At 74.3% G+C, this 111146-nt stretch carries 105 protein-coding genes (1 of these 105 running past the window's edge); 60 read left to right on the plus strand and 45 right to left on the minus strand.

Features of this window, described 5'->3' with window-relative positions; genetic code table 11:
* Positions 1–98 precede the first annotated feature (98 nt).
* Positions 99–938 (minus strand): DUF1206 domain-containing protein, encoded by an 840-nt coding sequence (locus tag ACWEJ6_RS29280; protein WP_364337656.1) that lies wholly within the window; start codon positions 936–938, stop codon positions 99–101.
* A gap of 67 nt (positions 939–1005) precedes the next feature.
* The gene (locus ACWEJ6_RS29285) at positions 1006–1794 is read right to left on the minus strand and encodes an SDR family NAD(P)-dependent oxidoreductase (RefSeq protein ID WP_397156209.1); all 789 of its coding nucleotides are present in this window, start codon (positions 1792–1794) and stop codon (positions 1006–1008) included.
* A gap of 66 nt (positions 1795–1860) precedes the next feature.
* On the opposite strand from ACWEJ6_RS29285, the gene ACWEJ6_RS29290 reads away from it, so the two are divergent.
* Together ACWEJ6_RS29290 and ACWEJ6_RS29295 are read left to right on the plus strand one after the other, a co-directional pair.
* Complete coding sequence (locus tag ACWEJ6_RS29290) at positions 1861–2631, plus strand: MoaF C-terminal domain-containing protein (protein WP_387669562.1); 771 nt, start codon at positions 1861–1863, stop codon at positions 2629–2631.
* Positions 2632–2643: 12 nt separating this feature from the next.
* Complete coding sequence (locus tag ACWEJ6_RS29295; RefSeq protein ID WP_352330080.1) at positions 2644–3036, plus strand: nuclear transport factor 2 family protein; 393 nt, start codon at positions 2644–2646, stop codon at positions 3034–3036.
* Positions 3037–3077: 41 nt separating this feature from the next.
* Here ACWEJ6_RS29295 and ACWEJ6_RS29300 read toward each other — a convergent pair whose 3' ends face one another.
* Entirely contained in the window at positions 3078–4013 is a 936-nt protein-coding gene (locus ACWEJ6_RS29300; RefSeq protein ID WP_452427856.1) for a TIGR03619 family F420-dependent LLM class oxidoreductase, read from the minus strand.
* A 96-nt stretch (positions 4014–4109) separates the two neighbouring features.
* On the opposite strand from ACWEJ6_RS29300, the gene ACWEJ6_RS29305 reads away from it, so the two are divergent.
* From ACWEJ6_RS29305 to ACWEJ6_RS29330, 6 genes are read left to right on the plus strand one after another with little or no spacing between them, the layout of a single operon-like run.
* On the plus strand, positions 4110–5303 hold the full coding sequence (locus ACWEJ6_RS29305; protein WP_452427858.1) for an ABC transporter substrate-binding protein: 1194 nt from the start codon (positions 4110–4112) through the stop codon (positions 5301–5303).
* Complete coding sequence (locus tag ACWEJ6_RS29310) at positions 5303–6160, plus strand: ABC transporter permease subunit (protein ID WP_358286106.1); 858 nt, start codon at positions 5303–5305, stop codon at positions 6158–6160. Before ACWEJ6_RS29305 ends, ACWEJ6_RS29310 begins: the two co-directional genes overlap by 1 nt.
* Entirely contained in the window at positions 6147–7913 is a 1767-nt protein-coding gene (locus tag ACWEJ6_RS29315) for a branched-chain amino acid ABC transporter ATP-binding protein/permease (RefSeq protein WP_452427860.1), read from the plus strand. The genes ACWEJ6_RS29310 and ACWEJ6_RS29315 overlap by 14 nt, the downstream gene beginning before the upstream one ends.
* Positions 7910–8620 carry an ABC transporter ATP-binding protein gene (locus tag ACWEJ6_RS29320; RefSeq protein ID WP_452427862.1) on the plus strand — a complete coding sequence of 237 codons (711 nt, stop codon included), beginning with the start codon at positions 7910–7912 and terminating at the stop codon, positions 8618–8620. The genes ACWEJ6_RS29315 and ACWEJ6_RS29320 overlap by 4 nt, the downstream gene beginning before the upstream one ends.
* The gene (locus tag ACWEJ6_RS29325) at positions 8617–10185 is read left to right on the plus strand and encodes an amidohydrolase (RefSeq protein WP_452427864.1); all 1569 of its coding nucleotides are present in this window, start codon (positions 8617–8619) and stop codon (positions 10183–10185) included. Before ACWEJ6_RS29320 ends, ACWEJ6_RS29325 begins: the two co-directional genes overlap by 4 nt.
* A gap of 45 nt (positions 10186–10230) precedes the next feature.
* Positions 10231–10728 (plus strand): MarR family winged helix-turn-helix transcriptional regulator, encoded by a 498-nt coding sequence (locus ACWEJ6_RS29330; protein ID WP_352327198.1) that lies wholly within the window; start codon positions 10231–10233, stop codon positions 10726–10728.
* Here the strand turns inward: ACWEJ6_RS29330 and ACWEJ6_RS29335 are convergent.
* Positions 10703–11932, minus strand: a complete 1230-nt coding sequence (locus ACWEJ6_RS29335; protein ID WP_452427866.1) for a cytochrome P450 — start codon at positions 11930–11932, stop codon at positions 10703–10705. The genes ACWEJ6_RS29330 and ACWEJ6_RS29335 overlap by 26 nt on opposite strands.
* 149 nt (positions 11933–12081) lie before the next feature.
* Here ACWEJ6_RS29335 and ACWEJ6_RS29340 point away from each other — a divergent pair, with 149 nt between their 5' ends.
* Both ACWEJ6_RS29340 and ACWEJ6_RS29345 read left to right on the plus strand, forming a co-directional pair.
* Positions 12082–13473, plus strand: a complete 1392-nt coding sequence (locus ACWEJ6_RS29340; RefSeq protein WP_452427868.1) for a tetratricopeptide repeat protein — start codon at positions 12082–12084, stop codon at positions 13471–13473.
* Between the two features lie 72 nt (positions 13474–13545).
* Entirely contained in the window at positions 13546–14370 is an 825-nt protein-coding gene (locus ACWEJ6_RS29345; RefSeq protein WP_387669574.1) for a PIG-L family deacetylase, read from the plus strand.
* A 267-nt stretch (positions 14371–14637) separates the two neighbouring features.
* Here the strand turns inward: ACWEJ6_RS29345 and ACWEJ6_RS29350 are convergent, their stop codons facing one another.
* The 3 genes from ACWEJ6_RS29350 to ACWEJ6_RS29360 form a co-directional block, all read right to left on the minus strand.
* Complete coding sequence (locus ACWEJ6_RS29350; RefSeq protein WP_452427870.1) at positions 14638–14835, minus strand: hypothetical protein; 198 nt, start codon at positions 14833–14835, stop codon at positions 14638–14640.
* Positions 14836–14938: 103 nt separating this feature from the next.
* Entirely contained in the window at positions 14939–16135 is a 1197-nt protein-coding gene (locus ACWEJ6_RS29355; protein WP_452427872.1) for an MFS transporter, read from the minus strand.
* Between the two features lie 87 nt (positions 16136–16222).
* A complete protein-coding gene (locus ACWEJ6_RS29360) occupies positions 16223–16675 on the minus strand; it encodes a carboxymuconolactone decarboxylase family protein (RefSeq protein ID WP_358286094.1) in 453 nt (150 codons plus the stop codon).
* Positions 16676–16744: 69 nt separating this feature from the next.
* On the opposite strand from ACWEJ6_RS29360, the gene pdxR reads away from it, so the two are divergent.
* Entirely contained in the window at positions 16745–18124 is a 1380-nt protein-coding gene (gene pdxR, locus ACWEJ6_RS29365; protein ID WP_452427874.1) for a MocR-like pyridoxine biosynthesis transcription factor PdxR, read from the plus strand.
* A 135-nt stretch (positions 18125–18259) separates the two neighbouring features.
* Here pdxR and ACWEJ6_RS29370 read toward each other — a convergent pair whose 3' ends face one another.
* Both ACWEJ6_RS29370 and ACWEJ6_RS29375 read right to left on the minus strand, forming a co-directional pair.
* Positions 18260–19066, minus strand: a complete 807-nt coding sequence (locus tag ACWEJ6_RS29370; protein WP_452427876.1) for a GNAT family N-acetyltransferase — start codon at positions 19064–19066, stop codon at positions 18260–18262.
* A gap of 29 nt (positions 19067–19095) precedes the next feature.
* Positions 19096–19575 carry a winged helix-turn-helix transcriptional regulator gene (locus tag ACWEJ6_RS29375; RefSeq protein ID WP_452427878.1) on the minus strand — a complete coding sequence of 160 codons (480 nt, stop codon included), beginning with the start codon at positions 19573–19575 and terminating at the stop codon, positions 19096–19098.
* A 170-nt stretch (positions 19576–19745) separates the two neighbouring features.
* On the opposite strand from ACWEJ6_RS29375, the gene ACWEJ6_RS29380 reads away from it, so the two are divergent.
* On the plus strand, positions 19746–20558 hold the full coding sequence (locus ACWEJ6_RS29380; RefSeq protein WP_452427880.1) for an SDR family NAD(P)-dependent oxidoreductase: 813 nt from the start codon (positions 19746–19748) through the stop codon (positions 20556–20558).
* A gap of 112 nt (positions 20559–20670) precedes the next feature.
* Here the strand turns inward: ACWEJ6_RS29380 and ACWEJ6_RS29385 are convergent, their stop codons facing one another.
* Positions 20671–21261, minus strand: a complete 591-nt coding sequence (locus tag ACWEJ6_RS29385; protein WP_387669586.1) for a hypothetical protein — start codon at positions 21259–21261, stop codon at positions 20671–20673.
* A gap of 504 nt (positions 21262–21765) precedes the next feature.
* On the opposite strand from ACWEJ6_RS29385, the gene ACWEJ6_RS29390 reads away from it, so the two are divergent.
* From ACWEJ6_RS29390 to ACWEJ6_RS29400, 3 genes are all read left to right on the plus strand, one after another.
* A complete protein-coding gene (locus ACWEJ6_RS29390) occupies positions 21766–22080 on the plus strand; it encodes an ArsR/SmtB family transcription factor (RefSeq protein ID WP_358286085.1) in 315 nt (104 codons plus the stop codon).
* Positions 22077–22652, plus strand: coding sequence for an SRPBCC family protein (locus tag ACWEJ6_RS29395; RefSeq protein ID WP_452427883.1), 576 nt, complete (start codon positions 22077–22079; stop codon positions 22650–22652). Before ACWEJ6_RS29390 ends, ACWEJ6_RS29395 begins: the two co-directional genes overlap by 4 nt.
* A 146-nt stretch (positions 22653–22798) precedes the next feature.
* Positions 22799–23758: a carbohydrate kinase family protein gene (locus ACWEJ6_RS29400; protein WP_452427885.1), complete on the plus strand. Its 960-nt coding sequence runs from the start codon at positions 22799–22801 to the stop codon at positions 23756–23758.
* A 115-nt stretch (positions 23759–23873) separates the two neighbouring features.
* Here the strand turns inward: ACWEJ6_RS29400 and ACWEJ6_RS29405 are convergent, their stop codons facing one another.
* From ACWEJ6_RS29405 to ACWEJ6_RS29425, 5 genes are all read right to left on the minus strand, one after another.
* A complete protein-coding gene (locus ACWEJ6_RS29405) occupies positions 23874–26456 on the minus strand; it encodes a glycosyl hydrolase 2 galactose-binding domain-containing protein (RefSeq protein ID WP_452427887.1) in 2583 nt (860 codons plus the stop codon).
* Positions 26457–26477: 21 nt separating this feature from the next.
* Positions 26478–28034, minus strand: a complete 1557-nt coding sequence (locus ACWEJ6_RS29410; RefSeq protein WP_452427889.1) for a beta-N-acetylhexosaminidase — start codon at positions 28032–28034, stop codon at positions 26478–26480.
* 61 nt (positions 28035–28095) lie between these two features.
* A complete protein-coding gene (locus ACWEJ6_RS29415; protein WP_452427891.1) occupies positions 28096–32166 on the minus strand; it encodes a TIGR02680 family protein in 4071 nt (1356 codons plus the stop codon).
* Positions 32163–33389 (minus strand): TIGR02678 family protein, encoded by a 1227-nt coding sequence (locus tag ACWEJ6_RS29420; protein WP_452427893.1) that lies wholly within the window; start codon positions 33387–33389, stop codon positions 32163–32165. Before ACWEJ6_RS29420 ends, ACWEJ6_RS29415 begins: the two co-directional genes overlap by 4 nt.
* Positions 33386–35083: a TIGR02677 family protein gene (locus ACWEJ6_RS29425; protein WP_452427895.1), complete on the minus strand. Its 1698-nt coding sequence runs from the start codon at positions 35081–35083 to the stop codon at positions 33386–33388. The genes ACWEJ6_RS29420 and ACWEJ6_RS29425 overlap by 4 nt, the downstream gene beginning before the upstream one ends.
* A 179-nt stretch (positions 35084–35262) precedes the next feature.
* On the opposite strand from ACWEJ6_RS29425, the gene ACWEJ6_RS29430 reads away from it, so the two are divergent.
* Positions 35263–35682: an SRPBCC family protein gene (locus tag ACWEJ6_RS29430; protein ID WP_352330618.1), complete on the plus strand. Its 420-nt coding sequence runs from the start codon at positions 35263–35265 to the stop codon at positions 35680–35682.
* A 94-nt stretch (positions 35683–35776) separates the two neighbouring features.
* Here the strand turns inward: ACWEJ6_RS29430 and ACWEJ6_RS29435 are convergent, their stop codons facing one another.
* The gene (locus ACWEJ6_RS29435) at positions 35777–36145 is read right to left on the minus strand and encodes a hypothetical protein (RefSeq protein ID WP_387669601.1); all 369 of its coding nucleotides are present in this window, start codon (positions 36143–36145) and stop codon (positions 35777–35779) included.
* 127 nt (positions 36146–36272) lie between these two features.
* On the opposite strand from ACWEJ6_RS29435, the gene ACWEJ6_RS29440 reads away from it, so the two are divergent.
* The 7 genes from ACWEJ6_RS29440 (at position 36273) to ACWEJ6_RS29470 (ending at position 44151) form a co-directional block, all read left to right on the plus strand.
* The gene (locus ACWEJ6_RS29440) at positions 36273–37676 is read left to right on the plus strand and encodes an alpha/beta hydrolase (RefSeq protein ID WP_452427897.1); all 1404 of its coding nucleotides are present in this window, start codon (positions 36273–36275) and stop codon (positions 37674–37676) included.
* Between the two features lie 146 nt (positions 37677–37822).
* Positions 37823–40594, plus strand: a complete 2772-nt coding sequence (locus ACWEJ6_RS29445) for a Na+/H+ antiporter subunit A (protein ID WP_452427899.1) — start codon at positions 37823–37825, stop codon at positions 40592–40594.
* Positions 40591–41421, plus strand: coding sequence for a Na(+)/H(+) antiporter subunit C (locus ACWEJ6_RS29450; RefSeq protein ID WP_452427901.1), 831 nt, complete (start codon positions 40591–40593; stop codon positions 41419–41421). The genes ACWEJ6_RS29445 and ACWEJ6_RS29450 overlap by 4 nt, the downstream gene beginning before the upstream one ends.
* Positions 41422–41442: 21 nt before the next feature.
* A complete protein-coding gene (locus ACWEJ6_RS29455) occupies positions 41443–43011 on the plus strand; it encodes a Na+/H+ antiporter subunit D (RefSeq protein ID WP_397219523.1) in 1569 nt (522 codons plus the stop codon).
* Positions 43008–43550: a Na+/H+ antiporter subunit E gene (locus ACWEJ6_RS29460; RefSeq protein WP_387669608.1), complete on the plus strand. Its 543-nt coding sequence runs from the start codon at positions 43008–43010 to the stop codon at positions 43548–43550. The genes ACWEJ6_RS29455 and ACWEJ6_RS29460 overlap by 4 nt, the downstream gene beginning before the upstream one ends.
* Complete coding sequence (locus ACWEJ6_RS29465; RefSeq protein WP_352351365.1) at positions 43547–43807, plus strand: monovalent cation/H+ antiporter complex subunit F; 261 nt, start codon at positions 43547–43549, stop codon at positions 43805–43807. The genes ACWEJ6_RS29460 and ACWEJ6_RS29465 overlap by 4 nt, the downstream gene beginning before the upstream one ends.
* Positions 43808–43809: 2 nt before the next feature.
* Complete coding sequence (locus ACWEJ6_RS29470) at positions 43810–44151, plus strand: cation:proton antiporter (protein WP_452427904.1); 342 nt, start codon at positions 43810–43812, stop codon at positions 44149–44151.
* Here ACWEJ6_RS29470 and ACWEJ6_RS29475 read toward each other — a convergent pair.
* From ACWEJ6_RS29475 to ACWEJ6_RS29490, 4 genes are all read right to left on the minus strand, one after another.
* Positions 44103–44600, minus strand: a complete 498-nt coding sequence (locus ACWEJ6_RS29475) for a DUF6328 family protein (RefSeq protein ID WP_352327547.1) — start codon at positions 44598–44600, stop codon at positions 44103–44105. The two genes, ACWEJ6_RS29470 and ACWEJ6_RS29475, sit on opposite strands and share 49 nt — an antisense overlap.
* Before the next feature lie 65 nt (positions 44601–44665).
* Positions 44666–46687 carry a xanthine dehydrogenase family protein molybdopterin-binding subunit gene (locus ACWEJ6_RS29480; protein ID WP_452427906.1) on the minus strand — a complete coding sequence of 674 codons (2022 nt, stop codon included), beginning with the start codon at positions 46685–46687 and terminating at the stop codon, positions 44666–44668.
* Positions 46684–47655, minus strand: a complete 972-nt coding sequence (locus tag ACWEJ6_RS29485; RefSeq protein WP_352351372.1) for an FAD binding domain-containing protein — start codon at positions 47653–47655, stop codon at positions 46684–46686. Before ACWEJ6_RS29485 ends, ACWEJ6_RS29480 begins: the two co-directional genes overlap by 4 nt.
* Entirely contained in the window at positions 47652–48140 is a 489-nt protein-coding gene (locus ACWEJ6_RS29490) for a (2Fe-2S)-binding protein (RefSeq protein WP_357977060.1), read from the minus strand. The genes ACWEJ6_RS29485 and ACWEJ6_RS29490 overlap by 4 nt, the downstream gene beginning before the upstream one ends.
* Before the next feature lie 132 nt (positions 48141–48272).
* Here ACWEJ6_RS29490 and ACWEJ6_RS29495 point away from each other — a divergent pair, with 132 nt between their 5' ends.
* The 3 genes from ACWEJ6_RS29495 to recD2 are packed head-to-tail and all read left to right on the plus strand — an operon-like array spanning position 48273 to position 52846.
* A complete protein-coding gene (locus ACWEJ6_RS29495) occupies positions 48273–49430 on the plus strand; it encodes an acetate/propionate family kinase (RefSeq protein ID WP_452427909.1) in 1158 nt (385 codons plus the stop codon).
* Positions 49423–50679: an erythromycin esterase family protein gene (locus tag ACWEJ6_RS29500; RefSeq protein ID WP_452427911.1), complete on the plus strand. Its 1257-nt coding sequence runs from the start codon at positions 49423–49425 to the stop codon at positions 50677–50679. Before ACWEJ6_RS29495 ends, ACWEJ6_RS29500 begins: the two co-directional genes overlap by 8 nt.
* Before the next feature lie 34 nt (positions 50680–50713).
* On the plus strand, positions 50714–52846 hold the full coding sequence (gene recD2, locus ACWEJ6_RS29505) for an SF1B family DNA helicase RecD2 (protein WP_452427913.1): 2133 nt from the start codon (positions 50714–50716) through the stop codon (positions 52844–52846).
* Between the two features lie 103 nt (positions 52847–52949).
* On the opposite strand, the gene ACWEJ6_RS29510 is transcribed toward recD2, so the two are convergent.
* From ACWEJ6_RS29510 to ACWEJ6_RS29520, 3 genes are read right to left on the minus strand one after another with little or no spacing between them, the layout of a single operon-like run.
* Positions 52950–55886: an FAD-binding and (Fe-S)-binding domain-containing protein gene (locus ACWEJ6_RS29510; RefSeq protein WP_452427915.1), complete on the minus strand. Its 2937-nt coding sequence runs from the start codon at positions 55884–55886 to the stop codon at positions 52950–52952.
* Positions 55887–55943: 57 nt separating this feature from the next.
* Positions 55944–56483 (minus strand): DUF892 family protein, encoded by a 540-nt coding sequence (locus ACWEJ6_RS29515; RefSeq protein WP_352351383.1) that lies wholly within the window; start codon positions 56481–56483, stop codon positions 55944–55946.
* Positions 56480–57697, minus strand: a complete 1218-nt coding sequence (locus tag ACWEJ6_RS29520) for an MFS transporter (RefSeq protein ID WP_452427917.1) — start codon at positions 57695–57697, stop codon at positions 56480–56482. Before ACWEJ6_RS29520 ends, ACWEJ6_RS29515 begins: the two co-directional genes overlap by 4 nt.
* Positions 57698–57780: 83 nt before the next feature.
* Between ACWEJ6_RS29520 and ACWEJ6_RS29525 the strand changes: the two genes are divergently transcribed.
* The 7 genes from ACWEJ6_RS29525 to ACWEJ6_RS29555 all read left to right on the plus strand — a co-directional run bounded on the left by ACWEJ6_RS29525 (position 57781) and on the right by ACWEJ6_RS29555 (position 64953).
* On the plus strand, positions 57781–58749 hold the full coding sequence (locus ACWEJ6_RS29525; protein ID WP_452427919.1) for an ArsR/SmtB family transcription factor: 969 nt from the start codon (positions 57781–57783) through the stop codon (positions 58747–58749).
* Positions 58750–58784: 35 nt separating this feature from the next.
* Positions 58785–59327 carry an RNA 2'-phosphotransferase gene (locus ACWEJ6_RS29530; protein WP_452427921.1) on the plus strand — a complete coding sequence of 181 codons (543 nt, stop codon included), beginning with the start codon at positions 58785–58787 and terminating at the stop codon, positions 59325–59327.
* A 78-nt stretch (positions 59328–59405) separates the two neighbouring features.
* Positions 59406–59849, plus strand: coding sequence for a CBS domain-containing protein (locus ACWEJ6_RS29535; protein ID WP_358286027.1), 444 nt, complete (start codon positions 59406–59408; stop codon positions 59847–59849).
* A gap of 74 nt (positions 59850–59923) precedes the next feature.
* Positions 59924–60523 (plus strand): TetR/AcrR family transcriptional regulator, encoded by a 600-nt coding sequence (locus ACWEJ6_RS29540; protein ID WP_452427923.1) that lies wholly within the window; start codon positions 59924–59926, stop codon positions 60521–60523.
* 112 nt (positions 60524–60635) lie between these two features.
* Entirely contained in the window at positions 60636–62072 is a 1437-nt protein-coding gene (locus tag ACWEJ6_RS29545) for an MFS transporter (protein ID WP_452427925.1), read from the plus strand.
* Between the two features lie 174 nt (positions 62073–62246).
* Complete coding sequence (locus ACWEJ6_RS29550; protein ID WP_358286019.1) at positions 62247–62609, plus strand: STAS domain-containing protein; 363 nt, start codon at positions 62247–62249, stop codon at positions 62607–62609.
* A gap of 82 nt (positions 62610–62691) precedes the next feature.
* Complete coding sequence (locus ACWEJ6_RS29555) at positions 62692–64953, plus strand: SpoIIE family protein phosphatase (protein WP_452427927.1); 2262 nt, start codon at positions 62692–62694, stop codon at positions 64951–64953.
* 68 nt (positions 64954–65021) lie between these two features.
* Here ACWEJ6_RS29555 and ACWEJ6_RS29560 read toward each other — a convergent pair whose 3' ends face one another.
* A complete protein-coding gene (locus tag ACWEJ6_RS29560; RefSeq protein ID WP_452427929.1) occupies positions 65022–65615 on the minus strand; it encodes a TetR/AcrR family transcriptional regulator in 594 nt (197 codons plus the stop codon).
* A gap of 78 nt (positions 65616–65693) precedes the next feature.
* On the opposite strand from ACWEJ6_RS29560, the gene ACWEJ6_RS29565 reads away from it, so the two are divergent.
* Entirely contained in the window at positions 65694–66647 is a 954-nt protein-coding gene (locus ACWEJ6_RS29565; RefSeq protein ID WP_452427931.1) for a quinone oxidoreductase family protein, read from the plus strand.
* A 6-nt stretch (positions 66648–66653) separates the two neighbouring features.
* Here ACWEJ6_RS29565 and ACWEJ6_RS29570 read toward each other — a convergent pair whose 3' ends face one another.
* Entirely contained in the window at positions 66654–67829 is a 1176-nt protein-coding gene (locus tag ACWEJ6_RS29570) for an acyltransferase family protein (protein ID WP_452427933.1), read from the minus strand.
* 47 nt (positions 67830–67876) lie between these two features.
* Positions 67877–68698 carry a class I SAM-dependent methyltransferase gene (locus tag ACWEJ6_RS29575; RefSeq protein ID WP_452427935.1) on the minus strand — a complete coding sequence of 274 codons (822 nt, stop codon included), beginning with the start codon at positions 68696–68698 and terminating at the stop codon, positions 67877–67879.
* A 47-nt stretch (positions 68699–68745) separates the two neighbouring features.
* Here ACWEJ6_RS29575 and ACWEJ6_RS29580 point away from each other — a divergent pair, with 47 nt between their 5' ends.
* The gene (locus ACWEJ6_RS29580; protein WP_387669628.1) at positions 68746–69315 is read left to right on the plus strand and encodes a cupin domain-containing protein; all 570 of its coding nucleotides are present in this window, start codon (positions 68746–68748) and stop codon (positions 69313–69315) included.
* A gap of 12 nt (positions 69316–69327) precedes the next feature.
* On the opposite strand, the gene ACWEJ6_RS29585 is transcribed toward ACWEJ6_RS29580, so the two are convergent.
* Positions 69328–69453 (minus strand): hypothetical protein, encoded by a 126-nt coding sequence (locus ACWEJ6_RS29585; RefSeq protein ID WP_452427937.1) that lies wholly within the window; start codon positions 69451–69453, stop codon positions 69328–69330.
* Positions 69454–69562: 109 nt separating this feature from the next.
* On the opposite strand from ACWEJ6_RS29585, the gene ACWEJ6_RS29590 reads away from it, so the two are divergent.
* Positions 69563–69994, plus strand: coding sequence for a hypothetical protein (locus tag ACWEJ6_RS29590; protein ID WP_452427939.1), 432 nt, complete (start codon positions 69563–69565; stop codon positions 69992–69994).
* Positions 69984–70301, plus strand: a complete 318-nt coding sequence (locus ACWEJ6_RS29595; RefSeq protein ID WP_452427941.1) for a winged helix-turn-helix domain-containing protein — start codon at positions 69984–69986, stop codon at positions 70299–70301. Before ACWEJ6_RS29590 ends, ACWEJ6_RS29595 begins: the two co-directional genes overlap by 11 nt.
* Before the next feature lie 134 nt (positions 70302–70435).
* On the opposite strand, the gene ACWEJ6_RS29600 is transcribed toward ACWEJ6_RS29595, so the two are convergent.
* Complete coding sequence (locus ACWEJ6_RS29600; protein WP_452427943.1) at positions 70436–70777, minus strand: hypothetical protein; 342 nt, start codon at positions 70775–70777, stop codon at positions 70436–70438.
* Positions 70778–70965: 188 nt separating this feature from the next.
* Between ACWEJ6_RS29600 and ACWEJ6_RS29605 the strand changes: the two genes are divergently transcribed.
* From ACWEJ6_RS29605 to ACWEJ6_RS29615, 3 genes are all read left to right on the plus strand, one after another.
* The gene (locus tag ACWEJ6_RS29605) at positions 70966–71394 is read left to right on the plus strand and encodes an ATP-binding protein (protein ID WP_387669633.1); all 429 of its coding nucleotides are present in this window, start codon (positions 70966–70968) and stop codon (positions 71392–71394) included.
* Between the two features lie 99 nt (positions 71395–71493).
* Entirely contained in the window at positions 71494–71829 is a 336-nt protein-coding gene (locus ACWEJ6_RS29610; protein ID WP_452427946.1) for a YciI family protein, read from the plus strand.
* Positions 71826–73040 carry an RNA polymerase sigma factor gene (locus ACWEJ6_RS29615; RefSeq protein WP_452427948.1) on the plus strand — a complete coding sequence of 405 codons (1215 nt, stop codon included), beginning with the start codon at positions 71826–71828 and terminating at the stop codon, positions 73038–73040. Before ACWEJ6_RS29610 ends, ACWEJ6_RS29615 begins: the two co-directional genes overlap by 4 nt.
* 7 nt (positions 73041–73047) lie before the next feature.
* Here the strand turns inward: ACWEJ6_RS29615 and ACWEJ6_RS29620 are convergent, their stop codons facing one another.
* Positions 73048–73779 carry an ankyrin repeat domain-containing protein gene (locus ACWEJ6_RS29620; RefSeq protein ID WP_452427949.1) on the minus strand — a complete coding sequence of 244 codons (732 nt, stop codon included), beginning with the start codon at positions 73777–73779 and terminating at the stop codon, positions 73048–73050.
* A gap of 84 nt (positions 73780–73863) precedes the next feature.
* On the opposite strand from ACWEJ6_RS29620, the gene ACWEJ6_RS29625 reads away from it, so the two are divergent.
* Positions 73864–74724 (plus strand): hypothetical protein, encoded by an 861-nt coding sequence (locus ACWEJ6_RS29625; protein ID WP_452427951.1) that lies wholly within the window; start codon positions 73864–73866, stop codon positions 74722–74724.
* A gap of 531 nt (positions 74725–75255) precedes the next feature.
* Positions 75256–75597: a histone-like nucleoid-structuring protein Lsr2 gene (locus tag ACWEJ6_RS29630; protein WP_352330153.1), complete on the plus strand. Its 342-nt coding sequence runs from the start codon at positions 75256–75258 to the stop codon at positions 75595–75597.
* A gap of 129 nt (positions 75598–75726) precedes the next feature.
* On the opposite strand, the gene ACWEJ6_RS29635 is transcribed toward ACWEJ6_RS29630, so the two are convergent.
* A complete protein-coding gene (locus ACWEJ6_RS29635) occupies positions 75727–75900 on the minus strand; it encodes a hypothetical protein (protein ID WP_452427953.1) in 174 nt (57 codons plus the stop codon).
* A gap of 170 nt (positions 75901–76070) precedes the next feature.
* The gene (locus ACWEJ6_RS29640) at positions 76071–79325 is read right to left on the minus strand and encodes a S8 family serine peptidase (protein WP_452427955.1); all 3255 of its coding nucleotides are present in this window, start codon (positions 79323–79325) and stop codon (positions 76071–76073) included.
* Positions 79326–79787: 462 nt separating this feature from the next.
* Between ACWEJ6_RS29640 and ACWEJ6_RS29645 the strand changes: the two genes are divergently transcribed.
* A complete protein-coding gene (locus ACWEJ6_RS29645) occupies positions 79788–81911 on the plus strand; it encodes a SpoIIE family protein phosphatase (RefSeq protein WP_452427957.1) in 2124 nt (707 codons plus the stop codon).
* 28 nt (positions 81912–81939) lie between these two features.
* Here the strand turns inward: ACWEJ6_RS29645 and ACWEJ6_RS29650 are convergent, their stop codons facing one another.
* Positions 81940–82089, minus strand: a complete 150-nt coding sequence (locus tag ACWEJ6_RS29650; RefSeq protein ID WP_452427959.1) for a hypothetical protein — start codon at positions 82087–82089, stop codon at positions 81940–81942.
* 76 nt (positions 82090–82165) lie between these two features.
* On the opposite strand from ACWEJ6_RS29650, the gene ACWEJ6_RS29655 reads away from it, so the two are divergent.
* The 3 genes from ACWEJ6_RS29655 to ACWEJ6_RS29665 all read left to right on the plus strand — a co-directional run bounded on the left by ACWEJ6_RS29655 (position 82166) and on the right by ACWEJ6_RS29665 (position 84467).
* Positions 82166–83035, plus strand: a complete 870-nt coding sequence (locus tag ACWEJ6_RS29655; protein WP_397156096.1) for a LysR family transcriptional regulator — start codon at positions 82166–82168, stop codon at positions 83033–83035.
* A 50-nt stretch (positions 83036–83085) separates the two neighbouring features.
* The gene (locus ACWEJ6_RS29660; RefSeq protein WP_364342633.1) at positions 83086–83835 is read left to right on the plus strand and encodes an SAM-dependent methyltransferase; all 750 of its coding nucleotides are present in this window, start codon (positions 83086–83088) and stop codon (positions 83833–83835) included.
* Between the two features lie 131 nt (positions 83836–83966).
* Positions 83967–84467: an anthrone oxygenase family protein gene (locus tag ACWEJ6_RS29665; protein ID WP_452427962.1), complete on the plus strand. Its 501-nt coding sequence runs from the start codon at positions 83967–83969 to the stop codon at positions 84465–84467.
* On the opposite strand, the gene ACWEJ6_RS29670 is transcribed toward ACWEJ6_RS29665, so the two are convergent.
* Positions 84445–84996 (minus strand): AAA family ATPase, encoded by a 552-nt coding sequence (locus tag ACWEJ6_RS29670; RefSeq protein WP_452427964.1) that lies wholly within the window; start codon positions 84994–84996, stop codon positions 84445–84447. The genes ACWEJ6_RS29665 and ACWEJ6_RS29670 overlap by 23 nt on opposite strands.
* Before the next feature lie 172 nt (positions 84997–85168).
* Here ACWEJ6_RS29670 and ACWEJ6_RS29675 point away from each other — a divergent pair, with 172 nt between their 5' ends.
* From ACWEJ6_RS29675 to ACWEJ6_RS29705, 7 genes are all read left to right on the plus strand, one after another.
* Positions 85169–85966, plus strand: coding sequence for a hypothetical protein (locus tag ACWEJ6_RS29675; protein ID WP_452427966.1), 798 nt, complete (start codon positions 85169–85171; stop codon positions 85964–85966).
* Positions 85966–87741: a peptidoglycan-binding protein gene (locus ACWEJ6_RS29680; RefSeq protein WP_452427968.1), complete on the plus strand. Its 1776-nt coding sequence runs from the start codon at positions 85966–85968 to the stop codon at positions 87739–87741. Before ACWEJ6_RS29675 ends, ACWEJ6_RS29680 begins: the two co-directional genes overlap by 1 nt.
* Positions 87734–88408, plus strand: a complete 675-nt coding sequence (locus tag ACWEJ6_RS29685) for an ABC transporter ATP-binding protein (RefSeq protein WP_452427970.1) — start codon at positions 87734–87736, stop codon at positions 88406–88408. The genes ACWEJ6_RS29680 and ACWEJ6_RS29685 overlap by 8 nt, the downstream gene beginning before the upstream one ends.
* A gap of 2 nt (positions 88409–88410) precedes the next feature.
* Positions 88411–89586: an ABC transporter permease gene (locus tag ACWEJ6_RS29690; RefSeq protein WP_452427972.1), complete on the plus strand. Its 1176-nt coding sequence runs from the start codon at positions 88411–88413 to the stop codon at positions 89584–89586.
* A gap of 15 nt (positions 89587–89601) precedes the next feature.
* The gene (gene cseB / locus ACWEJ6_RS29695; protein ID WP_452427974.1) at positions 89602–90288 is read left to right on the plus strand and encodes a two-component system response regulator CseB; all 687 of its coding nucleotides are present in this window, start codon (positions 89602–89604) and stop codon (positions 90286–90288) included.
* The gene (locus ACWEJ6_RS29700; RefSeq protein ID WP_452427976.1) at positions 90285–91493 is read left to right on the plus strand and encodes a sensor histidine kinase; all 1209 of its coding nucleotides are present in this window, start codon (positions 90285–90287) and stop codon (positions 91491–91493) included. The genes cseB and ACWEJ6_RS29700 overlap by 4 nt, the downstream gene beginning before the upstream one ends.
* Positions 91494–91603: 110 nt before the next feature.
* Entirely contained in the window at positions 91604–92467 is an 864-nt protein-coding gene (locus ACWEJ6_RS29705) for a D-alanyl-D-alanine carboxypeptidase family protein (RefSeq protein ID WP_452427978.1), read from the plus strand.
* Between the two features lie 16 nt (positions 92468–92483).
* Here ACWEJ6_RS29705 and ACWEJ6_RS29710 read toward each other — a convergent pair whose 3' ends face one another.
* From ACWEJ6_RS29710 to ACWEJ6_RS29720, 3 genes are all read right to left on the minus strand, one after another.
* Positions 92484–92759: a hypothetical protein gene (locus ACWEJ6_RS29710; RefSeq protein WP_387669654.1), complete on the minus strand. Its 276-nt coding sequence runs from the start codon at positions 92757–92759 to the stop codon at positions 92484–92486.
* 102 nt (positions 92760–92861) lie between these two features.
* Complete coding sequence (locus ACWEJ6_RS29715; RefSeq protein ID WP_452427980.1) at positions 92862–94274, minus strand: MFS transporter; 1413 nt, start codon at positions 94272–94274, stop codon at positions 92862–92864.
* 32 nt (positions 94275–94306) lie between these two features.
* Positions 94307–94696, minus strand: a complete 390-nt coding sequence (locus ACWEJ6_RS29720) for a RidA family protein (RefSeq protein WP_452427982.1) — start codon at positions 94694–94696, stop codon at positions 94307–94309.
* Between the two features lie 67 nt (positions 94697–94763).
* Between ACWEJ6_RS29720 and ACWEJ6_RS29725 the strand changes: the two genes are divergently transcribed.
* Entirely contained in the window at positions 94764–95366 is a 603-nt protein-coding gene (locus ACWEJ6_RS29725; RefSeq protein ID WP_452427984.1) for a CGNR zinc finger domain-containing protein, read from the plus strand.
* An 80-nt stretch (positions 95367–95446) separates the two neighbouring features.
* Here the strand turns inward: ACWEJ6_RS29725 and ACWEJ6_RS29730 are convergent, their stop codons facing one another.
* Positions 95447–96055, minus strand: a complete 609-nt coding sequence (locus tag ACWEJ6_RS29730) for a TetR/AcrR family transcriptional regulator (RefSeq protein ID WP_387669660.1) — start codon at positions 96053–96055, stop codon at positions 95447–95449.
* A gap of 73 nt (positions 96056–96128) precedes the next feature.
* Here ACWEJ6_RS29730 and ACWEJ6_RS29735 point away from each other — a divergent pair, with 73 nt between their 5' ends.
* Entirely contained in the window at positions 96129–97316 is a 1188-nt protein-coding gene (locus ACWEJ6_RS29735; protein ID WP_452427986.1) for a cytochrome P450, read from the plus strand.
* Between the two features lie 73 nt (positions 97317–97389).
* Positions 97390–97827 (plus strand): VOC family protein, encoded by a 438-nt coding sequence (locus tag ACWEJ6_RS29740; protein ID WP_358301434.1) that lies wholly within the window; start codon positions 97390–97392, stop codon positions 97825–97827.
* A 17-nt stretch (positions 97828–97844) separates the two neighbouring features.
* On the opposite strand, the gene ACWEJ6_RS29745 is transcribed toward ACWEJ6_RS29740, so the two are convergent.
* From ACWEJ6_RS29745 to ACWEJ6_RS29765, 5 genes are all read right to left on the minus strand, one after another.
* Entirely contained in the window at positions 97845–99068 is a 1224-nt protein-coding gene (locus tag ACWEJ6_RS29745; RefSeq protein ID WP_364393882.1) for a beta-ketoacyl-[acyl-carrier-protein] synthase family protein, read from the minus strand.
* Positions 99068–99319 carry an acyl carrier protein gene (locus ACWEJ6_RS29750; RefSeq protein ID WP_452427989.1) on the minus strand — a complete coding sequence of 84 codons (252 nt, stop codon included), beginning with the start codon at positions 99317–99319 and terminating at the stop codon, positions 99068–99070. The genes ACWEJ6_RS29745 and ACWEJ6_RS29750 overlap by 1 nt, the downstream gene beginning before the upstream one ends.
* A 90-nt stretch (positions 99320–99409) precedes the next feature.
* Positions 99410–100267 (minus strand): lysophospholipid acyltransferase family protein, encoded by an 858-nt coding sequence (locus ACWEJ6_RS29755; protein WP_452427991.1) that lies wholly within the window; start codon positions 100265–100267, stop codon positions 99410–99412.
* Positions 100264–102507: an MMPL family transporter gene (locus ACWEJ6_RS29760; protein ID WP_452427993.1), complete on the minus strand. Its 2244-nt coding sequence runs from the start codon at positions 102505–102507 to the stop codon at positions 100264–100266. The genes ACWEJ6_RS29755 and ACWEJ6_RS29760 overlap by 4 nt, the downstream gene beginning before the upstream one ends.
* 157 nt (positions 102508–102664) lie before the next feature.
* On the minus strand, positions 102665–103576 hold the full coding sequence (locus ACWEJ6_RS29765) for a lysophospholipid acyltransferase family protein (protein WP_452427995.1): 912 nt from the start codon (positions 103574–103576) through the stop codon (positions 102665–102667).
* A gap of 510 nt (positions 103577–104086) precedes the next feature.
* Here ACWEJ6_RS29765 and ACWEJ6_RS29770 point away from each other — a divergent pair.
* Complete coding sequence (locus tag ACWEJ6_RS29770; protein WP_452427997.1) at positions 104087–104971, plus strand: phosphotransferase enzyme family protein; 885 nt, start codon at positions 104087–104089, stop codon at positions 104969–104971.
* Between the two features lie 15 nt (positions 104972–104986).
* Here the strand turns inward: ACWEJ6_RS29770 and ACWEJ6_RS29775 are convergent, their stop codons facing one another.
* Together ACWEJ6_RS29775 and ACWEJ6_RS29780 are read right to left on the minus strand one after the other, a co-directional pair.
* A complete protein-coding gene (locus ACWEJ6_RS29775) occupies positions 104987–106270 on the minus strand; it encodes an ArsB/NhaD family transporter (protein WP_387669671.1) in 1284 nt (427 codons plus the stop codon).
* 5 nt (positions 106271–106275) lie between these two features.
* Entirely contained in the window at positions 106276–106734 is a 459-nt protein-coding gene (locus ACWEJ6_RS29780) for a CBS domain-containing protein (protein WP_358301452.1), read from the minus strand.
* 446 nt (positions 106735–107180) lie between these two features.
* On the opposite strand from ACWEJ6_RS29780, the gene ACWEJ6_RS29785 reads away from it, so the two are divergent.
* The 3 genes from ACWEJ6_RS29785 (at position 107181) to ACWEJ6_RS29795 (ending at position 109955) form a co-directional block, all read left to right on the plus strand.
* Positions 107181–108185 (plus strand): HAMP domain-containing sensor histidine kinase, encoded by a 1005-nt coding sequence (locus ACWEJ6_RS29785; protein WP_452428000.1) that lies wholly within the window; start codon positions 107181–107183, stop codon positions 108183–108185.
* On the plus strand, positions 108182–108826 hold the full coding sequence (locus ACWEJ6_RS29790) for a response regulator transcription factor (protein WP_352351471.1): 645 nt from the start codon (positions 108182–108184) through the stop codon (positions 108824–108826). Before ACWEJ6_RS29785 ends, ACWEJ6_RS29790 begins: the two co-directional genes overlap by 4 nt.
* A gap of 217 nt (positions 108827–109043) precedes the next feature.
* A complete protein-coding gene (locus ACWEJ6_RS29795; RefSeq protein WP_387669675.1) occupies positions 109044–109955 on the plus strand; it encodes a hypothetical protein in 912 nt (303 codons plus the stop codon).
* Between the two features lie 64 nt (positions 109956–110019).
* Here ACWEJ6_RS29795 and ACWEJ6_RS29800 read toward each other — a convergent pair whose 3' ends face one another.
* Positions 110020–111146, minus strand: the 3' portion of a protein-coding gene (locus tag ACWEJ6_RS29800) for a family 20 glycosylhydrolase (protein ID WP_452428003.1). The gene runs 409 nt beyond the window's last position; the window shows 1127 of its 1536 coding nt (coding positions 410–1536); its start codon lies beyond the right edge, outside the window; the stop codon is at positions 110020–110022.

A 111146-nucleotide genomic window follows, 5' to 3' on the forward strand; every position in this document is an offset into this window, starting at 1 on the left:
GGCGTCCGGCTGGCCTGGGTGCCGCGCAGGGCCGGTGAGCGCGGCGCGCTCGAACCCCCGTGCCGGGGGCCCGCCGCCGGTTCGCCGCTGGGACGGCCTCAGGTGCGGCGCCAGCGGGACTCGCCGAAGCAGTAGCCCGCGAACAGCAGCAGCCCGAGGGCCACCACCGCGAGCAGCCACGGCCCCACCGGCGTGTCGGCGAAGCGCCGCAGGGTGGCGTCGATGCCGCCCGCCTTGTCGGGGTCGAAGGTGACCGCCGCGTAGCCGACGAAGACGCCGGCGCCGCCGGTGATCACGCCGCGCGCGATGTAGCCGGCCTGGCCCAGCCGTTCCATCACCTTGCGGGCCTTGGGCGACATGCGGCCGAGGTCGAGCTCGCGCTCGAACTTCTTGGTGACGCCCTCGTGGATCCAGTAGATGCCGAGGGCGACGATGCCGAGCCCGATCAGGCCGACGATGATCTGGCCGCCGGGCAGGTCGAGCAGCTTGCTCGTCAGGTTCTGCGACTGCTTGTCGTCGGACTTGGCCTGACCGGCCAGCAGCACGCTCAGCAGAGTCACGCAGATCAGGACGTACACGCCGGTGCGGAAGGCCGACTGCGCGCGGTCACTCGCCTTGCGGTGACTGAACAGCGCCTCCGACGCCTGCCACAACGCCAGCCCGGCGAAGCCGACCGTCATGATCCACAGCAGCACCTGGCCGAAGGGCAGTCCGGCGATGGTGGTGATGGCTCCCGACTTGTCGGCCTGGCGCGAGCCGTCGCCGAAGGCGATCTGCAACGCCAGCACTCCGATCAGCGCGTACAGCACGCCGCGGCAGGCCAGCCCGATGCGGGCCAGCGTGGTCATCGCCGGGCTGTCCGCTGCTCTGCGGGCCGCGTTCTTGGCCTCGCGGCCCGCGTCCATGGCTTCGCGGCCCGCGCTCTGTGCGGTGCTCACCGTTCCTCCTGGGGGTTTGCGGAAGAACTCCCCTTTGCCCGGAAAACGGCGTTCTAGGCGTCGCCGATCAGTCGAACGCGAGGGTGGGCAGGTCGACGGCGGTGGCGCCGCCGTCGGCCACGACCACGCTGCCGGTCATGACGGCGCTGTCCGGCGAGGCGAGGAACAGGCAGATCGCGGCGATCTCGTCGGCGGTGGCCGGGCGGCGCAGCGGCACGTCCTTGGTGACCAGCTCGTACGCCGCGTCGCGGGTGATGCCGTCCCGGCCGACCAGCACGTCCATCTCCTCGTCGGCCATCGGCGTGCGCACCCAGCCGGGGCACAGGCAGTTGGCCCGGACGCCCTGGGGGCCGTAGTCGCGGGCGATCGAGCGGGTCAGGCCGATGAGCGCGTGTTTCGTCGTGACATATCCCGATACGGCAGGGCCGGCGGCCAGGCCCGCGATCGACGACACGACCACGATCGCCCCCTTCGCCCGCACCAGCGCCGGCAGCGCCTCCCGGCAGGTCACGAAGCAGGTGTTGAGGTTGGCGTCGAGGCTGAGCCGCCAGGACGCGTCGTCGGTCTCGCCGACCGGCCCGCCCCCGTGGCCGCCCGCGTTGGCCACCACCACGTCGAGCCCGCCGAAGCGGCCCAGACACGCCTCGACCGCCGCCCGCGCCTGGCCGGTGTCGGACATGTCCGCGCAGGCCACGGCCGCCGCGTCGCCGAGGTCCGCGGCCACCTCGGCCAGCGGCCCGGGACGGCGGCCGGTCAGCATGACCGAGGCGCCCTCGGCGGCGAACCTGCGGGCGGTCGCCGCGCCGATGCCGGTGCCCGCCCCGGTGATCAGCGCGACCTTTCCCTTGAGCCTCATCGCCTACTCCTTTACAACGGGAAGCTATATGATTTCATAGACGAATTCGTGGAGGAAGGAGCGGCCATGACCGATCGCCCTGCCGGTTGGAAGAACATGGACGATTTCGCGCCCGGGATCGCCACGAACCGCCTTCCGGCCACGTACGCGCTCGCGGGCACCGAGGTGGACCTCACCTTCGACGACGGCAGCAAGACGTCCCTGGCCTTCGCCGGTCGTTACAAGCTGCACGCCGACGGCGGCCCCGCCGAGCCGTACGAGGCCGTGGCCATGCGCGAGGACCTGTTCTACGTCGGCCGCGCGCACGCCGAGCGGCCCCGCGAGTACACGGTCACCGTCCTGCACACCAGCACGGGCCGGGCGCTGCGCGTGGTCTCGGTCATCGCGCCCGAGCCGGTCCCGGGGCAGCCGCGGGTGTCGCAGACGTTCACGCCCGGCGTGATCGAGGGCCGGGAGGTCACCGGCGAGCCGCCCGCGCCGACCCGCGAGCTGATCGGCCGCCGGGCCCTGTACCGCTACAGCCCCGAGCACCTCTACGAGCACGTCTACCTCAGCTCCGAGCGCTACGCCTGGCAGTGCCTGGCCGGCGCGCAGCGCGGCCACGGCGACGTCGATCTCGCCGCCGCCTGGAAGATCGCCGACGGCCTGTACGTGTTCACCTTCCGCGAGTTCCGCATCCCGGTCGCGGCCACCTGGCTCTACGACTGGACGGCCCTGCGCACGGTCGGCACCTTCTTCGGCCTGTCGGGCGAGGGCGAGATCCACCACTCCCCCGGCGGCGCGCACATCGAGCCGCTGGGTCAGGTCACCTATCCGGCCGGTGAGGAACCGGTCTGAGGAGAAACACAGATGAGCGACAATCTCGACGCCGTACGCGCCTCGTACGCGGCCTCGGCGGCCGGCGACGTGAACGGCATCGTGTCCCTGCTGGGCCCGCAGGCCCGGTGGACGGAGATGGCCGGCTTCCCGTACGCGGGCACGTACGTGGGGCCGCAGCAGGTGCTGTCGGAGGTGTTCGCCAAGCTGGGCAGCGAGTGGGACGGCTACCAGGCCGAGCCGGAGGAGTTCGTGGACGGCGGCGACGTGGTCGTCGTGATCGGCCACTACAGCGGCACCTACCGCGCCACCGGCAAGTCGATGAGGGTGCGCTTCACCCACGTCTGGCACCTTGAGGACGGCGTGGCCACCCGGTTCGAGCAGTTCACCGACACGGCCCTGGTCCGGGAGGCGCTCGTCCCATGATCCCGTCGCGCGGCCGGATGAGGGCCGGCCGCGCGACGTCCTCAGCCGGTCAGCTCGCCCACGCGGCGCATGACCTCGCGGCAGAACGCGCCCACGCCGTCCGGGTCGTCGATGAACTGCGACGGCTTGATGCAGAACGTGGTGTACCCCTCGGCCATCCGGGCCGGGATGTGCTCCAGGGCGGGGCCGAGCGGCGCGCAGGAGACGGCGTCGGGGAAGACGGCCCGCGTGCCGCCGGCCAGCTCCAGCTCGCCGATGTCCCGACCGGCCGCCTTCATGCCGTCGGCCAGCGCCTTCATGTCCTCGGCGGGCGGGTAGCCGAGCGGGTTGAACCCGCTGCCCCAGCGGGTCATCCGGCGCAGCAGCCGGCCGCTCATCCGCGCGCCGCCGAACCACAGCGCGGGCCCGCTCTCCCGGTACGCCTTCGGCTCGAAGTACACCTCGTCGAACCGGTAGTGCCGGCCGTGGTAGGTGACCGGCGAGTCCCGCCAGAGCAGCTCCCAGATCTCCAGGTGCTCGTCGAGGAGCTCGCCGCGCCGCTCGAAGGGCACGCCGAGCGCGGCGTACTCGTCGCGGCTCCAGCTCACGGTGGGCAGCACGACGAGCCGCCCCTGCGACAGCAGGTCGAGCGTGCCGAGCTCGCGGGCCAGCGCCAGCGGGTGGCGCAGCGGGGCGAGCACCGCGGCGGCGGCCAGGCGCAGCCGGGTGGTGACCGAGGCGACGGCCGCCAGCAGGCCCAGCGAGTACGGCCACGGCGTGAACGGGTCCTGGTTGCCGGGCAGCGCGTACTCGCGGGGGTTGGCCATGCGGCCCCGGGCACCGGCGTCGGGGCCGAGCACGAGGTGTTCGCTGATCATGACCGAGTCGAACCCGGCGTCCTCGGCCTCACGCGCCCACCGGACCAGCACCGGCAGGTCGCGGGCCGAGGTCATCGTCCAGTTCTCGGACAGCACGAGTTGCATGCGCGGTTGATTCATCTTGCATTCATACCCGAACGATCTTCAGCAAGCTAGCTCTTGAACCCAATCGTTTGGCACCTTACGATCCCTCCAAAATCCGCAGAGAGGTCGCCCATGATCCCCATGAGGGCACTCGCCGTCCCGCTCGCCGCCCTGCTGCTGGCCGCCGGGTGCGGCCTGTCCGACGACCCGCCGGCCGCCTCGTCCGGGGCCGCCGGCGACGTCATCAAGGTGGGCGGCGTCAGCTCGCTGAGCGGCGCGGTCACCTTCCCCGACTCCTCGGCCGCCGCCAAGGCCGTCTTCGACCGGGTCAACGAGCAGGGCGGCGTCAACGGCCACAAGATCGAGTACGTCAGCGCCGACGACAAGGGCGACCCGGCCGCCGCCGCCCAGGCCGCCCGGGACGTCGTCACCAACCAGGGCGTGGTGGCGCTCGTCGGCTCGGCCAGCCTGCTCGACTGCGCCGTGAACGCCCCCTTCTACCAGCAGTCGCGGATCGTCTCCGTGCAGGGCACCGGCGTCGACCCGACCTGCTTCGAGTCCCCGGCGATCTCCCCGGTGAACACCGGCCCGTACCTCAACATGGCGATCAACCTCTACTACGCCTCCGAGGTGCTCAAACGGGACAAGGTCTGCATGTTCCTGGCCATCCTCGGCAACACCAACGACGCCTACGGCGGGGCCGTGAAGAGCTGGACCGCGCTCACCGGCAAGAAGCTCACCCTGGACGACCGCACGGTCAAGCCGGACTCCGACCCGACGCCGTTCGTGCTGCGGGCCCGGCGGGAGGGCTGCCAGGCGGTCCTGTACAACGGCACCGAGCCGATGGCGATCTCCTGGATGAAGGTCGTCAAGCAGCAGCGCCTCAGCGGGATCGACTGGCTGATGACCACCGCGCCCTACACCGAGGCCGTCGCCAAGGCCCTGGGCGCCGACGGGGACGGCATGTACGCCAACGCCGAGTTCGAGCCGTTCACCGAGGCCGACTCGCCCGCGCTGAAGGACTGGCGCACGCTCATGACCTCCAAGAACGTGCCGCTGACCTCCTTCGGCCAGGGCGGCTACCTGGCGGCCACGTACTTCGTGGACACGCTGAGGACGATCAAGGGGCCGATCACCCGGGAGTCGGTGACGGCGGCGTTCCAGGCGCTCAAGCCGGTCCAGACCCCGATGACCGGCACCCCGTACGAGTTTGGGCAGGCTCCCAGGCACTTCTCCAACCGGGCCGGCAAGATCGTCCAGCTCAGGGGCGGCTCGTGGCACGTGGTCACCCGCGAGTGGGTGCGCTACCCGGGGACGCTCGGCTGATGCTCCAGGGTCTGGTCTCGGGGCTGGCCGCGGGCGGCACGTTCGCCGCCCTCGGCCTCCTGCTCACCGCCATGTACCGGCTGACCGCGACGGTGAACCTGGCCGTCGCGGCGACCGGCGTGGCCGGGGTGTACGTGATGGCCGCGCTCGCCGGGACGGGGTGGCCGTACTGGGCGGCGGCCCTGGCCGGGGTGGCGGCGGGGGCGCTGGTGTCGGCAGGGTGCGGGTTCGTGATGACGCGGTGGTTCGCCGAGAGCGGGCCGCAGACCCGTACCGCGGTGTCGATCGCGCAGCTCATCGGGATCATCGCGCTGGCCTACATCGCCTTCGGCGACGAGCCGCGGGTGCTGCCGAACCCGGCCGCGGGCCGCGTCGCCACGCTGGCCGGGGTGGTGGTGACGCAGGGCGCGGTCGTGCTGCTCGCCCTGGCCGTGGTGATCGGCGCGGGCACCTGGCTGCTGCTCACGCGGACGCCGCTGGGCCTGCGCCTGCGCGCCATGGCCGAGCGGCCGGTGACCACGGAGCTGCTGGGCATCGGCACCCGGGCGCTCACCGTGACCGTGTGGGCCCTGGCCGGCGCGCTGTCGTCGCTGGTGCTGCTGGTGGTGGCGCCCGTGCGGTCGAGCGACATCCTGTCGCTGAGCATGCTCATCGTGCCCGCCTGCGCGGCGGCGCTGCTCGGCGGGCTGCGGCGGCTGGCCGGGGCGCTGGCCGGCGGTCTGGCGCTCGGGCTGCTGGAAGGGGTGCTCGCGGGGTCGGCGGTGGTGCAGCAGTACCGGGACGTGGTGCCGTTCGCGGCCATCCTGCTGATCCTGGTGTGGAGCCGGCGGCGGGAGGTGTGGGATGCGTCCCGCTGACGGGCCGGTGGCGCGGTGGGCGGCCGCGGGCGTCCTGATGGCGGCGGCGGCCTACGGGCTGGCCGCCGGGCTGCCGGCGTACTGGGTGTTCCTGGCGATGTCGGCGGTCATCTCCGGGGTGCTGCTGCAGAGCCTCGGCGTGGTGGCCGGGCAGGCCGGGATGGTGTCGCTGTGCCAGATGGCCTTCGCCGCCATCGGCGCCTGGACCACCGCCCAGCTCAACGTCTGGGGCGTCCCCGGCGGCCTGTACGTCTGGCTGCCCCTCGCGGGCCTGGCCGCCGTGCCGTTCGGGCTGCTCATCGGCCTGCCGGCGCTGCGGCTGCGCGGCGTGCACCTGGCGATCGTCACGCTGGGCTTCGCCGCGACCGTGGACGTCGTGATGGCCGCCAACTCCTTCCCCGGCGTCAGCCAGGGCGTGGTGGTGGGCCGTCCGGCGGGGCTGACCTCCGACCGCCAGTTCTTCCTGTTCTGCTGCGGCGTCTTCGCGCTGGTGGCGGTGGCGCTGGCGGTGGTGCGGCGGACCCGGCTCGGGGCGTCGTGGCGGGCGCTCAAGGAGTCCGAACGGGCTACGGCGGCGGCCGGGACCAGCGTGCCGGGGGCCAAGCTGAGCGCCTTCGCGGTGAGCGCCTTCATCGCGGGCGTGTCGGGGGCGCTGCTGGCCGGGCAGCTCGCCATGGTGGTCTCGCGCAACTTCGACCCGGGGCAGTCGCTGGTCGCCTACGCGGTGGCCGTGATGGCGGGCGCCCACCACGCGGAGGGCGCGCTCGTCGGCGGGGCGCTGGGCGTGCTGGTGAGCGAGCTGCTGCGGCGGTTCGGCGTGCCGCAGCAGTGGGCGAACGTCGTGTTCGCGGTGGGCGCGGTGCAGGCGATGACGCAGGGCTCGGGCATGAGCGACGGCCTGCGCGCCGCCCTGCGCTCCCGCCGTGCCCGCCGTGCCCGCCGTGCCCGCCGCTCGCGCGGGTCCGGTGCCGGGCCGGACGTGCCCACCGCGGCGGCGGCGCCCGAGCTCCCCGCGCCCGGCCCGGACGGACGGCCGCCGGCGTTGCGGATCGAGGGCGTCAGCGTGCGGTACGGCCAGGTCGTGGCCGTGGACGGCGTCGGCCTCACCGTGCTCGCCGGCGAGGTGCACGGGCTGGTCGGCCCGAACGGCGCGGGCAAGTCGTCCCTGGTCGACGCGATCAGCGGGTTCGTGCCCGCCGGGGGCGGCCTGGTCGAGGTCGGCGGCGTGGCCGTCGCCGGGGCCCGGGGCGGCACGGCGGTCCACCGGCGTGCCAGGGCCGGGTTGCGCCGCACGTTCCAGCAGGACCGGGTGCCGGTGGGCCTGTCGGTGCGCGAGTACCTGCGCTTCGCCGCGCGCCGCGCCCTCAGCGACGCCGAGCTGGCGGAGGGCCTGGCCGGGCTGGTGGCGGCGGCGCCCGGCGACCCGATCGCCGCGCTCGACGTGGGCAGCAGGCGGCTGCTGGAGGTGGCCGGGACGCTGCTGGCCCGTCCCGCGGTCGCGGTGCTGGACGAGCCCGCCGCCGGCCTCGGGCACGCCGAGAGCGAACGGCTGGGCGCCTGGCTGCGCCGGGTCCCCGCCCGGTACGGCGCCGCCGTCCTGCTCATCGAGCACGACCTGGACCTGGTCAGGGCGGCGTGCACGGGCGTGACCGTGCTGGACTTCGGCCGCGTCATCGCCCAGGGCCCGCCCGCCGAGGTGTTCGCCGAGCCCGGCGTCCTGCGGGCCTACCTGGGTCAGGAGCCCGCCGCGTGAGCGGGCGGACGGGAGGCGACCCCATGGACCTGGTGCTGCGGGACGTGACCGTGGCCAGGGGCGGCCAGCCGGTGGTCAGGGGCGTGACGCTGACCGCCGCGCGCGGGCAGGTCACCGTCCTGCTCGGCCCGAACGGCGCGGGCAAGACCACGCTGCTCGAAGCGGTCTCGGGCGTGCTGCCCGCCGCCGGGGGCGAGATCGTCCTCGGCGGGACCACGCTGACCGGCCGGCCGCGCACCCACCGGGCCCGGCACGGCCTGGCGCACGTGGAGCAGGGCCGGGCCGTGTTCGCCACGCTCACCACGCGCGAGAACCTGGCCCTGGCCGGCGACCCCCGGCGCGCGCTGGAGCTGTTCCCCGAGCTGGAGCGGCGGCTCGACGTGCGGGCCGGGCTGCTGTCCGGCGGCGAGCAGCAGATGCTGGTGCTGGCCAGGGCCATCGGGACCGGTCCCGCGGCGCTGCTGCTCGACGAGATGTCGCTCGGCCTGGCCCCGGGCGTCGTACGCCGGCTGCTGCCGGTGATCCGGCGGCTGGCCGACGAGGGCTGCGCGGTGCTGCTGGTCGAGCAGTTCGCGCACGCGGCCCTGGCCCTGGCCGACAGCGCGTACGTGCTGGCCCACGGCGCGATCACCTACGGCGGCAACCCGGCGCCGCTGCGCGAGTCGGATGCCGCGCTCAGGCGCGCCTATTTGGGAGATGATTCATGACGAACGCGGATCTTTTGCTGGTCAACGGGCGGGTGCTCACCATGGACCCGGCGCGGCCGTACGCGACCGGCGTGGCGGTGCGCGACGGCGTGATCGCGCACGTCGGCGACGCCGCCGGCTGGAGCGCGGCCGAGGTGGTGGACCTGCGGGGCCGCGTCCTGCTGCCCGGGATCAACGACTCCCATCTGCACGCCTGCGGCTACGGCCTGACCCGCCCGCCGTTCTGCGTGGACGTCGCGGTGGGGTCGATCGCCGAGGTGCGGGAGCGGGTCGCCGCCGCGGTACGCGCGGCCGGGCCCGGCGAGTGGGTGCGCGGGATCGGCTGGAACCCCGGCCGGCTGGCCGAGGGCCGGTCGCCGTCGAGGACGGACCTGGACGACGTCGCCCCCCACCATCCCGTCCTCCTCCAGGACTTCTCCGGCCACACGACGTGGGCGAACTCCGCCGCGCTCCGGCTGGCCGGGTTGCCCGACGACGGCGACGGCCTGCTGCACCACGGGGACCAGGGCCTCGTCCAGCGCCTGGTGCCGCCGCCGCCCGGCGGGCTGAGGCGGGTGCTGCGCGAGGTGGTGGCCGAGCTGAACCGGGCCGGGATCACCAGCTTCACCGAGCCGGGCCTCGGGCCGGGCGGCGGGGAGGCGTTCGCGGGCGGCATGGGGCCGGGGGTGCTGGGCGCGTACGCGGAGCTGGCCCGGGCCGGCGAGCTGACCGCGCGGGTGAGCGTGCTGGGCCTGCCGAGCCCGATGTCGGGCGCCTCGGTCGCCGACACCGCCGCCTACCTCGACCGCCTGCCGGACGACCTGGACGGCGTGGACGAGCGGCTGGTCCGGCTGCTGGGCGTGAAGGTGTTCGCCGACGGTATCCCGCCGTCGGAGACGGCCTGGATGCGGGAGGCGTACCCGTCGGGCGGGCACGGCTCGCTGTGCACGCACGGCGGCACGGACGCCGAGCGGGTCGCCGAGCTGGACGAGATCCTGCGCCTGGTGCACGTGGCCGGCCTGCAGGCGGGCGTGCACGTGGTGGGCAGCCGGGGCGTGGACGCCGTCGTGGACGCGCTGGCCGCGATCTCCCGCGAGCACCCGAGGGCCGACCCCCGCCACTACGTGATCCACGGCCAGTTCGCCTCGAAGCAGGCGCTGGCCACGCTCGGCGAGCTGGGCTACGGGATCAACCTCCAGCCGGTGCTGCAGCGCGTGGAGTCGGGCACCACGCGCGAGCTGTTCGGCGCGCGGGCGGCCGAGCAGGAGTGGCCGGCCCGCTCGGCGATCGACGCGGGCGTGCTGACCGCGTGCAGCTCCGACGCGCCGGTGACCGCGCCGGACTGGCGGGCGGGCGTGGCGGCGCTGGTCGCCCGCGACGGCGAGGGGATCTCGCTCGCCGAGGCCCTGGCCACCTATACGATCGCCGGAGCGCGGCAGGACTTCGCCGAGGGCTGGAAGGGCACGCTCACCCCTGGCAAGGTCGCCGACCTGTGCGTCAGCGCGGCGACGGCGGACCACGACGTCGTGGCCGCGCCGGTGGACCTGACGGTGTTCGGCGGCCGGGTCGTTTGGTCCCGTTCGTGAGCGGCGAACGCGAAGATTGTTAGGTACCGAATATACTTTCGTGCCATGACGGGACACCACACGTTGCGCCAGACCGAGGAGGCCATCGGCCAGCGGCTGGGCGACCTCAACATCGACTTCGAGGCCATGTGGGCGGTGTCGAACGTCTACCGGGCCTCCTCGGCCATCCGCAACCACCTGGAGCAGACGGTCCTGCGCGACACCGGCCTGACCTGGACGGGGTTCGTGGTGATGTGGGTGGTGTGGATCTGGGGCGAGAGCGAGACCCGCCACGTCGCCGCCGAGGCGGGCATCTCCAAGGGCACGCTCACGGGCGTGGTCAAGACCCTGGAGTCCTACCGTCACCTGCGCCGCTTCCCGCATCCCACGGACGGCCGCCGGGTCATGCTGGCGCTCACCGCGACCGGCGAGCGGCTGATGCGCGAGCTGTTCCCGGAGTTCAACCGGCAGGAGGCGTTCGTGGTCAAGGAGCTCGACAGCGATCAGCGGCGCGAGCTGGCCGGCTCGCTCCGGCGCGTCATGGAGCACCTGGAGAGCATCTGACCGGCAGCTCCTTGATGCCGTTGACGAAGTTCGAGCGGATCCTGCGCACCTCGCCGGCGAGCTCGATCGACGACAGGCGCGGCAGCAGCTCCTCGAACAGCACCCGGATCTCCAGCCTGGCCAGCGCGCCGCCGAGGCAGTAGTGCGGGCCGCCCCTGCCGAACGTCAGGTGCTCGTCGGCGTCCCTGGCGACGTCGAACCGGTACGGGGCGGGGAAGACGCGTTCGTCCCTGTTGCCCGAGGCGTACCACATGACGACCTTGTCGCCGGCGGCGACGCGGCGGCCGTGCAGGGTGACGTCGCGGGTGGCGGTGCGGCGGAAGTGGTAGACGGGCGAGGCCCAGCGCAGGAACTCGTCCACGGCCCGGGGCATCAGCGCCGGGTCGGCGCGCAGCCGGTCGAGCTGGGCGGGGTGCTCCATGAGGGCGAGCATGGCGTGCGAGATCGCGTGCCTGGTGGTCTCGTTCCCGGCCACGACCAGCAGCAGGAAGTAGTTGTCGAAGTCGCGCTCCGACAGCGGCAGGCCGTCCACGGGCTCCTGGTTGACCAGCCTGCTGACCAGGTCCGTGCCGTGGCCGCCGCGGCGGCGGGCGGCCAGCTCGCGGCCGTACTCGAAGACCTCCAGGGAGGCCGGGCTGCGGAAGGGCAGGTCCTTGAACTCCTCGCTCTCGCGCAGCCGCTCCGGGTCGGTGTTCTCGATGATCTGGTTGCCCCAGTCGATGAGCCGCTGGGTGTCGGGCACGTCGAGCATGCGGGCCAGCACGTTGATCGGGAAGTCGGCGGCGACCTCCTTGACGAAGTCGAACTCGCCCTTGGGCAGGGCGGCGTCCAGGGTCGTGGCGGTCAGGCCGCGCAGGAACACCTCGTAGCCGGCCACCGCCCTGGCCGAGAAGTCGCGCAGCAGCAGCCGCCGCAGCGCGTGGTGGCGGGGGCCGTCGGTCTCCAGCAGGGAACGCCGGATCGCGGCCTGCCGCTCGTCCACCTCCTCCAGGTTGGTGAAGCCCTCGGAGGTGAACGTCTCCGGGTCGCGGCCGACGGCCACGATGTCGGCGTGCCTGGTGACCGCCCAGAAGCCGCTGCCGTGGCCGTGCTCGTCCTGCCAGTGGACGGGCGACTGCGCGCGCAGCACGTCGAACATGCGCCAGGGGGTCACTCCGTCGGTGAACCGGCCGGGGTCGGCGAGGTCGACGTCTTCCAGGCGCATGGCTCTCCTTCACCTTGTTCGGTCACAAACATTACGTCTGGCGACTTTTCCGGACAAGGGTTCTTGTGAGTCGTACGGGTACGAATGAGCTCTGAGGCCGGCGTGCCGTCGCCCTGAGCCGCCGACGGTCGCGCGGTTACAGTGGCGGGGTGACCACCGACCAGCACGGCCTGGCCATGTCCGGCGCGAGCGCCGCCGCCGCGCGCCACTACGACCGGGCGATCGACGAGCTGCTGCACTTCCGGGCCGAGGTCGGCGCCGAGGCGGCCGCCGCGCTGGCCGACTCCCCCGGCTTCCCGATGGGCAACGTGCTGGCCGCCTACCTCGACCTGCTGACCACCGAGGCGGCCGGCGCCCGTGCCGCGCGCGCCCGGTTCGCGTCCTTCCGCCGCCGGGCCGACGAGTCGTCGCTGCTGCCGCGCGAGCGCGCGCACGTGGCGGCCGTCCAGGCGCTGCTCGACGGCGACCTGACCACCTGCGGCGCGCTGCTCGCCGAGATCGCCGTCGCCCACCCGCGCGACGCGCTGGCCCTGGCCGCCGGGCACCAGCTCGACTTCTTCACCGGCGACGCCCGCTCGCTGCGCGACCGGATCGGCGGCGCGCTCACCGCCTGGCACGAGGACGACCGGCACTTCGGCCACCTGCTCGGCATGTACGCCTTCGGCCTGGAGGAGGCCGGCCACTACGACCGCTCGGAGCAGGTCGGCCTGCGCGCCGTCGAGCTCAACCCGCGCGACGTGTGGGGCATCCACGCGGTCGTGCACACCTACGAGATGCAGGGCCGCTTCGGCGAGGGCGTGCGCTACCTCGACGCCCGCCTGGACGACTGGTCCACCGGCACGTTCTTCAACGTCCACACCTGGTGGCACTACGCCCTCTACGCCCTGGAGAGCGGCGACACGCGGCGGGCGCTGGAGGTGCACGACGCGGCGCTGGCCGGCGGGCGCACGTCCATGGAGCTGCTGGACGCCGCCGCGCTGCTCTGGCGGCTCCTGCTGGAGGGCTCCGACCAGCACGAACGCTGGCAGGCCCTGGCCGAGGCGTGGCCGCCGCTGGTGGCCGAGCCGTTCTACGCCTTCAACGACGTGCACGCGGTCATGTCGTACGTCGGGGCCGGGCGGATCGGGGAGGCGGAGAAGCTGATCGCCTCGCGGGAGGCGTACACGCTGGAGTGCCGTCCGGGGGTGACCAACGTCGCGATGACGCTGCGGGTGGGGTTGCCGGTGTGCCGGGCCCTGGTGGCGTACGGGCGGGGCGACTTCGCGGCGGTGGTCGACCTGCTGCACCCGATCCGGCACCGGGTCGGCGAGTTCGGCGGCAGCCACGCCCAGCGGGACGCCGTGCAGAAGACGCTGCTGGAGGCGGCGCTGCGGGGCGGGCGGCACGAGCTGGCGCGGGCGCTGGTGAGCGAGCGGATCGGCGTGCGGCCGGGCAGCCCGTTCAACTGGCTCAAGCATGCGGCGGTGGCCGACGGGCTGGGCGACCGCGCGGCCGCCGCCGTCGCCCGCCGGAAGGCCGCGACGCTGATCGCCGACGCCTGACCCGCCCCTCCTTGTCCGTCGCCGCGGGACGCGCGGCCGGAAGTGTCGCACGCGCCGAGTAGGGTTCCCTTCATGGATCGGGAACTCACCTTGATGGTCGTCCACGCCCACCCCGACGACGAGTGCCTGAGCACCGGCGGCGTCCTCGCCCGCTACACCGACGAGGGCATCCGCACCGTGCTGGTCACCTGCACCAACGGCGAGCAGGGTGACGACACGGGCGGCGTCAAACCAGGCGAGGAGGGGCACGACGCCACCAGGGTGGCCGAGCGGCGGCTGGCCGAGCTGCGCGAGTCCGTCGCGCACCTGGGCATCGACCACCTGGAGCTGCTCGGCTACCGCGACTCCGGCATGGACGGCTGGGACACCAACCACCACCCGGACGCGTTCGCCAACGTGCCGGTCGAGGTGGCCGCCGCCAGGCTGGGCGAGCTGATGGAGCGCTACCGCCCGCAGGTGGTCGTCACCTACGACGAGACCGGCGGCGGCGGTTACGGCCACCCCGACCACGTGCAGGCCCACCGCATCACGGTGGCCGCCGTCGAGGCGACCGGCATCCCCGACAAGTTCTACTACACGGCGATCCCCCGGGCGGCGATCAAGCGCATGTTCGAGCTGATGCGCGACAGCGGCGTCGACCTGGGCGGTTTCGAGCCGTCCGACGACTTCGGCACCCCCGACGAGCGGGTCAACGCCGTCGTCGACGTCACCCCGTACGTCGAGCGCAAGCTCAAAGCCCTCAAGGCCCACGAGAGCCAGGGCGAGAACATCTTCCTCCTCCGCATGCCCGACGAGGCCCAGCACCAGGCGTTCTCCCACGAGGCCTTCGAACGGAAGCTGAACAAGGTCAACGCCCCCGACCACGAGGAAGACCTCTTCACCGGCCTCCGCCCCTGACCCTCCCTCCCGCCGGACTGTCCGGCGGTGACGGATCTTCGTCGAGTCGCGGTCCCGGTCCGACGCCGGCAAGCGTGAGTGCGGCACGGCCGGACATCCCGACGACCGTTCCCGGTGCCGCACCCGGTTCGAGTCGAGCGACCGGATCCGGGCCGACGACGCCGGGGGGCCGGCTCGCCGAGCACCGCGAAAACCATCATGCGATCTGACGGCCTCCGTGCGCCTCTCATGCTGGAGCTCGTTGCAGCTCTCGTGCTGCCCGTGGATTCAGCCGGCCTTCGGGGGCCTGCCCCCTTCGCGGGCGCGGCGCTCCGACAGCTCCCTCTCGGCGGCGTCGAGTTCGGCGACCTCCTCGGGGGTGCCGTGCTGTCGGAGGTCGGCGCGGATGTGGTCGAGCAGACGTGCTGAGCGGTTGGTGCCGAGCCGCCTGATGACACACCTCAACACCACTCGCGCGGCGAGCATCACAGAATCGGGTGCCTACTCGTTTGCACTCACCCGTGAAACGGTGTCCGCCCTCGACGTAGAGCGAACCAAGGGTGATGCCTTGAGGCGGTGCGGGCCGTCGTCATGTCCGGCGGCCCGCGACGGTGACGAGCGGCGGCACCAGAACGGCCAGGGCGCCGCCGATCCACAGCACACTCACCGGGCCGGCGGCATCGACCGCCAGTCCGCCGGCGAAGGCGCCGAGGGCGATGGACAGGTTGAACGTCGAGACGTACAGGGAGGACGCGGCCTCGGTGGCGGTAGGGGCGGCGTTGAGCATCCAGGTCTGGAAGGTGACCGGGACGGCGCCGTACGCCAGTCCCCAGACGACCAGGACCGCAGCCGCGGACCGGACGTCGTGGCTGCCGATCGCCACGGCGGCCATGGCGGCGGTGAGCAGCAGGCCGATGCCGCACACGGTCTGCCGCAGGCGCGTGGTGACCAGGGCGCCGGCGAGGAAGTTGCCGCAGATGCCGGCGACGCCGAAGACGAGCAGCAGCACGCTGATCATGCCGTCGGCGACGCCGTCGTCGTGGAGGATGGGCCGCAGGAAGGTGTAGGCGGTGAAGTGCCCGGTGATGGCCAGGAAGGTCATGGCGAGACCGGTGCGGACGGCGCGGTGGGTGCGCAGCACGCGCGGCAGGTCCGCGAACGTGAGGGTGCGCTGCGGCGCCACCTTCGGCATCACGATGACCATGCAGGCCAGCGAGATCAGGCCGAGCACGCCGACGGCGGCGAACGCGGTGCGCCACCCGGCGAGGTCACCGGTCAGGGTGCCGGCGGGCACGCCGAGCACGGAGGCGGTTTCGACGCCACCGAAGACGACCGCGGTGGCGCGGGCCACGTGGCGTTCGGGCACCAGGCGCAGGGCGATGCCGCCGGCCAGGGACCAGAAGCCGCCGACACTGATGCCGATCAGGAAGCGGGCCAGCAGGACGACGGCGAAGCTGGTGGCGAAGGCGGAAGCGAGGTTGGCCGCGCCCACGATGCCGATCAGCACGACCAGCACCAGGCGGCGGTCGATCCGGGCGGTGGCCACAGTGACCAGCGGCGCCGCGACGGCGGCGACCAGCCCGGGCACGGTGACCATGAGCGCGGTGGTGCCCTCGGACAGGTCGAGGGCGGCGCCGATGGGGGTGAGCAGTCCGACGGGCAGCAGTTCGGACGTCATCAGGGCGAAGATGCCCAGCGTGACGGCGAGGATCGCGGACCAGCCCCGGACCGGTGAGGGGCCGGGGCCCTGGGCCGCGGCCGGCGAGCTTGCCTCGATGGTGGTCATGGGGTGGGGGCCTCTCCGGGTGCGGTCAAGGCGCGGGCGGTGGCCGCGACGGGGCGGCCACCGCCCGGGAACAGGGACACGGGGCGCTTACTCGGTGCCGGGGGTCTTGCGCGTGGTCACGTTCATGCGGTTCCAGGCGTTGACCGTGAAGATCAGCGCGATGAGCTGGGCCAGTTCCTTGTCGTCGAAGTGCCGCGCGGCCTCGTCGTACACCTCGTCCTCGACTCCTCGCGGCAGCAGGGTCACCGCCTCCGTGAGCGCCAGAGCGGCGCGCTCCTTCGCGGTGTAGAGGCCGGCCTCCTGCCAGGCGCTGAGCTGGTAGATCCGCGCCTCGCTCTCCCCCGCCCGGCGGGCGTCGCCGGTGTGGTAGTCGATGCAGTACGCGCACCGGTTGATCTGCGAGGCGCGGATCTGCACCAGCTCGATCAGCACGGGGTCCAGCCCTTCGCGAGCCACGGCGTCCAGGGCCAGCACGGCCTTGAAGACCTTGGGGGCGACACGCGAGAGGTTCATCCGTTCGGCAATGGCAACGTTCGTCATGCCACCACGCTAGGAGCGTGATCGGCCCACGATATGGTGCATTCTCATGTCTCTTTCCTGGGCCAATTCGTGAGCGGCAGCGACCTGCATCTGGAGCTCACCGGCAGCGGCGGCGCCCGCGTACGGCTGATGCGCGCCCTGCGCGAGGCCATCCGGTCCGGACGGCTGGCGCCCGGCGTCCGGCTGCCGCCCTACCGCGCCCTCGCCGTGGACCTGGGCATCGCCCGCAACACGGTGGCCGCCGCCTACGCCGAGCTCGTCGAGGAGGGCTGGCTCACCGCACGTCAGGGCTCGGGCACCGAGGTCGCGCACCGCGCCGCGCCGGTGGAGCCGGACCTGCGGCGAGCTCCCGCGCGTCCGTCCCGCCCGCGGATCGTCCACGATCTGACGCCCAGTTCCCCGGACGCCGCCGCCTTCCCCCGCTCGGCCTGGGCCACGTCGGCCCGGCGGGCGCTGACCGCCGCGCCCAGCGACGCCTTCGGCGTCGGCGACCCCCGCGGCCGGCCCGAGGTGCGTCAGGCGCTGGTGGACTACCTGGCGCGCACCAGAGGCGTACGCACCACGGCGGAGCACATCGTGATCTGCTCGGGGTACGCGCACGGGTTGCGGTTGCTGTGCCAGGTACTGCGCGGCCCGGTCGCCGTCGAGGCCTACGGGCTCGCCTTCCACCGCTCTCTGCTGACCGAGGCCGGGCTGAGGACCGTCCCGCTCACCGTGGACGCCCACGGCGCCCGGATCGAGGACCTTCCCGCCACAGACGTGCGAGCGGTCCTGCTGACGCCGGCGCACCAGTACCCCACCGGAGGCGCCCTGCACCCCCGGCGGCGGGCCGCGGCCATCGACTGGGCCCGCGCCACGGGCGGCCTGGTGCTGGAGGACGACTACGACGGCGAGCTCCGTTACGACCGCGAACCGGTCGGCGCCGTGCAGGGCCTCGACCCCGACCGCGTCGTCTACTTCGGCTCGACCAGCAAGAGCCTGTCCCCATCGCTGCGGCTCGGCTGGATGGCGCTGCCCACCCGGCTGGTGGACGACGTGCTCGCCGCCAAAGGTGCGCGCGAGTTCTGGTCGAGCGTCACCGACCAGCTCGCCCTGGCCGACTTCATCGCCTGCGGCGCCTACGACCGCCAGCTGCGCCGGATGCGCGCGATCTACCGGCGCCGCCGGAGCCTGCTCACGGCCACGCTCGCCGAGCGCGCCCCGCACATCACCGTCAGCGGCATCGCCGCAGGCCTGCACGCCGTGCTCGACCTTCCCCCCGGCACGGAGGAGGCCACCCTGCGCGCCGCCCGCCGCCTCGGCCTCGCCCTCGACGGCCTGGGTCCCTACCGGCATCCGGACAGCGCCATGCCGGCACGCGACGGCCTGGTCGTCGGGTACGGCACACCAGCCGAGCACGCGTTCGCCGCCGCGCTGGACGCCCTGTGCCTGGCCCTGCCGGCCCGGTGACACCGGGGTCGATGAGGCCCGCCCCAGCTGACGCCCCGGCCGTGGCGCGGCCTTCCCAGGCCATGTCGCCCGGTCGCGCTCAGGGACTCCGCGGGCCCGGCCCTTGACAAGAGGCTGTGAACCAGCGCCCGGGGTTCAGGGGTTGACGGGGTGTTCGGTGAAGTGGCCGCAGGGGCGGAAGCCCAGGCGGCGGTAGACGGGCTCACCGTCGGCCGACGCCTGCAGGACCGCGATGCGGTGATCTCGGTCGCGGGCCGTACGCAGTGCCGCGAGCGTGATGGCGCCGCCGTAGCCCCGTCGGCGGTGGGCGGCCAGGGTGGAGATGTTGTAGATGCCGGCGACCCCCGCGTGCTGGAACACTTCGGCGGAACAGACCGGACGGCTGTCCACGTAGCCGACCAGATACCGGGCCGGGCAGTGCGCGGCCAGCGCCTGCGGGGCGGCCCGGGCGAAGAAGCGGCGGACGGTGCCGGCGGGCGGATCCCAGTTCGCGGCGAGAACCGTGGCGTAGTCGGCGAGCTGTCCGGGCGTGGCGACCCGCTGGATGTCCAGCCCCCGGACGGCGGGCGGCGGCAGGGCGTCGTCCAGCTCGGCCCACATCGCCGTCTCGCGTTCGGACGCCGGCAGACCGGCCGCCGTCAGTCGGGCACCGAGGTCCGGCGGTGTCGAGGCGGGCCCCACCCACCAGGAGAAACGGCGGCCGGTGCGAGTCAACGTCCGAGCGGTCTCGCTGATGCGGGCCGTGGCGTCGGCGACGGTGAAGCGGGCCGCGGCGACGATGTTGAAGGTGTCGTCGTCCAGGCCGCTGTCGGCGACCAGGAGGTCATCGGTCTCCGTGACGGTCGCGCCGGGCATGCTCCGGTGCAGGTGGCAGGCGTGTTCCGCCAGGTTCCGCTCCATCCTGTCCAGCAGGTCGGCTTCGACGAGTGAGTGATCATGCATGCTGAGCCCTCATCTCCCGGGGCGGAGTGTCACCGCGGGGTCCGGGAGGCCATGAGGGCCTCGGGGAAGCCGGGACCGTGGACGACGTGGATCTGTCCGAGGTCGGTGACCTCGCCGCAGGTGCCGCAGGTGGTCTGCTCGGTGATGGCCCCGCCGCAACCGGTGTGCCGATACAGGATGGGCGGACCGTCGGGTGCCGCCCATCGATCACCCCACTGCGTCAGCGCGATGATCACGGGTGCCAGGTCGAGCCCCTTCGCGGTCGCGGCATAGCGGCCCCGGTCGGGCTGCTCCTTGCTCGATCGCCGTTCGAGTACGCCCGCGTCGACCAGGCTGTCCAGGCGTTTGGCCAGGATGTTGGTCGCGATGCCCAGGCGCTGGAAGTCGGCGAACCGGGTCGCTCCGGCGAACAGCACGTCACGCACGATCAGCAGGCTCCATCGCTCGCCGACGACCTCCAGCGCCCTGGCGGCCGAGCACACCTGCGTGTCGTAGGTCTTGCCGAGCATGGCGACCCCACCTCCCAGAGGAGCACTTGCGTGATGCAAGACTACCCCTCTAATGTCGCTTGCATCACGCAAGTGCGCTCTCGAATGGCGCACGGCTCCATGGCCACGACCACGGCGTGACCAGCGAGCCCGCCCGCCCGTCCGGAACAACGATCATGTGGAGGTCACCGATGAGTGGATTGCTGCTCAAGGACAAGAACGCCGTGCTCTACGGAGGCGGCGGCGCGATCGGCGGCGCCATCGCACGGGTCTTCGCCAGGGAAGGCGCGCGGGTGTTCATCGCCGGGCGGACGCAGGCGAAGCTCGACGCCGTGGCGCGTGACATCGCCGCCGCGGGCGGAAAGGTCGAGACGGCGCGGGTCGACGTGCTCGACCAGGAGGCGGTCGACAAGCACGCCGCCGCGGTCGCGGCGACGGCCGGCGGCATCGACATCGCCGTGAACGCCGTGAGCGTCCAGCACGACCAGGGAACCTCGCTGGCGGATCTGTCGCTGGAGGAGTTCATGCGGCCGATCGACGGCTTCTTGCGGACGCTGTTCATCACCAGCAAGGCCGTGGCCCGGCACATGGGGGGCGAGCGTCCCGGTGTGATCCTGACGCTGTCGGAGCCGGGCGCCAAGCTGGCCGTTGGCGGCATCTTGGGACACGCCGTGAGCGCGGCCGGCAAGGAGGCGTTCTCCCGGGTTCTGGCCGCGGAGCTGGCACCGAGCAATGTCCGGGTGATCGGCATCCGTCCCCACGCTGTCGTCGACGCGCCGGCCGCCGGTTCCTACACCAAGGAGCTCTTCGAGCAGGCGGCGGCAGCGGCCGGACAGTCGGTCGAGGAGATGCTCGACGGCGGGGCGATGGCGCAGGGGACGCTGCTCAAGAGGCTGCCGACGCTCTCCGAGATCGCGGAGACGGCCGCGTTCCTGGCGTCGGATCGAGCGGGGGCCATGACCGGGACGATCGCCAACCTGACCAGCGGCGCGATCGTCGACTGAGTTCGGATTCGCCAGGACGTTCGCCGGGCTGCGGGGACAGCGAGGGCGCGGATGAACTCGATCATGGCGCGGTGGGTGCGGTCGTGCCGCCGCTAGCTGCGGTCCGGGATTGTCAGAGGCCCGCGATGTCGATCGCCTGGTCGAGGTACGCCTCGGTGCTTCCGGGCCAGAAGCGCTCGTAGAGGAGATATTCCAGCGGGTCCCGCCGTTCGTCCGTCAGGAATTCGCGGGCGGCCCGGGGGTGGTTGGACAGGGCGGCCATGACGGCCGCCATGGGGTCCCGTTCGTCCAGGGGAATGGCGCACATCGGCCGCGAGTCCGGACAGAGGTTCCGCCAGTACGGGGACGCGGGAGGCTGGCTGCGTTCGTAGTCGTAGACCTTGAAGGCGAGGTCGCGCAGGAACACGTCGGCGAAACAGCCGTATCGCAACAATTGCCCGAGCGCGAACCCGGTTTCCGGGTCATCGAGGTTTTCGAGCAGACGGTGGACGTAAGGGGTCGAGATCCTGGCCGCGCCAGGTGCGCGCGAAGCGGTGCCGAGAAGCGTGCTCAGCGCCCTGGCCAGCCTGTCAAGGCTGGTGGACTGGATGGCATGCGCGCGGCGCAGACCGGCCAGAAGGCTCTTGAGCTGGCGCGGCGGCATCACGGCGGCGAACGCCACGGCGAAGTCGGGGTCGTTTCGGCGCTTTTCGAGTTCGGCCAAATCGTGGGAATCGATGGCGCCCTTCTTCCCCTCCGCTCCGCAGAACGACTGGACGAAGGAATCGTAACCACAAGAATGATCGGGCAGCGCTGTCCCACTTTTCCGCATAAAAACGAAAAGTCGGGCAACTAATCTCCTCTAGAGACACCCTCTCGGGACAAATCGTCCGCCAGCGCCGCACATCACGAAGAGGTAACATTAGCGAGCCCTCGGACGGACACGAAAAAACCACATGCCCGACCGGAATCCCGGCCCCCGCAGCCATCAGGGCAGGACCCCGGACGACCCCCCTCATCGAAACGGACGCCGGCGAACGACCCGTTCTCGGGCCAGAAATCCGGCGAGGCGACACAGCCGAGGAGACCTCCCGACCCAAAGGGACCTCGCGAGCCGAGGGGACCTCGCGAGCCGCGACGAGTTCCGCGGCTCGCCGAAGGGCCCGCCGACAGGGATGCGCGACATGTATTCCTTGACAGGCATATACCCGAAAGGGAATATGAAGGCATGTCCGTCGACGCGTTCTCCGTGCTCTCCGAGCCGACCCGGCGTCGGATCCTCGATCGGCTCCGGATGGCCGAGAGCAGTGTGAACGAGCTGGTCGAGGCGCTCGATGTCAGCCAGCCCACGGTGTCCAAGCAGCTGAAGGTGCTCAGGGAGGCCGGGTTCGTCACCTGCCGCACCGAGGCGCAGCGGCGCATCTACCGCCTGCACGCCGGCCCCTTCCAGGCGCTGGACGACTGGCTACAGCCGTACCGGGCCCTGTGGGACACGCATCTCGACGCCCTTGAGCGCCATCTCGACAACCTGGAGCAGCCATGACCCCAGACGCGTACCGCCCGAGCCCGCCGGCCCAGGTCGGCAGCGAGGTGACGGAAGGTCGCTGGACCCTCGTCTTCGTCCGCGACCTGCGGCATCCGCCGGAGAAGGTGTGGCGGGCGCTGACCGAGCCCGGACAGCTCGCGGCGTGGGCGCCGTACACCGCCGACCGTGATCTTTCCGTGGCCGGTGGCGCGACCCTCACGATGATCGACGACGAGAAGCCTCAGGACCTGGTGGCCGAGGTCGTCCGCGTCCAGCCGCAGACGCTGCTGGAGTACACGTTCGGCACCGACCTGCTGCGGTGGGAGCTGGCGGCGACCGGCGGCGGCACGCGTCTGACGCTGCGGCACACCGTCCTGGACCGCGACCTGCTGCCGAAGGTGGCGGCCGGATGGCACCTCTGCCTCGACGTGGCCGACAGGCTGCTCGAAGGGCGGCCGATCCCGCCGATCCGGGGTGCGGCGGCGGTCGGCTTCGGCTGGCCGGAGCTGAACGACCGGTACGCCCGGCAGCTCGACGTCCCGAACACCGGCCTGCCCGGCCACCTGAAGGACGGCGACCAGCGCACCTGACGGGCCCGCACCACGCCGGACGCGGCCCCGGAGCCGACAGGGGCGGGGAAGGCGGCCGGGCTGCGATGATGAGCTCCCATCCGGAGACGTCGATGCCGCCCGGGGCGTACGGTGCATCGGCGGCGCGCGCCAGGAAGGCAGGCTCGATGATCGCTGTTCTGGGCGAGTGCGTCGCCGACGGCTTCACCACCGCGACAGGCAGCGCGGCAGGTGGCGTGGCAGGTGGCGCAGGGCAGGGCGGCGAGCTCGGGTTGCGGGTGCTGCCGGGCGGCGGCCCGGCCAACACGGCGGTGGCGCTGGCCAGGCTCGGCACGCCGGCCCGCTTCCTCGGACGCATCTCCGGCGACGTGTTCGGCGCGCTGTTCCGTGAACGGCTGGCGTCCTCGGGCGTGGACCTGTCGGCGGCCGTCGAGGCCGCGGAGCCGAGCACGCTCTCGGTCGCCGCGCTCGACGACGGCGGCCAGGCCGCCTACACCTTCTACGCGGGCGGCACCGCCGACTGGCAGTGGAGCCGGGACGAGCTGACCCCGGCCCGGCTCGGCCCGGCCGCCTGCCTGCACACCGGGTCGCTGGCGCTGGTGAGGGAGCCGGGCCGGGCGGCGGTCGAGGAGTTCGCGCGCGCGGCCGCCGCGCGGGCCACCGTCTCGGTGGATCCCAACGTGCGGCCCACTCTCGCCGCCCGCGAGGACTACCGGGTCGAGCGCTGGTGCCGGTGGGCCGACCTGCTCAAGCTCAGCGAGGACGACCTGCGCTTCCTGATGCCCGGCGTGCCGGTGGAACGCGCCTGCGACACCTGGCACGCCGCCGGGGCCCGGCTCGTCGTGGTGACCCGCGGGGCGGCGGGCGCGCTGGTGTCCCTCGACGGCGAACGGGCGGAGGTGCGGGCGCCGGAGGTCGTCGTCGTGGACACGGTCGGCGCCGGCGACTCCTTCACCGCCGGGCTCCTGCACGACCTGGGCGCGCGCGGCCTGCTCGGCGGCCGGCTCGACGGCCTCGACCTGGACACCGCCGTGGCCGCCGCGTCCTTCGCGGCCCGGGTGTCGGCGCTGACGTGCTCGGTGGCGGGCGCGAACCCGCCCTGGGCCGACGCGCTGGCAACCCCCTGACCGCCGCCCGCGCGGGACCCCGGCAAGCGACCGGGATCCCGCCCGGGGCGGCGGGCCTGGTGGACGAGAAGGCGAGATGGACGGAGAAGGCGGGCCTCGGGGTCGGGGAGGCGGGTCAGGTGAGGGGGACGGTCGTGGTGGGGACGTTGTAGCCGCGCACGCGGAGCGCCGGCTGCCGGCCGCCGAGGTCGCTCGTGCGGTACGTGGCCGTGATGGTCGTGGTCTCCCCCGGCCACAGCGTGACGTAGTTGTCGGTGTAGGTCACCGGGACGACCTCGCGCCCGTCCGCGACCACCTCCGGGCGCACGAGGAAGGCCAGGCCGGACGGGTTGCGCAGGGTGATCGTGACGGTCTCGGTCCCGGCGGAGACGGCGCGGACGCCGGTGGCGGCGACGTCGGCGGCGGGCAGGGCGTTCAGGCCGGTGAGGTCGGCGTAGGTCTTCGGCGTGGTGCGGTACCAGTTGCTCTTGTTGCCGAGCGTGTCGGGCGCGGTGGAGTACCAGTAGACGTTGTCGCTGACCTTCGCGCCGGCGGCGTCCTTGAGCTGGAGCCTGATCAGGTACGTCCGCGACAGCCCGGTCAGCGCCGGGATCGTCAGCACCTGGACGCCCGCGTTGGCCGTGGCGGTGACGGGGGCCGAGGCGGTGTACTGCTGGGCCAGGTCCGGCAGGTTGTGCACGGACACCGTGGCGGTCAGCCCGGAGCGCGTGGTGAGGGTCGAGTTGACCACGTGGACGGCCCGGGTCAGGTAGTCGTAGGCGATGTGCACGGGTTCGGTGGCCTTCTTGGTGCCGAAGTAGCCGCCGCCGGGCTTGAGGTAGTAGTCGTAGAGGTTCCAGTGGACCGACGGCCAGGCGTTGTTCAGCATCCAGAAGATCGAGCCGAACGAGCGCACGTGCTGCCTGGCGCTCCACGCCTCGAAGAAGGCGCGGGCGTTCTCGTAGTTCTGCGCCTCGGACTTGCGGGACTGGTCGGCGGCGGAGGCGGGCGTTCCGTAGCGCTTGGCCAGGCCGGTGCTGTAGGGGGCGATGGTGTCGAACACGCTGCCCGGCTTGCCGGCGTGGTAGTTGTACGCCGTCCCGATGGGCCAGACGTCGGCGGGCGCGAGGAAGCGCTGCAGCGTCTCCAGGGGCGGTGGCGACTCGGTGCCCTCCTCCCCCGTGCTGCCGTACGCGCCGCCGCTGCGGCTCTCGTCCCACCACAGCACCGGCGGCTCCCACACGTACGGGCCGTCCATCTTCATGCCGGCGTCGGCGTTGGACCAGGTGGCGACGTTGTCCAGGGTGGGGTTCTGCCAGTGCAGGGCCGTGGCCACGCTCTTGTACGCGGCCAGGTGCGCGGCCGTCGGCGGCTGGTCGCTGCCGTAGGTCCACAGGAACACCGAGGCGTGGTGGCGCAGCGAGCGGAGCTGGCTGTCCAGCGAGGCGCGGGCGACCTGTTCCTGTTCGGCGGTCCAGGCGCTGTCGTCCTCCCAGGCGCTGCAGCAGACGAAGCCCGGCATGACCAGGATGCCCGCCTTGTCGGCCATGTCGTACAGTTCCTCGTTGCCGAGGGTGCCCTCCAGCCTGATGGTGTTCAGGCCCATGTCCTTGACGTAGGCGATGTGGGCGGCGTTCGTCCTGGTGTCCCAGCGTTGCATCAGGTCCCACACGTACCCGCCGCCGCGCAGCAGGATCGGCCGGCCGTTGATCTTGTATCCGGCGAACGAGGTGCCGTTGACGGTGGTGCGGTAGTCGGTGACCTGGCGGATGCCGAAGTCGATGGTCTTGCTGTCGGAGGCGCCCGCGCTGACCGTCAGGCGGTACAGCTCGGGGCTGCCGAACTGGTACGGCCACCACAGCACCGGATCGCTCACGTGCAGGGGCGCGAAGGCGACCTCCTTGCGCTCGCGGGCGGCCAGCGTGACGGCCTGGGAGAAGGTGAGGTCGGGCCGGCCCGCCTTGGTGATCGTGCCGCTGACCGTGGTGGTGACGGGGGCGTTCGTCGCGTTGACGGCGTCCACGTAGACGGATAGGTCGGCGGCGGCGCCGGACAGGGTGGTCCGCACGTACGGGTCGCGCAGGGCCACCGGGCCCGTGGTGTCCAGCAGGGTCGTGTTCCAGATGCCCGCGTTCATGTCGGGGGCCTCGGGGTTCCAGTCGACCGTGCAGGTGGACAGGTCCTTGCAGTCGTGGCGCGGCGGGGTGACCTTGACGGCCAGCGCGTTGACCGCGCCGGGCCGGATCGCGGCGGTGGCGTCGTACTCGTGGCCGACGAACGTGCCCACGGCCGCGGCGTCCAACTGCACGCCGTTCAGCCAGATCTGGGCGCGGTAGCTGAGGCCCTTGAAACGCAGCCAGTACACCTGGCCGGGGGCCGTGGCCGGGGCGGTGAACTCGCCGCGGAACCACCAGTCCTGGGTGGTCAGGTCGGGCACGTTCTTGAGGTTCTGGCCGAAGTAGACGTCCTGGTAGACGCCGTTCGCGACCAGCCCGGCCAGGACGGTCGAGGGCAGGGTGACCGGGTGCCAGCCGGTGGTGGCGTACCCGGGCGTGGAGATCGCCGCGCCGGTGTCGGCGAGGCCGGTGGCCGGGCGCAGCGCCCAGCCCGAGGCCAGCTCGGTCGAACCGGCCGCCGCGACGGCGCTGCCGGCGCTCACCACCCCCGAGGCGAGCAGCAGGACGAGCACGGCCAGGACGCATCTGATCGATCGTGACATGCGCAGCTCCTGAGGGGGCTCCTACGAACCGGAGGGCCAGGCGATCTGGGTGGAGCGGTAGTAGGCGATCCCCATGACGCGCCAGCGCGGGCCCTGCGCGCCCAGCCGCTGCCGGAACGCGGTCCAGTCGCGCGTGGCGGAAGGGGACCAGCCCAGTTCGGCGAGCGCGGGCAGGCGGGGGAAGGCCATGTATTCGAGGTCGGCCGACGTCCTGAGCGTCTCGGTCCACAGCGGCGCCTCGACGCCGAGCACCTGCTCGGGCGGGAGCCTTCTGAGGTAGGCGCCGGGATCCCAGCCGTAGGCGTCCTTGACCTCGATCGTGCCCGCCCAGGTCTGGCCGAGCGGGGTGCGCCGGTTGTACTTCATGTCCAGGTAAGCGCGGCTCGCCGGGGACATGACGACCTTCCGGCCCGCCGTCGAGACCGCCGTCTCGGTGGGGTCGCTGCCCCAGTACTGGACGACCGTGGAGGGCAGCGGGGTGGCGTTGACGACGTCGTGCCAGCCGATCACGGTCTTGCCGTGGGCGGCCACGATGCCCTGCGCCCGGTCGACGAACGCCCGGTAGTCGGCCGGCGTCGTGGAGGACGCCTCGTCCCCGCCGATGTGCAGGTACGGGCCCGGGGTGAGCGCGGCCAGCTCGCCGATCACCTGGTCCACGAAGGTGTAGGTGAGCTCCTTGGACGTGCACAGCGAGCTGAACCCGACGTCCGTGCCGGTGTAGCGCGGCGGGGCGACGCCGTCGCAGGTGAGCTCGCCGTAGGAGGCGAGGGCGGCGTTGGTGTGCCCCGGCATGTCGATCTCCGGGATCACGGTGATGTTCCGCGCGGCGGCGTAGGCGACGATCTCCTGGTACTGGGCCTTGGTGTAGAAGCCGCCGGGATCGCCGCCGACCGCCGTGCCGCCGCCGTAGGAGGCCAGCCGGGGCCAGGAGTCGATCGCGATGCGCCAGCCCTGGTCGTCGGACAGGTGCAGGTGCAGGCGGTTGATCTTGTAGAGCGCGATCTGGTCGAGGTACCGCTCGACCGCGTCCACCGGGAAGAAGTGCCTGGCCACGTCGAGCATCGCGCCCCGCCAGGGGTAGCGCGGCCGGTCCACGACCCGCCCGCCGGGCACCGGCCAGGGGCCCGGCTGCACCGTGCCGGCCTCGGCGGCGTACGGGAGCAGTTGCCGCAGCGTCTGCACGCCGTTGAACAGCCCGGCGGGCGCGTTGGCCAGCACGACGATCCCGGTGGCGGTCACGTCGAGCTGGTACGCCTCCTCACCGCCGGCCACCGTGCCCAGCCGCAGCGCGATCCCGTCCGCCGGCGGGGCGGTCACGATCGGGACCGGATAGCCGGTGGAGCGGCGCAACCGCGCGGCGAGCTGCTCGCCCACCTCGGGCGCGTCGGAGTAAAGGGCGGTCGCGGCGGTGATCAGGTACGTCACCCCCGCCGCCGGGACCGCGCTCACCGGAGCGGGCACGATCGCGCCGAAGGCGACGGCGGCCGCCGCCGTGGCACTGGGCGAGACGGTCACCGAGGCAGGGACCGACAGGGCGAGCAGGGTCGTCAGCACGACCGCAGCGGTGCGGATCTTCATGACCGCCTCCCGAGGGTTGCCCCCACCATACGGACGCGATCGCTGGTGGTAAAGAACCTTTCTAATCAAGGGTCTCGGTGGCGACGGTCCGGTAGCCGTTCCACACGAAGCGGGCCGTGGTCACCGCGTCGTCGCCGTCGCCGGTGATGAGCTGGTGGATGGCGATGCCGTCCAGCTCGCGGTATTCGCACCACTCGTGGTCGGAGGTGAGCACGAGGTCGAGCCCGAGGTTCACCAGCAGGTCGAAGACCTGGCCGCGGTTGGCCCGGTCGACGCCCACGAACACCTCGTCCAGCAGGATGAACCGGGGGCAGCCGGGGTCGGTGCGGTAGTGGGCGGCCACGGCGGCGAACAGCGGCAGGTGCAGGGCGATGGCCTTCTCGCCGCCGGACAGGGCGCCGTGCAGCTTCCTGGTCAGGTCCTGCCAGCCCTGGCCGTCGCCGCGGTCGAGGCGGACCACGAACCGGTGCCAGGACGTGTAGTCGAGCACCTTCATGAGCTGGTCCTCCCAGCCGGCCGAGGAGTTGTCGGCGCGCGCCTCCTCGACGCGGTCACGGAAGAAGGCGTACAGGGCCTCGCGGTCGGCCTCGCTCAGCCCGGCCGGGTCGCGCAGCAGCAGCTCGCGGGCCGCCCGGGTGGCCGGCGACTGGGTGGGATCGACCTGCCACACCAGCCGCACCGCGACCCCCGAGGCCGTCCGGACGCGTTCGAGCCGCTGGTTCATGCCCTCGACCAGCGCGGCGGCCTGGCGGATGCGGTCGGCCAGGTGCCGCCGCGTGTCACCGGCGAGCGTGCGGTCGAACAGGTCGCGCTCGGCCTCGGTGATGTCGCCGCGCCGCTCGTCGCGCTCGCCGCGCAGCGCCCTGCCCAGCGCCGCCGCGCCCGCCCGCACGCCGCCGGCGGTGGCGGTCAGCACCTGGACATCCTCGTCGGGGGCCAGCTCCAGCTCGGCGCGGCCGGCCAGGACCTCCCTGGCGTGGTGGAAGGCGTCCCGCAGGCGGGCCTCGGCCTCCCTGACGGTCCGCTGCTCGTGGGGCACCGCGGCGAGCCGCCCGGCCACGTCCCCGGCCGCCTCCAGCACCGCCCGCACCCCGGCGTCGGGGGCGGGCCCGGCCGGCAGGCCGGCGTCGGCGGCCAGGTGGCCGGCCAGCAGGCGGCGCAGGCGTTCGCAGACCGCCTCGCGGACGCGCCCGGCCTCGGCGTGCTTCTCCTCGGCCTGACCCAGCTCGCCCCTGAGCCGTCCGAGGCGGGCGTTGAGCCGGGCCGTGTCGTCGTGGATCGTCCGGATCCGGCGGCGGCAGCCCTGGTGGGCGGTCTGGGCGTCCTGGAGCCGGCCGAGCAGGTCAAGGTCCTCGCCGCCGGCCGCAGGCTCGACGGCGGCCAGCTTCTCGGCCAGCACGACGGCCGCGTCGGCCGCCTCCTCGGCCCGTTCCATCGCCCGTACGGCCAGGTCCTGGTACTCGCGGGCGGTCTCGGCCGCCTGGCCGGCGCGTTCCCTGGCCGCGCGGGCGTCGCCGCGCCGGTCGTGCCAGACGGCGCCGGTGGTCTCGGCGGCGCGCAGGGCGGCCTCCAGGCGGTCGAGCGCGGGCCGGGCGGCGGGCAGGGCGTGCCGGGCGGCCAGCTCGGTGAGCCGGCGCAGCGACCTGCCCACCTCCTTCTCGCGCTCGTGCAGGCGCTGCTCGTGCGCGCGGAGCTGGTCCTCCAGCAGGGCCACCTTGGCCACGGCCGCGTCCAGCGCCCGCGCGGCCCCGTCGTACGGCCTGCGGTCGGGCCGCCGCCGCAGCTCGGCCGCGAGCGTGTCGCGGTCGCCGGCCAGCACCCTGAACAGGTGGTCGCACTCGGCGATCGTGCCGGCCAGGTCGGAGAGCCGGTCGTCCAGCTCGGCGACGCGGCGGCGCAGGGCGCGCTCGCGGGCGGCGTCGCCGATGTAGGCGGGCTCCGGCTTGACCCAGCGCCCGGCGGCCGGGCCGAGCCGCCAGGTGCCGTCGGCGCCGACGGCCGCCGGGTGGTCGAGGCCGAGCGCCGTAGGGGCGAAGGCGACGCCCGCGAGCACCCGCTCGGCCGAGACGGGCGCGCCCGGCTGGGCGGACAGCACGGCGGCCAGGCTGTGGCCGGGCGCGGGCCGGGCCAGGGCGGAGGCGGCGAAGGCGTCGTGCTCGCCGGGGTCCATGCCGCCGTCGGGCAGCAGCCACAGGTCGAGCAGGCCCGAGGCTTCGAGCGCCGCCTCGACGCCCGCCTGGGTGACCGGGTCGACGCCCGAGCGGAAGGCGAGCGCCCGCCACAGCGGCATGCCGGGCCGTCCGGAGCGGGAGGCGGGGCGGACGGGCGAGGGGGGCGGCTCCAGGGCGGTCCGGTCGGCCAGGCGTTCGCGTTCGCGGGCCAGTTCGGCGCGTTCGGCGTGCAGCCGGTCGCGCAGACCGGTCAGGTGGTGCTCGCGGGCGGCCAGCCGGACCGCGGCCGCCGTGCGCGCCGCGCCGACCAGCTCGTCGGCCTGGTCGGACCGGTCGGCGAGGCCGGCCAGCTCCTCGGGGTCGAGCCGGAGGTGGGCGCAGCCGCGGGCCCACTCCTCCAAGGCGGCGGCCAGGTCGCGGGCGCGCTCGTCGCGGGTCGCGCCGGCCTGGTCGTGGGCGGCGGTCGCGGCCGCCAGGTCGTCGCGGACGCGGTCGCGGTCGTGCTCGGCGGTGGTGCGGCGGCCGATCGCCTCCTCGTGCTCGACGGCCGCCGCCGCGACCTCGCGGATCTGCCCGGCGCGGCTGGTGACGGCGGCGCGCAGCAGCTCGCGGGCACGGCGCACGGACTCCTCGCCGTCGTCGCCCCGCTCCCCCTCGCCGCCCGGCTGAGCGCCCGAATGATCCGGAACCGGGCGTTCGCACTCCAGGTGGACCGAGAGCAGCCCGGCGCGCTCGGCGGCCCGGCGGGCCTCGGCGCGGGCGCGGTCGGCCAGGCCGGTGGCGGCACGGGCGACGGCCGCCGCGCGCAACGACAGCTCCTGCCTGGCCGACGCGCCGCGGGCCGCCGCCCCGGCCTGGTCGCGCAGCCGGGCCGCCGACTCGTGCACCTCGCGCGCCTGCGTGCGCAGCCGGTGCAGGTCGCGCCCGGACCGGTACGCCTCACTCTCCTTCAGCCCGTCGATCTGCGCGGCCAGGGCCAGCTCCTGCGCCTCCTCCTCCGACAGCCGGACGGCCGCGGCGGCCAGCTCGTCGCCGGCCTGCTTGAGCGCCTCCCGTCCGGCCTTGACCTCGGCGGCGAGGGCGTCGACGGCCCGCCCGGCGTCCAGGGCCGCGGCGGCGGCCGCGCGCAGCACCTTCTGGGCGTAGCCGCGCTGGACGTCGGCCAGCCGGTCGGCCTCCTGCACGTCGCGGTCGAGCAGGCGCAGCTCCTCGCGCTGCCGGTCGAGCCGCTCGAACCCGTCGGCGATCTCGTGGATCTCGCCCTCGCCGAGCGGCGGCAGGGCGCTGGACAGCAGGTCGGACAGCAGGCCGGGGTCGAGGCGTTCGGACAGTTTGGGGGTGCGCAGCTGGCGCAGCGCGGTGAGCAGGCAGTCGTAGCGCTGCTCGTTGAGCCCGGTGTAGAGGGTGCGGCGCACGAGGGCGCGGTAGGCGTCGGCGGACTCGTGGACCGTTCCGGCCTCGCCCAGTTCGTCGGCGAGCTGGGCCCTGGTCAGCGGCTGGCCGCCGTCGCCGGTGAGCCGGACGCCGCCGGGCAGTCCGACGCGGGAGCCGGTGGTGAAGTAGGCGGCGGTGACGTTCTTGGTGTGGGCGGTGGCCTGGAGGCGGGCGCCGCAGGTGAACCAGCGGCCGTCGGCGTGCTGGAACTCCAGCCAGACGTAGCCGACGCGGGTGACGCCGCTCGCGCCCTCGCCCATGAGGTTCCAGTGCATGGTCCGCTCGGTGCCGCCGAACGTGGACAGCCTGCTGGGTTTGAGGCTGGCGTCCAGCACGTACGGCAGCAGCAGTTCCAGCACCTTGGACTTGCCGCTGCCGTTGGGCCCGCGCAGCAGCAGCCTGCCCCGGTGGAACTCGAACACCTCGTCGTGGTAGCGCCACACGTTGAGGATCCCGGCGCGTACGGGCATCCAGCGCCGGTCCATGCCCGGGGCGGTGCGGGCGGGCGTGAGCTCGGTGACGGTCATGCGTCCTCCGTGTCGGCCGGGCCGCGATCGACCCGGTAGCGGGCTCCGGCGGGCAGGGCGGCCACCCGGTCGCCGGTGCGGCGGGCCAGCCCGAACATGGCGAGCGCCTCCAGCGCGTCGGCCGCGAGGCGGGGCGCGCCGCCGTCCGACTGGTAGGCCCTGGCCCACTGGGGGAAGCGCCGCAGCAGCTCGGCGGCCTCCTCGTCGAGGCGTCCGGCGGGCAGCGGACCGGCGGTGACCAGCAGGTCGAGCAGCAGCAGGGCGGCGACCTTTGCGGGGCCGCCGTCGTCGGGGAACCTCGTGTCGGTGGCGACGGCTTCGGTGTCGACGAGCAGCAGCCCCTCGGCGCGTTCCTCCAGCACGAACCCGGCCTCCTCGGCGGCCCTGCGGATCATCCGGCGGCCGGTGAGCGAGGCGGCGTAGGCGGCCTGGGCGTGGGTCAGCTCGTCGCGGTAGACGACGGGCTCGTCGAGCAGGCGGCGGATGACGGAGTGGCGGGCCCACAGGGCGCGCTGGGTCTCCGTGGGCTCGTCGCCGCCGTAACGGGCCTCGACGGTGAGCGCCGCGGTGGGAGCCACGGTGGGAGCCACGGTGGGAGCCGCCGGGTCGCCGGCCGCGCCGGGCAGGCGGGAGGGCGGGACGGGCGCGGCCAGCAGCCTGATCACGCGGGTGGTGTCCACGCGGTAGAGCACCTTGGCCTCCTCGTCGCCGAGGTAGGCGTCGGTCGTGCCGTCGGTGGGGGTGAGCGCGCCGTGCCGTTCGAGCAGTTCGAGCGCGTCGACGAAGGCGGCCCGCTCGTCGGCGCTGACCGGGTCGAACGGCGGCACGCCGGGCTCGACCGCCGCCGCCCGCGCCACCCGTCCGGCCAGCATGCCGATCGTGGTGACCGGCGCGGCGAGCAGTTCGGCCGCGCACAGGCACAGCAGTGTGTAGCGGCGGCGGTCGAACGGCGGGCCGCCGGCGCGGCGGCGGGCCGGGCGGGTGGCCGTCGGCCGCGACCCGACCTTGACCAGGCGGGCGTAGCCCTCGCGGGGCTCCACGACCAGCCGCCAGCCGCAGAAGTAGTCGAACCACCGGGTCAGCGGCTCCCGCCGTTTCCTGATCACCGCGAAGGCGGCGGGCTCGTCGTCCGCCGTCAGGAAGGGCCGGGCGAGGAGGGTCCTGATCGCGCGGGCGATCTCCTCCTTCTCGGCCCTGACGAGCTGGTTGGCCAGGCTGCTCATGCCCCTTCGGCCCTCCCGTGGTCGCGGGCGCCCGGGGAGCGCACGTCGAGCAGGTAGTCGGGGCCGCGGAACCAGCCCTCGGAGGTGCGCAGCACCGCGACCGCGCCGTCGCCGGGGGCCCGCAGGACGACCTCGACCCGGCCGTCGGAGGTGACGGCCCGGCGCAGGCCGGTGGCGTCGGGACGGGCGGCCAGGGCCCGGCCCAGCAGGTCGAGCAGCCGGCCGAGGGTGTCGTGGTCGAGCGTGCCGAGCTGGGACAGCCGGACCGAGCCGGTGGTGGCCAGCGCCCGCCAGGCGGCCTCCAGCCCGGCGTGCTCCTTCTCGGCGCGGGCGCGGCGCTCGGCGCGCAGGGCGGCCACGTCGCGCACCCGCCCGGTACGGCCCATGCGCTCGGTCCTGCCCCGCGAGCGCAGCAGCGCCGAGACCGCCACCGGCCCGGCCTCCGCCCAGCTCGTCCCGGCCGGGACGAGCTCGGCGTCGGCGTGCCCGAGGTGGGCGTGCCGGGCGGGGCCGAGGCCGAAGGCGGCGTCCCAGAGGCGGTGGGCGTCGTCCTCGGCCGGCGCGGTGGCGAACCAGCGGGCCAGCGCGCGGAAGTCGGCGGCGGCGCCGGAGGCGGGGCGGCGGGCGGCGGTGACGCGGTCGAGCAGCCCGAGCAGGGTGACGATGGCCTCGCCCGCGACCTCCTGCAGCCGCCGCAACCGGGGCCCGCCCCCGCTCCCGGTCCCCCCGCTCCCGGTCCCGCCACTCCCGGTGCCGCCGCTCCCGGTGCCGCCACTCCCGGTGCCGCCGCTCCCGGTCCCCCCGCTCCCGGTGCCGCCGCTTCTGGTGCCGCCGCTCTCGGGGGCCGGGACGAGGGCCGGGTCGAACCACTGGCGCAGTTCGGCCCAGGCGGCGGCGCGGGCGGCCAGCCACGGCGTGGCCGGGTCGGTTCCGGGGATCCGGGGCAGGTCGGCGCCGGCCAGGGCCCGGGTGTGCAGGACGCCGACGCCCCGGGCGGCCACGCCGCGCAGCGCCCGCGCCACCGTCTCGCCGCGCTGCTCCAGCCCGGTCAGGAACTCCTGAAGGTAGGCCACCGTGGCCGCCTCGGCCTCGTGGAACGTGCCAACGCCGGCGCCGTCGGCGCGCAGCAGCCGCCGCAGCTCGCCGTTGAGCCGCACGGTGTCGCGGCGCAGCCCGTCGAGGTCGCACTCCAGCTCCCGCAGGCAGGTGAACACCCGTCGGTCGCGGCCGGGGTCGGGGTCGGCCAGCAGCGCCTCCAGCTCCTCCAGCCGGTCGGCGACGGCGTCGAGCACGGCGGTGTGGAGCGCGCCCCCCGAGGAAAGTGTCGCGGTGGCCAGCGTCGCCGACGCCTGCCGCAGCCCGGCGTGGGCGGCCTCGCCCTGGGCGGTCAGGGCGTAGCGCAGGTTCCCGCGTTCGTACTCCTCGGCGGTGGCGAAGCCGGCGGCGTGGTCGAAGACGACCTCGACCAGCCGCCAGCCGGCGAGCTGCCGCAGCGCGCCGGTGAGGTCGTGGTCGCCGACGGGGGCGTACCAGCCGCGGTCGCGCAGCCGGTCGCGGACCTCGCCGGCGGTCAGCGCGGGCTCCAGGCGCTCGGCGGCGGCGCCGAGGACGCCGAGGAGGGCCGTGTGCAGATCCGCCCGCTCAGTGGTGGCGAACCGGAACATCTCCGGCGGCACTCGTGGCAGCTCCGCCATCGCGCCGTTCTCCCCTCTCGCCGCGGTTTCACCGGAGCCACCGTAGTGGCAGAGACGGGCACCGCGGGGGCCGGTTTGCGAGCAGATGCCACGGGTATGGTCGCCGCGTTCGGCTGCCGGTGGCAGGCGGCGCGGTCCGCGCCCGGTACGGCGGCATACGGGGAGGACGGGGGCCTGTGATGGCGGAGATCGAGGCGACGCGCGGGATGCCGGCCGACAGCATGATCGTGTTCGGGGTGGCGTCCGACGTCGAGCTGATGGACCGGTGGCTGCCGCAGGGGTTGTGGGTCGGCGACGGCGGGGCGGGCACCGTCGAGGCGGGCGGCGAGCTGGTGCCCGGCAGCGGGCGGCACGAGGGGCTGTTCCGCGCCCAGGAGGACCAGCTCCGGGTGGAGTGGGGCGGCCGCGACCACCCCGACTACGCGGGCTGGCTGCAGGTGTCCGACTCGGCGGCCGGCACGAGCGAGGTGACCGTGCACCTGTCGCTGCTCGACGAGCCCGCCTCCAGCGCCAGGGTCGGCGAGGTGCGCGAGCTGCTCGACCGCTCCCTCGACCGGCTGGCCGACGAGGTCACCCGCCGGGTCTCCGAAGGCGGCTGAACGACGGCCCTTCCTGAGCGCGGCCGGACGGCGGGCTTCTCCAGGAGCGGCTGAGTCCGGCGGGCGGGCGGGGGCGGGCCCGCCCCTCCGGGGTTCAGGCGTCCTCGCGGTCCGGGTTCTCCAGCCGGAAGAAGTTGCTCTGCTTGCCGTCCTTCTTGTGCTCCTGGTAGATGAAGTTCAGCTTCCGCTGGTCGAAGGTCTCGAACCACTCCTCCCAGGTGATCTCCGCCAGGTCGTCCCCGCCGTAGCCGGGGAAGTCGAAGCGGAGCACGCCCGCCCTGCCCTGGTGCTCGGTGCCGGGCACGGTCGCGGGCTTGGCGCCGCGTTCCTGCGCCCATTCCTGGATCACGTCGTGGTCGGTGGTGACGAGGCTGCGGCCGGGCCGCTCCTCGTGCTCGTCGGTCGAGGTGACGTGCTGCTCGTATTTGTGCTCGCCCTCGACGGGACGGTTCTGCTTCGACATGGCGGCCTGTTCCCCCTGGTAGTCGTGCGGATGACCTGCTCGATACCCAGCCCGGCGCGCTTCTTGCAAATGATCTGTGCCACCACGCTTAAAGGGGCTCGCAAGGTATTCCCGTCAACTTTTGATTATGCGACGTTTAATCACGATTCTTTCCCCCGTACTCGCAGGTCTGATCGCCGCGGCCGGCCTCTCCGGAGCCGCGGCCGCGGCCGCGAACGGCGGGCTCAACGCCTATTACGGTCAACGCCTGGCCTGGTCGGGGTGCGGCAGCGGGTTCCAGTGCGCGAAATTGACGGTGCCCCTCGACTACGCGAAGCCCGGCGGCCGGCGGATCGGGATCGCCATGGTCCGGCTGCCCGCGACCGGCCGGCGGATCGGCTCGATCGTGCTGAACTTCGGCGGCCCCGGCGGCGCCGGCACGACCATCTTGAAGGCCGACAAGACCGTCATGTCGGCCGCCGTCCGGCAGCACTTCGACGTGGTCAGCTTCGACCCGCGCGGCGTGGGCGCCTCCGCCCCCGTGCGCTGCCTGTCCCCCCTCGGCCTGGACGCCTACTTCGCCGCCGACCCCACCCCCGACAACGCGGCCGAGGTCAAGCGGGCCAAGGCGTGGATGAAGATCTTCGCCCAGGGCTGCGCCACCAACTCCGGCAAGCAGCTGCTCGCGCACGTCGGCACCGGCGAGGTGGCCCGCGACCTGGACGTGATGCGGGCCGCCCTGCGCGAGGCCCGCCTGACCTACTTCGGCTTCTCCTACGGCACCTACCTGGGCGCCCGCTACGCCGACCTGTTCCCCACCCGGATCCGCGCCATGGTGCTCGACGGCGCCGAGGACCCCGGCCAGACGCTGGCCGAGTTCGGCGCGGCGCAGGAGCGGGGGTTCCGGCTGGCCCGCGAGTCGTTCCTGCGCGACTGCTTCAGGGCCAGGGACTGCCCGTTCCCCCGGCACACCGTCGCCGCCGCGACCAGGCGGCTGGAGGCGCTCTACAAGCGGGCCGACCGGGCGCCGCTGCGCAACGACGGCGACAGCAGGCAGGTCAACGAGGCCATCCTGCGCGCGGGCGTCAACCAGGCCATGTACGCCAGGGACAGCTGGCCCTACCTGCGCCAGGCGCTCACCCTCGCCTTCAAGGGCGACGGCACGGCCATGCTCGCCCTGGCCGACGTCAACCACGGACGCCGTCCCGACGGCAGCTACGACAACAGCACCGAGGCGCTGACGGCCGTCAACTGCCTGGACCATCCCGAGCAGCGCTGCGCGTACTGGCCGGTCAAGGGCAAGGGGTTCACCAGGAAGGTGCGCGCCCACGGGTCGCCGCCGATCGTGGTGGTGGGCACGACGCGTGACCCGGCCACGCCGTACGAGCTGGCCAGGCGGCTGGCCGGGCAGCTGGAGCACGGCGTGCTGCTGACCCACGACGGCGACGGGCACACGGCGTACAAGGGAAGCTCGTCCTGCCTGGACCGGCAGATCGACCGGTACGTGATCACGGCTCGCGCGCCGCGCCCGGGAGCCTGCGCGAGGGTCTGAGGGCGTGGGCCCCGCTCCCTCACCCGCTCATGGGCGGGTGAGGGACTGGTGACGTTCGGGTCAACCCTGGCCGCGCCTGCGCGGCGGGCACGACCGGGCGGGAGAGATTGGGCGGACGTAGCCGGAAATTCCCGCCCGAGGAGCCCATGGAGTCGCTGCTGGTCCTGCACGCGCTCGCGGCGGTCTGCGCTCCCTGGCTGGCCCGGCGCATGGGACGGGCCTCCTTCCTGCTGCTGGCCGTGGCGCCCGGCGCCGGTTTCGCGTACACGGTGTGGCTGGGGGTGCGGGGGCTGCCGGCGCGGGAGGACACCCGCTGGGCGCCCGCGCTCGGGCTGGAGCTGTCCTTCCGGGCCGACTCGCTGACCCTGCTGATGATGGCGCTGGTCACCGGTGTGGGCGTGCTGGTCCTGGTCTACAGCGTGCGCTACTTCCCGGCCGGCGACGACGGGCTGGGCCGCTACGGCGGCGCGATGGCCGCCTTCGCCGGGTCGATGCTGGGGCTGGTCACGGCCGACAACCTGCTCCTGCTGTACGTCTTCTGGGAGCTGACCACCGTCTTCTCCTACCTGCTGATCGGCTACGACCCGGAGAGCCGGGCGGGCCGGCGGGCCGCGATGAAGGCGCTGACGGTGACCACGCTGGGCGGGCTGGCGATGCTGGCCGGGTTCGTGGTGGTCGGGCAGGCGGCGGGCACGTACGCGCTGTCGGGGGTCGTCGCCCGGCCGCCGCAGGCGGGCCCGCTGGCCGCCGGGCTGGTGCTGGTGCTGGCCGGGGCGCTGTCGAAGTCGGCGATCTTCCCGTTCAGCACGTGGCTGCCGGCCGCGATGGCGGCGCCGACGCCGGTGTCGGCGTACCTGCACGCGGCGGCCATGGTCAAGGCCGGGGTGTACCTGGTGGCCAGGCTCGGGCCGGCGTTCGGGGACGTGCCGCTGTGGCGGGCGGTCGCGGTGCCGCTCGGCGTGCTGACGATGCTGCTGGGCGGCTGGCGGGCGCTGCGCGAGACGGACCTGAAACGGCTGCTGGCCTACGGCACGGTCAGCCAGCTCGGTTTCCTGATCACGCTGTTCGGCGTGGGCACCCGGGGCGCGGCGCTGGCCGGGGTGGGCATGCTGGCCGCGCACGCGCTGTTCAAGGCCGCGCTGTTCCTGGTCGTGGGCGTCGTCGACCATGCGACCGGCACCCGTGAGCTGCGCGAGCTGAGCGGGGTCGGCCGGTCGATGCCGTGGGTGTGCGCGGCCGCGGTGCTGGCGGGGGCGTCGATGGCGGGGCTGCCGCCGTTCGCGGGGTTCGCCGGCAAGGAGGCGGCGCTGGAGTCGCTGCTGGACCGGCCGCTCGTGCTGGCGGGGGTGGTGGCGGGGTCGGCGCTGACGGCGGCGTACACGCTGCGGTTCCTGTGGGGGGCCTTCGCCGCCAAGCCCGGCGTGCCGGCCACGCCGGCGCACCGGACGGCGGCGGCCATGTTCGCGCCCGCCGCGCTGCTGGCGGTGCTCGGCCTGGCGCTGGCGCCCTTCGCCTCCTGGTACGGCGGCGCGATGTCGGGCTACACCGGCACCTTCCGCGACCCCGGCCACGCCACGCACCTGGCGATCTGGGCCGGCCTGTCCCCCGCGCTGCTGCTGTCGGCGGTGGCGCTGGCGGCCGGGGTGCTGCTGTTCCTGGCCAGGGAACCGGTGGCCAGGGCGGGCGCGGCGCTGCACGTGCTGGACTCGACGCAGCTCTTCTGGTCGCTCGTCCGCCGGCTGGACCGGTTCGCCGTCCAGGCCACGGGCTTCGTCCAGCGCGGTTCGCTGCCCGACTACCTGCTGCTCACGCTGGCCGCCACCACCGGCGTCGGCGTGTTCGCCGTCGCCTACGGCGGCGTGCCGCACCTGGACGTGCCGGTCGTCGCCTGGGAGCGCGTGGAGCAGCCGGTGCTGGCGGTCCTGATCACCGCGTCGGCGGCGCTGGCGCTGTTCGCCCGCGCCTACATCCTGCTGGCCGTGGTCGTCGGCGTCATCGGGTACGGCACCGCGCTGCTGTTCCTCGCGCACGGCTCGCCCGACCTGGCGCTGACCCAGTTCCTGGCCGAGACGCTGGCCCTGGTGGTGTTCGCCCTGGTGCTGCGGCGGCTGCCGGTGACCCCGGTCAGGGCGCGGCTGCCGCGGCTGTTCCGGTTCGGGCTCGGGCTGGCCGTGGGGGTGGTGGTGACCGGGGCGGGCATGCTGGCCACCAGCGCGCGGAGCACCTGGGCCGTCGGGTCGCTGATGCCCGCCGCGGCGCGCGAGGCGGGGGCGCGCAACATCGTCAGCGCGATCATCCTGGACATCCGGGCCTGGGACACGATGGGCGAGAGCACGGTGCTGGTCGTGCTGACGCTGGGCGTGACGAGCCTGGTGTTCCTGCGGCGCCGGACGTACGAGATCGAGCGGGACGACCGCGGCCGGGTGCCCGCCGAGCGCACGCACTGGTTGTCCTCGACGCTGCCGCGCGGCCAGCGGGCCGTGGCCTTCGAGGTGGCGGCCCGGCTGACCTTCCACACGGTGCTGGTGCTCTCGGTGTTCCTGCTGTTCGTCGGGCACAGCGGGGTCGGCGGCGGGTTCGCCGGCGGCATCGTGGCCGGGCTGGCGATCACCGTGCGCTACCTGGCCGGCGGCCGGTACGAGCTGGCCGCGGCGGTCCCGGTGCACGCGGGCGTGCTGATGGGCGCCGGGCTGACCCTGTCGACCGGCACGGCGCTGGCCGGGCTGCTGTTCGGGCGGGCGGCGCTGGACATGCTGGCGGCCGACGTGCACCTGCCGCTGGTCGGCAGCCTGCACGTGTCCACGGGCCTGCTGTTCGACCTCGGCGTGTACGTCTCGGTCACCGGCATGGTCCAGGACGTGCTGCGCGGCCTCGGCGCCGAGCTGGACCGGCAGATCGAGGCGGAGGAGAGCGCGTGACGATCTCCCTGGCGCCGTTCCTGTGCTGCTGCGTGATGATCACGACCGGTGTGACGCTGCTGCTGGAGCGGAGCCTGGTGCGGGTGCTGGCCGGGGTGGTCGTGCTGGGCAACGGCGTGAACCTGCTGATCGTCACCGCGGGCGGGAACGCCGGCGGGCCGCCCATCCTGGGCAGCACGCCGGTGGCGGACATGGCCGATCCGCTGCCGCAGGCGATGGTGCTCACCGCCATCGTCATCACCCTGGGCGTGACGGCGTTCGTGCTGGCCATGGTGCACCGGTCGTGGCAGCTCACCGGCAGCGACGAGGTCCAGGACGACACCGAGGACCGGCGCGTGCGGCTGCGGGCCAGGCGCGGCGAGCTGAGCCACGCCCTGCGCACCCGCCAGGACGCCTACCGGCGGCTGGTCGTGGAGCAGCGGGCGGAGCTGGCCCGGCTGGAGGCCGAGCAGGCCGAGCGGGAGCGGCTGCAGGAGGCCGACCTGGAACGGCGGATCGCCCGCGTGCACACCGAGCTGGAGGAGTGGATGCGCACCCGGATGGCCGAAGGGCTGTCGGAGGAGGAGCTGCAACGCGGCTTCGAGGAGGCCGGGCAGCGGGACGCGCCGGACGAGGAGGCCACGGCCGGCGACAACGCCGAGCGCATCGACGAGCTGCGCCGCGAGCACACCCGGCGGCGGGCCGAGCAGGCGGCCGGCGAGAGGGAGCTGCGCCAGCGGATCAAGGCCAGGCAGCGCGACGCCCGCAGGCAGATGCGCGCGGCCATCCGCGAGGAGCGGGCCCGCCAGGCGCTCGCCAACGACCCCGAACTGGAGGGCGACGACTAGTGGCAGGCAAGGGCGGGGCCCGTGGGTGACCTGGTCGAGCTGCGCGGGCTGGTGTGCGTGCCGGTGCTGCTGCCGCTGCTGGCGGCCGGGATCAAGCTGGCGATCGGCGGCCGGCTGCGGCACCTGCAGTCGGCCATCAGCCTCACCACGCTGGGCATCTCGCTGGCGGTGTCGGTGCTGCTGCTCGCGCACGCCGACACGCACGGCCCGCTGGTGACCGAGCTGGGCGGCTGGGCCTCGCCGGTCGGGATCTGCCTGGTGGCCGACCGGCTCTCGACGCTGGTGCTGGTGGTGTCGTCGGCGGTGACGCTCTGCGTGATGGTGTACTCGATCGCCAACGCCTACGACGAGGCCGAGCACGACGCGCCGATGGCGATCTTCCATCCGGCGTTCCTGGTCATGGTGGCGGGCGTGGCGGACGCGTTCCTGTCCGGTGACCTGTTCAACCTGTTCGTCGCTTTCGAGATGCTGCTGAGCGGCTCGTACGTGCTGCTGACCTTCGGCGGGACCGAGTCCAGGATGCGGGCGGGGGCCACGTACACGCTGATGGCGCTGGCGTCGTCGATGTTGTTCCTGATCGCGCTGGCGGTGACCTACGGCGCGACGGGCACGTTGTCGATGGCGCAGCTCGCCGAGCGCTTCGGCACGCTGCCCGAGCAGGTCAAGCTGCTGGTCGAGCTGACGCTGCTGCTGGCGTTCGCGATCAAGGCGGCGATCTTCCCGGTGTCGGCGTGGCTGCCGGACTCCTACCCGACCGCGCCCGCGCCGGCCACGGCCGTGTTCGCCGGGCTGCTCACGAAGGTCGGCGTGTACGCGATCATCCGGCTGGAGGCGCTGCTGTTCCCCGGCGGGCCGGTCTCCACGCTGCTGATGGCGGTGGCGCTGGCCACGATGCTGGCCGGCGTCCTGGGCGCGGTGGCGCAGACCGACATCAAGCGCATGTTGTCCTTCACGCTGGTCAGCCACATCGGCTACATGGTGTTCGGGGTGGCGCTGTCGACGGTGGCGGGACTGGCGGGCGCGGTGTTCTACATCGTCCACCACATCACCGTGCAGACGAGCCTGTTCCTGGTGACGGGGCTGATCGAGCGGCGCACCGGCACCACGTCGGTCAACCGGCTGGGCGGGCTGATGAGGACCGCGCCGGTGCTGGGCGTGCTGTTCTTCGTGCCCGCGATGAACCTGTCGGGCATCCCGCCGATGTCGGGGTTCCTGGGCAAGCTGCTGCTGGTGCAGGCGGGCCTGGACAAGGGCGGCCCGGCGGCGCTCGTGCTGGTGGCGGGCGGGCTGCTGACGAGCCTGCTGACGCTGTACGCGATCGCCAAGACGTGGGGCAAGGCGTTCTGGCGCGCGCCGCGCGAGGAGCGGCTGGGCCAGGTGATGGAGAGCGAGGAGGCGACGGGTGAGGAGCCGGTGGTGACGACGACGGCGCTGCCGCCCGTGCTGCTGGGCGCGACGGCGGCGCTGGTGGCGCTGGGGCTGTCGTTCACGGTGCTGGCCGGGCCGCTGGCGGCGCTGACGCAGCGGGTGGCCACGGAGCTGAGCGAGCGGCAGACGTACATCACCGCCGTGCTGGGGACGCGGCGGTGAGCGGCGGCGTGCTCGCGCCGCGGCTGTTCGGCCGGCGGGTGCCGCTGCCGCTGGTGGCGTGGCTGACGCTGGTGTGGGTGACGCTGTGGGGCGAGCTGTCGGCGGGGAACGTGCTGGGCGGCCTGGCGACCGCGCTGGTGGTGACGTGGCTGCTGCCGCTGCCCGTCCTGGACCCGGGGATCAGGGTGCGGCCGCTGCCGCTGGCGCGGTTCCTGCTGTGGTTCGGGTGGGACATGCTGCTCTCGACCGTGCGGGTGGTGGCGTGGGTGGTGCGGCCCGGCGATCCGCCCACGCAGCTGGTCCTGGTGCGGCTGCGCACGTCGTCGGAGTCGATGACCGTGATGATCATGGTGGCGTTGTCCACGATGCCGGGGAGCCTGGTGGTGGAGGCGTACATGGACAGGAGAGAGCTGATGCTGCACGTGCTGGGGCTGGCCGGAGAGGGCGTCCCGGACGCGGTTCGCAGGGACCTGGCCGCGCTGGAGTCGCGCATCGTGGCCGCGTTCGGCACCCGCGCGGACCGGGAGGAGCTGCGGTGAGCGCGGTGTACCTGGTGACGATCGCGCTGCTGGGCGGCGGGGCGGCGGCGGCGTTGTGGCGGGTGGGGCGCGGGCCGTCGATGCTGGACCGCGCGGTCGCCCTCGACGTGCTGACGTCGCTGGCGATGTGCGCGGTCGGGCTGTTCGCGGTGGTCAGGGACGACTACTCCGACCTGCCGGTGCTCCAGGTGCTGTCGTTGCTGGGGTTCGTGGGCTCGGTGTCGCTGGCCCGGTTCTTCCCGGGGCGGTCGGGGTGAGCGTGACGGACAGCGTGATGGGCAGCGTGATGGAGATCGCGGCGGCGGTCTGCCTGGTGCTCGGGGCCGTGCTGGCGTTGTCGGCGGGCGCCGGGCTGGTGCGCTTCCGCACGACGCTCGACCGGATGCACGCCGGCACCAAGCCGCAGGTGCTCGGCGTGCTGCTGGTGCTGGCCGCGATGTGGCTGCACCGGCCCACCTGGTGGAACGCCGGGCCGCTGCTGATCGTGGGGGCCTCGCAGGTGATCACGGTGTCGGTGGCGGCGTACATGGTGGGGCGGGCGGCCTACTCGCGTCAGTCGTCGCGGGACGAGACCGAGATGCCGCCCTCGGAGGAGGACTGATCGCCCCTGCGGTCGAGGGCGGGCTGGCCGAACCAGGTCCAGGCGGCCAGCCCGGCCAGGATGCCGGCGGTGACCCAGGCGAGGGTGGAGTGGAACAGGTAGTCGATCACCAGCATGGTGGCCGTGGTCATCGACACCACCAGGGCGAGCGCTCCTAACAGGCCGTAGGTGTTGGACCGGCGTACCAGCCTCTCCTTGTGGCCCTGCCGGAACAGCACGCGGTGCTGGGCGGTCGGCGCGATGTAGCAGATCGACGCGACGGCGGCGCTGACCAGCGCGGCGAAGTAGAGCCAGCGGTCGGTCTGGTCCAGCTTGACGAAGCCGGGCGAGAAGGGGACGGTCAGCAGGAACGCGAACAGCACCTGCACGCCGGTCACCGCGACGCGGGCGCCCTGCAGCAGTTCGACGAAGTTGCGGTCGGCGCGTTCCTCGTGCGACTCGTTCTTCACTCGGCCTCCTTGTTGGATGTTCCCCTCTTCCTTGGCGGAGGCCGGTCGAAACATGGATGGCGGGGTCAGCTGAGGATCTTGGCGGGGGTGATGGGCAGGTCGCGCACCCGCCGGCCGGTGGCGTGGTGAACGGCGTTGCCGATCGCGGCGGCGGTGCCCACGATGCCGATCTCGCCGATGCCCTTGGAGCCCATCGGGTTGAGCAGGCCGTCCTGCTCGTCGATCCAGACGGCCTCGATCGCCGGCACGTCGGCGCAGGCCGGCACATGGTACTGGGCCAGGTCGCGGTGCAGGAAGCCGCCGAACTCGTCGTCGGTCAGCGTCTCCTCCATCAGCGCCATCCCCATGCCCATGGTCATGCCGCCGACGAACTGCGACCTGGCCAGCCTGGCGTCCAGGATGCGGCCGGCGGCGAACACGCCGAGCAGGCGCGACAGGCGGATCTCGCCCGTCACGGAGCTGACCCTGACCTCGGCGAACTGGGCGCCGAAGGCGTGCCTGGCCAGCTCCTCGTCCGCCTTGACCTCCTCGGTGGTGTCGGCGGTCCCCTCGCCGCCGTCGGCCCGCAGCGCCTCGCAGGCCCGTACGACGGCCGAGCCCCACGACGCCGTGCCCATCGAGCCGCCCGCGACGGGGGCCTTCGGCAGGTCGCTGTCGCCGAGCTCGACGTGCACCCGGTCGGGGGCGACGCCGAGGCAGTCGGCCGCGATCCTGGTGAGCACGGTCCGGGCGCCGGTGCCGATGTCGGCGGCGGCCACCCGGATGACGAAGTCGCCGTCGCGCACGGTCGCGGTGGCCTGCGAAGGGCCGCGTCTGGCCGGGTAGGTGGAGGCGGCCACGCCGGTGCCGACCAGCCACTCCCCCTCGCGCCGGACGCCGGGCGCCGGGTCGCGGCGGTCCCAGCCGAAGCGGCGGGCGCCCTCGCGCAGGCAGGTCACCAGGCTGCGGGAGCTGAACGGCAGCCCGCCGTCCGGCTCGGTCGTGGGCTCGTTGCGGATGCGCAGCTCGACGGGGTCGATCCCGGCCGCCTCGGCCAGCTCGTCCATCGCCGACTCCAGGGCGTACATGCCGGGGCACTCGCCGGGGGCGCGCATCCAGGACGGGGTGGCGACGTCGAGGCGGACGAGCCGGTGCGCGGTGCGCAGCGCGGGCGTGGCGTACATGACGCGGCCCGGGGTGGCGGCCTGCTCGGCGAACTCGACGATCCTGCTGGTCTGCACGTACGCCGTGTGCTCGACCGCGGTGAGCCGGCCGTCGGCGTCCGCGCCGAGCCGCAGCCGCTGGACGGTGGGCGTGCGGTAGCCGGTGAGGTCGAACATCTGCTGCCGGGTGAAGACGACCTTGACCGGGCGGCCGGCGGCCCGGGCGGCCAGGGCGGCGAGCACGGCGTTCGGCCTGGTGGTGCCCTTGGAGCCGAAGCCGCCGCCGACGTGCCTGGACACCACCCGCACCCGCTCGGCGGGCAGGCCGAGGGTCTTGGCGATGCTGTCCCGGTCGCCGCTGGTGCCCTGGGTCGAGTCGTAGACCAGCAGCCGGCCGTCGTCGGCCCACACGGCCACCGCGGCGTGCGGCTCCATCGCGTTGTTGTGCAGGGGCGGCGTCGTGTACGTCACGTCCACGGCGGACGCGGCGGCGGCCAGCCCGGCCTCCACGTCGCCCTTGCCGGTGTCGGGCGGCAGGTTCGGGTTGACCTTCTCGGGCCGGTAGAGGTCCGGGTGGTCGGCGCGCAGGCGCACGTCGTGGGCCTGCGGTTCGTAGGCGACGCGGACGGCGTCGGCGGCGGCGCGGGCCTGGTCGTAGGTGCCGGCGACGACGGCGGCCACGAGCTGGCCCCGGTAGACGACGTCCCGGGAGCGGAACAGCGCCAGCTCGGGGTCCGCGTCCTCGGCCAGGTCGGGCGGGTCCTCGACGGACAGCACGGCGAGCACGCCCGGCATGGCCAGCGCCGGCCCGGCGTCCACCCCGGTCACCCGGCCCCTGGCGACCGTGGACTGCACCGGGTAGCAGTAGGCGACGCCCTCGACCGGGTACTCGGCGGCGTACGTGGCCAGCCCCGTGACCTTGACGCGCCCCTCGATGCGGTTCACGGCGTCAGCTCCTCCAGCGTGCGGACGATCAGGTTGCGCGCCAGCGGCAGCTTGTACGCGTTGCGCGGCAGCGGGCGGGCCTGGTCGAGCTCGGCCTCGGCGGCCCGCAGGTAAGCCTCCCCCGTGGCGGGGCCGCCGATGATCTCCCGTTCGGCGCGTTCGGCCCGCCAGGGCGCGTGGGCCACGCCGCCGAGCGCGATGCGGCAGCCGGTGACCACGCCGTCCCAGCGCACGTCGAGCACGGCGGCGATGGACACCAGCGCGAACGCGAACGAGGCCCGCTCGCGCACCTTGCGGTAGAGGGAGGCGCCCGGCGGCGGCGCGGGCAGCTCGACGGCGGTGATCAGCATGCCGGGTTCGAGCACGGTGTCGCGCTCCGGCGCGTCGCCGGGCAGGCGGTGCAGGCCGGGCATGGGGATGATCCGGTCGCCGGCCGGGCCGGTGACGTGCACCTCGGCGTCGAGCGCGGCCAGCGCCACGGCCATGTCCGAGGGGTGGGTGGCCACGCAGGCGTCCGAGGCGCCGAGCACGGCCAAATTGCTGTGGTCACCCTCGATCGCGGGGCAGCCGGTGCCGGGCTCGCGCTTGTTGCACGGCCTGGTGACGTCCTGGAAGTAGGGGCAGCGGGTGCGTTGCAGCAGGTTGCCGGCCACCGTGGCCATGTTCCTGACCTGGCCGGAGGCGCCGGTCAGCACGGCCCTGGCGAGCATCGGGTAGCGGGCGCGGACGAGCGGGTCGGCCGCCAGGTCGCTGTTGCGCACGGCCGCGCCGATCCGCAGCCGGTCGCGTACGGGCTCGACGGCGTCCAGCGGCAGGCGGCTGACGTCCACGAGGTGGTCGGGGGCGGCCACGCCGAGGCGCATGAGGTCGACCAGGTTGGTGCCGCCGCCCAGGTACATCGTGCCGGGGCCGTACCGGCCGACCGCGTCGGACGGGCTCTGGGCGCGGACGTAGTCGAACGGCTTCACCGGGCCACCTCGCCGATCGCGGCCACGATGCCGGGATAGGCGCCGCACCGGCACAGGTTGCCGCTCATGCGTTCCCTGATCTCCTCGGGCGTCAGGGCCGGGTCGAGGAGGAGGTCGGCGGTGACGGCGCTCGGACCCGGCTCGCCCAGCATGCCGACCGCCGAGCAGAGCTGGCCGGGTGTGCAGTAGCCGCACTGGAAGGCGTCGTGCTCGATGAACGCGGCCTGCAGCGGATGCAGCTGCTCGCCCGAGGCCAGCCCCTCCACGGTGACGATCTCGCTGCCGTCCACCGCCACGGCCAGCGCCAGGCAGGAGTTGGCCCGGCGGCCGTCGATGAGCACCGTGCACGCGCCGCACTGGCCGTGGTCGCAGCCCTTCTTGGAGCCGGTCAGGCCGAGCCGTTCGCGCAGCAGGTCGAGCAAGGAGATCCTGGGGTCGACGGCCACGGTGTGCGGCACGCCGTTCACCTGCAGGGTGATGTCCATAGGCGCTCGCCTACCCGGCCACCGCCGGAGGCAACCACGGGCTCGGACATCTCGGGGTAAAGGTGACGGGGTCCAGGTGTCGGGGCGCGGGCGGCGGGTAGCCGGGGAGAGGATCGGGCCGCGGAGGGGTGCATGGGGCGAGCGTTCGACGAGCAGGTGGCGGAGTCCGAGGCGGTGCTCACCGTCAACGCGGGCTCGTCGAGCCTGCGTCTCGACCTCGTGCAGGGCGGCTGCGTGCTGGACAGCGCGCACGCCGAGCGGGCCGCGGACCCGGGCTCGGCGCGCGAGGAGCTGGCGGCGTTCCTCGGCGGCCACTTCGACCGCGACATCCGCGCGGTGGCGCACCGGCTGGTGCACGGCGGCGACGTCGTCCGCGCGCCCACGGTCGCCGACGACGAGACCGTCGAGGCGCTGCGCGGCGTCGTGAGCCTGGCGCCGCTGCACCTGCCGCCCGCGCTGGCGCTGCTGGAGGCGGCCCGCGAGCAGCTTCCCGCCGTGCCGCACGTGCTCTGCCCCGACACGGCCTTCCACGCCGGCCTGCCCGACGCCGCCGCGGTCTACGCCCTGCCACGCGAGTGGCGCGACCGGTACGGACTGCGCCGCTACGGCTTCCACGGCCTGTCCTACGCCTGGACCGCCGACCGGGTGGCCGAGCTGCTCGGCCGGCCGCTGGCCGACCTGGAGCTGGTGCTGACCCACCTGGGCGGCGGCTCGTCGGTGTGCGCGGTGTCGGGCGGGCGCAGCCTGGACACCTCGATGGGGTTCACCCCGCTGGACGGCGTCCCGATGAGCAAGCGCTCGGGCAGCGTCGATCCCGGGATGCTGATGTGGCTGCTGTCGCAGGGCCACCTGTCGGCCGACGAGCTGGGCGAGGGCCTGCAACGCCGGTCCGGGCTGCTCGGGCTGTCCGGCGGCCGCTCGGGCGACACCCGCGAGCTGGTCGAGGCCGAACGCGCCGGCGACGCCGAGGCCGCCCTGGCCCTGGAGGTGTTCTGCCACCGGGTGAGCCGGGAGATCGCCGCCGCCGCCACGTCGCTGTCCAGGATCGACGCCCTGGTGTTCACCGGCGAGATCGGCTGGGACCAGCCGGAGGTGCGCGAGGCGGTCTGCCGCCGTCTCGGGCTGCTCGGCGTCGAGCCGCCCGAGTCCGGCAACCGGCACGACGACGGCCTGGTCAGCGGGCCGGGCGTCGCCGTGCCCGTCCTGGTCGTCCAGGTGCGCGAGGAGCTCCAGCTCGCCCGCGAATGCCTGGGCGTCTTCCGGCCGGCAGAGGAGGACGGCTATGGATGACGTCACCCGCTCGGCGCTGCGGCTGTCGGGCGAGCAGGATCTCGACCCGCTGCTCGACCGCGTCGGCGAGGCCGGTCTCGTGCTGATCGGCGAGGCCAGTCACGGCACCCACGACTTCTACACCTGGCGGGCCGCGCTCACCCGCCGCCTGATCGCCGAGAAGGGCTTCGGGTTCGTCGCCGTCGAGGGCGACTGGCCCGACTGCGAGCGCGTCCACCGCGCGGTCACCCGCGACGGCGAGGACCCCTTCGACGCCCTGTACGCCTACCAGCGCTGGCCCGCGTTCATGTGGGCCAACGAGGAGGTCGCCGAGTTCTGCCGCTGGCTGCGCCGCTGGAACGCGGCCCTGCCGCCGGGCGAGCGCGTCGGCTTCCACGGCCTCGACGTCTACAGCCTCTGGGAGTCCCTGCGCGCCGTGCGCCGCTACGCCGCCGACCACCTGCCCGACCAGCTCGGCACGGTGATGGAGGCCCTGTACTGCTTCGAGTCCTACGGCCACGACCCGCAGCGGTACGGCCTGGAGACCCGCCTGGTCCCCGACTCCTGCGAGACCGAGGTCGTAGAGCTGCTCAGGGCGGTCGCGGCGGCCGCGCCCGCCGACGAGGACGGCTTCGAGGCCCGGCAGAACGCCGAGGTCGTGGCCGGGGCCGAGAACTACTACCGGACCATGGTCGGCGGCGGCCCCGACTCGTGGAACGTCAGGGACGTGCACATGGCCGACACCCTGGACCGGCTGACCGCCTTCTACGGGGCCAAGGGCGTGGTGTGGGCGCACAACACGCACGTCGGCGACGCCCGCGCCACCGACATGGCCGCCGCCGGCATGACCAACCTCGGCCAGCTGGCCCGCGAGCGGCACGGCGAGGACGTCGTCCTGGTCGGCTTCGGCGGCTACCGGGGGACGGTCGTGGCCGGGGCGAGCTGGGGTACGCGGGCGCACGTCATGCCCGTCCCGCCGGCCCGGCCCGGATCGCTGGAGGCGCTGCTGCACGACGCGCTCGGCGGCGAGCGCGCCCTGTTCGTGACGCCCCGGCGGCCCCGTCCGCGCTGGTTCGACCAGCCGCTGGACCACCGCGCGATCGGCGTCGTCTACCGGCCGGAGCGCGAGAAGTGGGGCAACTACGTGCCCACCGCGCTCGGCGACCGCTACGACGCCTTCATCTGGCTGGACGTCACCGAGGCCCTGCACCCGCTGCACGCCGAGCCGTGGGACGACGTCGAGCCGGAGACCTATCCCAGCGCCATGTGACGGACTGTCGGTGGCAGATGGTTTGATCGCTGCTGTGGAGGCCTCGGTCGAGCAGCTCGTCTACGTCAGGGACGACGAATACACCGTCGCGCGCATGAGCGCCGAGGGCGTGCCCGACTTCGTGGCCACCGGCCGGGCGCTGTCGGGCGCGCAGCCCGGCGAGACGCTCCGGCTGACCGGCGACTGGAGCCACCACGCGCGCCACGGCAGGCGGTTCGCGGTGGCCGGGTGCGAGCGGGTAGTGCCCGCCACGGTCCGGGCGATCCGCGTCTATTTGGGGTCGGGGCTGATCCGCGGCATCGGGCCGCGGCTGGCGTACGCGATCGTCGACCACTTCGGCGAGGAGACGCTCAAGGTCATCGACGCCGAGCCGGGGCGGCTGACCGAGGTCGTCAACATCGGGCCGCTGCGGCAGGCGCAGATCGTCCAGGCGTGGCAGGAGCAGAAGGCCATCGCCGCGCTGATGGTGACGTTGCAGGGGCTGGGCGTCAGCCCGCTGCTCGCGGCCAAGATCCACCAGGTGTTCGGCGGCGAGGCCGAGGAGGTCCTGGCCACCGACCCCTACCGGCTGATCGGCCGGGTCAGGGGCATCGCCTTCCGCGTCGCCGACCGCATCGCGCTGCAGCGGGGGGTGCCCGAGCGCAGCCCGCAGCGGATCAAGGCGGCGCTGCTCGACCGGCTGGAGTCGGCGGCGGTGCGCGACGGCCACTGCTTCGTGCCGGTGCCCCATTTGGTGGCGCGGGCGGCCGAGCTGATCGAGCTCGACCCCGAGGCGGTCGGGCCGATGATCGACGCGCTGGTGGCCGAGCGGCGGGTGGTGGTCGAGGCCGACGACGAGCAGCCGGGGCGGGCGGTGGCCTACGCCAAACACGTGCACGCCCGCGAGCGGCAGCTCACCGAGCAGCTCACCCGGCTCCTGCGGGCCCGCTCCACGCTGCCGCTGCGCTCCTTCCGCGAGGACGAGACCCTCCACGACGACCAGCGCGCGGCCGTCAACATGGCGCTGACCTGCACCGTCTCGATCATCACCGGCGGGCCCGGCTGCGGCAAGAGCCACACGGTCAGGGCCGTGGCCGCCACGGTCAGGGCGTCGGGCGGCTCGGTCACGCTCACGGCCCCCACCGGCAAGGCGGCCAAACGCCTGTCGGAGCTGACCGGCATGCCCGCCATGACCATCCACCGCATGCTCGCCCACCAGCCCGACCCCGACCCGTCCACGCTGTTCGAGGAGGCGCCCGCGCAGGCCGACCTGATCGTGGTCGACGAGGCGTCGATGCTCGACCTCCACCTCGCCACCCGGCTCACGGCGGCCGTCCAGCCGGGCAGCCATCTGCTGCTCATCGGCGACAGCGACCAGCTTCCCAGCATCGGCGCCGGCGACGTGCTGGCCGACCTGCTGCGCGTGGAGGCGATCCCGCGGGTGCGGCTCACCCACGTCTTCCGCCAGGCGAGCGGCAGCGGCATCGTCGAGGCCGCCCACCTCATCCGGGCCGGCCGCATGCCGGCGACGCCGGGGCGCGGCGGGTTCTGGTTCGAGGAGCTCGACGATCCGGCGCGGGTGGCCGAGCGGGTGGCCCATCTGGCCATGGAGGCGATCCCCCGCAAGCAGGGCGTGCCGCCCGAGCAGGTGCAGGTGCTGTGCCCGATGCGCAAGGGCGAGACGGGCGCGGTCACGCTGGGCCGGCTTCTCCAGGACCGCCTCAACCCGGCGGCCGACGACAAGCCCGAGCACTGGTCGGGCTCGTCGGTGTTCCGGGTGGGCGACCGGGTCATGCCCATCCGCAACAACTACGACAAGGGGGTCTTCAACGGGGAGACCGCCACGGTCACCGCCGTGCTGCCGCAGGACCGCGTGGTCGAGGTCCGCACCGACGACGGCGAGACCGTCCAGTACGGGTTCGGCGAGCTCGACGACCTCACCCACGCCTACGCGATCAGCGTGCACCGCTCGCAGGGCAGCGAGTACCCGTTCGTGGTGGCGCCGATCGTGGCCGAGGCGGGCGGGATCATGTTGCGGCGCAAGCTGCTGTACACGCTGGTGACCCGGGCCAAGGCGTGGGTCGTGCTGGTGGGGCAGCGCGAGGCGCTGGAGCTGGCCGTCCACCGGGTGGGCCGCCCCCGCAACACCGGCCTGCCCCGCCGCCTGTCCCAAAGCCTCTCGGCCTGACCCCGGCCCCGACCGGGGCGGTGATCGGGCCGCGCCCGGCCGGGGCCGTGATGGGGACGGGCCCGGCCGGGGCCGTGAGGGGCCGTGATGGGCACGGGCCCGGTCAGTCCTGGCGGACGAGGGTCGTGGCGAGGAGTTCGGCCAGGTGGCGGCCCTGGCGTCCGGTGCCGGCGGCGGCGATCTGGGTACGGCACGAGAAGCCGTCGGCGAGCAGCTCCTCCCCCGGCCCCGCCGACCGTACGGCCGGCCAGAGCCCCTGCTCGGCGCACGCCTGCGACACCTCGTGGTGCCCCCGCTCGAACCCGAAGTTGCCGGCCTGCCCGCAGCAGCCGGAGTCGAGCACGCTGGTCCGGATGCCGAAGCGGTCGAGCACGGCCCGGTCGGCGTCGTAGCCCATGATCGCGCTCTGGTGGCAGTGCACCTGCGCGATCGCCTGCCCGCCGGTCGTGGCCGGCCGCCAGTCGGCGGCGCGCGTCTCCAGCAGCTCGGCCAGCGTCAGGAACCGCTCCGCCAGCAGCCGCGTCTCGGCCGTGTTGAGCAGTTCGGGCCCGTCGGAGCGGAACACGGCGGCGCAGCTCGGCTCCAGGCCGACCACCGGCACCCCGGCCTCGGCCCAGGGGGCGAGCGCCCCGACCGTCCGCGCCAGCACCCGCCGGGCCACCCCGAGCTGCCCGGTGCTGATCCAGGTCAGCCCGCAGCACAGCGTCACCGGCGGCACCACCACCTCGAACCCGGCCGCCTCCAGCACGTCCACGGCGGCCCGCCCGATGTGCGGGTCGAAGTGGTCGGTGAACGTGTCGGCCCACAACACCACCCGTCCCCGCGTGCCGGGCCCGCTCCGGGGACGCCGCCTGAACCAGTCGGTGAACCGCTGCCGGGCGAACCTCGGCAGCTCGCGCTCCGGCGTGATCCCCGCGACGGCCTTGACCAGCCGCGACAGTCCGGGCGCCGAGTTGACCGCGTTGACCAGGCCGGGCGCGGCCGAGGCGAGCGCGGCCCACACCGGCAGCCAGCCCATCGAGTAGTGGGCCCGGGGCCGGACGCGGCGCCGGTAGTGGTGGGCGAGGAACTCGGCCTTGTAGGTGGCCATGTCCACGTTCACCGGGCATTCGGAGCGGCAGCCCTTGCACGACAGGCACAGGTCGAGCGCGTCGCGCACGGCGGCCGACCGCCAGCCGTCGGTGATGACGTCGCCGCGCACCATCTCCTCCAGCAGGCGGGCCCGTCCGCGCGTGGAGTGCTCCTCCTCGCGGGTCACCCGGTAGCTGGGGCACATGACGCCGCCCTCGAAGGTGTGCTTGCGGCAGGTCCCGGTGCCGACGCAGCGGGTGGCGGCGTGCCCGAAACGTCCGTGGTCGTTGGGGTACTGGAAGAACGTCTGGCGCGGCTCGTGCGGGTAGAAGCGGTGCTGGGCCAGGTTCTGGTCGAGGTGGCGGGGATGGACGACCTTGCCCGGGTTCATCCGGTCGCGCGGGTCGAAGATGGCCTTGAAGCGGCCGAACACCTCCACCATCTCCTGGCCGAACATGACCGGCAGCAGCTCGGCCAGCGCCTGGCCGTCGCCGTGCTCGCCGGACAGCGAGCCGCCGTAGGAGGCGACCAGCTCGGCGGCCTCCCTGGCGAAGGCGCGGTAGCGGGCGACGCCGTCGTCGGTGTGCAGGTCGAGCGGCAGCCGGCCGTGCACGCAGCCCTGGCCGAAGTGGCCGTACAGGGCGGAGTCCTGGTAGTCGTGCGCGCGCAGCAGCCGCTCGTAGTCGCGCAGGTAGGCGCCCAGCCGCTCGGGCGGCACGGCCGCGTCCGACCAGCCCTCGTACGTCTGGCGGCCGGTCGGCGGGTAGGCCTCCACGCCGAGCCCCGACTCCCGCCACCGCCACAGCCGGTCCTCCCTGGCCGGGTCGCCGAGGAAGGCGTGCGTGGGCGTGGGCGCCTCGGCCCGCTCCCCCACGTCGCGCATCATCGTCTCGGCCCGCTCGCGCGCCTGCTCGGGCGTGTCCCCGCCGAACTGCACCAGCAGCCAGCCGCCGCCCTCGGGCAGGTCCTGGAGCGCCGGGTCGCCGGGGTGCTCGCGCTTGGCCAGCCGGTACATGGTCTCGTCCATGGCCTCCAGCGCGATCGGCGCGTGCCGGGCCACGGCCGGGACGGCGTCGGCGGCGGTGAAGACGTCCTCGAAGCCGAGCACGGCCAGCGCCCTGGCCGGCGGGGACGGCACGACGCGCAGCTCGGCGCGGAGCACGGTCACCAGCGTTCCCTCGCTGCCCGTCAGGGCGCGGGCCAGGTCGAAGCCGTTCTCGGGCAGGAGCTGGTCGAGGTTGTAGCCGGAGATGCGGCGTTCCAGCCTGGGGTAGCGGGTGCGGACCAGTTCCATGGTCTCGTCGCGCAGGTCGCGCACCTGGCGGTAGATCTCGGCCAGCCGGCCGCCCTGGGCCTGGATGCGGTCGTACTCGGCGTCGCTGGTCGGCCCCACCCAGGCGCGCACGCCGTCGTAGGTGAGGATCTCCAGCCGGAGCACCGACTGCGACATCTTCCCGTACGCCTGCGCCGAGGCCCCGCACGAGTTGTTGCCGATCATGCCGCCGATCGTGCAGGCCCGATGGCTGGACGGCCGTGGCCCGACCATCAGCCCGTACGGCGCCAGCTCGTGGTCCACCTGGTCGAGCACGGCCCCCGCCTGGACGACGACCCGGCGGCCCGCCGCGTCCACGGACTCCACCGCGCCGCAGTGCTTGGACCAGTCGATCACCACCGCCGCGTTGCAGCACTGCCCGGCCAGGCTGGTGCCGCCGCCGCGGGAGAGCACGGGCACGTCCCTGGCCCGGCACACGGCCACCGCCGCCACCCCGGCGTCCAGGTCGCGCGGCACGACGACGCCGATCGGGACCTGCCGGTAGTTGGAGGCGTCACGCGCGTAGGCGGCGCGGCTGCCCAGGTCGAAGCGCACCTCGCCGTCCACGGCCGCGGCGAGGCGGCGGCTCAGCGTCTCGACGTCGATCTCGCGGGACGGCGGCGTGTGCGTGACGGGCGTGTTGACCAGGCTCTTCATGCCGGGCACTTACCCGGGCCCGCTCACGGGCCGCCCAACGGCGGGCCAAGCCCGGTTCTAGACCCCGAGCAGGTCGGTGAGGTCGTCGGCGTGCTCCTCCTCCTCTTCCAGGATCGACTCCATGAGCCGGCGGGTGGTCGGGTCGCCCTCGCCGAGCCAGCGGATGATCTCCTGGTAGGTGGAGATGACGATGCGCTCGGCCCACAGGTTGGCCTCCAGCAGCGCCTTCAGGTCGGTGTCGGCGGGCACCTGGTAGTCGGTGTGCGAGCGCTGGACGAGCTTGGCCGGGTCGAAGTCCGGCTCGCCGCCGAGCTGGCTGACGCGTTCGGCGGCGCGCAGCGCGTGGTCCAGCTCCTCCTTGGCGTGCTCGGTGAACTCCGCCGCCACCTGCGCGCGGTCGATGCCCTTGGCCGAGATGGCGTGCCTGGTGTACCTGAGCCAGCACACCACCTCGGTGGCGATCACGTCGTTGAGGATCTCGATGACCTTCTCCGGGTCACGGCCGAAGGTCTGCGTGATCGGGCCCTCGTCCATCTTCTGCCGCACCTGCTCGCGGATCCTGGTGACGTCGAGCACGAAGTCGTCCGTCTGCGTCATGATGTGTCCTTCCCCCGGCGATTTCCCCTGGTCAACGGTAACTTCGCCGGAGCCTGCGCCGGGGTTGCGACACGGGCGGACCGCAGGCGCGGGGCCAGCGCGAGCGTGACCGCCGCCGACGCCGCGGCCAGCACGGCCATGGCCGCGCCGGGCGAGGTGTGCTCGGCCAGGGCGCCGGCGAGCGCGGCGGCCAGCCCCTGCATGGCGACCATGCCGGAGGAGTGCAGCCCGAGCGCGTGCCCGCTCAGCTCGGGGGGCGTCAGCGCCATGAGCCGCTCCTGGAGCAGCAGGGTGGCGGCGAACCCGGCCGAGGCGAGCGCGACCAGCACCGGCGACGGGTGGGCCACGAACACCAGGTACGGCAGCGCGAGCAGCAGGTACAGCGGCGTGACCAGCCGCGCCCGCCGGTGCGGCGGCACGTACCGGCCGACCAGCACGTCACCGGCGAGCATCCCGGCGGCGGCGCAGGCGAACAGCAGCCCGGCCCGGTCCGGCGCGAGCGGCACGAACAACGACTCGCAGCCGACGATCAGGCCGTTGGGCAGCCAGAGGGCGAGGTAGACGTGCCGGCGCGGCCGATCGGACCACAGGCGGGCGTTGTCGCGCCAGGTCTCGGCGGGTGAGGGCCGTCCGGACGCGCGCGGCCGCCGCCGTCCGAGCCCCAGCCCGGCCAGGGCGGCGGCCAGGTGGAGGGCCGCCGCGACGAGCAGCGTCCCGCGTGGCGACAGGACGGTCACCAGCACGCCGCCCGCGCCGAACCCGGCGATCTGCACGATCCCGGAGGACATGTTGAGCACCGACCGGCCGAGCAGGTATCCGTCCCGGTCGAGCAGCTCGTTCAGCAGCCCGTACCGGACGCCGCCGCCGAGTGCGGACAGCGCGCCGAAGGCCAGCACGACGGCGAGCATGCCCCACACGGGCAGGCCGGGCACGGCCAGGAAGGCGGCGCCGAGCGCGGCCGCCAGCGCCAGCCCGGACAGGGCGGCCCGCGGCGGCAGCCGGTCGGCCGCCGACAGCAGCGTGGCCGCGCCCACCACCTGGGCGAGCGCCGGGCCGAACATGGCCAGCCCGGACAGCAGCGGCGATCCGGTGTCGGCGTAGACGAGGGTGCCGAGGGCGAGCCCGCTCACCGTCTGCCCGGCCACCTGCCCGGACGAGACCAGGAAGAGCGGGGTGAATCCGGACCTGCCGAACAGGTCCCGGTACGTGCGCATGGGACGGCAGTCTTCGCGACCGGCGGCGGGAGGCGTTACTGTTTCGCCCACCCGCGAAACAACGCCGGGACGAGGAGGACGTGGTGGGCTTCTGGCAGGTCGACGCGGACACGCTCGCGGACGGCCGGTTCGTCCTGTCGCCGCTGGCCGAGACGATCGCCGCGCTGAAGACGCTGGACCGCGCCGTCGCCGCGCATCCCGGCGAGGACGCCTGGCTGGCCGCCCACCTGCCCGCCTACCGTGCCGGGCAGGCCGCCGACCCGGTCACGGCGCTGCTCGTCCGCGCCGCGCTGGGCCGCACGTGGAACGCGACCTTCCTCACGCCCACGCCCGAGGGAGAGGGCGAGGCGGCCTTCGAGGAAGAGGTGGCGAGCGTCCGCGACACCCCGCCCGAGCAGGCGCGCGCGGACCTGGTCGAGTCGCTGGGCGGCCCGGTGCACAGCGTGCTGCGCCGCGACGACCTGCCCGCACGCATGGCCGCCCGGCTGGAGTGGGTGTGGCACGAGACCGTGCTGCCGGCCTGGCCGCGGCGCCGCCGGATCATCGAGGCCGACGTCACCGCCCGCGCCGCGCGGCTGGGCCGGGGCGGCTGGGCGGCGGCTCTCGACGGCATGCGTCCCGGCCTGCGCTGGCTGGGCGACGGACGGCTGCAGATCAACGCCTACGACCATCCGCCGCGGGACCTGGCGGGCGCCCGGCTGATGTTCGTGCCGGTCACGCCGCGCCAGGGCTGGGTGAGCTGGCACGGCTCCCGCCGCTGCGCGATCGTCTACCCGTGCTCGGGGCCGCTGGCCGACGTCGGCCCGCCGCCCGCGCCGCAGGCGCTCGGCCGGCTGCTGGGCGGGGCGCGGGCGGGCGTGCTGGTGCTGCTGGACACCCCGAAGAGCACCACGCAGCTCGTCGCGCTCACCGGCCAGGGCCTGGGCTCGGTGGGCCGCCATCTCAAGGTGCTGCTCGACGCGGGGCTGGTCGGCCGCGTGCGGGCGGGCCGTTCGGTCCTCTACGGCCGTACGCCCGTCGGCGAAGACCTCGTACGGGCACAAACCAGCTGACCGCGCCCGCCCGTCGCTGCCACCATGGGAACCCCATGGACGAACGACGCGTGATCCGCATCTCCAAGTACCTGGCCCGGCACCTGCGCCACGACCCGCAGCGCATCGGGCTCGCCCTCGACACGGCCGGCTGGGTCGCCGTCGACGACCTGCTCGCCGCCGCCGCGGCGCACGGCTTCCCGATCACCCCCGACGAGCTGCGCCAGGTCGTGGAGACCAATGACAAGCGGCGCTACGCGATCGAGGACGGCAGGATCCGCGCCAGCCAGGGCCACTCGGTGCCGGTGGAGCTCGGCCTGCCCGCCGTGGAGCCGCCCGCGTACCTCTACCACGGGACGGTGGCCCGCAACCTGGACGCCATCCGCCGGGAGGGCCTGCGGCCGATGAGCCGCCACCACGTGCACCTGTCCCCCGACCGGGAGACCGCCGTCCGGGTGGGCGCGCGCAGGGGCAGGCCGGTGGTGCTGGCGGTCGCCGCCGGGGACATGCACGCCGGCGGCCATGTCTTCCTGCGCAGCGACAACGGCGTCTGGCTCACCGCCCACGTCCCACCTGGCCACCTGCGTTTCCCCTCCTGACCCCACCGCCGGGGAGCCTGGGGCCTTCGCCGGGCGGGAGGGGGGTTGGCTAGGCTGTGGGCCGGAGGATGATCACTCATGCGCGCACGCGATCTCGTCACGGAGTTCCCGGCGGTCACGCTCGACATGTCGGCGCTCGACGCCGCCCGGCTGCTGGCCGAGCGCGACCTGCCCGGCCTCATCGTGATCGGCGACGACGGCCGCCCCCACAGCATCCTCCCCGGCACGCAGGTGCTCCGGCTGGCCGTGCCGCGCTACTGCCAGGACGACCCGGCCCTGGCCCGGGTGGTGGACGAGGCCCACGCCGACCTGTTCCTGCGCCGGCTCGGCACGCGTACCGTCCGCGAGTGCCTGCCCGAGCAGCCGCGCGAGCTGCCGGTGGCGGACATGAAGGCCACGGTGCTCGAACTGGCGGCGCTCATGGCCCGCACGCGCAGCCCGCTGGTGGCGATCGTGGAGGACGGGCGGGTCGCCGGAGCCGTCACCCTCCAGTCCCTGCTGGATCACGCGCTCGCCCTCTGACCGCCTCCCCCGGGCCCGGTGACGCGCCGAGGGCAGCGGCGATCTCCGGCCGGGGGCGTCGTAGGCTGGGGCCCATGGGGAAGACCGCCGCCGCCCGACAGCCCGTCCCCGCCCGGCGGGCCGACGCCGAACGCAACATCGCCGCCATCCTGGAAGCCGGGACGCGGCTGCTCAGCGACGACCCGGGCGCGAGCGTGGCGGAGATCGCCAAGGCCGCGGGCGTCGGCCGGGTCACCCTGTACGGGCACTTCCCCTCCCGCGAGGCCCTGGTGGACGCCGTCCTCGACCACACCGTCGGGCTGGCCGACGCCGTCCTGGAGGACGAGGCCCTCGACACGGCTCCCGCGCCTGAGGCGATGGCCGGGCTGCTGCATTCGTCGTGGGAGATCCTCGACCGCCACCGGCGGCTCTTCGTGGCCGCCGACCGGGTGCTGCCCACCGAGCGCATCCGCGAGCACCACGACCGCCCGCTGCGCCGGGTGGAGCGCCTGATCGCCCGCGGCCAGGACGACGGCGACTTCCGCACCGACCTGCCGCTGGAGTGGCTGGTGACGACGTTCTTCGCGCTCATCCACAGCGCGGCCCAGGAACGGGAGGCCGGCCGTCTGGCCGCGGAGGAGGTCGAGCCGGTCCTGACCCGCACCATGCTCTCCCTCCTCACCTCCCCCGCCTGACACTTCCTCTTCAGGGCTCCTCCCAGTCGGCCGGTTCGCCGCGACACCCTACCGGCGTACCGTTTTGCTGTGCTTAACTTGAACACCAGTGTACAAGTTAAGGAGACCTGGGATGAGTCATCACGTCGGGACGCGGGCTGCCGCGCCCGCACAGAGCAAGGGCTGGGCGGTGCTGGCGTTGTTGTGCCTGGCGCAGTTCATGCTGATCATCGACATCACCGTCGTCCAGGTGGCCCTGCCCACCATCGGCGCCGACCTCGCGCTCGGCCGGGAGGCGCTGACCTGGGTGGTGACCACGTACACGCTGTGCTTCGGCGGCCTGATGGTCCTCGGCGGGCGGCTCGCCGACGCGCTCGGCCCCCGCCGCACGCTGCTGGCCGGGCTGGCGCTGTTCACCGCGGCCTCGCTTGTGTGCGGCCTGGCCGGCGACGGCGGCACGCTCATCGCCGGGCGGGCCGTCCAGGGGGTCGGCGCGGCGCTGCTGTCCCCCGCGGCCCTGGCCGTCGTCACCACCGTCTTCCAGGGCGAGCGCCGGGCCCGCGCGCTCGCCGTGTGGGCGGCCATCGGCGGCTCGGGCGCGGCGATCGGCGTGCTGCTCGGCGGCGTCCTGACCGACGGCCCCGGCTGGATGTGGGTGTTCTACGTGAACGTCCCCGTCGGTCTGCTGGTGCTGGCCGCCGTCCCCCGCGTCGTCCCCGTCCGCGTCAGGGACGACGCCCCGCGCGGCGGCCGGGTCGACGTCGGGGGCGCGCTGCTCGTCACGCTGGCGACCGCGCTGCTGATCTACGGGCTGGTCTCCGCCGGCGACGGCGGCTGGGGCGCCGCGGGAACCGTGCTGCCGCTGGCCGGGGCCGCCCTGTCCTATGTCGCGTTCGTGCTGGTCGAGCGGTCGGTACGGGCGCCGCTCATGCGGGTCGAGACCCTGGCCAGGCGGCCCGTCGTCTCGGGCGCGTTCGTCATGCTGGTCGCCACCGGACTGATGCTGGGCCTGTTCTTCCTCAGCTCCCTCTACCTGCAGCACGTCCTGGGCTACAGCCCCCTGCGGACCGGGCTCACGTTCCTGCCCGTCGCCGTCGCCATCACGCTCGGCGCGCACCTCGGCGGCCGTCTCATCGGCAAGGTCGGGGGCCGGCCGGTGGCCGTGGCGTCGTTCCTGCTGACCGCCGCGGGAGCGGCGCTGATGACGCGGGTCTCCCCCGAGGCGGGCGCGTTCACCACCTTGGTGCCGGGCTTCGTGCTGGCCGCCGTGGGGATCGGGCCGGCGTTCGTGACCGCCACCACCACGACGATGGCCAACGTCCCGCCCGGCGAGAACGGCGTCGCCTCCGGGGTGATCAACACCTTCCACGAGCTGGGCGGCTCGATCGGGGTGGCCGTGGTGTCCACGGTCGCCGCGTCCAGCCTGGTGCCGGGCGCGGGGGCCGGCGGCTTCACCTCGGGGCTCGTGCTGTGCGCGGTCGTCGCGGGGGCGGCGGCGGTGATCTCGCTCGGGCTCGTCCCGCCCGGCAGGCCGGCGGGCGCGTTCGTCGGCCACGGTCACGGTCACTGACGGGATGTCCCCGGCGACCCCGGGAGGCTATTCTGCTTGCGTGACTGCTCCGCCCCCCGCGGGACGCGGCTTCTCGACACACCCGGCCTGCGCCGGGGCCGGTCATCACCGGGCGCCGGGTGGCGCCCCTCCGCCGCCGGTCGCGTCGCGCCCGAGGCGCGGTGGGCAGCGGCGATGCCGCCGCTGACGCTCCTGCGCCGGGAGCAGCCGGGCGTCACCGTGATCGTGGTGTCCGGCGAGCTCGACGCCACCAACCGCGCCCAGTTCGAGAGCTTCCTGCGAGATCGTCCGGAGCCCGGTCACCAGGTCGTGTTCGACCTGGCCCGGGTGCCGTTCGTGGACAGCTCGGGCCTGCACGTCCTGCTGGCCTTCGCCACCGACCAGCTCAGGAGGTCGGGCGCGGTGCGCCTGGCCGCCGTGCAGCCCCTGCCCGCCCGGCTGCTGGACATCACCGGGGTGCTCGGGCACCTCCCCGTGCACGACACCGTCGAGGAGGCGGTGGCCGCCGCCAGGGCCGCCGCGGAACGTTCTGTGTGACGGGCGGCGCGCGGGGGCATTCTCGGCTAACTTCGGGGCTAGCAGGCGTCTGGGCGCAGGCGACGCGGTGAGGAGTCGCGCCATGGGGAGTTCAGCCGAGGAGACGGGCCTGGCCAGGCTGGCCGCGACCGTCGAACGCCTGCGCGCCGAGCTGCACGAGGTCCGCCGCGCCGCCGACGACCGCGCGCTGGTCGAGCTGGCGAAGGGCATCCTGGTCGAACGCCTGCGCTGCGCCCCGGCGCAGGCCGCCGACCAGCTCGCCACGCTCGCGGCCAGGACCGGACGGCCGCTGGCCGAGCTGGCGGCCGACGTCGTCAACCGGGCCGCCGACGACCCCATCGCCGACGCGTCCCTGACCGGCGCCGCCGGGCTCGACGGCGGTCCGGAGCCGTCCGCCGGGCACGCGGCGGCCGCGGTGCGGCTGCGCACGGCCGAGAGCGCCGCGCTCGGCGCCACGGACGTGCAGGCGGCGGCCCACGCCGTGCTGGAGACGGCCCTGCTGCCGATCGGCGCGACGGCGGTCGCGGTGTGGGCGGCCGGGCCGGACACGTCGCTGACGCTGGCCGGGCACGCGGGCTTCAGCGCCGAGGAGGCCGGGCTCTGGCGGCAGGTCCCGCCGGGCCTGGTCACGCCCGCCACCAGCACGCTGATCGAACGCCGCACGCTGTGGCACACCACGCAGGGGCCGCCCTCGATCGGCCGCCACCAGCTGACCGGCGGCCGCGTCACCGCGCTGGCCCGGCTGGGCGGACGGGTGCTCGGCGTCCTGGAGATCTGCTGGCCGGGCGACTGTCCCGAACCCACGCCCAGGATGGAACGGCAGATCGAGGCGCTGGCCGACCTGTGCGCCCTGACCCTGAACTCCCCCGGGCCGCCCGCGCGCGCCGGCGCCGCCCTGGCCGAGCTGGCCGCCCTGGCCGACTCCCTGTCCGACCCGGCGCTCGTCCTGGTGCCGCACCTCGACCCGCAGGGGCACATCGCCGACTTCCGCGTCCACCACGCCAACGGGTCGTCGGCGGTGCGGGCGGGCGGGCTGCTGCTGGAGGCGTACCCGTTCGCGGCCGGGGAGCTGTTGGCCAGGATCGAGCACGTGCACGCCACCGGCGAGCCGTTCCGCGCCGCCGACATGCCCTTCACCGCGGCCTCCACGGCCGAGGTGAGCATCACCCGCCACGGCGGAAGCGTGCTGCTCGTCCGGCGCGACCACGACGACCAGGCCCGCCTTCTTGAGCACGCCCAGCGTCTGGGCCGGATCGGCGGCTTCGAGGAGAACGCGCTCACCGGCGAGATCATGTGGAACGCCCAGATGTTCTCCCTGTACGGCCTGCCGCCGGACGCCCGGCCGGTCCCGCTGGAGCGCCTGCGCGACCACGTGCACCGCGACGACGAGGTGGCCGTGGGCCTCTTCCTGCGCACGGTGCTGCATCACCGGCGGCCGGCCGCGACGGCGTTCCGGCTCGAACGGCCCGACGGGGTGGCCCGCCATCTGCGCGTGGTGGCCGAGCCGGTGTTCGCCCCCGACGGCCGGCTGGCCGGGCTGCGGGGGGCCTACCAGGACGTCTCGCCCCAGCACTGGACGGAGGTCGCGCTGGCCGTGACCCGCGACCGGCTGGCCCACACCGAACGGCAGTCCGCCGAGCGCAACCGCCTGGCCCTGCAACTCCAGCACGCCATCATGCCGCCCGCGCACGGCCGCATGGACTCCTTCGGGCTGCGCATCTCGGTCCGCTACCGTCCGGCGCAGAAGGAGGACCTGGTCGGCGGCGACTGGTACGACGCGGTCGTGCTGCCGTCGGAGCGCATCCTGCTGTCGGTGGGCGACGTGGCCGGGCACGGCGTCGAGGCCGCCACGGGCTTGGTGGTGCTGCGCAACGCGCTGCGCGGCCTGGCCGCCACCGGCGCGGGCCCGGCCCGGCTGCTGAGCTGGCTCAACCTGGTCGCCCGGCACCTGGCCGACCGCATGACGGCGACCGCGATCTGCGGCCTGTACGACCCCGCCACCCGCGTCCTGCGCTGGGCCAGGGCCGGGCACCTGCCGCCGATCCTGCTGCGCGGCGCCCAGGGCACCGAGCTGCCGATGGTCAAGGGGCCACTGCTCGGCGCGTTCGCCGACGCCGTCTACGAGGAGGGGCGGCTGCAGCTGGAGGCCGACGACACGCTGCTGCTCTACACCGACGGCCTGATCGAGCGGCGCGACCACAATCTGCGCCACGCCCAGGACCGGCTGCTGGCCGTCGCCTCGCGGACCGCCGCGACCCTCGACCACCGGCTCGACGACCTGCTCACCCACTGCAACTCCGACACCGACGACGACACCTGCCTGATCGGCGTGCACGTGCGCTGAGCCGGGCGTGCGAAGGGGCCGGGCACCGGGCCGGGCGGCGGGCGCCGGGCCGGGCGGCGGGCGCCGGGTCAGGCGGCGGGCGGGAGGAGGCCGAGCCGGTCGAAGGCCGCGGCCACGCTCGGGGCCAGCGCCGCCGGGTCGTCGCCGGCGACGGCGCGGCCGGCGGTGTAGCAGGCCAGCGCGAGCTGCGGGGCCAGGGCCGCCGTCTCGGGGGTGGCGCCGTGCTCGCGCAGGATCTCGGTCATCGTCTCGGCGAAGCGGCGCTGCTTGCGCGCCGTGCGGTCGCCGAGCTCGGGATGATCGGCGATCAGCCGTTCGCGCAGGACGTAGCGGCCGGGGTCGAGGGTGGCCCTGGCGCACAGGGCGAGGGTGAGCTCGCGCACCTGGGCAAGCGCCTCGGGCAGGCCGGGCGGGCGGTCGCCGCGCAGCTCGCGGTGGTGGGCGGCCAGGCCGTCGAGCCAGTCGTGCTCCCCCGCGAAGACGACCTCCTGCTTGTCGCCGAAGTAGCGGAAGAACGTGGTGCGGCCCACCTCGGCGCGCTCGGCGATGTCGGCGACCGTCACCTCGTCGTAGCCGCGCTCGGCGAAGAGCCGGTAGGCCGCCTCGATGATCTCGTCGCGGGCTCGCTGTCGCTTGCGGTCGCGCAGGGAGGGCTCGGTCACGGGCCCAGTCTAGCGCTTATGGACGGCGTCCCTTATGGTACTCAGTACCATTTGAAACTGGATTCCATTGGAGTTGCCATGCGAGCCGTGCAGATCACCGAGTTCGGCGGTCCCGAGGTCGTGCGGGTGCGGGAGGTGGACGAGCCGCGGCCCGGCCCCGGCCAGGTCGTCGTGGACGTCTCGCGCTGCGGCGTGAACTTCGCCGACACGCTGATGCGCGAGAACGCCTACCTGGCCGCGACCACGCTGCCGGTCGTCCCGGGCGGCGAGGTGGTCGGCAGGACCGCCGACGGCCGCCGCCTGGCCGCCATGCTGGAGCGCGGCGGCTACGCCGAGAAGGCCGCGATCCCGGAGGCGTCCGCCTTCCCGGTGCCCGAGGAGCTCGACGACGTCGCGGCGGTGGCCCTGCTGGCCCAGGGGCTGACCGCGTGGTGGCTGGTCCGCCACACCGGCCGGGTCCAGGCCGGGGAGAGCGTGGTCGTGCACGCGGCGGCGGGCGGCGTCGGCTCGCTGGCGGTGCAGCTCGCCAAGGCGGCGGGCGCGGGCCGGGTGATCGCCTCGGCGAGCACGCCCGCCAAGCGGGAGCTCGCCCTGTCGCTGGGCGCGGACGCCGCCGTCGACCCGGCCGCCGACGACCTCACCGCGGCGCTGCGCGCCGCCAACGGCGGCGAGCCCGTGGACGTGGTCCTGGAGATGACCGGCGGCCGGGTCACCGACCAGAGCCTGGCGGCGCTGGCGCCGTTCGGCCGGCTGGCCTTCTACGGGATGGCGGGCGGGGTGGAGCCGCAGCCGGTCTCGCCGCGCGCGCTCCAGCCCCGCTCGGCGACCGTCAGCGGCTTCTGGCTGCTCAACGCCTTCCAGCGGCCCGCCGTCCTGGCCGGGGCGTACGCGGAGATGGCGGCGCAGGTGATCGCGGGCGAGCTGCGGGTGATCGTGGGCGGGGACCGTCCGATGTCGGAGGTGCGGCAGGTGCACGCGGAGCTCAGGGAACGGCGTACGACCGGCAAGCTCGTGCTCGACCCGCGCCGGTAGGAGCTCCTAGGAGGCGGTCAGGCGGCGGCCGAGCCGCTGCATCGGGCGTTCGAGGAAACGGTAGGTCAGCCGGCTGCCCGGCAGCACGAGGGCGAGGAAGAGCACGCTGACGCCGATCTGCAGGGGCAGCGGCGACCAGCGCATCTCCCCCGCCACCTCCATCACCACGAGGAGCACCGGCAGGTGCACCAGGTAGAGGGAGTAGCTCATCAGCCCGAGCCAGGTGAGCACGGCGGGCACCCGGCGGGCCCGCCAGGCCAGACCGGCCGCGAACGTGAGCCCGGCCAGGACGACGGTCGTGCCCCACACGTCCGGCTGCACCCACCACCACCCGGCGCTGAGCGCCCAGACGGGGGCGACCGTCACCAGCGAGGCGGCCAGGGCCACCGGCCACAGGGAACCCTGGCCGCTCTCCCACCGGCGGATCGCCGTGCCGGTGAACATGACCGCGAGGATCGCCGCCCCGAACCACGGGACGCGGCTGCTCAGCAGCAGCAGGGCCAGGGCCATGACGCCGAGCGCGCACGCCGCCACGTTGCGCAGCCGGCCGGAGACGACGCCGGCCAGCCCGGCGGCGAACACCGCGAACGACACCCACGACAGCCAGCCGCCGGTCAGCGGCGCCGCGCTCAGCGCGAGGCCCGCCACGACCGCGGTCACCCCGAACGCGACGGCGACCAGGCCGCGCCGGTCGCGGACGCCGGTCACGAACAGGGCGGTGACCATCAGGTAGAAGACCATCTCGTAGGAGAGCGTCCACATCGTGTTCATCACCCCGGCGACGCCGACGACGTCCAGCAGCATCGTGGCGTGCGCCGCGGCCGAGGAGGCGTCCCTGGGCACCTCGGCGCGTACCGGGATCCACCAGGACAGGGCCAGGACCACGGCGATGACGGCGAGGTAGAGCGGGTAGAGGCGGAAGGCGCGGCCGATCCAGAAGGCCCGCACGTCGCCGTGCCGTTCCAGTGACGACGGGATGATGTAGCCGCTGACCAGGAAGAACACCAGGACGCCGTACACGCCCAGGTTGAAGAAGGTCGGGCGCAGCCAGGGCATGGCCCAGGTGGTCAGGTGCTCGCCGACGACGGCGAGCGCGCCGACGCCACGCAGGGCGTCCAGCCAGGCGAGCCTGGACGCCTCCGGACGAACGACCTGGGGGGCGCCAAAGGGAGCAGTCGTCACGCATCCCAACGTATCGGTCCCGCTGGCAACACCCGGGCTCCCCAGGGTCAGGGACGGCGGGCCGCCCAGGCGGTCCGGGTGCCGCGCACGACGAGCTCGCGGCGTCGGAGGGACTCCGGCGAGTCGGCGGAGAGCAGCCGGTCGAGGGCGGCCAGGTCGTCGGCGGCCAGGTGCCCGGCGAGCCGCGACCGGTAGCCGCTCAGCACCGCCCGCGCGTAGCGGACGGCCCCCGGCGGCGCCGGACGCACCTCGATCGGGAAGTCGCGCCGCGCGGCCACCTCGAACCCGGCCGCCGCCAGGACCGGCCCCCAGTCCGGGTACGGGTCCGGGCCGCTGCCCGCCAGCGCCTCCCGGCAGCGCGCCTCCAGCGCCGCCCCGGCGTCGTCGGACAGCAGGCGCGGCATGCCGTCCATCTCGACGACCGCCAGCAGTCCGCCGGGGGGCAGCGCGGCGTGCACCTCGCGGAGCAGCCGCGCCGGGTCCTCGACGTGGTGCAGCGACGCCGCCGCCCACACCAGGTCCGGCGTGCCGAGCGGCGGCAGGGCCGCGTCCAGGTCGGCCTGGAGCACGCGCACCCGCTCCCCCAGCCCCTGGCCGCGCGCCGCCGCGCGCAGGCGGTCGAGCATGAGCGGCGACCGGTCGACCGCGACGATGTCGGCGGCGGGGAACCGCCGGGCCAGGGCCAGCGTGCCGGTTCCGGTGCCGGCGCCCAGGTCGGCGACCGTGCGCGGGGTGCGGTCGGCCTGCTCGCCGACCCAGGCGGTCAGCTCGTCCAGGAAAGGCCCGAGCACTTCGGCGTCCAGGTCGAGAAGGTCCGCCAGGGCTGATTCGTCGCCATGGTGATGTTCGTGGTGGTGATGTCCTTCCATGGCTTCACCGTAAGGGGCTCCTGCGTGTGCGGCATACACTCTTGCCTATGACGCAAGAAGTCGACCTGGACGCCGTGGTCCGGCGGCGCATCCGCGGCCTGCGGCTGGCCCGGGGCTGGTCGCTCGACGCCCTGGCCGCGCGGTGCCGGCTGAGCCCGTCCAACCTGAGCCGCATCGAGACCGGCCACCGCCGGATCGCCCTCGACCAGCTCGTCCCCATCGCGCGGGCCCTCGGCACGACGCTCGACCAGCTCGTCGAGTCCACCGAGGACGACGACGTGGTGATCCGGCCGCTGCCCTGCGACCACCCGGGGATGACCGTGTGGCTGCTGTCCCGGGAACGTTCGCTGCACGGCGTCACGGTGGCCAAGATGCGCATCACCCCCGACCGGCCGCTCGAACCGCAGGCGCATCCGGGGCGCGAGTGGTTCACCGTCCTGTCCGGGACGGCCCGCCTGGTGCTGGGCGAGCGGACCGTCCTGGTGCCGGCGGGCGACGCGGCCGAGTTCTCGACCATGACCCCGCACGCCGTCGGCGCCCACGACGGGCCGGTGGAGTTGCTCACCATCTTCGACCACGACGGCGAGCGCTCCCACCTGCACGCGGGCCAGGCGTAGGCGCGGCGGCCGTCAGGCGCAGGCGTACCCGGACGGGAGCGCGGTGTCGCCGTCCGGGCGGGTCGCCTGGAGGCCGGGGCCGGTGGTGGTGGTTCCGGAGGCGAGGGTGCCGTTGTGCGCGGCGTTCCTGGTGGTCACCGGGCGAACGTCACACATGTCGGCGTCCGACAGTTAGGGAACCGGCTGATGCACTTTTGCGAGGCAAAAGTAGATGCTACGGTGAAAGTACTTCTACCGAGGAGGTCCCATGCGCGATCACGTCGACGCCCACGCCGCCCGTCAGGCGTTGCAGGCGGCCGAGGCGGCGCGGGCGGCGGCCCGTTCGCGGCCGGCCGCCCCCGGCTGGTTCGCCCCGGCGCGCGGGCTGCTGTTCGCGGTCGGCTTCGGGCTGCTCACCGGGCCCTGGGCGCAGCAGGTGCCGGTGATGGTGGCGGGGATCGTGGCCCTGCTGGCCTTCCTGGCCGTGCACGCGGCGGTGATCAGCCGCGGCGGGGTCGTCACCATGCCGGGCGGCCCGCTCCCCCGCCGGCTGATGAACCAGCTCGGCCCCGCCGCCGTCTACGGTCTGGGCTGGCTCGCCGCCATCCCGTTCGGGCAGGGCGCGGGCGCGGTGTGCGCCGCCGTGCTCGGCGGGGCCGCGTTGTGGGCGGTCACGGCACTGGACGGCCATGCCCGCTGACCCCCGGCTGGACGAGGTCATCCAGCATCCCACCCGGCTGACCGTCATGGCGTTCCTGTCGGGCGCGCTGGAGGCGGAGTTCGCCACGGTCCGCGACTACGCCGAGATCTCCGACGCCAGCGTCAGCCGGATCGTCTCCGCCCTGCAGGAGGCCGGTTACGTGCACGTGCGCAAGGGTTACGTCGGCAAGCGCCCCCGCACGTGGCTCTCGCTGACCCAGGAGGGCCGCCGCGCACTGGCCGGGCACCTCGACGCGCTCCAGGCGATCGCCGAGACGGCCCGCCGGAGCGCCGCCGGCCCCACCTGACCCGGCCGCCCGCAGACCCTACGGGGCCCTACCCGACCCAGGCTCGCGCAGCCCGCGAGAGGCCCGAGATGACCCGGCCGCCCGCGGAGGGCCCGGCTGTTCCGGGTGCCCGCAGATCCTTGGCGGGAGCCCGGTCAGCCGCCGCCGGTCCCGGCCGGGCCCATGCGGCCGGTGGGCCACGGGGTCTCCGGATGTGCCTGGCGCCAGGTCAGCAACTGGCGGTCCAGCCGCTCCCGGTCGGTGAGGCGCGGCCTGGCCGGCCGCACGCCCGTACGTTCGAGCAGCCCGCTCGCGGCCTCCGCCAGCCGCAGCCGGGCCGGCGCGAACCGGCGCCGCAGCAGGTCGGCGGTCACCGCCGCGGTCAGCACCGAGGCCGGCCACAGCGCGGCCCTGCCCAGCCCACCGCTTGCCGTGATCTGGCCGCTCCCCTTGCGATGGTCGATGCCCGTGCTCTGGTCGCCGTCGCCATGCCGCATTCGTCAGCCTCCGGGTTCGTCTGGGGACCGTGGGCGTGCCGGAAGTTTCTGCACTTATGGCGCTACCCGGTCCTGCGCCCCTCATGCCGCCGACTTGCGAACGGCGGCGGTACACGTTTGAGTGGCCGCCGGCGGGAAAGCTGGAGACTGGCCCGCCACCCCATCCGACCCCGCCACGCGAGACGATCATGACCCTTCAGTTCGAGCTCCAGTGCCCCATCAGCACTGACCTTGCCCTCATCAGGGACCTGATCCGCGTCCACGGCCGCCACTGCGGGCTGCCCGCCGACCGGCTGGAGGACCTGGTGGTGGCGGTCAACGAGGCGGTCACCAACGTGCTGGACCACGGCGGCCGGACGGGCATGGTGACCTCCCGCGGCGGCGCCGACGGCGTGATCGTCGAGATCCTCGACGTCGCCGGCCGGCTCACCCACGAGCACCTGGCCTCGGCCCGCCTCGACCCGACCGCCTCCCACGGGTACGGCCTGTGGGTCATCCAGCAGCTCTGCGACGAGGTCGTCCTGGAGCAGACCGGGCTCGGCTCGCTGCTGACGCTCGACCTGCGGGCCCGTCGCGGGGCCGGCCGCCTGGACGCGCGCCGCGTCGTGCCGGCCTGACCCTTCTCTCTCCGCGAAAGAAATCTCGGCGGACGACGTCCGGTTCCGTCGGTCCCGTTCGTCACCATGGTGAGACGCCGTCCAAACGAGGAGCGCGAGATGAAGTACATGATGTTCGTCTGCACCGACACCGAGCCCGACACCGACCTGGAGAACCTGCCCGACGTCGAGGCGTGGGTGGCCGAGAACGACGCCCGCGGGCGGCGGGTGCGCGGCGCGGTGCTGGCGCCGGAGTCGGCCGCGACCACCGTGCGGGTGCGCCGCGGCGAGCTGGTCCTGTCCGACGGGCCGTTCGCCGAGACCAAAGAGGTGATCGTGGGCTTCGACCTGCTCGAATGCGCCGACCTCGACGAGGCGGTCGAGGTCGCCCGCAGCCACCCGATGGCCAGGCACGGACGGCTGGAGCTGCGACCGTTCGCCGACTTCGAGCAGTGAGACGGCACCTGGAGGAGGCGGCGGCGGAGGCGTACCCGCGGATCGTCGCCGCCCTCATCCGGGTCACCGGCGACTGGACCCTCGCCGAGGACTGCGCCCAGGAGGCGCTGGCGCTGGCCGTGCGGCGGTGGCCGGAGGAGGGCGTGCCGTCCAACCCGGGCGGCTGGCTCATGACGGTGGCGCGCAACCGCGCGATCGACGCGTTGCGCCGCGTCTCGATCGAGCGCCGCAAGCTGGCCGAGCTGGCGGCGCTGGCCCTGACCGTCCAGGACGGGCCCGGGGACGGGCGGGAGGAGGAGGTCGTGGACGACCGGCTGCGGCTCGTCTTCACGTGCTGCCATCCGGCGCTGGCCCTGGAGTCGCGGGTGGCGCTGACGTTGCGGACGATCTGCGGCGTGCCCACGGCCGACCTCGCCCGCGCCTTCCTGGTCACCGAGTCGGCGATGACCCGGCGGCTGACCAGGGCGAAGCGGAAGATCGCCGAGGCGGGCATCCCGTACCGGGTGCCGCAGGGGGCGGCGCTGGCCGAGCGGCTGCCCGGGGTGCTGGCCGTCCTCTACCTGCTGTTCACGCAGGGGTACGACGCCGGCGGCGAGCCCGCGTTCGCCGAGGAGGCGATCCGGCTGGCGCGGCTGCTGCGGCGGCTCATGCCGGAGCAGGAGGAGGTGACGGCGCTGCTGGCGCTGTTCCTCCTGCAGCACTCCCGCCGGGACGCCCGCCGCGACGCCGCCGGCGACCTGGTGCCCCTCGACCGGCAGGACCGCTCCCGCTGGGACCGGGCCGCGATCGGCGAGGGGCTCGCCCTGCTGGCCGCGGTCGAGGGCGGCGGCCCGTACGGGCTCCAGGCCCGCATCGCCGCCTGCCACGCCACGGCGTCCTCGCTGCCCGGCACCGACTGGTCGCGGATCGCCCGCTGCTACGACGAGCTGGCCCTGCTCCACCCCACGCCCGTGGTGGAGCTGAACCGGGCCGTCGCGCACGGGTACGCCCACGGGCCGCGGGCCGGGCTCGCGCTGCTGGAGCGCTCCCGCGCCGAGCTCGACGGCCATCCGCTGGCCATCGCCGCCGAGGCCGACCTCACCGCCCGCGACGGCGACCCGGCCCGCGCGGCGGCGCTGTTCCGGCGGGCCGCCGCCGTCGCCCACAGCGACCAGGAACGCCGCGCCCTCCTCACCCGCGCCACCGAGACCGCGCGCGACGCGAGGCCCTGAGCGGGGGTCAGCCTGCGGGGTGCCGGGGGCCTGGGCGGGCGCCGCGTGCCGTGAGCCAGGACACCAGGTCGTCGGCGCCGGCGCGGCGGGCGGCGTCCAGCGGGGTCAGCTCGTCGTAGCCCACCCAGCCGAGGTCGCCGCCGCGCTCCAGGAGGAACGCCGCGGCCTGCGACTGCCCGCCGTGGCAGGCCGCCCACAACCCCTGCGTCACCTCCGCCCGCGACGGCGTCCCGGCCTCGAACGCCGCCGCGACCCGGTCCATGAGCCCGAGGGCCGCGGCCTCCCACAACCGGGCGGACGCGCCGCGCTCGACGAGGCGGCGGGCGGCGTCCCATTGGGCGAAGGCGCACGCGTCCGACAGCGCCGTGCCGCCGCCGATCACCGCGCCGGTGGCCTCGACGTCGGCCCCGGCGTCCAGCAGGGCGTCGAGCACGGGGACGTCGTCGCAGCTCGCGGCCCACATCAGCGGCGTCTCGGCGTGCGGGCCGGCGAAGCGGGCGTCCACCTCGGCCCCGGCCGCCACCAGCTCCCGTACCAGGGCGGGACCGCCCGGCACGTGGCCCGGCCAGTCGGTGAGGACGTGCAGGAGGGTCCGGGACACCCCGCCCGCCTCGCCCAGCCGGACGCGGGCCAGCCCGGGATGCCCGGACAGCAGACGCCGTACGCCGTCGAGGTCGCCGAGCCGCACGGCCGCCGCCGCCGACACCGCCAGCGGGTCCGCCGCATCCAGGTAGCGCATGGGCCCATTGTCACGAGCCCCGGCCCGTCCCGCCACGGATCAGCTGGAGGCCGCCCCGGCCGGGCGCGGGCTAGGTTGGGCGGCATGGGCACCGAGCACGCGCACTACGTGATCGTCGACGCGGGCGGCCATCGGGTCTGGTCACGCTGGGGCGGCGCGGGCACCTTCTACGGCGACCTGCTGCGCGGCCCCGACCGGCTGGCCGCCTTCGTGCGCGAGCAGGAGCACGGCCACGCCCTCGGCTGGGGCGACGCGGTGCGCTGGCAGGCCGTGGCCGTGCTGGACGTGTCCCGCCGCCTGCTGCTCGTCCACTGCTCCCTGGAGATCCGCGGGCCCGTGTGGCGCACGTCCGTGCCGGAGATCCGGGCGTGGCTGGGCCTGCTCGCCGCGCGGTGGCCCGGCTGGACGGTGAAGTGGGCGGCCCGCGGCCTCCACGAGGTCATGGAGCACCTCGGGCTCGGCTACGACACCGTCGCCGGCCTCGACGACCCGCCGGCGCCGCTGCCGCCGCAATGGGGTCAGGGCCCGGCGGAGGACGACGACCTGTCGGTGGTCGCCGACACCCTCGTGGCCGTACGGGACACCACCGGGAGGCTGTCGTTCGCCGGCTGGTGGGGCACCGGCCTGGCGCGCGTGCTGCTCGCCGGCCCCGCCGCCCTGCTGAGCCCCCAGGAGCGGGCGACGCCCTTCGCGGCGCTGGAGGCCGTCCCCTGGAACGGCGTGCACCTCGACGCCGCCGCCCGAACGCTCGACTGGTGGTCGCTGGACTGCTCGCTGCCCCCGTCGCGGCCGGCCGAGCGCTGGCCCGGCTGGCGGCTGACCTGTCATCAGGACGCCTTCGAGGAGGTGGCCGCGCTCGCAGCCCCCGAGCTCCTGCTCGACCTCGACGGCCCGGACGCCGCCCTCCGCCGCGTCACGGAGTGGTTCGGCCGCCCCGCCCGATAAATCGGTCAGAAACAAAAGGGCGGAAGACGGCCGGGCCCGTCGCATTCGCCCTTGCACTTCTACGCCTTGCCCGGAGTTGACGCCATAGGGCCCCGCCGGCGCACAGCTCGCGGGGCGCCGGAAAACCGTGTGCCGAAGCCGGGAAGCGACGGCGGCGCGCACGCGGGAGCGGCGCGGACACATTGAAGCACACCTTTGAATTCATCTTCGATAAGATGCGCACCGCCCTGGCCGCCGCCTTCCCGCGGCTGCCCCGTCCGCGTGCCCGCGCCGGGCGGCCCCGTGTCCGCCGCGACCGCCCGCCCGCCCCGCGACCTGGAACATGACCCGGGCATTCGCAGGTGAGATACGTGAGGCGGCCGCCGTGACACCCTGGGCACGCGCGGTTCCGGCCGCGTTTGAAATGCGTTTGACAGGCGGTGTGCCCGGCGAGTTCTCCGCGTTCACCGGCGCCGGGCCGAGCTAAGTTGCCCGCACGCTACTGAAGGGCGCTACAGTACGCAACAACCGTATCGAGCATGGAGTGCCACCATGGCTAAGCAGATTCAAGAGATTCTCATCGACGATGTAGACGGTGGGGAGGCTCATGAGACCGTCGTCTTTGCACTCGATGGCAGCAGCTACGAGATTGACCTTCATGAGGAGAAGGCGGACGCGCTGCGGAAAGCACTGGCGCCCTTCATCGTGAAGGCCCGTCCTGTTCGCGTGGATCGCGGTGGGCGCGGGCGCCGGGCGGCCGTCACCGGCAGCCGCGCGTTGAGCCGGGAGAAGTCTTCGGAGATCCGGCAGTGGGCCAAGGCCAACGGCCTGCCCGTCAGCGAGCGCGGCCGCATCGCCGCCTCGGTGGTCGAGAAGTACGAGGCTGCCCACTAGGCCGCCCACCAGGACGACGTCAGGAGCGCGCGGGCCGGCGGAGCAGTCCGGCCAGCCTGAGCGCCGCCACGACGGCCACCGCGAGGTGCGCCGAGACCAGGGCGATCTGGTAGACCCGCTGCCCGGCCATCATCGGCAGCGGCGCCGCCTGGGGGCGAGGGCGTCCAGGAACGTCGGGTTGAGCCCGGCGGCGACCGCCATGAGGGCGCCGATCACGTCCATGGCGCGCAGGACACCGACCCCGCCGAGCAGCACCGGGCCGAGCGCCCGTCCGGCGGGGACAGCGGTGGTGGAAACCGGCATGTCCGTCTCCTGTCAGAGTGGTCCGGGTGACAGCTCCCATGCTCGGCGAACGCCCGTGGCGCAGACCTGGGAACGACCTGCGACGCACCTGGCGCCGGCCTGTACTGCCTCGGCCGGAAGCCGTGCCGCGGTGACCACGGGCGGGTGCGCCGCCCGCGGTCACCGGCGGGTCACTGGACGGTGATCTTGTCCACCTCGACGGTGATCCCCTTGACCTGCGGGGTCGAGGTGGCGGTCGTGATCTTGCCGACCCCCGCGCTGACCCCCTTGACCTTCATCGAGTACGTCAGGCTGCCGCCGGGCGCCCCCGGCGTGCTGGTGACGACCAGATCCTGGGTGGGCGGCCCGGAGATCTGGGCGCCGGCGCTACCCTCGGCGTTCTCGGCGCCGACCGTCAGGCCGTAACCGGCGGGCGGCGAGCCGGGCAGGTTGCCCGGGTCGTAGGCGTAGCTGACGTCCTCCACGCCGTTGAGCCCGATCCACTGCTGGAAGACCTTCAGGTCGGTGGTGCCGTAGAGGTTCAGCCGCCACTCCACCACCAGCCAGTCGTTGACCCCGTCGGTCAGGATCGTGGCCAGGACGCCCGGCGCGGCGGTGCCGTCCAGGTCGGTCCAGTACGGGGCGAGCACGCCGTTGGGCCGCGCCGGGTCGGGCAGCGTCTGCGGCGTCGGTGAGACGTCGTCGCCGGTGGCCCCGCCCGCGACGCTGTAGCCGTCGGAGGTGACGCCGAGCCGGGTGTAGCTGCGCCCGGCGAACTGGAAGGCGGGCACGGTGAAGTTGAGCGCCTGCTCGTCGCCGATGGGGGTGGGCGTGACGCCGAAGGCGTCCAGCGGGATGTAGCCGGCCGGTCCGGCGCCGGGCGCGATCGCCGGCCGGGCGGGCTGGGTGGCGGCCAGCGTCGCCTTGGTGGTGGCGACCTGGGTGCCGACCTTGGTCGCACCCGTGACGCCGTTGAGGCGCAGGCGGGCGTCCAGGGTGCTGAGCGCGGTCACCTCGGCGTCCTCGTAGGTGGTGTTGCGCACGGTGACGGTGCAGGTGGACTCGCCGGTGTTCGTGGCGATGGTGTCCGGGGCGCAGGTCTGCTCGACCGGCACCGCGCCCTGCTTGCGGTAGAACGCCACCGGCAGGTGCAGCGCGCGCGAGCCGCCGACCTGCTTGAGGTTGACCTGGCCGAAGTACTGGCCGTCGGGCAGTTCCGGCGCGGTGACGACGATGCTCAGCTTGGCGCTCTTGCCGGGCGCGACGGTGAACAGCGGCGGCAGCACGGCGACGGCGGCTCCGCTCACGGTCGTGCCGGAGGCGGTGAAGGTGAGCGGCGAACCGGTGGTGTTGGTGACGGTGCGCTTGGCGGTGATGACGCCGGGCATGGTGGGCGCGTTCACCGAGGGCAGGTTGAGGTCGATCCGGTTGAGCGGGTCGGCGGCCGAGGCGACGAAGCCGGCGGCGTCCTGGTCCAGGGTCAGTCCGGGGTCACCGGCCTTGGTCAGGTCGATGCGCCCGCCGCCCATGTCGAACGGGTCGGCCTGGGTGGCCCTGTCCTGCTTGGTCACCGCGGTCTTCGCCGTGGTCTCCAGGGCCGACTTGACCTGGCCGGGCGTCCAGGTGGGGTGCAGGGCGAAGACCAGCGCCGCCGAGCCGGTGACGTGCGGCGCGGACATCGAGGTGCCGGAGATGACCTGGTAGAGGTTGCCGGGCGGGCCTTCCAGCGGCGACTCGGGGGTCGGCGTCATGCCCGCCATGATGTGCTGGCCGGGCGCGGTGACGTCCGGCTTGAGGAAGTCGCCGCCGGGGCCGCGCGAGGAGAAGTGCGCCATCGCGTCGCCCTGCCACGTGGACTTGGCGCCCTGCGTGAAGGAGGCGGTGGCGCCGGGGTGGGCGGTCAGGAAGGCCAGCAGGGTGTCGGCCTCGGGCTTGTCCACGTGCACCGACGGCAGCCAGTGGGCGTCGGTGAAGACGTCGAACGGGAAGGCGTTGTAGAGGATCATCCCGGCCGCGCCGCCCTGCCTGACGTTGAAGCTCTTCAGCACGCGGTTGGGGGTGCGCTCACAGGCGACGATCTTCCCGGTGAACAGCCCGGGAGGGGCCGGGACGTCGCACGCGGCGCGCGAGTACGGCGGCGCCGAGGCCAGCACGACCGGCAGCGGCGAGGCCAGGCCCGCGGTGATGGACGCGCCCTTGATCGTCGCCGTGGCGCCGCCGCCGGACAGCGTGACCGTGGACTGGAACGTCCTGGACTGCGAGGAGGCGGCCACCGTGGTCACCCAGGGGCCGCGGTGGTCGGTGGTGCCGGCGCCGGGCCCGGAGTTGCCGGCCGAGGCCGAGACCAGCACGCCGGCCGCGTAGGCGTCGAGGAAGGCCAGCTCGACCGGGTCGCTGTAGGGGTCGCTGCCGCCGGAGACCGAGAAGTTGATCACGCGGACGCCGTCCAGGACGGCCCGCGCCACGGCCTGCGCCGAGTCGGAGGGGAAGCAGCCCTGCGCGCCGCACACCTTGTAGACCGACACCTCGGCGGCCGGGGCGATGCCGTGGATCGGGCCGCGGCTGATGCCCAGCGGGTTCGCGTCGGCGACCGGGCCGCCCGCGGAGGTGCTGGCGGTGTGGGTGCCGTGCCCGTTGGAGTCGCGGGCGCTGTCGCCGTAGACCTCGCCGCCGTAGACGGCGTTGTAGGTCTCCATGAACGGCTGGCCGCCGATCAGCTTGTTGTTGCAGGTGAACGGGTCGCTGGCGGGGGTCAGCGGGTTGTCGCCGAAGTTGCACACGCGCGGCGTGCCGTCCTTGGTGGGCCCGGGGGCGGGCAGGCCGGGGGCGGCGGCGAAGGACGGGTGCTCGGGCCAGGCGCCGGTGTCGAGCACGCCGACGATCACGCCCTTGCCCGCGGAGGAGCTGCCGCCGAGCTTGCCGTAGACGGTGTCGGCGCCGATGAACTCGGGGCTGGAGTCGGTCAGCAGCTGCTGCGGCTTGTCCTCCTGGACGGCGACCGCGCCGGGCAGCCGCAGCACGTCGGCCACCTTGTTGCCCGGGACGCGCAGGGCGATGCCGCCGTAGACGGTCCTGACGCGCTGGCCGACGACGGCTCCGGGGACCTTCTTGGCCAGCTCGCCGAGGAAGGCGTTCTCGACGTCCTGGATGTGGGTGCCGTACTTCCTGGCCTCGGCGCTTCTGGTGTCGAGGGCCTTGCCGGTGACGGCGGGGCTGGTGGCCGGCAGCCCGGCCAGCCCGCCCTGGTAGGCGGCCAGCGAGTCGTAGTCCAGCTTGACCATGACGTTGACCGGCGCGGGCGAGGTGACCTTCAGCAGCGCGGCGTCGCTCTTGGCGAGCTTGCCGGTGGGGGACTTGGCGCCCTCGACCACCTCGGCGCCGGTGAGCGGCACCGACCGCCATTTGCCGGGCGGGGCCGGCGTGGCCCGCGCCACGGCCGGGCTCATGGTCAGCACGACACCGAGCCCGACGGCTAACGATGCCAACCGGCGTAAACGGGATGAGAACGAACGGGACAACACAAAGACCTCCTGGCCGAGGAGCTGCACGAACCCGCGGGCCCGGCCGAGGACGTCATGTCACCCCCACGCGCGCATGCCGGAGAGATCGATGACCCTCCCCGGCGGGTGACGAGCTGGACCGCCTCCCCTCCCCGTGGGCGGGGTGGGTTGGCGTCCGAACCGGAGTGTAGACAGCGATCAACTGGCCGAGAACCCCGCCGCTTTGTCACGTTCCGGCCAATTGGCCCCACCAGACGACCGCCCGCCGCAAAGCTCATATTCGTCCCTCCTCTTCGCCAGAATCCGGCAACGGTGAGCATCACCCCCAATACGGATATCTACAGTTGTCCTATGGGCGATCAACGGGACGCGGCGCCGACGTCAGCGCAGGACGGAACGAGGTAGCCCGTGGGCGGCCACGCCGACGACGGGACCCGGCCGTACACCTCGGCGCTGGACGAGCAGCTCGCCCAGGCCGCCCGTGACACCGGCGCGCACATCGGCGCGGTGTACCTCCTGACGGGCTCCCCGCAGATCCTGGTGATGGAGGCGGAGATCGGGCTGCCCGCGCAGCTCGTCAAGCCGTGGACCACCGTCAGGCTGGACGGCGGCGCGCCCGTGGCCGCCGCCGTGCGCCAGGGGCGGCTGGTGTGGGTGCCGACCGCGCAGGAGCTGGCCCGCCGCTTCCCGGGCACGGCCCTGGCCTTCCCGTACGCCTTCGCCTCGGCCGCCGCGCCCCTGCACAGCGACTCCCGGATGTGGGGCTCGTGGATCCTGCTCTGGCCGGAGGGGCGCCCGGCCGAGCTGAGCGGGCCGGAGCAGGAGGTCATCGCCGCCACGAGCGAGCGCCTGGCGGCCGTCCTGGAGCAGGCCGCCGACAGCGGATGTCCGCTGCGTCCCGGGGGCGAGCCGCGGGTGCTGACCCCGGTGCCGCCGCCGATGCCCGACCCGTACGAGGCCGTGGCCGCGGCCGGCTACCTGGACCGGCTGCGGGACGGCTCCGTCGCGCTCGACCTGGACGGCGTCGTCACCTTCGCCAGCCCCGCCGCCGCCGGACTGCTCGGCACCACCGTCTCGGAGTTGCTGGGCACGCCGCTGTGGGAGACGGCGACGTGGCTGAAGGACCCGGCCTTCCAGGACCGCTGCCGGGCGGCGGTGGTCGGCCAGCAGGTCGCCTCCTGCTCGGCCCGCCGGCCGGACGGCCACGAGCTGGAGTTCGTCCTGCACCCGGACCCGACGGGCCTGAGCCTGCGCATCACCCCCTCGGGGGCCGACCTGTCCGCGCAGCGGCCCGCGCGCGCCTTCATGCCGGACAACTCGGGGCTGCCGCGGGCCGACGTCTTCTACAACTTCCTGCACATGGCCTCGGCGATGACCCGGGCGCTGAACGTCAGGGAGGTCGTCGATCTCATCGCCGAGCACGTCATGCCGGTGTTCAAGGCCCAGGCCATGGCGATCATGAGGGCGGAGAGCGGCCGGATGCGGATCGTCGGCTCCCACGGCTACGTCCCCGAGGTGCTGGAGCGGTTCGACGGCCAGACGCTGGCCGCGCCCAGCCCCGCCGAGCAGGTCGTCCGCACGGGCGAGCCCGCCTTCTACGCCGACCGGGCCGAGCTGAGCCGGGCCTTCCCCGACACCGCCCAGGACGACGGGATGGCCGCCTGGGCCTTCCTGCCGCTGACCGTCTCCGACGACACCTTCGGCGTCTGCCTGCTGGCCTTCGACCACCCGCGGCCGTTCGCCGCCGAGCAGTGCGCGACGCTGACCACGCTGGCGGGGCTGATGGGCCAGGCCCTGGACCGCGCGCTGCTCTACGACACCAAGGACCGGCTGGCCCACAGCCTGCAGACCTCGCTGCTGCCCGGCAGCCTGCCCGACATGCCGGGCCTGGAGGTGGCCGCCCGGTACGTGCCCGCGACCCGCGGCGTCGGCATCGGCGGCGACTTCTACGACCTGATCCGGCTCAACGAGACCACCGCCGCCGCCGTCATCGGGGACGTCCAGGGGCACAACATGACGGCCGCGGCGCTCATGGGCCAGGTGCGCACCGCCATCCACGCCCACGCCGCCGTCGGGGCCAGCCCCGGGGACGTGCTCCAGCACACCAACCGGCTGCTCATGGACCTGGACACCGACCTGTTCACCAGCTGCCTGCTCATCTACTTCGACCTGCGCCTGCGCACGCTGCGGGCGGCCAACGCCGGTCATCCCCTGCCGCTGCTGCGCCCGCCCAACATGCCGGCCGAGATCATCGACATCCCGGCGGGCCTGCTGCTCGGCATCGACGCCGACGCCGAGTACGCCACGGTGGAGGTGCCGTTCCCGCCGGGCGCCGTCCTGGCCCTCTACACCGACGGGCTGGTCGAGGCGCCGGGCGTGGACCTGGACGAGGCCATCGGGACGCTGGCGGCGTACCTGACCAGGGCCCCGCGCGAGCAGCTCCAGCAGGTCGCCGGGACGCTGCTGGACCACGCCCCGCACACCGACGACATCGCGCTGCTGCTCCTGCGGCACCGGGAGAACGCGGGCTGAGCCCCGCTCAGTGCTCAGTGCTCAGTGCTCAGTGCGAGACGAACGTGCGGTGGTCGGCCAGGGCGAGCGCCCGGACGAAGTCGAGCAACTTGAGCACCCCCCGCCCGGCGAGCCGGACCGGGGCGGGACGGCGGGAGCAGTAGGCGGCCGACCACAGGGCGGGTACGTGTCGTTCCATGCGGACCAGGATGTCCTGGCGTGCACTGATCGATCCAACACATCGTCTCGCTGGCAGCCATCGCTATCGTAGATGGATGGAACTGCGCCAGCTCCGCCACTTCGTCGCCGTCACCACCCACGGCAGCTTCACCGCCGCCGCGCGGGCCGAGCTGATCGTGCAGTCGGCGCTCAGCACGTCCATCCGCAAGCTCGAACGCGAGCTCGGCGCCGACCTGTTCGAGCGCACCGGACGGCGGCCGGTCCTCACCCCGGCCGGGCACGCGTTCCTGCCGGCCGCGCGGGCGCTGCTGGCCGACGCCGCGGCGGCCGGCGACGCCGTGTCCGCGGTGTCCGGGCTGGCCACCGGCCGGGTGGCGATCGGCACCATCCAGACGCTCACCAGCGTCGACCTGCCGGCCGAGCTGGCCGCCTTCCACCGTCTGCGGCCGGGCATTCAGATCTCGGTGCGCGACGCGCCGGTGGCGGGGCTGCTCGACGCGCTGCTGGCCCGCGAGCTCGACCTGGCCTACCTGGCGCTCGACGGCGCCGAGCTGCCGGCGGGGCTGGCCGTGTTCGACTCCTGGGAGGAGGAGCTGGTGCTGATGACCTCGCCCGACCACCGGCTGGCCGGCGCGGAGCGGGCCCTGCTGTCGGAGCTGACGGAGGAGCCGTTCGTGGACTTCAAGGCCGGCACCGGGCTGGAGACGGCGGTGCGCCGGCTGGCCGCCGGGTGCGGGCTGCACCGGCAGATCACCTGCGAGGTCACCCAGATCCGGCTGCTGGTCGACCTGGTGCGCGCCGGGATCGGGGTGGCGATCGTCCCCCGGCGGGTGGCCGAGCAGGAGGGGCTGCCGACCGTGCGCATCCGCCAGCCCGATCCGGCCAGGACGGTCGTCCTGGCCGGGCGGGCGCCCGTCCCCACGAACCCGGCCGCCGCCGCCCTGCTGGCGCATCTCACCCGATGACCTGGAGTGGACTTGGAACGGGCGGGGCCTTCGTGATGGGATGGCCCGCTGTGTCAGCGATCCAGGACCTCGTGCGCCCCGACGTCTATCCGCTCTCCTCCAAGTACGACCCGGAATGGGTGCTCGGGCTGGACATGGGCCCCCATCCGCTGTGGCTGCTGGAGGACCTGGCCCGCGACCTCGACCTGCGGCCCGGCATGCGGGTGCTCGACCTGGGCTCGGGCCTGGGCGCGACCTCGGTCTTCCTGGCCCGCGAGTTCGGGGTGGAGGTGGTGGCCGCCGACCTGTGGGTCGCGCCCGAGAAGGCCGCGGCCGTCTTCGCCGCGGCGGGCGTGGCGGACCGCGTCCGGGCCGTACGGGCCGAGGCGCACGCGCTGCCGTTCGAGCAGGAGTCCTTCGACGCCATCGTCAGCGTGGACGCCTTCGAGTACTTCGGCACGGCCGACTCCTACCTGCCCTACCTGGTCCGCTTCCTGCGGCCCGGCGGGCAGCTCGGCGTCGCCACGCCCGGCATGACCCGCGAGGTCCGCGACCTCGGGCACATCCCCGCCCACGTCAAGGCGCTGGTCGGCTGGGAGGCCATCGCCTGGCACACCGCCGCCTGGTGGCGCTTCCAGTGGGAGATCACCGAGCTGGTCACGGTGACGTCCGCGCGCCTGCAGGACGGCGGATGGCACGACTGGCTGCTGTGGGCCCGCGCCCGGCAGGAGACGGCGACGATCGCCATGCTCGAAGCCGACCAGGGGGAATACCTGTCCTTCGCGCTGGTCACCGCGCGCCGGAACCCGCCCGCGCCCTGACCCCGGCGCCCCCTGGAGTCTGGCGTATGGGCGGGAGAGTCCTGGCCATGGCCGCGCTCCCCCGGTGTCGCGTTGACTTGTCCTCGCGCGTCCGGGACGTCGGGCGCGGGAACGAACAAGGGGACACACTGATGTCGGTTCTGCGCACCGTCGTGCTGATCGCGGCGACCATGGCGACCGGGCTCGCGGCGGGCGTCTTCGGGCTCTACTCGCACACCATCATGCGCGGTCTGGGCGCGACCGACGACCGCACGTTCGTCGGGGCGTTCCAGGCCGTCGACCGGGCGATCCTCAACCCGTGGTTCATGCTCAGCTTCATCGGCGCGCTGGCCTTCACGGGCCTGGCGGCGGCGCTGCACCTCGGCCAGAACGTGCGCGCGGTGCTGCCCTGGATCATCGTCGCGCTGGTGCTCTACCTGGTCGCCTTCGTGCTCACGGTGGCCGTGAACGTGCCGCTCAACGACGCCATCAAGGCGGCCGGCGACCCGGACCGGATCGCCGACCTGGCCGCGGTGCGCCGCGCGTTCGACGAGGCCAAGTGGGCCGGTTACAACCTCGTCCGGACGATCACCACCACCGGCGCGTTCGCCTCGCTGTGCTGGGCGCTCGTCAAGAGCGGCCGGGTGGGCTGACGGCGCGCTCGACCAGCGCGACGCGGTCGGCCAGCGGCCCGGCGGGCACCTCGACGAGGTCGAACCCGAGGTCGCGGTAGGTCCTCTCGTGCAGGCGCTCGAAGTCCAGCGCCTCCTCGTAGCCGATCCGCCGGGCGGAGGTGGCGCGGACGAACCCCTGGTTGCGCACGAAGAACACCTTCCCGTCGTACGTCCCCCGGTCCACCACCCGCTCGACCTCGCGGGCCAGCAGGCGCGAGGCGGGAAACCCGAGGAAGCGGCTCAGCGCCAGCGTGCAGACCGGCGAGCGGTCGAAGAAGACGGCGGCCTCGCCGCCCGTGGCGGCGGCCTCCTGGCGCCGCCGCTGGAGCCTGACCACCTCCTCGACGAAGGCGGGCTCGCGCCAGGGCTCCGCGCGGCCGAGCGCCTGGCCGAGGGCGATGACGTCCGTCGCCGCCTCCTCGACGACGCTGAACCCGTGGACCTCCAGCAGCCGCAGGACGGCCGTCTTCCCGGCGCCCGGGGTGCCGGTGAGAACGTGATTCGGCACGGTTCTTCTCCGTTTCCGTGGGGGTTGATGGCGAGCTACGGGCGCTGATACACGGCCGATACACGGCCGAGCGCCCGGTGATACCCGGCCAAGGCCGGGCGGACGGAAAAGGGCTCAAGAGTGGCCGAGGCGTCGCGGAGGGCGGCGCGTCCCCACGGTGAAGGAGCCCTTGATGCGTGTGCTGGTGTGCGGTCTGCTCGGTCTGGCGGTGCTGACCGGCTGCGGAGGGGCTCCGGCGGGACAGGCCGCCCCGGCGTCCGGCGGGGGCGAGGCCGGGGCGGACAAGCTCCGCGAGCGGGAGACCGTCATCGCCACCTGCATGAAGCAGAAGGGCTTCGCCTACACGCCCTCGGTCAGCCGCCCGGCGCCGCCCGACGCGGACCCCGCCGACTACGAGGCGATGAAGGCCGAGCGGAGCAGGAACGGCTTCGGCGTCTTCTCCGCGATCGTCTACCCCAAGCCTACCGAGACCCGGGCCCCCGACCCCAACCAGGCCACGCTCGACGGGCTCTCCGGCCCCCGGCGGGACGCCTACCAGAAGACCATGAACGAGTGCCGGGTCAGCGCCCTGCGCCAGGTCAACGGCCTGAAGGTCACCTCGCTCGCCGACTACCAGGACCAGATGAGCACCGAGATCGAGAACATCGACAAGGCGCTCGACGGCGATCCGAAGCTGGTGGAGCTGGCCGGGCCGTTCGCGGAGTGCCTGAAGTCCAAGGGCGAGCGGGTGACCTCCGCCCGGCCGCTGGCGCTGAGCGCGCGGGGGTCGATGCTGTGGGGCGAGCAGGCCGACCGGCTCGGCAAGGCGGGCGAGGTCACGGCCGCCGCGGCCCGGCCGTACCTGGCCAAGGAGATCAGGTCGGCGCTGGCCGACCTGGAGTGCGGCAAGGACTTCTACGCGGCCTTCGTCCCGCTGCAACGGCGGCTCACCAACGAGGCGCGGGTGAAGTACGGGTTCCAAGAGCAGTGATGCGCACTCCTCGCGGCAAGTTGCTGCTCGTGCTGGTCGTGGTCCTGGCGGTCGCCGGGACCGGCTGGGGGGTGGGCACCCGGCTGCGCTCCCCGGCCGACGAGGCGGCGGCGCGCAGGCCGCCCGTGCCGTCGCTGGTCACCGTCGAGGTCGAGCGGCGCAGGCTGGTCGCCACCGTCGTCGTCAGCGGCACGCTGGAGTACGGCTCCCCGCGTGCGGTGTCGCTGGCCGGGGTGGTGGGCGGGGTGGCGGGCGGCGGCGAGGCCGTCCAGCGGGCCACCCGTGCCCCCCGGCGGGGGAAGCTCGTGGAGGGCGCGGTGCTCATGGAGGTGAACGGGCGACCGGTGTTCGTCCTCGCGGGCAGGGTGCCGATGCACCGCGGCATCGTCCCCGGCGCCGAGGGGGACGACGTCCGGCAGTTGCAGAAGGCGCTGCGCCGGCTCGGGCACCGCGTGCCGGTGACCGGCGTGTTCGACCAGGCGACCGTCGCGGCGGTGTCGCGCTTCTACGCCCGGCGCGGCTACGAGGCCCAGCAGCCCACCCTGGAGCTGCGGCAGCGGCGCGACGAGCTGGCCCGGTCCGTGCGGACCGCGCGGGAGGTGCTGGCGACCGAGAGCAAGGCGCTCGACCAGGGCATGGACGTGCTCCCGCTGAAGCTCAGGGTGACCGGCGCCCGCCGCGACCTGGAGGAGGCTGAACAGGCGCTGAAGAGCGCGCGGGCCCAGGACCGCACGGCCGGGGACGCGGCCGGGGACGCGGCCGGCGTCGAGGCCGCCGAGAGCGCCGTGCGGGCGGCCGAGGAGAGGCTGCTGGCGGCCGAGCAGGAGCTCGCCCAGGCCAGGGCGACGCCGACCACCGGGCCCACCACCGGGCCCACCACAGCGCCGACCACCGGGCCGACCACCGGGGCGACCGCGGCGCCCGGCTCCGCCCCCACGGCGGGGTCGCCCGCCGACACCCGCCTGCTCGAACTGCGGGTCGCCAACGCCCGCGCGGACCTGGCCGCCGCCCGGTCGGCGCTGGAACGCGCGCGGGCGGAGGCCGGAGCGGCGCGGGCGAAGCGGCTGGCCGGGCTGGAGAAGGCCGTACGGGCGGCGCGGGAGGCCGTGGCCGTCGCCGAGCAGGCGCTGCGGCAGGCCAGGCAGCTCTCCCCCGCCAGGCTGAAGGTGGCCAACGCGCGCAGCGACCTGGCCGCGGCGCGGGCGTTGCTGGCCGAGTTCTCCCGCACCTACGGCACCACCGTGCCGCCCGGCGAGATCGTCTTCCTGCCCAGGCTGCCCGTCCGCCTGGACAAGCCGGCCGTCAAGGCGGGCGAGCCGGTGGACAAGGCGGTCGCCACGGTCACCGGCGCCGGCTTCGTGGTGTCCGGCTCGGTGGACGCGGCCGAGGCCGAACGGGTGAAGGCGGGGCTGGCCGCGAGCATCGAGACCGACTCCGGCACGACCGTCCCCGGCACGGTGACCGCCGTCGCGGGACGTGACGCGAAGGGCGCCGTCCCGGTGACGGTCACGCCCGCCTCCGCGAAGGGGCTGCGCGCGCTCGCCGGGCAGCCCGTCACGGTCCGCGTGACCATCGGCGCCACCGGCGGGGAGGTGCTGGTGGTCCCCGTGGCGGCGGTCGTCACGGCGGCGGACGGCCGGGCCAGGGTGCGGGTGGAGACCGCGCCCGGCCGGACCGAGGAGGTGCAGGTGCGCACCGGCCTGTCCGCCGACGGGGCCGTGGAGGTGACCGGCGACCTCCGGCCGGGCGAGCGGGTGGTGGTCAACAGTGGCTGAGCCGGTCATCCACCTCCGCGAGCTGACCAAGGAGTTCCCCGGCGATCCCCCCGTCCGCGCGCTGTCGTCGGTCGACCTGCGGGTCGAGCGGGCGGACTACGTGGCGGTCGTCGGCCCGTCGGGGTCGGGGAAGTCCACCCTGCTCAACACCCTGGGCCTGCTCGACCGGCCGACCAGCGGCAGCTACCGGCTCGACGGCATCGAGACCACGACGCTGAGGGAAGGGGCGCGCACCGCCGTCCGCGGGGGCCGGATCGGCTTCGTCTTCCAGTCCTTCCACCTGCTGCCGCACCGCAGCGTCCTGGAGAACGTCATGCTGGCCGAGGTCTACGGCACCGCCCCGCGCGCCGGACGGCGGGACCGCGCCGTGCGCGCCCTCGATCGGGTGCGCCTGTCGCACCGGGTGGACTTCCTGCCCGGCAGGCTGTCCGGCGGCGAGCGGCAGCGCGCCGCCATCGCCCGCGCCCTGCTGGGCGAGCCGTCGCTGCTGCTGTGCGACGAGCCCACCGGCAACCTCGACAGCACGAACACCGGCGCGGTGCTCGACCTGTTCGACGAGCTGCGCGCCCAAGGGATGACCATCGTCGTCATCACCCACGAGACCGAGGTGAGCGACCGGGCCGGACGCCGGGTCCGCATCACCGACGGCGTCCTCACGGAGGAGTAGACGTGCACCCGCGCGACCTGCTGACCGAGGCCGTGGCGGGCCTGCTGGCCCGCCCGATGCGCTCGGCCCTGACCACGCTGGGCACCGTGCTCGGCATCACCACGCTCGTGGTGACCCTGGGCGTCGCCGCGACGGCCGGCAACCAGATCGTCGGCCGCTTCGACGAGCTGACCGCCACCTCCGTCACGGTCGAGGTCCCGGCGCACCCGTTCCCGCTGGTCGGATGGGCCGACGTGAGCCGGGTGACCCGGCTGCGCGGGGTGGTCGCGGCCGCCGCGCTCGCCGAGTCCGACCGCAGCGCCAACCTCGTCGTCCGCTCCAACGACGTCGTGGACCCGGCCCGCGTCACCGACCAGACGCTGACCGTGGTCTCCAGCAGCCCCGGCCTGCCCGCGGCGGTCAAGGGCAGGATGATCGAGGGCCGCTACTTCGACGCCGGGCACGTCGCCCGGGGTGACCGGGTCGTCGTTCTGGGCCAGCAGGCGGCCCGGCTGCTCGGCATCACCGGGCTGGACCGGGCTCCGGCCGTGTTCATCGGCACCCGGGCGTACACCGTGATCGGGGTGCTCGGGGATCTCCGGCGGGAGAGGAGCCTGGCGAGCGCGGTCATCCTGCCGCCCACGGCCGGCCGGCCCTACGGCCTGGACACCGTGACCCGCGTCCTGGTCGACACCGCGCTCGGGGCCGCCGAGCTGATCGCCCGGCAGGCGCCGGCGGCGCTCAGCCCCGGCAACGAGACCCTGCTCCAGGTCATCTCGCCGCCCAGCCCCACCAGGGCCCGCGACGCGGTGGAGGGCGACGTCAACGCCCTGTTCCTGATCCTCGGGCTGGTCTCGCTGGTCGTCGGCGCGGTCGGCATCGCCAACGTCACACTGGTGACCGTCATGGAACGCGTCGCCGAGATCGGGCTGCGCCGGGCGCTGGGCGCGGCGCGCCGCCACATCGCGGCGCAGTTCCTGCTGGAGTCCACGCTGACCGGGTTGATCGGCGGCGTGCTGGGCGCGTCCGCAGGGATCCTGGTGATCGTCGGGGTCTGCGCGGTCAAGCAGTGGACGCCCGTCCTGGACGTCGGGCAGGCCGTCCTGGCGCCGGTGGCCGGGGCCGTCGTCGGGCTGCTGGCGGGCCTGTATCCGGCCCTGCGCGCCGCCCGGATGGAACCGGTCAATGCACTTCGCTAGGTATGGTGCGATTTCATGACATCCCTGCTGCTCGTCGAGGACGACACCGTGATCCGCACGTCGCTGGGCATGGCCCTGGAACGGTACGGCTACCGGGTGACCACGGCGGCCGACGGGCTCGACGGGCTGGAGGCCGCCCGTACGGGCGATCACGACCTGCTGCTGCTGGACGTGATGCTGCCCGGCCTCGACGGCATCAGCGTGTGCCGCAGCATCAGGGAGACCAGCCAGGTGCCGATCCTGATGATGTCGGCCCGCGGCGACGGGCTGGACATCGTGGCCGGGCTGGAGGGCGGCGCCGACGACTACGTGGTCAAGCCGGTGGACCTGCCGGTGCTGGTGGCCAGGATCCGGTCGCTGCTGCGCCGGGCCACCTTCGCGCGTACGCCGGCCGCCGGGCCCGAGGCCGGGGCGTCCGTGCTGGAGTTCGGGGACCTGAGCGTGGACACCGGCGCGCTGGAGGTGCGCCGGGCCGGCCGGCGCGTCGAGCTGTCGCCGACCGAGCTGCGGCTGCTGCTGGAGTTCGCCGCCCATCCCGGCATCGTGCTGGAACGGGCGACGCTGCTGCGCAACGTGTGGGACTACGGATGGGACGGCGACAGCCGCGTGGTCGACCTGTGCGTGCAGCGGCTGCGCAGGAAGATCGGCGCCGAGCGCGTCGAGACCGTGCGCGGGTTCGGCTACAAGCTGGCCGTCACGTGAATCCGGCCTCGCTGCGCTGGAAGATCGCCGCCCTCGTCACGCTCGCCGCGACCGTCGTCGCCGCCGTGGTGGGGCTGCTGGTGCACCGGGCGACCTGGCAGCGGGCGCTCGACCTCGGCCAGGCTCAGGCCGAGGTGGCCCTGGAGGAGTCGCTGGCCGCCGGGACCGCCGAGGACGTGGTGCCCGTCGCCGAGCTCCCCGACGCCCTGGCCGACCGGCTGCGGCCCGGCCGGCGGGTGGTCTGGTACGGGCTCGACCACCGGGACGAGCCGTGGATGTGGGCGGTCCAGCCGTACGGCGGCGGCGACGACGGCGGCGGCGAGGTGAGGAGCGTGCGGATCGCGATGGGCTCCGAAGTGCTCGGCCTCCAGGCGCTCGACCGGAACATGGCCAAGGCCGGGCTGCTCGCCCTGGCCGGGGTGGTGCCGCTGTCGGTGCTGGCGGCCGAGCTGCCCAACCGGCGGCTGCGGCGGGTCGCGCGCACCGCCCGCAGGATCGCCGGGGGCGACCTGGCGGCCCGGACGGACGCCCGCGGCCGGGACGAGATCGCCCGCATCTCCGCCGCCGTGGACTCGATGGCGGCGAGCCTGCAGCACCGGCTGCTGGCCGAGCAGCGGTTCACCGCCGACGTCGCGCACGACCTGCGCACCCCGCTGATGGGCCTGGTCGCCGTGGTCGAGCTGCTGGACGAGGGCGAGGTCACCGATCTGGTGCGGGACCGGGTCCGGGTGCTGCGGACGCTGGTGGAGGACCTGCTGGAGGTGTCCCGGCTGGACGCCGGGGCCGAGGTCGCCGAGCGGGTGCGCGTGCCGCTGGCCGGGCTGGCCGCGGAGTCGGCGTCCCGGGTGGGGGTCGAGGCGCGGGTGCTGGCCGACGGGGACCCGGTGGCCGAGACCGATCCGCGGCGGCTCGACCGGATCCTGGCCAACCTCGTGCTCAACGCCCATCGGCACGGCGCGGCGCCGGTGGAGGTCGCGGTCGGCGACCACGTGATCGAGGTGCGCGACCGGGGGCCGGGGTTCCCGCCGGAGCTGCTGGCCGACGGGCCGCGCCGGTTCCGCACGGGCGCCGCCGAGCGGGGCCGCGGGCACGGCCTGGGGCTGACGATCGCGCTGGGCCAGGCCCGGGTCATCGGCGCCGAGCTGACCCTGGCCAACGCCCCGGACGGCGGCGCGGTCGCCGTCCTCCGCCTCCCCGCGGGTTGATGCCGGGCTGATGCCTCCCGACGGGTTGATGCCGGGCTGATACACGGCTGAGCGCGGACGGATGCGCGGCCACGGCCGTACGGACACGGCGGTCGCGCAACCTGGCCGGTATGCGACGTTCCTTGATGTTTCTGCTGCTGGCGGGTGTTCTGTCGGGCTGTGCCGGGGCTCCCCGGGTCACCGGGGACGCGTCCCTGCCGTGGCCGCAGGAGGGGCAGGCGGCGGTCGAGGTGGCCGACGCGGGCAGCCTGGGCGTCAGCGGCGACCTGCGGCCGGTGCCGATCGCCAGCGTGACGAAGGTGATGACCGCCTACGTGATCCTGCGCCGCCACCCGCTCCGGCCCGGCGACGACGGCCCGGCGATCACCGTGGACCGCACGGCGGCCGAGGAGTCGTTGTCGCGGCTGGAGTCGACCGTCCCGCTCGTCCAGGGCCGGACGGTACGGCTGCGGCGGCTGCTGGAGCTGATGATGGTGCCCTCGGGCAACAACGTGGCCCGGCTCCTGGCCCGCTGGGACGCCGGCTCCCAGGAGCGCTTCGTGGCCCGGATGAACGCCGCCGCACGACGTCTGGGCATGGCGGACACCACGTACACGGGGGCCAGCGGCAACGAGGACACCACCGTCAGCACCGCCGCCGACCAGCTCAGGCTGGCCAGGGCGGCGATGGGCGACCCGGTGCTGCGGGCGGTGGTGGCCCAGACCGACACGTCCGTCCCCGGGGACGCCCGGCGGCTGCACAACACCAACACGCTGCTGAACAGGCACGGCGTCATCGGCATCAAGACCGGCTCGGGCACGGCCGCGGGCGGCAACCTGATGTGGGCCTCGCGCGTACGGGGGCATCTGGTGCTCGGCGTCATCCTCGGCCAGGCCGCGCACACCGACCCGGCCGCCGCCAAGGCGGCGGCGCTGGAGGCGGGCGGGCGGATGAGCGCGGCGGTCGAGCGGTGGCTGCTCGACCGGTCGCGATGACGTGACCGGGCCGGGATCAGCAGTTCAGGCCGCTGACGATGCCCAGCTGGGGTGTCGGGTTGACGACCGCGCAGCCGTAGGTGCCGGACGGGATGGTGATCGACCCGGCTCCCGAACCCTCCCCGGTGCAGCCGGAACCCAGGATGTGGTAGCCCACGACGCTGCCCAGGTAGGTGCGGGAGCCGCCGGAGCAGACCCACGAGCCCATCGCGTGCGCGGACGACGCGGGCAGGGAAGCCCCGGCGAGGGCGAGGGCCGAGACGACGGCGAGCCGTCGCACCAGCATGATCATGACGTTCCCTTTCCTCCGAAGGGACGGCGGCACCTCATCCCTGCCCCGCGACCCGCCGCGTGCCACCCGGGAACGCTGTCCACTATCGGACGCGATCCCCCGTCAGGGCCGCTCCTTCGAGGCCCTGGGCAGGGCGAGCACGGCCACCGCCCCGGCGGTCACGAGGCCGGCGCACGCCCAGAACGCCAGGGCGTATCCGGACGTCGGCGCGCCTGTGGGGGCCGCGGCCAGGGTGGTCAGCGCGGCCAGCCCGAGAGAGCCGCCGACCTGGCGGGCGGAGTTGAGGATGCCGGACACCAGCCCCGCCTCGCCGGGGGCGGCGCCGGCCGTGGCGGTCATCGCGATCGGGGCCGAGGTGAGCCCCAGCCCGCCGGTGACGAGCACGCCCGGCAGCACGATCCCGGCGAGCAGGCCGCTCTCCGGCGTGACGACGGCCTGCCAGGCGAACCCCGCCGCCGAGACCAGCGCGCCCGTGGCCAGCAGCGGACGCAGCCCGACCCGGCCGGCCAGCCACGGCGTGGCCTTGGCGGCGACGACGACGGCGAGGGTGTGCGGCAGGAACGCCAGGCCCGCCTGGAGCGCGCTGTAGCGCAGCACCTGCTGCATGTGGAGCGACAGGAAGTACCAGAGCGCGAAGCCCGCGGCCCCCAGCAGGAACTGCACGAGGAGCGCGCCGGACACCGAGCGGGCCCGGAAGATCCGCAGCGGCATCAGCGGCGCCCGCGCGAACCGGGCCTGCACCAGGACGAACACGCCCAGCGCCAGCACGCCCACGCCCATCGGGACCAGCGCGCGCGCCGAACCCCACCCGTGCGCGGGGGTCTGCAGCACGCCCAGCTCCAGCGCCGACAGCCCGGCCGTCACCGTGATCGCGCCGGTCAGGTCGAGCCCGCGGGCGCCGGCGTCGCGGCTCTCGGCGAGCAGGCGCAGCGCGGCGATGACCGCGACCGCCCCGATCGGCGCGTTGATCAGCAGGATCCAGCGCCAGGACAGGTGGTCGGTGAGCAGCCCGCCGGCCAGCGATCCCGCCGCCCCGCCGACCGCCCCGACCGCGCCCCAGGTGGCGATGGCCCTGGCCCGCGCCGGACCGGCGGGGATCGTGGTGGTGAGGATGGTCAGCGTGGCCGGGGCGACCACGGCCGCGCCGAGCCCCTGGCACGCCCGCGCGGCGATCAGCACCTCCGGCGTGGTGGCTAGCCCGCCGGCCAGGCCGGCGACCGCGAACACGGCCAGGCCCGCGACGAAGGTGCGCCTGCGGCCGTAGAGGTCGGCCGCCCGGCCGCCCAGCAGCAGGAACCCGGCGAAGGTGAGGAGGTAGCCGTTGACCACCCATTGCAGCCCCTCGGCGCCCAGGCGGAGGTCGGACTCCATGGCGGGCAGCGCGACGTTCACGATGGACACGTCGAGGACCATCAGGAACTGCGCCAGGCAGACCAGGGCGACGATCGGCCAGAGGGGGCCGGGCGGCCGGGCGGCGCCCCGCCCGGCCGGTGGCGCCTCCGCGGTGTTCGTCATGATCGGAGATCTCGTCGAGGGTGCCCGCGGCGTCACACGACGGCGACGGCGTCGACCTCGACGAGGCATCCCGGGTTCAGGCCGGCCACGACGTGCACCGTGATGGCGGGCGGCGCGTCGGCCCGGTTCCACACCTCCTGGAAGGCGGCCACTCCCTCGTCGAACGTGTGGCCGTCCAGGACGGCGATGCGCCAGTGCACGACGTTCGCCAGGCTCGCCCCCTCGCTCTCCAGGATCGTCCTGAGGTTGCGGAACACCTGCCTGGCCTGCTCCCCCACCGTGGGGCCGACGACCTTGCCGTCGGGGCCGACGCCGTTCTGGCCGCCGATGTAGATGGTCTTGGCCGGCTGCTCGACCACGACGGCCTGGCTGAAGGCCGGGCTGCGGTGCAGCCCCTCGGGGTTGACGTGCCGTACGCCCATGTTCTTTCTCCTCACGTTCTGAAACCGGTTTAAGAGGTTTCGTTGCGACACCAGTTATAGTGGTGTCATGCGCGTGAACGCAACCGGACGGGTGCTGCACGATCCCAAGGGCGGGTCGTTCAGGTTCGACGCCGGCGCCCTCTGCCTCGACTTCGCCCACACCGGCGGCGAGGGTCAATATGCGATCTTCGAGACCCTGCACGAGCCCGCCGACCTGGCCGAATGGCTGGCCCAGCCGCCGCTGACGGCGGTCATGACGGCCCCCGTGACCGCCGGCGAGCTCGCCGACGCCAAGGCCCTGCGCCAGGCGATCTGGGACGCGGCGCACGCCCAGGCGGCGCGCCGCGCCGTGCCCGCCGGGGCGATCACGGTCATCAACCGGGCCGCGACGGCCCCGCCCCTGGTCCCCGAACTCGCCGCCGACGGCGTCACCGCCGGATGGGCGTCACCGGTGCGGGCCCCCCAGGCGCTGTCCGCCATGGCGCGGGAGATGATCGAACTGCTGTCCGGGCCGCTCGCCGAACGTATCCGCGAGTGCGCGAGCGACGACTGCCCGCTGGTGTTCGTCGACACCTCGCGCCCCGGCGCCCGCCGCTGGTGCGCGATGGAACGCTGCGGCAACCGCCACAAACTCCGCGCCCTGCGCGCCCGCCAGGCCCTGGAGCCGTGACGAGCGGCCGTCAGGCGCACGCCCGCCGGGAGCGGCATGCGGACGCCGCCCCCGGGCGGTCCCGGGCGGCCCCGCGCGGACTAGGGCCGGTCGAGGCTCGACAGACCGTTGACCGCGACCTCGATCCCGCGCCGCCCGGCGGCCAGGACGTCGTCCTCCGAGCCGCCCTGCTCCTGGGCGACCATGCCGGCCACGGCCAGCGCGCCCATGAAGCTGCCGACCGCCGCCCCCGCCGACACCGGGTCGAGCCCCGGATAGACCTCGCACAGCGCCCTGGCCAGCCGGGGCTGGGTCTCCATCATGAGCGTCAGGCCGCGGGCGCGCAGCGCGGGCTCGGCGACCATCAGCCGCGCCCGCAGCGGCGACAGCGCGAAGCCGAGCTCGTCGTCCTCGGCCAGGCTGCGCACCATGGCCTCGAACATCCGGCTCAGCAGCTCCCCCAGCGGCTCTCCCGGCCGCCGCCCGGCGATCGCCTCCAGCATCACCCGCTCGCGCTCGCCCGCCTGGAGGAAGAGCACGTCCTCCTTGCTCGCGAAGTACGCGAAGAAGGTGCGGGGCGCGACGTCGGCCGCCGCGGCGATGTCGGCGACGGTGGTCTGCTCGTACCCCCGCTCGGCGAACAGCCGGACGGCCGCCTCCAGCAGCGCGCGGCGGGTGCGGGCCTTCTTTCGTTCGCGATGACCTTCCACGGCGCCACCCTACTGCATGCCCTGCTTTTATGCACAGGTTGCAAATTCGCAGTCTCTGCGGTTTTCTGAGGGCATGGACATCCTTCAGAGCCTGCCGCTCGACCGCGAGGACCCGTTCGAGCCGCCCGCCGAGCTCGCCCGGCTGCACGGCCCGCTGCACCGCATGATCTACGCCGACGGCCGCCCCGGCTGGCTGGTCACCGGCCACGCCGAGGCCCGCGCGGTGCTCGACGACCCGCGCTTCAGCAACACCTCCCAGGGCGCCGCGCCGCCGATCAAGGAGCTGGCGCCGCCCGAGGGGCTGGCCGACCTGGTGGTCCCGCCGGGCTTCTTCATCGCCATGGACGACCCCGAGCACTCCCGCTACCGGCGGCTGCTCACCGGCCGCTTCAGCATGCGCAGGATGCGGCTCCTGGAGCCGAGGATCCAGGAGATCGTCGACGGCCGCCTCGACGAGATGGCCGCGGCCGGAGCGCCCGCCGACCTGGTCGGCGCGTTCGCGCTGCCGATCCCGTCGCTGGTGATCTGCGAGCTGCTCGGCGTGCCGTACGACGAGCGCGCGCGCTTCCAGGACACCACCGCGCGCGCGGTGAACCTGGACAACTCCGCCGAGGAACGCGGCGCGGCGGGCGCCGAGCTGATGGGCTACCTGTCCGAGCTGGTCACCCGCAAGCGGGCCGAGCCTGCCCAGGACCTGCTCGGCGAGCTGGTCTCCGGCGGCGAGCTGAACCACGAGGAGCTGACCGGGGTGGCCACCCTGCTGCTGACCGCCGGCCACGAGACCACCGCGAACATGCTGGCCCTCGGCGCGTTCCTGCTGCTGAGCCGTCCGGAGCAGGCGGAGCTGGTGCGCACCGACCCCGGCGTGGCGGCGACCGCCGTCGAGGAGCTGATGCGCTACCTCAGCATCGTGCACATCGGCCCGATCCGGGTCGCGCGGGCCGACGTGCCGCTCGCCGGGCGGACGATCAGGTCCGGGGAGACCGTGACGCTCTCCCTGCCGGCCGTCAACCGCGACCCGGCCCGCTTCCCCGACCCGCACCGCTTCGACGTCACCCGCGAGGCCGGGCCGCAGCTCGGCTTCGGCCACGGCATCCACCAGTGCCTGGGCCAGCAGCTCGCCCGCCTGGAGATGCGGCTGGCCTTCCCCGCGCTGCTGCGCCGCTTCCCCGGGCTGCGGCTGGCCGTGCCCGCCGAGGAGGTGCCGCTGCGCCCGCGCGCCACGATCTACGGCCTGTCGTCCCTGCCGGTCACCTGGTGAGGCCGCCGGGTTTGACGTGCCCTCCCGCCGTGCAGAGAGCATGACGGACGAAAGACGATCACGGGAGGCGCGCATGGCCGGTACGGACGGCGGGATCAGGCTGTGTCAGGTGGTGCTCGACTGCACCGACGCCAGGGCGCTGGCGGAGTTCTACCGGTCCCTGCTGGACCTGGTCTACCGGCCCGGCGACGAGCCGCCGCAGGCGGGCGCCGACGACGAGCGCGGCCGCGACTGGCTCGTGCTGCGAACCAGGGACGGCGCGCCGCAGCTCGCCTTCCAGCAGGTCGAGACGCTTCCGGAGGCGACCTGGCCGGAGCCCGGGGTGCCCCAGCAGCTTCACCTCGACCTGACCGTGCCGTCGGTCGAGAGCCTGCTGGAGCAGCACGAACGCGTTCTGCGCCTGGGCGGCCGGCTGCTGCTGGACCGGATCGACGACGACGAGGAACCCCTGCGGGTCTACGCCGACCCGGCCGGGCATCCGTTCTGCGTGTTCGTCTCCCGGCGGGGCTGACCGTCCGGCGGGAGCGGTCAGCGCGCCGGCGAGAAGACCAGCGTGGCGTTGTGGCCGCCGAAGCCGAACGAGTTCGACATCACCGGCCCCCTCGCGATCGGGCGCGGCACGGGCGCCGCGTCGATGTCGCAGCGCGGGTCGAGCCGGTCCAGGTTGGCGGTCGGCGGGGCGGTGCACTCGGCCATCGCCAGCACGCACGCCACGGCCTCGATCGCCCCGGACGCGCCGAGGGCGTGCCCGGTCACCCCCTTGGTCGAGCTCACCGGCACGGCGGCGGGCCCGAAGACGCGGCCGATCGCCTGGGCCTCGGCCAGGTCGTTCAGCTCGGTCCCGGTGCCGTGGGCGTTGACGTGCACGATGTCCTCGGGCGCCAGGCCCGCGTCGGCGAGCGCGGCGTCCATGCACCGCCGGGCGCCCTCGCCGCCGGGCGCGGGGGCCGTCAGGTCGTGGGCGTCGCTGGTGCGGCCGTAGCCGGACACCTCGGCGTGGACGCGCGCCCCGCGGCGCACGGCGTCGTCGAGACGTTCCAGGACGAGGAACGCGGCCCCCTCGGCCAGCACGAACCCGTCGCGGTCGGCCTCGAAGGGGCGGCAGGCGGCCTCGGGGTCGTCGTTGCGGACCGACAGGGCCCGGCACCGGCTGAAGCCGTGCAGCATGCCGGGGGTGACGTTGGCGTCCCCGGCCCCGGCCACGACCAGGTCGGCCGAGCCGTCGCGGATCAGCCGGACGCCCTCGCCGATGGCGTGCGCGCCGGAGGCGCAGGCGGTGACCACGGACATGCTCGGCCCGCGGATCTCGTACCGCATGGCGATGGCGGCGGCGCCGGCGTTGGGCATGATCTTCGGGATGAAGATCGGCGACAGCCGCAGCGCGGCCGGACCGGGCGTGTCGAGCAGCGCCGACTCGTAGGTCTCGGTGCCGCAGAACGAGCTGCCCGCCACCACGGCCCGGCGCTCGGGCGGCACCCGCGGATGACCGGCGTCGGCCAGGGCGTCGCCAGCCGCGCACACCGCCAGCAGCGACGCCCGGTCCAGCCGCCGGGCCTGCCGGTCGGTCAGGTACGCCGAGACGTCCAGCTCCGGCACCTGGCAGGCGAAGCGCACCGCGAGCGCGGACGTGTCGAAGGACGTGATGGCCCGTGCCGTCGAGCGCCCGCCGAGCAGCGCGTTCCACAGCTCCTTGGGGCCGGAGCCGGCGGGCGTGCGCAGGCCGAGCCCGGTCACCGCGACCCGGGGTCGCATCAGCCGCCCACCGCCGTCAGGTGGCGGCGGATGACGGCGACCATGTCGGCGACGGTCCGCACCCGCTGGAGCCGGTCGTCGGCGAAGGTGCCCCACTCGTCCTCGACCACGGCGTGCAGCTCGGCGAAGTCGAGGCTGTCGGCGTCCAGTTCCTCGCGCAGGTCGGTGTGCGGGCCGATCTGGGCCGGGCTGACGCCCAGGACCCGCGCGCAGTGGCCGCGGAGCACGTCTGTTATCTGGTCGTCGGTCATGGTGCCGTCCGTTCTCTCGGCGGATGGGGGGCGTGTCCGAGTGTGCTCCAGGAGTGCGGGCGGGTCCGGGTATGACACATCAAATGTCCATCAAGCCGGGCCCAGAGCGTCCCTGACCCGCGACTCGGTCAGCGCGGCCAGCGCCGCCCGGTCCGCGCGCGGCCGTCCGGTGAGCTCGGGGCGCACGGGGGGCAGGAACGTCACCTCGGCCACCAGGTTCCGGGTCGCGACCACGCGCAGCAGCGAGACCGGCAGGGAGTCCGCGCCGATCCAGGCGGCGCGGGTGGAGGGCGCGCCGGCTTCGCGGTAGCGCAGCGCCACCGGCCGGACGGTCGCGCCCGCCTCGACGGCGGCCTGGAACAGGGCCGGGTGGAAGGCTCCCATGGCCTGCCCGCACCAGGTGGTGCCCTCGGGGTAGGCCAGCACCGCGTCCCCGTCGCGCAGCGCGGCGGCGACGGCCGTGATCGCGGCGGGCAGCCCGGCCGGCCGGTCCTTGTCGATGAACAGCGTGCGGTGGGCCGCGGCCAGCGACCGGACCAGCGGCCACCGTCCGATGTCCCGCTTGGCGAGCTGGCGGGCCGGCGTGAGGGCCGCCATGATCAGTGGATCGGCCCACGAGATGTGGTTGCTCACCAGCAGGGTGCCGTGCCCGTCCAGGGCGGGGACGCCGCCGGGGATCCGCACCGTGATGCCGAGCGCGCGCACGATCAGGCCCATGGCCCTGCGCGCGAGGCGTGCGCGCAGGGCCCCGGCGCGGCGGGCGGGCATCGCCGACAGCGTCAGGGCGACCCCCAGGGCCAGCGCGCAGCCCAGGAGGCGGGCGGCCCGGCGCACCGGCCCGGCGGCGGCGACCGGCGGCCGCACGCACGCGTCCGGCGTGCACGGCGACAGCCCCGGCCCGGACGGCGGCCGCTCGTGGCGGTGGTCCTGATCGCGGATGGTCGTCACGGTGTGCCCGCGGGTGTGCCCGCCGGCGCCGCGGGCTCCGTCCCGTCCGGGCCGCCCGGCCCGCCCGCGGCCGCGCCGACGGGGACGCGCGGCGGGTCGCCCGGAGAGCCGCCGCCGCTCCCCCGCCGGCCGCGCAGCAGCCGGGGCGACCACCAGTTGACGGGCCCGGCCAGGCGCATCACGGCGGGCACGAGGAGCGTGCGGATCAGCGTGCAGTCGACCAGGACGGCCACCGCGATGCCCACCCCGATCATCTTGAGCACGGCCAGGCCGGAGGTCGCCACGGCGGCCATGACGACGGCGAAGATGACGGCGGCCGAGGTGAACAGCCGCCCGGTGTGCTGCAGCCCGGTGGCGACCGCGGTGGCGGTGTCGCCGCGGCTGCGGTACTCCTCGGTGATCCGGGACAGCAGGAAGATCTCGTAGTCCATGGACAGGCCGAAGGCGACGCAGAAGATCAGCGTGGGCATGAGGGCGTCGATGCTGCCGGTGGCGGTGAAGTCGCCGACCAGCCCGCGCAGGTGGCCGTCCTGGAAGACGTGGACCAGGGCGCCGAAGGTGGCGGTGAGGCTGAGCACGTTCATCACCAGGGCCTTGACGGCCAGCACGACGCTGCGGGTCAGCAGCGTCACCATGGCCAGGGTGGCCAGCGCGATCAGCGCCAGGGCCGTGGGCAGCGTGCCGGCGATGCTCTGCCTGATGTCGTCGAGCTCGGCGCCCGGCCCGGCGAACAGCGCCTGGCCCGGGGCCGGGATCGCGCGCAGGCGCCGGACGAGCTCGCTGTTGGCCACCGAGTACGGCTCGTGCGCGGTGGTGACGAGCAGCCAGGTGCCCGCCTCGCCGGTGAACCGGCGGCCCTGCCCCGGCACGGTGGCGGCCCTGCTGTAGGAGCCGCCGGCCGTGTCCACCCGGAGCACGCCGTCGGTGGCGGCCAGGCGCCTGGCGTAGCCGTCCAGCGGGCCGGCGGAGCTCTGCCCGGTCATCCGCAGGTCCGGCAGCACGATCATGGTGCCGCCGACGACCTGCTGCCCGCCGAACTCCGCGCGCAGCGCCTGCGCCGCGCGGGCGGCGGGCGCGTCGGGCGGCAGGATGCGGTCGTCCAGGGTGCCGAAGCGGGCGCCCAGGAACGGCGCGCCCATCGCCAGCAGCAGCGCGGTGGTGGGCACGGCCACCGCCAGCGGGCGGCGCATGACGGCGACCGCCAGGCGGTACCAGGGCCCGTCCTCCACCGGCGGCGCGGACCGGCGCGCGGCGTTCCACGGGCCGGGCACGGGAAGCCGGTTGACCCGGTCGCCGAGCAGGGTGAGCACGGCCGGGAGCACCACGAGGCTGGCCGCGGCCGCCGTCAGGCTGATCGTCATCCCGCCGACGGCCAGCGAGCGCAGGATGGTGAACGGGAACAGCAGCAGCGCCGACATGGACAGCGCCACGGTGGCCGCCGAGCAGGCCATGGCCCGGCCGGTGGTGCGCATGGTGACGGCGACGGCCTGGACGGCGTCCTGGCCCTGGGCGAGCTGCTCGCGGAAGCGGGTGACGATGAACAGGCTGAAGTCGACGGCCAGGGCGAAGCCGAGCGCGCTGGAGATGCTCAGCGCGAACACCGAGATCTCCATGACCTCGGTGAGCAGGCGCAGCACGGCCATGGTGGCGATCACCGCCAGCGCGCCGATCAGCACCGGCAGCAGGGCGGCGACCAGGCTGCCGAACACCACGCACAGGATGGCCAGGGTCAGCGGCGCGGCGATCAGCTCGGCGGTGCGCAGGTCGGTCTCGCTGCGGTCCTGCGCCTCGACGCGTACCTGGGCCTCGCCCGTGGCGGTCAGCGACAGGGGGCCGTAGCGGCCGTGCAGGGAGTCCATGATCCGGCGGGCGGCGGCGTTGCGGGCGGCGTTGTCGCCGCTCAGGTGGGCCAGGACGACCGCCGCGCGCCCGTCGCCGCTGCGCAGCCTGGGCTCGTGGCCGCGCCAGTACGAGGTGACCCGCCACACGCCGGGATCGGCCGAGACGCGTTCGGTGAGCCGCGTCCCGGCGGCGTCGATCTCGGGGTCGTCGACCGGGCGCGCGGCGCGGGCGATCAGGACCAGGTCGGCGTTGCCCGCGTGGAAGGCGTCCTGGAGGATGTCGTCCGCGCGCAGGGACTGCGATCCGAGCGGCACGATGTCGCCCAGCACGAGCCGGTCGTGCACGTCCAGGCCGGCCACGAGCGAGACGGCGAACGTGACGGCCGCGCCCCAGAGCACGACCCGTCGCGGCCACCTCCGCCCACGGCCGGACGGCGGCGAATTGCCCCACATCGGTGAATCCTTACGTCGAGTAACGGTCGGTCGAGGCCGCCGCGCACGCGCTCCCCCGCGGCGCGGGCCTGTGTGGTCAGTTGTGTGCGGTTGGCTTGTGCGCTCAGTCGAGGCCGGCGCGTACGCGTTCCTCGGCGGCGCGGGCCAGGGCGGCCCGTCCGCGCGGCCCGCGGGCGGGCGCGGGCGGCGGCAGGAGCGGGGTGAGCCGCACCTCGGCCCGCAGCCGTCGCGTCCCGGCCACCCGGACGACGGACCCGGTCACCGAGTCCTCGCCCACCCAGCTCCCCCGGCTCGACGGGCTCGGGCCCTCGTAGTAGCGCAGGACGGCCGGGCACACCGCCGCCCCCGCGTCGATCGCCGCCTGGAAGACCGCGGGCCGGAACGTGCCGACCTCGCGCCCGCAGGACGTGGTGCCCTCGGGGAAGACGGCGACCGTCTCCCCGGCCAGCAGGGCGTCGCGGATCAGGCCCACCGCGGCGGGCAGCGTGGACAGGCGTTCCCTGTCGATGAACAGCGCCCCGCAGGCCGCGCCGAGCGTCCCGATGAGCGGCCACCGGCGCACCTCCCGCTTGGCCAGCAGGCGGCAGGGCAGCGCGGCCAGCATGACCAGCGGGTCGAGCAGCGAGACGTGGTTGGCCACGACGAGCACCCCGGCCGCCGCCCCCGCGAGGTCCGCCGGACCGGCGACCTCGACCCGGACGCCGAGCGCGCGCAGCAGCAGCCGGGCCGCCGCCTGCGCGGTCCTGGCCCGCCAGAGCCTCGGCGCGGCCCCCATGGCGAGGAAGGCGGGCAGCGCGGCCAGCAGCACCAGCAGGGCGGCGCACAGCCGGGCCGCGCGGCGCGTCCGCCCGGCGGCGACGGCCTCCTCCGGCAGGCACGCGCGCACCGAGCACGGCGCCCGCGCCAGCCACGGGTTGATCTCCACGCGCCGGCCGGGGCCGGCGACGTGCCGCCACGTCGCACGCCCCCGCCCCGCCCCGGCGGGCGGCACGACGGACTGCACGACGGACTGCACGGCGGACTGCATCACGGACGGCGCCGCAGTCGGCACTGCGGGTGGAGTCGGATGGGACACGCGGGACTCCCAGACGGTGATCGGCGGGCCGGCCCGAGCGGCGCTAACGGCAGCGCGAGACGACGGCGGGCGGCAGGCCCACGGTGGACGAGCCGGGCACGACGGCAACAGCTCGCCGCAGGCCGGGCGCGACGGCGACCGCCGGCCGCGGGCGGCGGCGCGCGGTGCCAGGCGGCGTGTGGGTGCCCCGGCGCCGGGACGGGCGGGTATGGGGCGGATGTGAGCTTTGGGCGATTTCTTGCGACTGCACGATCATGAGCGTCCCGAATTCGGAGCGGGCTCGGCACCGGCGGCCCTGACCGCGGGGTGACAAGCGGATGATGATCCTGTTAGTGCAGGTTAAGCGCCATCCGGCGGAGAGCGCCGAATTTGCGCCACGTGTCGCCCGACCTTGGCAGAACACTCCCCAAGCCGTCCCAGCTCATGACCTGAGCCCCATAACCTGACAAGGTGATCTACGCAAAGACGCCCCTCACCCCCGAGATCCGTGCCGCCGTCTCCCGGGCCTGGGGCGCCGAAGGAGAGGGCGAGCGGCTGCACGGCGGGGAGGAGTCGGCCGCCTACCGCCTCGGCGACCACGTCGTCCGGGTGGGCCCGGCGGCGCGCGGGGTGGCCGAGTCGGAGTGGTGCCACGCCGTCGCCCGGCACGCCGCCACCACGCTCCCCGAGGCCGTCGCCCCGCTGGCCACCACGGGCGGCGCGACGGTGGTCGTCGTGGCGGGGCGGCCGATCTCCTGCTGGCCCTACGTCGAGGGCGAGTGGCCCGACTCCGACGTCCCGGCGCAGCGGGAGGCGGGCGCGCGGCTGCTGGCCAGGCTCCACCGCGCGCTGGCCGGTCTGCGTCCCGGCCCGCGTCCCGTGCCCGCCTTCCAGGAGTCCGGCCTGTACGGCGACCCGCCCCCGGACGCCGCCGACCTGCACGACCCCGTCCTCGACCGCTGGCTGGCGGCCTTCCACGCCGGGCATCCCGTACGCCACCCGCTGCACGGCGACTACTACACCGGCAACACCCTGGCCAGGGACGGCCGCATCGTCGCCGTCCTCGACTGGGACGAGACCTTCGTCGGCGCCCCCGAGCTGGAGCTGGCCGCCGCCGCGCTGGAGTGGGGCGACGACCTGACCGGCCCCAGCAAGGAGTTCGTGGCCGCCTACCACGAGGAGGGCGGCACGGCGGCCCCCCTCGACGACGAGTCGCTCGCCCAGCTCGTCCGGCACAAGCTGCGCAGGGAGCACGCCTACTTCCGCAAGGCCGCCGCGGCGGGCGTGCCGCACGACGAGGAGGACCTCGACTACCACCGGGCCCGGGTCGAGCTGTTCCACCGGCTGCGTCCCTGACCCGGGCGGCCCGGGTCAGAAGTAACGCAGCCAGACGTACACCCAGGCCAGGGCCGTGCTGCCCAGGGTGACGACGATGCCGTACCGGGTGAACTGCCAGAAGGAGATCGGGTTCCCGGTGCGGGCGGCGATCCCGAGGGCCACGACGTTGGCGCTGGCGGCGACGGCGGTGCCGTTGCCGCCGAAGTCGGCGCCGAAGGCGAAGGCCCACCACAGCGCCTGCCCGGTGGACGCGTCCGGTGCGGCGGCGGCCAGTTCCTCCACCACCGGCGCCATCGTCGCCACGTACGGGATGTTGTCGAAGAACGCCCCCAGCACGCTGGAGCCGAACAGCAGGGAGGTGGCCGCGGCGAAGTAGTTGTCGCCGAACAGGTCGATGGTGGCGCGGCCGATGGTCTCCATCATGCCGGTGTGCACCAGACCCGCGACCATGACGAACAGCCCGGCGAAGAACACCAGCGTGGGCCATTCGACCTCGCGCAGCACGTCCCCGAGCTCGACCCGGCAGACCAGCAGCATGACCCCCGCGCCGACCAGGGCGATGATCGAGGGCGCCAGGTGCAGCACGGAGTGCAGCGCGAACGCCGTCACCACGCCGGCCAGCACCGTCATCGACCGCGCCAGCAGCGCGGGGTCGGTGATGGCCCGCCGCTCCTGCAGCGCCATCACCTTGGCGACGTGGTCGGCGTTGTAGTGGAACGACCGGCGGAACAGCGGGTAGGTGAGCAGCACGAACACCCCGAAGATCACCACGACCGCGGGCGCCATGTGGACGAGGAAGTCGTTGAACGTCAGCCCCGCCCGGCTGCCGATGATGATGTTCGGCGGGTCGCCGATCAGCGTCGCCGCCCCGCCGATGTTGGAGGCCAGCACCTCGGCGATCAGGTACGGCTGCGCCGGGATGCGCAGCCGCCCGCACACCATCACCGTCACCGGCGCGACCAGCATGATCGTCGTGACGTTGTCCAGGAACGGCGAGGCCACGGCGGTGATGGCCATCAGCATCGCCATCAGCCGGTACGGCCGCCCCCGCGAGCGTTTGGCCGCCCAGATCGCCAGGTAGTCGAACAGCCCGGTCTGCTTGATCACCCCCACGATGATCATCATGCCGAGCAGCAGGAAGATGACGTTCCAGTCGATGCCCGCGTGCCCTGAGGAGAACACCTCCTCCCCCGGCGTCAGCCCCAGCACGGTCATCAGGCCGGCCGCCACCAGGACGACCTTGACCTTGTCGGCCTTCTCGGTGGCGATGAAGAAGAACGCCACCACGAAGATGGATAGGGCCAGGATCGCGCTCATGCGGATCAGTCCGGAAGGCTCGTGATGGCCAGGCTGGTCAGCAGGCGTTCCAGCGTGATCGCCCCCGTGAGGGTGGCGTCCGGGCCGAGGACGGCGACCAGCGGGCTGCGCGTGCGGGCCATCAGCGCCGCCACCTCCAGCAGGGTCGCGTCCGGCGGCACGGTGACGGGCCGCGCGGGCGGCCTGGGCAGGCAGTCGCCGACGGTCAGGTGGGCAAGCTCCTGCCAGAACAGCTCGGCGTCGCTCTCGTCGAGGGTGCGGGCCAGGGCCTGGTCCTCCTGGTACGTGCCGGGGATGGCCAGCCGCAACACCTGCGTGCCCGGCAGCACGGTCGCCGGCCTGCCCCGCTCGTCCACCACGATGAGTCCGGGCAGCCGGTTGACCACCATCAGGCGCACGGCGCGTCCCACGGAGTCGCGGGCCGTCACGGTCGGCAGGGTGACGGCGATGTCCTGTGCTCGCATGGCACCGTCCACGGTGGTCGAAGTGGTGGGAAGACGACGGTTCGCGCCGGTTCGGGGCACGGTCGTATGACGGATCTTGATGGGGAGCCTCCAGCGGGGGCATGGGCGAAGGTCACAAAGGCGGCCGGGACGGCTCAGACGCTCTGCCCCGGCCACGGGACGGCGGCCGGCCCCCGGCGCGGCCCGCGCGTCAGATGGCCCCGGGGGACGGACCGCGACCCGCGGGCGGGCAGGAGGAGAAGCGGTCCTGCCGCCGCGGCTCGGAGAAGGTCCGTGCCACGCATCGCCCACCTCCTTACGGTCCGTCCCTGTTTTCCGGGGAGACCATGCCATCACCGCGCGGGGGGCCGCGCCCATCGGGTCCGGCCCCCATATCGGGTGGGGGCGCGACCGTATTCGGGCCGGGTCAGTGGACAGCGCGGGCGGCGAACGCCCAGGCTGAAGGCATGAGAGACGCCGTCGCCACCGCGCCGGAGCCGCCTGGCCGCACCCCGGCCCAGGCGTTGTTCCGCCGCCTGTTCGTCATCAACGCGCTGGTCTTCGCCGCGGGCACGTTCGTGCTGGCGCTGTCCCCCGCGACGGTCTCCTCACCGGTGCTGCTGACCGAGATCCCGGTGCTGCTCATCGGCCTGGCGCTGATCCTGGCGGCGAACGCGTTCCTGGTGCGGGCCAGCCTGGCCCCGCTGACCTCCCTGACCGCCCTCATGCGGCGGGTGGACCTGCTGCACACCCACGACCGGCTGCCCGCCGGCAACCGGGACCTGCGCGGCGTCACCGACACCTTCAACCAGATGCTCGACCGGCTGGAGGAGGAGCGCAGCGTGGCCAGCGCCCAGGCCCTGGCCGCCCAGGAGGCCGAACGTGGCCGCATCGCCCGCGAGCTGCACGACGAGATCGGCCAGAGCCTGACCGTCGCGCTCCTGGCGCTCAAGCGGGTGCGCGACCGGGCGCCCGCGGAGCTGGCCGACGAGCTCGGCCACGCCCAGGAGGCGATCAGGACCAGCCTGGACGAGGTGCGCCAGGTCGCCCACCGGCTGCGCCCCGGCGTCCTGGAGGACCTCGGGCTGACCAGCGCCCTCACCGCGCTGGCCACCGACCTGTCGCAGACCGGCACGGTCGAGGTCACGCGTAGACTGGCCGCGGGGCTGCCGCCGCTCAGCTCCGAGGTCGAGCTGGTGCTCTACCGCATCGCCCAGGAGAGCCTGACCAACGTCGCCCGCCACGCCCAGGCCACCAGGGCGACGCTCACGCTGACGCCCGACGACGGCGACCTGGTCCTGCGCGTCACCGACGACGGCCGGGGCGGCATCGGCGAGCCGGGCGCCGGCATCCGCGGCATGCACGAGCGCGCCCTGCTCATCGGGGCCCGCCTGAGCGTGCACTCGCCGCCCGGCGGCGGCACCGAGATCGTCCTCACCGTCCCCGGCGCGGCCAAGGAGAACGCCCGATGACCCGCATCCTGCTCGCCGACGACCACGCGCTCGTCCGCCAGGGCGTCCGCCTGATCCTCGACGCCGAGCCCGACCTGACCGTGGTCGCCGAGGCGGCCGACGGGGCCGAGGCGGTGGAGGCCGTCCGCACCCACGACATCGACCTGGTCGTCCTGGACATCGCCATGCCGCGCATGACCGGCCTGCAGGCCGCGCGGGAGATCTCCCGCCGCCGGCCCGGCATCCGCCTGCTGATGTTGTCGATGTACGACAACGAGCAGTACTTCTTCGCCGCGCTCAAGGCCGGGGCCTGCGGCTACGTGCTGAAGTCGGTGGCCGACCGCGACCTCATCGAGGCGTGCCGGGCGGCGATGCGCGGCGAGCCGTTCCTCTACCCGGGGGCGGTCACCGCGCTGATCCGCGACTACCTCCACCGCCACCGGCACGGCGACCCGCTGCCCGACAGCCTGCTGACCGCCCGCGAGGAGGAGATCGTCAAGCTCATCGCCGAGGGCCACTCCACCAAGGCCATCGCCGACACCCTGGTCATCAGCCCCAAGACCGTCGACCGCCATCGCAGCAACATCCTGGCCAAACTCGGCCTCAACGACCGGCTCGACCTGACCCGTTACGCCATCCGCGCCGGCCTGATCGAACCCTGACCTCGGCGGACGGCCGCGCCCCCGGGTCCCGCGGCCCCGGCGGCCCGGCCGGATGGAGCCCGCGGGCGCAGTTCCATGAGACGATCGAGATCATGATGGGTCCGTTGGGCGCGAGCAGTGACGTCCTCCACGCCTCCCTTTCGTCCTGTTGTGCTCCGGCACGGGCCGCCGCCGACCCTGCCGCCGATCCCGTCGTCGTGCCGGTCGTGTGCTGAGCATGGCCGAGGACACCGTCGCGTCCTGGGGCGCGCTCACCGGTCAGGAGGCCCGCGGCCTCGTATCCCGCATCGAGGGGCTGCGTCCGCGGCGCGGTCCCGGCGACGGGGGCGAGGTCCCCGCGGCCGACGTCGACGTCGTCGAGGGGCTGGGTCCGGCGGCGGCCGGCGTGGCGGCGGCCTGGCTGCGCGAGCGGCCGTCCCCGGCCCTGCGGCGGACGCGGCTGCGGGTGCTGGCCTCCTACCTGCGGTGGTTGCGCGGGCAGGATCCCGGCGGCGACGTGCTGGGGGCCGGGTCGCAGGTCGACGCCTACTGCCTGGCCGCGCTCACCGCCGGTCTGGCGCCGTCCGGCCGGCCGCTGGCGCGCGCGACGGTGATCCGCAGGCGGGCCGTGCTGGCCTCGTTCTACGCCTTCGCCGGACGGCACGGGCCGGCTCTCCCGGCGCCGGCCGCTCACCCACCCACCCCGGCCGAGCGGCGGCTGCTGCGCGGCGGGGTCGCCCTGCTGGCCGAGGAAGGGCGCTTAGCCGAGGCCGTGGCCGTCGGGCTGCTGGAGTCCACCGGCGCGTCCGTCGACGCGCTGGCCCGGCTGACCCCGTGCGACGTGCACCTGGTGGGCGCCGGCGACCCCGTACTGATCACCCTGCACGACGGGCGGGGCGACATCGTCGCCTTCCCGCTCGCCCCCTACCTGCGCCGCCCGCTGCGCCGCCTGTGCGGCGACCGGCCCGCCGACCACCCGCTGCTCACCGGCGAGGCGGGCCGGCGGGTCGACCTGGCCTGGACGCGGGCCGCGCTCACCGAGGCCGCGATCGCCGCCGGCCTGCCCCGGCCGCGGGCCGAGGGCCTGCACCCGCACCTGCTGCGCGCCCTGACGGTGACCGAGCTCGGCGGGTCGCCCTGGCGAGCCTGACGACGACGAGCCCTGGGCCGCGACGGGTCCCGGGACCCTGACGAGCCCCTGGGCCGCGGCGGGGTCACGGCTCCGCCGCGGGCCGGTACGCCGCTCCCCATCCCGTCGCCTGCCACGTGGCGGCGTGCGGTCGCAGGCGTGCCCGGTGGTCCTCCCAGGTCGCCGGCTCACGCGTCCAGGATCGTTCGGCCGCGGCCGGGAGACGGGGCAGCAGCAGGAACGCCAGGTCGTCGAAGGACGTGATCGTCTCCGACCAGATCGCCGCCTCCACCCCGGCGACGCGGACGTCGAGCCCCGGCACCAAGGACCGCGGGGTCCAGTCGAACATCTGCCGGAGGGTCTTGGCCGGATAGTCGCGGAACCCGAGCCGGGCCCGGCGCGCCTCCCCCTCGGCGTCCGCGGCGGGCTCGGCGTACGGGCGGTCGTAGTACAGCACGTCGCTGGAGGACAGCAGCACCGGCAGCCCGGCCGCCGCCGCGGCGGGCCCGTCGGACGGCGCGAGGGCGAACAACGCCACCATCTGGTCGACGAACGGGTGCGCGGACTCCGGCAGCTCCGCCTTCTTGGCGTCGGCGTCGATGCTCGTCTCCGCGCCGATCCACAGCTGCACGAGGTCGCCGACGCCCAGCGCCCCGGCGCGTACCGTCTCCTGCCAGGCCACGACCCGGCTGCCGGCGTCGCGCGCCGCGCGGACGGCCACGCCCACCGCGCGCGTGTACGCCGTGACGGGCATCCCGAACGGCTCATCACCCCCGACGTGCACGAACCGGGCACGGGACGCCCGCGCGAACTCGGCGACGGTCTCCGCGATGAAGGACTCGGCCCCGGGCACGGCCGGATCGACGTAGCCCAGACGGGCGGCGGCCCCGTCGCCGGCGAGCTCCGGGTAGGCGCGGATCGCGGCGTGGGCGTGCCCAGGAAGGTCGATCTCGGGCACGATCGTCACCCCGCGCGCCGCGGCGTACGCCGTCAGCTCCGCCAGCTCGCGCCGCGTGATCAGCTCGCCGGGCGAGGTCGCGTCCAGCGCGGGACGGGCCGCCGACTGCAGCCGCCAGCCGCCGGAGTCGGTGAGGTGCAGGTGCAGCACGTTCAGCTTGTACCGCGTCAGCAGGTCGATGACGCGGCGGATCTCGTCCGGGCGGAAGGGATGCCGGACGACGTCGAGCATCAGGCCCCGCCACGCCAGGGCGG

The sequence above is a fragment of the Nonomuraea sp. NPDC004702 genome, assembly GCF_053601695.1.

What these genes read in the sequence shown, in the direction of transcription:
- ACWEJ6_RS29285 (WP_397156209.1), bottom strand. Translation starts at nt 1,794, where the DNA reads ATGAGGCTCAAGGGAAAGGTCGCGCTGATCACCGGGGCGGGCACCGGC.
- ACWEJ6_RS29290 (WP_387669562.1), top strand. Translation starts at nt 1,861, where the DNA reads ATGACCGATCGCCCTGCCGGTTGGAAGAACATGGACGATTTCGCGCCC.
- ACWEJ6_RS29295 (WP_352330080.1), top strand. Translation starts at nt 2,644, where the DNA reads ATGAGCGACAATCTCGACGCCGTACGCGCCTCGTACGCGGCCTCGGCG.
- ACWEJ6_RS29300 (WP_452427856.1), bottom strand. Translation starts at nt 4,013, where the DNA reads ATGAATCAACCGCGCATGCAACTCGTGCTGTCCGAGAACTGGACGATG.
- ACWEJ6_RS29305 (WP_452427858.1), top strand. Translation starts at nt 4,110, where the DNA reads ATGATCCCCATGAGGGCACTCGCCGTCCCGCTCGCCGCCCTGCTGCTG.
- ACWEJ6_RS29310 (WP_358286106.1), top strand. Translation starts at nt 5,303, where the DNA reads ATGCTCCAGGGTCTGGTCTCGGGGCTGGCCGCGGGCGGCACGTTCGCC.
- ACWEJ6_RS29315 (WP_452427860.1), top strand. Translation starts at nt 6,147, where the DNA reads ATGCGTCCCGCTGACGGGCCGGTGGCGCGGTGGGCGGCCGCGGGCGTC.
- ACWEJ6_RS29325 (WP_452427864.1), top strand. Translation starts at nt 8,617, where the DNA reads ATGACGAACGCGGATCTTTTGCTGGTCAACGGGCGGGTGCTCACCATG.
- ACWEJ6_RS29330 (WP_352327198.1), top strand. Translation starts at nt 10,231, where the DNA reads ATGACGGGACACCACACGTTGCGCCAGACCGAGGAGGCCATCGGCCAG.
- ACWEJ6_RS29335 (WP_452427866.1), bottom strand. Translation starts at nt 11,932, where the DNA reads ATGCGCCTGGAAGACGTCGACCTCGCCGACCCCGGCCGGTTCACCGAC.
- ACWEJ6_RS29345 (WP_387669574.1), top strand. Translation starts at nt 13,546, where the DNA reads ATGGATCGGGAACTCACCTTGATGGTCGTCCACGCCCACCCCGACGAC.
- ACWEJ6_RS29350 (WP_452427870.1), bottom strand. Translation starts at nt 14,835, where the DNA reads ATGCTCGCCGCGCGAGTGGTGTTGAGGTGTGTCATCAGGCGGCTCGGC.
- ACWEJ6_RS29355 (WP_452427872.1), bottom strand. Translation starts at nt 16,135, where the DNA reads ATGACCACCATCGAGGCAAGCTCGCCGGCCGCGGCCCAGGGCCCCGGC.
- ACWEJ6_RS29360 (WP_358286094.1), bottom strand. Translation starts at nt 16,675, where the DNA reads ATGACGAACGTTGCCATTGCCGAACGGATGAACCTCTCGCGTGTCGCC.
- ACWEJ6_RS29370 (WP_452427876.1), bottom strand. Translation starts at nt 19,066, where the DNA reads ATGCATGATCACTCACTCGTCGAAGCCGACCTGCTGGACAGGATGGAG.
- ACWEJ6_RS29375 (WP_452427878.1), bottom strand. Translation starts at nt 19,575, where the DNA reads ATGCTCGGCAAGACCTACGACACGCAGGTGTGCTCGGCCGCCAGGGCG.
- ACWEJ6_RS29380 (WP_452427880.1), top strand. Translation starts at nt 19,746, where the DNA reads ATGAGTGGATTGCTGCTCAAGGACAAGAACGCCGTGCTCTACGGAGGC.
- ACWEJ6_RS29390 (WP_358286085.1), top strand. Translation starts at nt 21,766, where the DNA reads ATGTCCGTCGACGCGTTCTCCGTGCTCTCCGAGCCGACCCGGCGTCGG.
- ACWEJ6_RS29395 (WP_452427883.1), top strand. Translation starts at nt 22,077, where the DNA reads ATGACCCCAGACGCGTACCGCCCGAGCCCGCCGGCCCAGGTCGGCAGC.
- ACWEJ6_RS29400 (WP_452427885.1), top strand. Translation starts at nt 22,799, where the DNA reads ATGATCGCTGTTCTGGGCGAGTGCGTCGCCGACGGCTTCACCACCGCG.
- ACWEJ6_RS29405 (WP_452427887.1), bottom strand. Translation starts at nt 26,456, where the DNA reads ATGTCACGATCGATCAGATGCGTCCTGGCCGTGCTCGTCCTGCTGCTC.
- ACWEJ6_RS29410 (WP_452427889.1), bottom strand. Translation starts at nt 28,034, where the DNA reads ATGAAGATCCGCACCGCTGCGGTCGTGCTGACGACCCTGCTCGCCCTG.
- ACWEJ6_RS29415 (WP_452427891.1), bottom strand. Translation starts at nt 32,166, where the DNA reads ATGACCGTCACCGAGCTCACGCCCGCCCGCACCGCCCCGGGCATGGAC.
- ACWEJ6_RS29420 (WP_452427893.1), bottom strand. Translation starts at nt 33,389, where the DNA reads ATGAGCAGCCTGGCCAACCAGCTCGTCAGGGCCGAGAAGGAGGAGATC.
- ACWEJ6_RS29425 (WP_452427895.1), bottom strand. Translation starts at nt 35,083, where the DNA reads ATGGCGGAGCTGCCACGAGTGCCGCCGGAGATGTTCCGGTTCGCCACC.
- ACWEJ6_RS29430 (WP_352330618.1), top strand. Translation starts at nt 35,263, where the DNA reads ATGGCGGAGATCGAGGCGACGCGCGGGATGCCGGCCGACAGCATGATC.
- ACWEJ6_RS29435 (WP_387669601.1), bottom strand. Translation starts at nt 36,145, where the DNA reads ATGTCGAAGCAGAACCGTCCCGTCGAGGGCGAGCACAAATACGAGCAG.
- ACWEJ6_RS29440 (WP_452427897.1), top strand. Translation starts at nt 36,273, where the DNA reads ATGCGACGTTTAATCACGATTCTTTCCCCCGTACTCGCAGGTCTGATC.
- ACWEJ6_RS29445 (WP_452427899.1), top strand. Translation starts at nt 37,823, where the DNA reads ATGGAGTCGCTGCTGGTCCTGCACGCGCTCGCGGCGGTCTGCGCTCCC.
- ACWEJ6_RS29490 (WP_357977060.1), bottom strand. Translation starts at nt 48,140, where the DNA reads ATGGACATCACCCTGCAGGTGAACGGCGTGCCGCACACCGTGGCCGTC.
- ACWEJ6_RS29495 (WP_452427909.1), top strand. Translation starts at nt 48,273, where the DNA reads ATGGGGCGAGCGTTCGACGAGCAGGTGGCGGAGTCCGAGGCGGTGCTC.
- ACWEJ6_RS29500 (WP_452427911.1), top strand. Translation starts at nt 49,423, where the DNA reads ATGGATGACGTCACCCGCTCGGCGCTGCGGCTGTCGGGCGAGCAGGAT.
- ACWEJ6_RS29510 (WP_452427915.1), bottom strand. Translation starts at nt 55,886, where the DNA reads ATGAAGAGCCTGGTCAACACGCCCGTCACGCACACGCCGCCGTCCCGC.
- ACWEJ6_RS29515 (WP_352351383.1), bottom strand. Translation starts at nt 56,483, where the DNA reads ATGACGCAGACGGACGACTTCGTGCTCGACGTCACCAGGATCCGCGAG.
- ACWEJ6_RS29520 (WP_452427917.1), bottom strand. Translation starts at nt 57,697, where the DNA reads ATGCGCACGTACCGGGACCTGTTCGGCAGGTCCGGATTCACCCCGCTC.
- ACWEJ6_RS29530 (WP_452427921.1), top strand. Translation starts at nt 58,785, where the DNA reads ATGGACGAACGACGCGTGATCCGCATCTCCAAGTACCTGGCCCGGCAC.
- ACWEJ6_RS29535 (WP_358286027.1), top strand. Translation starts at nt 59,406, where the DNA reads ATGCGCGCACGCGATCTCGTCACGGAGTTCCCGGCGGTCACGCTCGAC.
- ACWEJ6_RS29540 (WP_452427923.1), top strand. Translation starts at nt 59,924, where the DNA reads ATGGGGAAGACCGCCGCCGCCCGACAGCCCGTCCCCGCCCGGCGGGCC.
- ACWEJ6_RS29545 (WP_452427925.1), top strand. Translation starts at nt 60,636, where the DNA reads ATGAGTCATCACGTCGGGACGCGGGCTGCCGCGCCCGCACAGAGCAAG.
- ACWEJ6_RS29550 (WP_358286019.1), top strand. Translation starts at nt 62,247, where the DNA reads ATGCCGCCGCTGACGCTCCTGCGCCGGGAGCAGCCGGGCGTCACCGTG.
- ACWEJ6_RS29555 (WP_452427927.1), top strand. Translation starts at nt 62,692, where the DNA reads ATGGGGAGTTCAGCCGAGGAGACGGGCCTGGCCAGGCTGGCCGCGACC.
- ACWEJ6_RS29565 (WP_452427931.1), top strand. Translation starts at nt 65,694, where the DNA reads ATGCGAGCCGTGCAGATCACCGAGTTCGGCGGTCCCGAGGTCGTGCGG.
- ACWEJ6_RS29575 (WP_452427935.1), bottom strand. Translation starts at nt 68,698, where the DNA reads ATGGAAGGACATCACCACCACGAACATCACCATGGCGACGAATCAGCC.
- ACWEJ6_RS29580 (WP_387669628.1), top strand. Translation starts at nt 68,746, where the DNA reads ATGACGCAAGAAGTCGACCTGGACGCCGTGGTCCGGCGGCGCATCCGC.
- ACWEJ6_RS29590 (WP_452427939.1), top strand. Translation starts at nt 69,563, where the DNA reads ATGCGCGATCACGTCGACGCCCACGCCGCCCGTCAGGCGTTGCAGGCG.
- ACWEJ6_RS29595 (WP_452427941.1), top strand. Translation starts at nt 69,984, where the DNA reads ATGCCCGCTGACCCCCGGCTGGACGAGGTCATCCAGCATCCCACCCGG.
- ACWEJ6_RS29600 (WP_452427943.1), bottom strand. Translation starts at nt 70,777, where the DNA reads ATGCGGCATGGCGACGGCGACCAGAGCACGGGCATCGACCATCGCAAG.
- ACWEJ6_RS29605 (WP_387669633.1), top strand. Translation starts at nt 70,966, where the DNA reads ATGACCCTTCAGTTCGAGCTCCAGTGCCCCATCAGCACTGACCTTGCC.
- ACWEJ6_RS29610 (WP_452427946.1), top strand. Translation starts at nt 71,494, where the DNA reads ATGAAGTACATGATGTTCGTCTGCACCGACACCGAGCCCGACACCGAC.
- ACWEJ6_RS29620 (WP_452427949.1), bottom strand. Translation starts at nt 73,779, where the DNA reads ATGCGCTACCTGGATGCGGCGGACCCGCTGGCGGTGTCGGCGGCGGCG.
- ACWEJ6_RS29625 (WP_452427951.1), top strand. Translation starts at nt 73,864, where the DNA reads ATGGGCACCGAGCACGCGCACTACGTGATCGTCGACGCGGGCGGCCAT.
- ACWEJ6_RS29630 (WP_352330153.1), top strand. Translation starts at nt 75,256, where the DNA reads ATGGCTAAGCAGATTCAAGAGATTCTCATCGACGATGTAGACGGTGGG.
- ACWEJ6_RS29635 (WP_452427953.1), bottom strand. Translation starts at nt 75,900, where the DNA reads ATGCCGGTTTCCACCACCGCTGTCCCCGCCGGACGGGCGCTCGGCCCG.
- ACWEJ6_RS29640 (WP_452427955.1), bottom strand. Translation starts at nt 79,325, where the DNA reads ATGAGCCCGGCCGTGGCGCGGGCCACGCCGGCCCCGCCCGGCAAATGG.
- ACWEJ6_RS29650 (WP_452427959.1), bottom strand. Translation starts at nt 82,089, where the DNA reads ATGGAACGACACGTACCCGCCCTGTGGTCGGCCGCCTACTGCTCCCGC.
- ACWEJ6_RS29655 (WP_397156096.1), top strand. Translation starts at nt 82,166, where the DNA reads ATGGAACTGCGCCAGCTCCGCCACTTCGTCGCCGTCACCACCCACGGC.
- ACWEJ6_RS29665 (WP_452427962.1), top strand. Translation starts at nt 83,967, where the DNA reads ATGTCGGTTCTGCGCACCGTCGTGCTGATCGCGGCGACCATGGCGACC.
- ACWEJ6_RS29675 (WP_452427966.1), top strand. Translation starts at nt 85,169, where the DNA reads ATGCGTGTGCTGGTGTGCGGTCTGCTCGGTCTGGCGGTGCTGACCGGC.
- ACWEJ6_RS29680 (WP_452427968.1), top strand. Translation starts at nt 85,966, where the DNA reads ATGCGCACTCCTCGCGGCAAGTTGCTGCTCGTGCTGGTCGTGGTCCTG.
- cseB (WP_452427974.1), top strand. Translation starts at nt 89,602, where the DNA reads ATGACATCCCTGCTGCTCGTCGAGGACGACACCGTGATCCGCACGTCG.
- ACWEJ6_RS29705 (WP_452427978.1), top strand. Translation starts at nt 91,604, where the DNA reads ATGCGACGTTCCTTGATGTTTCTGCTGCTGGCGGGTGTTCTGTCGGGC.
- ACWEJ6_RS29710 (WP_387669654.1), bottom strand. Translation starts at nt 92,759, where the DNA reads ATGATCATGCTGGTGCGACGGCTCGCCGTCGTCTCGGCCCTCGCCCTC.
- ACWEJ6_RS29715 (WP_452427980.1), bottom strand. Translation starts at nt 94,274, where the DNA reads ATGACGAACACCGCGGAGGCGCCACCGGCCGGGCGGGGCGCCGCCCGG.
- ACWEJ6_RS29720 (WP_452427982.1), bottom strand. Translation starts at nt 94,696, where the DNA reads ATGGGCGTACGGCACGTCAACCCCGAGGGGCTGCACCGCAGCCCGGCC.
- ACWEJ6_RS29725 (WP_452427984.1), top strand. Translation starts at nt 94,764, where the DNA reads ATGCGCGTGAACGCAACCGGACGGGTGCTGCACGATCCCAAGGGCGGG.
- ACWEJ6_RS29735 (WP_452427986.1), top strand. Translation starts at nt 96,129, where the DNA reads ATGGACATCCTTCAGAGCCTGCCGCTCGACCGCGAGGACCCGTTCGAG.
- ACWEJ6_RS29740 (WP_358301434.1), top strand. Translation starts at nt 97,390, where the DNA reads ATGGCCGGTACGGACGGCGGGATCAGGCTGTGTCAGGTGGTGCTCGAC.
- ACWEJ6_RS29745 (WP_364393882.1), bottom strand. Translation starts at nt 99,068, where the DNA reads ATGCGACCCCGGGTCGCGGTGACCGGGCTCGGCCTGCGCACGCCCGCC.
- ACWEJ6_RS29750 (WP_452427989.1), bottom strand. Translation starts at nt 99,319, where the DNA reads ATGACCGACGACCAGATAACAGACGTGCTCCGCGGCCACTGCGCGCGG.
- ACWEJ6_RS29775 (WP_387669671.1), bottom strand. Translation starts at nt 106,270, where the DNA reads ATGAGCGCGATCCTGGCCCTATCCATCTTCGTGGTGGCGTTCTTCTTC.
- ACWEJ6_RS29780 (WP_358301452.1), bottom strand. Translation starts at nt 106,734, where the DNA reads ATGCGAGCACAGGACATCGCCGTCACCCTGCCGACCGTGACGGCCCGC.
- ACWEJ6_RS29785 (WP_452428000.1), top strand. Translation starts at nt 107,181, where the DNA reads ATGAGAGACGCCGTCGCCACCGCGCCGGAGCCGCCTGGCCGCACCCCG.
- ACWEJ6_RS29790 (WP_352351471.1), top strand. Translation starts at nt 108,182, where the DNA reads ATGACCCGCATCCTGCTCGCCGACGACCACGCGCTCGTCCGCCAGGGC.
- ACWEJ6_RS29795 (WP_387669675.1), top strand. Translation starts at nt 109,044, where the DNA reads ATGGCCGAGGACACCGTCGCGTCCTGGGGCGCGCTCACCGGTCAGGAG.